This is a genomic window from Rhizobium sp. Leaf262, from assembly GCF_001422245.1.
Taxonomy (GTDB): domain Bacteria; phylum Pseudomonadota; class Alphaproteobacteria; order Rhizobiales; family Rhizobiaceae; genus Agrobacterium.
This window is the reverse complement of record NZ_LMMM01000018.1, coordinates 227,557-342,899: the sequence shown is the minus strand read 5'-3', so window position 1 is coordinate 342,899 and position 115,343 is coordinate 227,557. Positions and strand designations below refer to the sequence as shown.

The following is a 115,343-nucleotide window of genomic DNA, read 5'->3' as shown; positions in this document are numbered from 1 at the left end:
TGGCCCAAGGCGAATCCTTCGGCCTCGTTGGCGAATCCGGTTCGGGCAAATCCACGCTTTTGCGCGCCATTGCCGGGCTCAACCATTTCGATGAAGGCAGCCTCATGGTGGAGGGGCGGACCTATAAGAGCAAGTTCCGCGAAAAGAGCTTCTATCGCGATGTGCAGATGGTGTTTCAGGACCCCTATGGTTCGCTGCATCCGCGCCAGACGGTGGATGCGCTGCTACTGGAGCCGCTGACGATCCATGGGCTGGACGACAAGGAAGGCCGCATCACCCGCGCGCTGGATGAGGTTGGTCTTGGGACCGGCTTCCGCTTCCGCTATTCGCACCAGCTTTCCGGCGGCCAGCGCCAGCGCATCGCCATTGCGCGCGCGCTCATTCTGGAGCCGAAAATCCTGCTGCTGGACGAACCGACATCGGCGCTCGACGCCTCCATTCAGGCCGAAATCCTCAACCTGCTGGAACAGGCTCGGGATGACCGAAATCTCACCTTCCTCATGGTCAGCCACGACCTCGGCGTTATCAGCCACATGTGCGACCGTCTCGCCGTGATGAAAAGCGGCAAGGTTGTGGAAATGCTGGATGTGGAGGCGCTGGAAAGCCGCAAGTTCGAGGCGGATTATACGCGGCAATTGCTGGTGGCGAGTGAAGGTTTTGTCCGCGATTGAGGCGTGGGGAGCTACACCTCGCACTCCGTCACCCCGGACTTGATCCGGGGGCCAGCCGTCTTGCGTCTGCAAGACGAATAGAGTCTTCTGCGATCAAGGACTTGATCGCACTGGATACCGGGTCTAGCCCGGTATGACGGCTCACTAGAAAACGGATACTCACCATGAATCTACGCGCATTGATGTATTTCGATGAGCTTGTCCGCACCAGTTCCATGCGGGCGGCGGCGGAGAATCTCAATGTTGCACCCACCGCCGTCAGCCGCCAGATCGAGAATCTGGAAGAGTATTTCGGCACGCCGCTGGTGGAGCGGTCCAGCCGCGGTGTGACCTTGACCGCAGCGGGAGAGCTTCTGGCGGAACGTGCCGGAAAAACCCTGCGCGAGCTTGGGCATGTTCATCAGTTGATCGATGATCTCAAGGGGCTGGAGCGTGGGCGTGCCACGATCTATGCCAATGGCGCCACCGTCGCCAGCCTGCTGGCACCGGCGTTATCGCAATTCGCCCAAGCCTATCCAAAGCTGCGTTTCGAGGTGCATATCACCTCGGCACGACAGGCCATCGACGCTTTGGTTTCCGCACAGGCGGATATCGCCATCACCTTGTTTGCGCCCAAGACCTCCGAGGTCAAAATCCTTGCAAAACGGGAGATTGGCTATGATGTCATCCTTCCCGCAGATCATCCCTTGGCAGCCAAGTCTTCGATTTCACTGAAGGAACTTGCCAATATGCCGCTTGCCCTGCCGGAAAAAACCTTCGCGGCACGGCAGGCCTTCGATGCGCTGTTTGCAGATTCTGGCATCACGCTTGATCCGGTCTTCACCGCCAGTTCACTGGAACTCCTAAAAGAACTGGTGCTGGACCGCGCCGCCGCCACCGTCCTGCCAGCCCTTGCGGTTGCGCGCGAAATCAAGTCTGGCCAGATGGTCGCAATCCCGCTCAGCGGCGCAAAGGGCGTGCGTACAAACATGGAGCTTTGCGTTGCGCCAGACCGTGAACTGTCCTTTGCCGCCGCAACGCTTGCCAGTTTCATTGAGACCTTTCTTGGTAATCTGCCGAAATAGACGGTTGATTTTTACCCTTGATGTCGTGTAGCGATTTTCGCAACGCGCTGAACACAAAATGTTTGCGCCACTCGACCGGAGACGATGATGATGCGCAGCATGCTTTTGCAATCGGTAAATCTCACACGCCGCCTGGCCATGGGCCTTGCCATTGCTACCACGCTTTCAGCTATGTTGCCCGCCACGGTGGCTTTTGCAGGGGCAAAAAATTCCATCACCATCGGCATGGGCACAGAGCCTGCCGGGCTTGATCCGACAGCTGGCGCTAACGTCTTCATCGGTCAGGTCACCTGGCAGAATGTCTTCGAAGGCCTCGTCACCATCGACAGGGATGGCAAAATTCAGCCGCAACTGGCGGATAGCTGGGAGATTTCCGAAGACGGTAAGACCTATACGTTCAAGCTGCATCAGGGCGTGGAATTCCACGATGGCGAAGCCTTTGATGCCACCGTCGCCAAGGCATCGCTGGACCGCGCGCGTGGCGACGCATCCATCAATCCGCAGAAACGCTTCTTTGCGGCCATCGACAGCATCGAAACGCCAGATGCGACGACGCTTGTTCTGAAACTGAAGCAGCCCTCCGGCAGCCTGCTCTATTGGCTCGGCTGGCCCGCCTCGGTCATGGTCGGCACCAAATCTGCCGAAACCAACAAGACGATACCCATCGGCACCGGCCCGTTCAAATTCGTCAACTGGGCCAAGGGCGAAAAGGTCGAGCTGTCGCGCAACATGGACTACTGGAACAGGTCCGTGACCGCTGCTCTCGACAAGGCAACCTTCCGCTTCATTCCCGATCCGCAGGCGCAGGCCGCAGCGCTGAAATCCGGCGATGTCGATGCCTTCCCAGAATTCGGCGCGCCGGAACTGATGGGTTCCTTCGATGGCGATGCGCGGCTCGGCACCTTCATCGGCAACACGGAGTTGAAGGTGGTTGCGGGCATGAACAATGCCGTCAAACCTTTCAACGACAAGCGCGTGCGTCAGGCGCTGATGATGGCGGTCGACCGCGCAACCGTCATCGAAGGCGCATGGTCCGGCTTCGGCACGGCCATCGGCAGTCATTACACGCCGAATGACCGTGGCTACATCGATACGACCGGCGTCTTCCCGTATGATGCGGAAAAGGCCAAGTCGTTGCTGGCCGAGGCCGGTTATCCCAACGGCCTGACCTTCACCATCAAGGCCCCGCAAATGGCCTATGCCCAGCGCAGCGCACAGGTCCTGCAAGCCATGTTTGCCGAAATCGGCGTGACGATGAACATCGAAACCACGGAATTTCCCGGCAAATGGGTGTCGGATGTTCTGAAAGGCGCCAATTACGAAATGACCATCGTCGCCCATGCCGAGCCGATGGATATCGACATCTTTTCGCGCGATCCCTATTACTTCAACTACAAGAACCCGACCTTCAACGAGATCATCAAGAACGTCGAGCTGACGTCCGATCCTGCCCAGCAGGAGCAGCTTTATCGGGATGCGCAGAAGATTCTGGCGGAAGATGTGCCAGCACTGTTTCTCTTCGTGATGCCGAAGCTTGGGGTTTGGGACAGGAAGATTCAGGGGCTGTGGGAGAACGAGCCTATCCCGTCGAATGTGTTGACGGATGTGCATTGGGAAGAGTGATGGTGTGTTTGCAGTATAAAGGCGGTGGGTGGGGTTTGCCCCCCTCTGTCCTGCCGGACATCTCCCCCTCAAGGGGGGAGGTCGACTCGTGGTTCGCTCTCGCCCATCTTGAACGTTGCGGAGTGGGTGACGAAGGCGCGTCTTTCCGATCTCCCCACCTGAGGGGGAGATGTCCGGCAGGACAGAGGGGGGTAAACCACACCCACCGCCCTAGAGACCGGGCACCCACATGATAGCCCTCATCTCCAAACGCATCCTAACCCTCCTCATAACACTGCTCGCCGTCTCCTTCCTCATCTACTTCGTCATGGGCCTGCTACCCGGCGACCCTGCTGCCATCATGCTCGGCACCTCGGCCAGTGCCGACACACTCGCAGCGCTGCAAAAACAGATGGGTCTCGATCAGCCCCTCGTGCTGCGCTACCTGCAATGGCTCGCGGCCATCGCGCGGGGTGATCTGGGGCAATCCTACACCTACGGCGTCCCAGTGGCCGGGCTCATCCTCGACAGGCTCACCGTCACCCTCCCACTCGCTCTCATCGCCGTCGGTCTGTCCATCCTCATCGCCCTGCCGCTGGGCGTCCTCGCGGCGCGATACAGAGGTGGCGTCATCGATTTTCTCTGCGGATTGTTTGCCCATGCGGGCATTGCCGTACCGGGTTTTTGGGTCGGGCTGCTGCTGATCTTGCTGTTCTCCACCACGCTCGGCTGGATGCCAGCGGGCGGCTTTCCGGGTTGGCAGGCAGGTGTTGCCCCAGCACTGAAGGCGCTGGTGCTTCCGGCGGTGGCGCTGGCCTTCTCGCAGGCCAGCGTGCTGACGCGGGTTTGTCGCTCGGCCATGCTGGAGGTGATGGGTGAGGATTTCGTCCGCACAGTCCGCGCCAAGGGCATCGGTGAGGGGGCGACGCTGTGGAAACACGTTCTGCCCAATGCGCTGATCCCCGTTGTCACCATGATCGGCCTGCAATTCACCTTTCTGATCGCAGGCACGGTGCTGGTGGAAAACGTCTTCAACCTGCCCGGTCTCGGGCGTCTCGCCTATCAGGCGCTGACCCAGCGCGACATTGTCGTCATGCAATCGGTTGTGCTGTTCTTCTGCGCGCTTGTCATAACAATGAATTTCCTTGTCGATATGGCCTATCTGCTGATCGATCCACGATTGCGGGCGCGTGCCGCATGAGACGTTTCCATCGCCGTAATCTCACTCTGCTGTCGGGTGCCATCATCACCGGTGCTCTACTCGCCATCGCGCTGCTCTCCCTCGTCTGGACACCGCAGTCGCCAACGAAAATGAACATCGTCGCAAAGCTGAAACCGCCGCTGGCGCAAGGCCTGCTGGGCACCGATCATTTCGGCCGAGATATTCTCTCGATGCTGATGGTCGGGGCGTGGAATTCGCTCTCCACCGCCGTCATGGCGGTTGCCATCGGCGCGACCGTCGGCACGCTGGTCGGCATATTTGCCGCCGCGCAACGCGGTGTCGTCGAGGCGTTACTGATGCGCCTCTGCGATATCATTTTCGCGCTGCCGCCCATCCTTTCAGCTATGATGCTGGGGGCCTTCATCGGTTCCGGTCGCTTCACCGCCATCGTCGCCATCGCCACCTTCATGGTGCCGGTCTTTGCCCGGCTGACCTGCGCTGCGGCGCTGCAATTATGGGCGCGGGATTTCGTGCTGGCAGCGGAAAGTCTGGGGCGCAGCAGGGGCGGCATTACCTTTACGCATATCCTGCCCAACCTCACCAATCTCATCATCGTGCAGGTCAGCATCCAGCTGGGTCTTGCCATTTTGACCGAGGCGGGCCTCAGTTTCCTTGGCCTCGGCATGCCGCCGCCGGCACCCACATGGGGGCGGATGTTGTGGGAATCACAGACCTATCTCTCCGCCGCGCCCTGGCTTGCGATCTTGCCCGGCCTAGCCATCGCCCTAGCGGTTCTCGGCTTCAATCTTCTGGGCGATGGTCTCAGAGATATGCTTGATCCGAAAACCCGCCGATAGGGCTCTCCAACGACAATGTGAGGTGGATGTCGTATTGCTGCCGCCATTGATCTGCTACAGCGGGCCGTCATTTCGGAGTTGAGAACCCATGCTGCGCCTGTCGGACAATCCTGCTCTATCGGTCGATGATGCCGAGCCGACCCTGGCGGAACCTGCCGAGACCCCTGTCGGCCTCGTCGATATTCTGCAAGCGCTGGCGGGCGATGAAAGCCGTGCGCGCATCTCCGTCGGTGATCTTCTGTCTGCCATGGGTGATCGCGCCTTCGGGGCGTTGATGCTGGTTTTTGCGCTGCCCAATATCGTGCCCACACCGCCCGGCACGTCGGCCATAACGGGCACGCCTCTCGTCTTTCTCGCCGCCCAGCTTTTCGCGGGCAAAAGCCCGTGGCTGCCGCGCGTCATTGCGGATCGTTCGCTGGCACGGGAGGATTTTGCCCGTGTCGCGCAAAAGATCGTGCCTGTCTTGCTATGGGTGCAAAAGTTGCTGCGCCCACGCATGGAAGGCTTGCTGTCAACGGTTTTCGAGCGGGTGATCGGCCTCATCTGTCTGCTGCTCGCCGTCATTCTGGCTCTGCCCATTCCGCTCGGCAATATCCTGCCCGCCATCGCAATCTGTTGTTTTTCCTTTGCCCTTCTGGAACGCGATGGCCTGTTTGCGCTGTTGGGCGGCGTCCTCTCAGTCATCTCGGTGGCCATCGTCAGTGGCGTGATCTACGGCATCACAAAGGCTGCATTTTATTTCGTTATCGGACCATTGTTGGGTTGAGCTTGCCTTGCCGCGTTTGACATGGGCGTTGAAAAAATGTCAGCACAGTGGGGATGATGACGTAAGGGCAGGCATATGGCCAGACGATCCGAGACAGGTGGACGGCTAGACGACGCGGCGCGGGCCGGGTGGCTCTATTATGTTGCCGGTCGCACGCAGGATGAGATCGCCAGCGCCATGGGCATCTCCCGCCAGTCGGCGCAGCGCCTCGTGTCATTGGCCGTTGCCGAACGTCTGATCAAGGTCCGGCTCGATCACCCCATTGCCGCCTGCCTCGAAAAAAGCGAGGCACTGCGGGAGCGGTTTTCGCTGAAATACGTGGAAGTCGTGCCGAGCGATCCGGCGGGTGTGTCCTCCACCGTCGGCATTGCCGAGGCCGGGGCTGCGGAAATCGAACGCTGGCTGCGCAAGACCGACCCCATTGTGCTGGCCATCGGTACGGGCCGAACGCTAAAAGCGGCGGTCGATCAATTGCCGCCGATGGAATGCCCGCAACATCGCATCGTTTCGCTCACCGGCAATATCGGGCCGGATGGGTCTGCGGCCTATTACAACGTTATCTTCTCGATGGCCGATGCCATCAAGGCCCGGCATTTCCCCATGCCTTTGCCGGTTCTCTGTTCGTCCGCGGAAGAACGGGAATTGCTGCATGAGCAGTCCATGGTGCGCTCCACGCTGGCACTGGGTGCTGCTGCCAATGTCACCTTCGTCGGCGTGGGCCAATTGGCAGAGAACGCGCCGCTCTGCGTTGATGGTTTCCTTGAGGTTCAGGAGATGCGCGACCTCATTGCCAAGGGTGGTGCGGGTGAGATTTGTGGCTGGTCTTTTGATCGCGACGGCCAGTTTCTCGACACGCCGATCAATGATCGCGTCGCGTCCGTTCCCCTGCCGCCACGCGAGACAAGCACGGTCATCGGCATTGCCCAGGGCAAGCAAAAATCATCTGCCATTCTCGCTGCGTTGCGTGGCGGGCTGCTCAACGGTGTCATCACCGACGAGGCTTCGGCCGAATATTTGCTCAGAGATTGAGCAGAAATATCGCCTTTATTTCAGTATGTTAGCTATTCCTTGTGCATCGCAGCGCAGGTAGGTGCTTGACTTCTATCTCCCAAAAGTGAGTAATTGCCCTAGAGCAAAGCGAATGCTCACAAACTTCTTCTGGGAGGAAGATCATGACTTTGAAGACACTTCTGCTGGGCGCGTGCTCGGCTCTCGCCTTTTCGGGCCTCGCTTCCGCAGAAACGCTGACCATCGCCACCGTCAACAACGGCGATATGATCCGCATGCAGGGACTGACATCCGAATTCACCGCCAAAAACCCCGATATCAAGGTTGAATGGGTCACGCTGGAAGAAAACGTCCTGCGCGAACGCGTCACCACCGATATCGCCACCAATGGCGGCCAGTACGACATCATGACAATCGGCAACTATGAAGTTCCGATCTGGGCCAAGCAGGGCTGGCTTTTGCCGCTCGAAAAGCTCGGCGATAACTATGATGTCGCTGACATGCTGCCCTCGATCAAGGGTGGTTTGACGGTCGATGGCAAGCTTTATGCCGCACCGTTCTACGGCGAATCCGCCATGATCATGTATCGCAAGGACCTGTTTGAAAAAGCTGGTCTGAAGATGCCGGAAAACCCGACATGGGAATTCATTGGTGACGCTGCCCGCAAGATCACCGATCGCAAGGCCGACATCAACGGCATGTGCCTTCGTGGCAAGGCCGGCTGGGGCGAAAACATGGCCTTCATCACGGCCCTCACCAACTCCTTTGGTGGCCGCTGGTTCGATGAAAACTGGAAGCCCCAGTTCGATCAGCCGGAATGGAAAAACGCCCTTCAGTTCTACGTTGACCTCATGAAGGATGCCGGTCCGTCCGGTGCTTCCTCCAACGGCTTCAACGAAAACCTGACGCTGTTCCAGCAGGGCAAATGCGGCATGTGGATTGATGCCACGGTTGCTGCTTCCTTCGTGTCGAACCCGAAGGACAGCAAGGTTGCCGACAAGGTTGGATACGCGCTGTTCCCGACGCATGGTGAACTGAAGAACCATGGCAACTGGCTCTGGTCCTGGAACCTCGCCATTCCGAAGAGCTCGCAGAAGGCCGATGCCGCTGAAAAGTTCATCGCCTGGGCAACCAGCAAGGACTACACGCAGCTCGTCGCTTCCAAGGAAGGCTGGGCCAACGTTCCTCCGGGCACGCGTACTTCGCTCTACAAGAACGCGGACTACGAAAAGGCGGCGGGCTTTGCAGCACCGACGCTGGCTGCCATGAACGCGGCTGATATCACCAAGCCAACGGTGAAGCCGGTGCCTTACACAGGCGGTCAGTTCGTGGCCATTCCTGAGTTCCAGTCGCTCGGCACCACGGTCGGTCAGCTGTTCTCGGCGGTTGTTGCCGGTCAGTCCAGCGTCGATGACGCCTTGGCCAGCGCACAGTCCACAACCACGCGTGAAATGACGCGCTCGGGATACATCAAGTAATCCTCCCAAAGAACCGCCGTCCGGCCCCGATGGCCGGGCGGCTTCTTTGCCAGACAATTCGTTTCTTTAAGCGTCGTTACCCAATCAGAATAAGAAAATGCCAAGCGTTTCCGTGCCCTTGAGAGGCATGGTCCGGAATTGGGAGGGAGCCTCATGGCTACGCAAAACACCAAGAACCTGGCGCGGATCATGATGGCGCCTTCGGTCATCCTGCTTCTGGTCTGGATGATCGTGCCATTGTCGATGACGCTGTGGTATTCGTTTCAGAATTACAATCTGCTGAACCCGGCCAATGTCAGCTTTGCTGGCCTGTTCAATTATCAGTATTTCTACACCGACCCGGCCTTCTTCCAGTCCATCTGGAATACGCTCGTCATCGTCGGCGGCGTGCTGATGATCACCGTTATCGGCGGCATCGGCATTGCGCTGTTGCTGGACCAGCCCATTTTCGGGCAGGGCATCGTGCGCATTCTGGTCATCTCGCCCTTCTTCGTCATGCCGCCGGTTGCGGCTCTCGTCTGGAAGAACATGATCATGCATCCCGGCTACGGGGTGCTGGCGGACCTATCAAGGTTCTTCGGATTTCAGCCCATCGACTGGTTTTCACAGTTTCCGTTGCTATCCATCGTCATCATCGTGGCCTGGCAGTGGCTGCCTTTCGCGACACTCATCCTGCTGACGGCGCTTCAGTCGCTGGATGGCGAGCAGAAGGAAGCCGCCGAGATGGATGGCGCGAGCTTCTTCAGCCGCTTCATCTATCTGACGCTGCCGCATCTGGCGCGTGCCATCACTGTCGTCATTCTCATCCAGACGATCTTCCTGCTCGGCGTCTACGCGGAAATCCTCGTCACCACCAATGGTGGCCCGGGTTACGCCTCGACCAATCTCGCCTTCCTCATCTATCGCACGGCACTGCTGGGCTATGATGTGGGTGGAGCGTCCGCCGGTGGCATCATCGCCGTCATCCTTGCAAACGTCGTCGCCATCTTCCTGATGCGCGCCGTCGGCAAGAACCTTGATCGATAGGAGACAGGATCATGGCTCGTAAAGTCTCGACACGCTCCAAAATCGGCTTCACCATTGCCGCCTGGGTCATCGCCCTGCTGCTGTTCTTCCCGATCCTCTATGCCTTCGTCACATCGTTGAAGACGGAGCCGGAAGCGATTGCGGGCTTCAGCCTCTGGCCATCGGGCACGTTTGAAAACTACATCACGGTCAACACGCAGCGTGATTACTTCAAGCCGTTCATGAACTCGGTCATCCTCTCGGTCGGCTCCACCATCGTGGCACTTCTCATCGCGATACCTGCGGCCTGGGCCATGGCGTTTTCGCCCACCAAGCGCACCAAGGATATTCTGATGTGGATGCTCTCCACCAAGATGATGCCTGCGGTGGCGGTGCTGGTGCCGATTTACCTCATCTTCCGCAATGCCGGTCTGCTCGATACGCGCATCGGCCTCACCATCATGCTCACCTTCATCAATCTGCCGATCGTGGTGTGGATGCTCTACACATACTTCCGGGAAATTCCGGGTGAAATTCTTGAGGCGTCCCGCATGGATGGCGCGTCGCTGTGGAACGAGATCGTCTATGTGCTGACGCCGATGGCGATCCCCGGCATTGCCTCGACGCTTCTCCTCAACATCATTCTGGCGTGGAACGAATCCTTCTGGACCATTCGTCTCACCACCACCAATGCCGCGCCGCTGACGGCCTTCATCGCCTCCTTCTCCAGCCCGCAGGGTCTGTTCTGGGCGAAGCTATCTGCCGCTTCGATGATGGCGATTGCGCCGATCCTCGTGCTTGGCTGGTTCTCCCAGAAACAACTCGTTCGCGGCCTGACCTTCGGCGCGGTGAAATAAGGAATAAGAAAATGGGCAGCATTTCCCTTAGAAAAGTTTCCAAGGTCTTTGGTGAAGCCAAGGTCATTCCCTCCATCGATCTCGATATCGAAGATGGTGAGTTCGTGGTGTTCGTCGGCCCGTCCGGCTGCGGCAAGTCAACGCTCCTGCGCCTCATCGCAGGTCTCGAGGATGTCACCGGCGGTCAGATCATCATCGACGGCAAGGATGTGAGCGAAAAGGCACCGGCAGAACGCGGCCTTGCCATGGTGTTCCAGTCCTATGCGCTTTATCCGCATATGAGCGTGCGCAACAATATCGGCTTTCCCTTGAAAATGGCCAAGCTCGACAAGGCCGTCATCGACAAGAAGGTCAATGATGCCGCAAGCGTTCTGAACCTCACCGATTATCTTGACCGTCGCCCCTCGCAGCTTTCGGGCGGCCAGCGCCAGCGTGTTGCCATCGGCCGCGCCATCGTGCGCGAACCCTCGGCGTTTCTGTTCGATGAGCCGTTGTCGAACCTCGATGCTTCCTTGCGCGGCACCATGCGTCTCGAAATCTCCGAGCTGCACAATACGCTCAAGACCACGATGATCTACGTCACCCACGATCAGGTGGAAGCCATGACCATGGCCGACAAGATCGTCGTGCTCAATCGCGGCAATATCGAGCAGGTCGGCTCCCCGATGGAGCTTTACAAGACGCCACGCAATCTCTTCGTCGCAGGCTTCATCGGCTCGCCGCGCATGAACTTCGTCAAAGGTGCTTACGCTCAAGCCAAGGGTGCCGACACGGTCGGCGTTCGCCCGGAACATCTGCTGCTGTCCAAGGACAGCGGTGTTTGGAAGGGCACGGTCGCGGTTGCCGAACATCTCGGCTCCGACACCTTCATCCACATCAATGTCGATGAGATCGGGATGATTACTGCCCGTGCCGGTGGCGAGTTTGCGTGTCAGCATGGCGATACCGTCTTCATCACGCCGGATGACAGCAAAATCCACAAGTTCGATAGAAAGGGTCTCGCCATCTAAGCGCCAGACCGCATCGCCGCATGGCTGGCCGCATCAGCGACGAGCCATAGCGATGGCTCCATGACAGGAAATTCGAGGATCGTCTCATGACATCAAAACTCTCGCTCGCAACGCTCGATCAGGTCAAGGCAACGGCATCCGTTCCGTCCTATTCGCGTGCCGACCTTTCTGCCGGTATCGTGCATTTCGGCGTGGGCAATTTCCATCGCGCCCATCAGGCGATCTATCTGGACGACCTGTTCAACACCGGTGCCGATCATGATTGGGCGATCATCGGCGCAGGCGTTTTGCCATCTGACACCGTCATGCGCGAGAAGCTTGCGGCGCAGGATTTCCTGACGACAGTGGTGGAGCAGGACAACAACCGCACCGGCGCACGCGTTACCGCCCCGATGATCGACATTCTCAAGATAGGCGACACCGCAGCCACCATCGAAACACTGTCCGATCCGAAAATCCGCATCGTCTCGATGACGATCACCGAAGGCGGTTACTTCATCGATGCGTCAGGCAAATTCAATCCGCAGCACCCGGCCATTGCCGAAGACGGCAAGAACCCGGCAGCACCCAAGACGGTTTTTGGCTTCATCGTGGCTGGCCTGAAAGCCCGCAAAGACAAGGGCATCCAGCCCTTTACCGTCATGTCCTGCGATAATATTCCCCACAATGGCAAGGTCACAAAAAACGCCGTGGTTGGGCTCGCAGCACTCTCTGATCCGGCCTTTGCCAACTGGATCAGCGACAACGTTTCCTTCCCCAATTCCATGGTGGACCGCATTACGCCTGCGACCGGTGACCGCGAGCGCGATATTGCCCGCGACGATTTCGGCATTGACGACAATTGGCCGGTCTTTTGCGAAGAGTTCAAGCAGTGGGTGATGGAAGACAATTTCCCCGCTGGCCGTCCTGCGCTGGAAAAGGTCGGTGTGCAGTTCGTGCCGGAAGTTGCGCCTTACGAGCATATGAAAATCCGCATCCTCAATGGCGGCCATGCGGCGATTGCCTATCCGGCAGCGCTTCTCGACATCCACTTCGTGCATGAGGCGATGGAGCATCCGCTGATCCGTGCCTTTCTCGCCAAGCTGGAGAAGGAAGAGATCATCCCGATCATTCCGCCGGTGCCGAATACGGATCTCAACGAATATTTCGATCTCATCGAGCGGCGTTTCCTCAACCCCAAGATCGGCGACACCATTCCGCGTCTGGCGCAGGATGGCTCCAACCGCCAGCCGAAATTCATCCTGCCTTCGACGGCAGATCGTCTTGAAAAGGGCGACGACATCGTCGGTCTCTCGCTGGTCTCGGCGCTGTGGTGCCGTTACTTCCACGGCACCTCCGATAGCGGCGCGAAGATCGTTTTCAACGATGCCAGCGCCGAGCGCCTTCAGGCCGCCGCCATAAAGGCGAAGGAAGATCCGATGGCGTTTCTGGCGCTGGACGATATCTTTGGCGAGGTCGCCAAATCGGAACTCTTCCGCACACGCTTCGCCCATGCCTTGAAGACGTTGTGGGAGAAGGGTACAGCCGAGACACTCGAACTTTACCTGCAAAACAAACTCGTCAGCTGAAAAGAGATGTGTCATGCAAACCGGGAACGCGCCTTTGCTGATCTTTGATTGCGACGGCGTTCTCGTGGATAGCGAGCCGGTTTCCATTGCTGTGCTGATCGACATGGTCGCCCATCAGGGCGTCCAGATCACCGAAGAGGAAGCCTATCAGCGCTTCCTCGGTCGCAGCGTCGCCAGCATGACCGCGACGCTCTGGGACGAGTATGGTGTCGAGACCGATATCGATTTTCTTGAGCATATGCGCAGCGAACTCTTTCAGCGTTTTCGCGATGAGTTGAAAGCAATAGACGGCATGGCCGAGACGCTGGATCGCCTTTCGGTGCCGCGCTGCGTCGCATCCTCCAGTCAGCCGGAGCGCATCCGCTATTCTCTCGGCCTCACCGGCCTGCTGGAGAAATTCGAACCTCATATTTTCAGCGCGACGATGGTGAAAAACGGCAAGCCTGCGCCGGATCTTTTCCTGCATGCCGCAGGACAGATGCAGGTAGAGCCGAGGGATTGCATCGTCATCGAAGACAGCCCCGCCGGAATTGCCGCGGCCAAGGCGGCAGGAATGCGCGTCTTTGCTTTCACCGGCGGCTCGCACGCCCGTTTCCCTGCATTTCGTGACCATATTGCCAGCCTGAAACCCGATCTGGTGTTTGACGCCATGCCGGATTTGGTCCAACTTGTGGAGGACCACAAGATACGCGGCAGTTTTGGAACGAAGGCTGATTGACGTGCGCATCCACATCTACTCCCCCCTCATTCCTGTGCTTGTCACAGGAATCCAGCCAGCCCAAGTCTTTGGGCTGAAAGGACTCTTTCCGCCGCGCAGACGCGCGTCGACTGGATTCCTGTCACAAAGACAGGAATGAGGGGCATGCGTCAACATCTTGTTGCTGTCGATGTCGGCACGGGCAGCGCTCGCGCTGGCGTTTTCGATGCGGGCGGCAGGCTGATTGCGCGCGCAACCCACCCCATCATCATGCAAAGGCCGAGGGAAAACCACGCCGAGCATGATTCCGCCGATATCTGGAACGCCGTCTGCATCGCCGTGCGCAAGACCATGGCTGACGCCGGTATTGTGGCATCCTCCGTCGCCGCCATTGGTTTCGACGCCACCTGTTCGCTGGTCGTGCGTGGTCCGCAGGGCGAGCAGATCACCGTCTCCACCACGGGTGAAGGCCGCTTCGATACCATCGTCTGGCTCGACCACCGTGCCATCGCAGAAGCAGACTTTCTGAGCACCTCCGGCCATCCGGTGCTGGATTTTGCAGGTGGATCGATCTCGCCTGAAATGCAGATGCCCAAGCTGATGTGGTTGAAGAAACATCTGCCGGCAAGCTGGGCCAAGGCCGGATATTTCTTTGATCTCGCCGACTTCCTGACATGGAAGGCCAGCGGTAGCGCAAAGCGTTCCAACTGCACGCTCACGGCCAAATGGAATTTTCTGGCGCATGAAGGGCAGGGCTGGAGCCAGGATTATCTCGACATAGCCGGTGTCGGTGATCTCCTGGAGCGCGGCAACCTCCCCAAAGACACAGTCGAGCCCGGCCAGAGCGTCGGCAAGCTTTCGGCGCAGGCCGCCGAGGAATTGGGCTTAGACACCGGCTGCGAAGTCGCTGCAGGCATGATCGATGCCTATGCGGGTGCGTTGGGCGCCCTCGGTGGCAGTCTGCAATCGGATGTCGGCAGCAATGTCGCGCTCATCGCCGGAACCTCCAGCTGCCTCGTCACGCTGACGCCGAAGATGATGCCCGGCCACAGTCTCTGGGGTCCCTACTGGCAGGCCATCCTACCCGGCCACTGGCTGGTGGAAGGTGGACAATCGGCCACCGGCGCGCTTCTGGACCACGTTGTGCAGATGCATGCGGCGGGCGGTGAGCCGACATCGTCGCTCCATGCCCGTATTGTCGAGCGTGTGCTGGCATTGAGGGAGACCGAGGGCGAGGGCTTTGCCGATCATCTGCATGTTCTTCCCGACTTTCATGGAAACCGCTCGCCACTGGCCGATCCGCATGCGCGCGGCGTCATCAGCGGGCTGACGCTGGATACGTCCTTCGACAGCCTCTGCCGTCTCTACTGGCGCACTGCCGTCTCCATTGCGCTCGGCGCACGCCATGTGCTGGATGCGATGGAAGGTTTCGGCTACCGGGTGGATACGCTGCACGTGACCGGTGGCCATGTGCGCAATCCGCTTCTGATGGAGCTCTATGCAGATGTGACGGGAAAGCGCATCGTGGTGCCTGCCACGGCAGATGCCGTGCTTCTCGGCACGGCCATGAATGCGGCCTCTGCGGGCGGTGTTCATGCGGGATTGGCGGCTGCCGGTGCGGCGATGTATTCCGGCGGGCAAGAGAGGCGTTCCGACAATGCCAAGGGCCGCTATGACCGCGATTACCGGCGATTTCTGGCGATGTACCGGCACCGCGAGGAACTGGCTCAGCTTTGAACTTATGTCACGCAACTGTCATGTGACGGTGATAGAAAAATGGAGCGGCTGTTAACCGCTCCATCAAGCTCAGGCATTCAAAGCCCGCTGCATGTCACCAATGCGGCGGTACCGGTCTCTGCGTCCGGTTTCGCTTTTCTGAGAAAGAGAATGCAGCATGAACTCGGTGATAGCCACCAGTTGCAACATGCTGTGCCCACCGTTCTGGCCCAGTGGAATGGTGAGGCAGATGTCTGCACTGTCAGGACCCCACTCGTAGAAACGTGTGGTGATCAGAACCGTCTTGTAGCCAGCCTTCATGGCCATCTTGGCAAGACGCTGCAAGGCTGCAAGATTGCCGCCGCAGTCCATCAACACCAGTAGCGTGCCTTCCACCGGTTCATCCATGAGAGCGATGTAGGTCGCGCCATCGCGCTGCAGATAATGCACGCGCTCGCGCGATTCCAGCAGCTTGGTGTAGAAGTACCGACAGATGCCGAAGCTTTCCGCAGACGAAGCGACGAACACCTCGCGGCTTTCGGCAATGCTGTTGAGCGCAGCTTTCCATACGGACTGCCCCGCCAGATCATAGACCGCCTGTACGGCCTGAATTTGCTGCAACATCAGCGAAGACAGCGGTGTCTGCGGCGCTTCCTGCGCGGCAGCCGGAGCCGCTTCAGGTACATGTGCCTCTTCGCGAAGATGCTCGCGAATGTCACTCAGTTGCCGGTAACCCAGCGACCGCAGGAAACGACCCACCGTCATCGGGCTCAGGCTGAGCTTTTCGGCCAGTGTCGCAGCTGTCTCGAATGGAAGTTCGGCCAGATGCTCGATAAGGTACTTCGCAATACGCCGTTCCGACGGTGTGCCGGTTTTCAGCGAGCGGGTGAGATCAATCAGCAATTTTTCCAACGACGCCTCGTTCTTCTTTTCTTTAGCGGACGATGGTGTTCAGGCGGTGTTTCCGCTGCCAATCGTGACGGCTAGGTTAACAGGCGAAGCGTCATCCCGTCGATCCCCACTCTACGAGAATGTACAACTTTTTGCCTGTTTGTTTTTATAGTTTAGTGGTTGCTTTTCTTCAAGCGCAAAATACGGGGTTGAAGTTTTTCTTTGGGGGAGTTGCGAGATTTCTTGTTAAGAGGAGCGCAGACCCCTATTTGCCACTCACTCGGCAGCCCCTAAAATTGATGGTAAATCCGCCGAAATGGAGGCAGATCATGATTTTTCACGCCGCGCGGCATGCTTTTGGCAACCTTTTTGCGCCTGAAACACGATCGGCGTTCTGGAAAGTGCTCGGATTGACGATTCTGGTGCTGGTCGGCCTGTGGTTTGCCGTCCGGTCGGTGTTTCTCTGGCTTGCGCTGCCATGGATTGATTCGCTGTTTCCAGGCACTCCGGAATGGGCAGGCTGGATGGGCTTCATCTTTGCCATTCTTGCCGGTATCGGCCTTGCCCTTGCGCTTGCTTTGATGATTTCGCCCGTCACAGCCATCATTGCCGGTCTGTTTCTGGATGATGTCGCCGAAGTCATCGAGAAAAAGGACTACCCCGCCGACGGGCCGGGCACAGCCATGCCGCTCACCGAAGCCATCCCGTCTTCCATCAAGTTCTTCGGTATCGTCATTCTGGGCAACATCATCGCGCTGCTTCTTCTTCTGGTGCCGGGCGTCAATCTCATCGCGTTCTTTCTGGTCAACGGCTATCTGCTGGGACGGGAATTCTTCGAATTCGCAGCCATGCGGTTTCGCTCGCCTGCCGACGCGCGCGCCTTTCGCGCAAAACACGCCACGACGGTGTTCATGGCCGGTCTGGTGATTGCGGGCTTCCTCGCCATCCCCTTCCTCAACCTTCTGACACCGCTTTTTGCCGCGTCCTTCATGGTGCATCTGCACAAAGCGATCAGCCGTCGCGATCCGTCATTCACCCACCAGCTGAGCCGGTAGTTCCACCAGCGGGGCTGGAATATCCCAAGTCTTCTCCGGGGATTTGCAGATGTCGGCAATCACGCAGCGCTCGCATTCCGGCTTGCGCGCCTTGCAGCAATATCGTCCGTGGAGGATCAGCCAGTGATGTGCATGGAAAAGATATTCATCGGGAATGATCTTCACCAGCCGCTCTTCCACCTCGTCCGGGGTCTTCCCCGGTGCCAGACAGAGCCGGTTGGCGATGCGAAACACATGCGTATCGACCGCCAGCGTCGGAATGCCGAAAGCCATTGACATCACCACATTGGCGGTCTTGCGCCCCACGCCGGGCAGCTTGATCAGCTCTTCGCGCGTGCGCGGCACCTCGCCACCGAAATCATCGATCAGCATCTGTGAGAGCGCAATGACGTTCTTGGCCTTGTTGCGGTAAAGGCCGATGGTCTTGATATAGCCGATCAGCCGTTCCTCGCCCAAATCCAGCATCTTCTGCGGCGTATCGGCCACCGCAAACAGGCCGCGCGTTGCCCGGTTGACGCCGACATCGGTGGCCTGAGCGGATAGCGCCACGGCAACCACCAGCGTAAACGGGTTGGAATGTTCCAGCTCGCCCTTCGGCTCCGGTCGCTGGATGGAGAGGCGCCGGAAGATTTCTTTCAACTCGTCCTGTGAATAGAGCGTTTTGACGCGTACTGGCTTGCGACGCGCTGTCGCATTTGACTTTTTCAACGTTTGGGCGCTGGATCGTTTCTTGATGATTGTCATGGTCAAACTGTGTTTCGCGCTATTGAGGACAGCAAGGTGGACAGCGTTAACGAGCAGCCGGTTTTTGCAGCGGAACTTGTTCCCCATCGCTCCCTCGGACGCAAGGGGTTTTGCGTTCTTCTGGTGCTTACGGGTGCCGTCTGCCTTCTCTACGGCGTCTTTTTCATGGTCACCGGCGCATGGCCCATCGGCCTGTTTCTGGGGCTCGATTTCCTCCTGCTCTATATCGCCTTCCGCGTGAACTACCGGGCCGCAAAGGCACGGGAGGAAGTCACGGTGTCGCGCACCAATCTCTCCGTTCGCAAATTTTCTCCGGCGGGCCGCATGGTCGAGCATCGCTTCAACCCGTTCTGGGCACGCTTCCGCGTCAATCGGCACGAGGAAATCGGCATTCTCTCCATGTATGTCTCGGGCGAGGGGCGCATGACGGATATTGGCTCCTTCCTCAACCCGGATGATCGCGAAAGCTTCGCCAAGGCGTTTCGCGGGGCGCTGGCAACCGTGCGGCAAAGAATCTAGCTATAACAGGCAAGAAACGGGTGGAGATGGACGACGCGGCGTGGTTTCTTGCGTCTTCAAGGAGATACGCCATGAACGCCAATATCATGCTGAAGGAAGACATCACCCCCACAGGCTCGGACTATGAGACAGTGCGACGGGTCATCGAAATCCTGACGGTGGAGTACCGCGATCAGCCGTCGCTCGAAACCATCGCCGCCAAGCTCGACCAATCGCCGACGCAATTGCAGAAGACGTTTACCCGCTGGGCCGGTCTGTCTCCGAAAGCCTTCCTTCAGGCCGTGACGCTCGATCACGCCAAGCGCCTGCTGCGTGATGAAAGCCTGCCGCTTCTGGACGCTTCCATCGAGGTCGGCATGTCCGGGCCGGGCCGCCTTCACGATCTTTTCGTCACCCACGAAGCTATGTCACCGGGGGAATGGAAGGCCAAGGGCTCCGGCCTTTCCATCCGCTACGGCTTCCACCCGTCACCCTTCGGCCTGGCGCTGATCATGATCACGGAACGTGGTCTCGCCGGTTGTGCGTTTGCCGATCCCGGCGAGGAAAAAGCCTGTTTCGAAGATATGGCGCGGCGCTGGCCCAATGCCGATTACTCGGAAGACAGCGCCGCCACCGCGCCCTATGCGTCGCGCATTTTCGATGCGGACAAATGGAAAAGCGAACAGCCCCTGCGCGTCGTCCTGCTCGGCACGGATTTCCAGGTCCGAGTCTGGCAGAGCCTCTTGAAAATCCCGCTCGGCAAAGCCGTCACCTATTCGCATGTCGCCCACGACATCGGCCAACCCACCGCCTCGCGCGCCGTCGGCGCCGCCATCGGCGCCAACCCCATCTCCTTCGTCGTCCCCTGCCACCGCGCAGTGGGCAAAAGCGGCGCGCTGACCGGGTATCACTGGGGGCTGACGCGCAAGCGCGCGATGCTGGGGTGGGAGACGGGTAAGGTTTGATTAAACTGTGTGTTCCCTCATTCCTGTGCTTGTCACAGGAATCCAGCCCCCGCGCGTCTGCGCGGCGAAAGACTCTCCTCAGCCCAAAAACTTGGGCTGGCTAGATTCCTGTGACAAGCACAGGAATGAGGGAGGAGAGGCCGACTTTCTTTATGTCGCCACGCCTTCCCCCATCTCCAACAACGCCCGTGCCGCCGCCTCATCCGTAATCAGCGTATTGCACCCAATCCGCTTGATGGTAGCGCGGATGGCCGTGGCGCGGTGGGCGCCGCCGGAGGCCAGCACGATGTGTTTGGCTTTTTTCAGCGTGTCCAACCCAATCGCCATGGCGCGCTGGTTGATGGGGTGATCGACGGAGCGTCCCTCCGCATCGATGAAGTTGAACATGGTGTCACAGACGCAGCCTGCCGCTACCAATTCGTCATGGGTCTGTTTGGAAATGAAGCCTTCCGACAGCGATGTGGAGTGCGGCCCGATGTCGCCGCAGCTGACGATGGCGAGATCAAGACTTTCGGCCAGTTCGAACAGCGTGTTGAGCCCGCATTTTTCGATCAGGGCCTGGCGGGTTTCTTTTGAGTCCACCAAAAGCGGCGCGAGGAACATATAGCATTCCGCCCCCAGTGCGCTCGCCAGTCGCCATGTGTAATCCAGCGGGTTGGTCTGATGGACCGCCACAATGCCGCCCAGAAGCGAGACGACCTTGCAGTTTTCCCGGCGCGGCGGGCGGAAGCTGGAGAGAGATGCGGTCATGGTGCGGCCCCAGCCGACGCCGATGGTGGCATTGTCAGGCACGGCCTCCGAAAGAAACTGGCCGAGTGCCAGACCCACGGCCTTGGCGATGTCCTGCGCCTTCGATGATGCGGATGGAATGATGATCGCCTCATCCAGCCCGTAAGCGCCCTCAAGCTTGATTGCCAGTTCAACGAGGTCTTCGATGCCCTCATTGATCCAGATCTGCACTTCCGAGCGCTTCATCGCCTCATCCAGCAAGCGGATGACGGTGGAGCGGCTGATGCCGAGTTTCTCCGCCACATCCTTCTGCGTCATGCCCTGATTGTAATAGAGCCACGCGGCCCGCAGCCGCAGGGAGGCGGCTTCGGAATAGGCCGTGTGGGTGTCTCTTCGCAGTTTTGCCACTGTTTTCGCCATGCTTTCGTTGAGCGACGAGTATCGCTGTTGTGAAACTTATGTCAATTGCGTTGCGCAAATGTCTTGACTTTGCGTCTTGTGCGGCGCGATACTCGCAACACAGAAAACAACGGGTTCCAGCGTTGCGCATCCGCGCGGAACGGAACGCGGCTGAAGCAGTTTTCCAAAGATCAAGGATCAAATGGCATGACTTCCAAACTTGACCAACTTCGCAAGATCACTACGGTTGTTGCCGATACCGGCGATATCGAGGCGGTCGCACGCCTGAAGCCGGTGGATTGCACCACCAATCCGTCGATCATTTTGAAGGCGCTCGGCACGCCGATGTTTGCCGATACCGTAACGGAAGCCGTTTCCTGGGGTAAAAAGCAGGGCGGTGATTCCGATGCCGTGGTTGGCGCGATTGCCGACCGTCTGGCAATTTCCGTCGGTGCAAAGCTTGTCGAACTCGTTCCCGGCCGCGTCTCGACCGAAGTGGACGCCGACCTTTCGTTCGATACCAAGGCATCTGTTGCCAAGGCGCATCAGATCATCGCCGGTTACAAGGACCGTGGCATCGAGCGTGATCGTATTCTCATCAAGCTTGCCTCCACATGGGAAGGCATCAAAGCCGCCGAAGTGCTGCAGGCCGAAGGCATCGATTGCAATCTGACACTGCTCTTCTCGCAGGCGCAGGCCATCGCGTGTGCGGAAGCCAAAGCCTTCCTCATCTCGCCTTTCGTCGGTCGTATTCTCGATTGGTACAAGAAGTCCACGGGCGAAGACTACACGGCTGAAACCGATCCGGGCGTGGTTTCCGTTCGCAAGATTTACAATTATTACAAGGCCAACGGCATCTCCACCGTGGTGATGGGCGCGTCTTTCCGCAATGTCGGCGAGATCGAAGCGCTGGCCGGTTGCGACCGCCTGACCATCAGCCCGGCTCTGCTGGAAGAGCTGGACAAGGACACCGGTACGCTTGAGCGCAAGCTCTCTGCCGACGATGCCAAGGCCGAACCTTTGCAGTCTCTCGATGAGAAGACGTTCCGTTGGCACCTCAACGAAGATGCCATGGCAACGGAAAAGCTGTCGGAAGGTATTCGCCAGTTCGCCAAGGATCTGGAATCCCTGCGAGGCATCATTCGCAAGCAACTGGCCGCTTAAGATTTCTGGAACCTTAGCGATAGTAGGTCGTTATTAAAGTATAATACCTCCAGTCAAGAAAACGCGATCGGTCCCCTGCCGGTCGCGTTTTTTATTGTCCGGCTGCTACTTCAGAAATGTTGCGCGCTGCATCGCGAATGAGACCGACGCAATCTTCGGCGCTTGGTGCGTCGCTGTTGAGCGGCGTGATGTAGGGGCAGGTGATGGCAGCCAAGGCGGTGCCATCCAGTGTCAGAACCGGCGCGGAGATGTTTCGGATACCGGCAGTCTGCAGGCTGTTCATGCTTTCGAAGCCGTTCACTCTGAGCTGCTCCAGGCGCTCCAGCAATCCCGCAGGCAATGACGTCTCGCCGCCACCGCGCAACTGTTCGGCAATCATGATTTGGCGCTGCGCCTCCGTCTGGAAGGCCAGCAGAATGTGGCCCGAGCCGGTGTTGAACAGGCTCATCTGCGCTCCGACGCGGATCGACAGCGCCCAATAGGTGGACGAATCCTGCTGGGCGATCACCACGACGGCGCCGCGATCATACACCGCCAGATGGCAGGCCTGCCCGGCCTTGTTGGAAAACGCGCGCATGATGGGGGTGGCGAAGGACACCAGCCTGCGCAGCGGCGCGTGAAAATGCGCAAGTCCGAAGAGTTTCAGCGTCAGAAAAAACCGGTCGCCATCCTGTCTGTGCACATAGCCACGGCGGACCAGCCGGTCCAGCATCCGGTAGAATTCATTGGGGCTTTTGCCGATCGCCTTGGCGATTTCCACCTGCGTCAACCCGCCATCGGTGCTCGCCAGCAGCTCGATGATATCGAGCCCCTTGTCCAGCGCCGGTGCGCGATATCGTTCACTGTCATCTTCGGTCATCTGGCCTCTATAGCGATCCGCACGGCCGCGGGAAAGGGCGGTGATCCCGGTTCACTTGACGTTATATGAATAGACTGTTTACATATGAATTGTCGATCCATATTCGATTTTGACATGCGCCCTTCGGGCGGGGAGGAGCAGTACATGGCGCAGGATTTCACCGGCCGAACAGTGGTCATCACAGCAGCAGGGCAGGGCATCGGTCGGGCAACTGCCGAACGTTTCCTCGAACTCGGTGCACGTGTTATCGCCACCGATATCAACGAGGCGGCGCTCGCCACACTGACCAAGGCGGAAACGCGGGTTTTGAACGTGCTGGATGGAGACGCCGTCAAGGCTCTGGCGTCCGAAATCGGTCATGTCGACGTGCTGTTCAATTGCGCGGGCTTCGTTCATGCAGGCACGATTCTGGACTGTGAAGAGAAGGACTGGGACTTCTCCTTCGATCTCAACGCGAAGGCCATGTACCGTACATGCCGTGCCTTTCTTCCCGCCATGCTGGAAAAGGGCAGGGGCGTCATCGTCAATATGTCCTCTGTCGCTTCCAGCGTGAAAGGCGTGCCCAACCGCTTCGCCTACACCGCCTCGAAAGCCGCCGTCATCGGCCTCACGAAATCCATAGCGTCGGACTTCGTCACCAAGGGCATTCGCTGCAATGCCATCTGCCCCGGCACGGTCGACAGCCCTTCCCTGCATGACCGGTTGCGCGCCACCGGCAATTACGAGCAGGCGCTGGCCGATTTCATCGCCCGCCAACCCATGGGGCGCATCGCCAAGCCGGAGGAGGTCGCCGCATTGGTGACATATCTGGCATCTGACGAAGCGGGTTTCACGACCGGGCAGATCCATGTGATCGATGGCGGCTGGACGGCGTAAGCGCAGTTCTATTTCTCCGTCATTCCGGCCTTGAGCCGGAATCCAGTCAGCCCAAGTCCTTGGGCTGAAAAGACTCTTTTGACCGGACAGACGTCAGGTCGCTAGACCCCGTATCAAGTGCGGGGTGACGGAAGAGTAAAACACAAAAAAACGGCGGGCCATTGAGACCCGCCGCTTTCGTCAATCCATGTCGTTCTGTCAGAGGATAGCCTGGCCCGCCATCAGTGCAAGCACGACGAAGATCAGGAAGATGACCACGGCGATGAAGAACAGAATACGGGCGATGCCCGCTGTCGCCGCCGAAATTCCCGTAAAGCCGAAAACACCGGCGATCAGCGAGATAACGAAGAATATAAGAGCCCACTTCAACATGGCCGTACCTCTTTGCGTCAATTGATGCGATCGCGCGCCCACGCCAGCGACCTGCATCTATTGACGCGAAACAGGGCCGGGAAGTTCCGGGGTTTTTGAAATAATCTTTTCAATTGCGATCAATTGTCTTCAGGCAGATGCTTCCGCCCGGTTGTTTGCCCGTGCCTTGATGGTCGTGCGAATGAAAGCGACGATGAAGACCATGCTCATGATCAGCACGATGGTGGGTGCTGGCGCGCTGTCGATCAGGAAACTCACCCATATGCCCACTAGCGAGGCACCGACGGCAACGGCAGCGGCCACCATCATCATGCTGGAAAAGCGTCTCGTCAGCAGGAAGGCAATCGCGCCGGGTGCCACCAGCATGGCGACGGACAGAATGATGCCAATAGCCTGCAAGGCACCCACCACCGTCAGCGACAAGACCGCCAGCAGCCCGTAATGCAGCAACCGGACCGGCAGGCCGATGGCCTTGGCGTGCTGGGCATCGAAGGCGTGGACGAGCAGGTCTTTGCGCAGCAAAACTAAAAACAGCGTCGCGGCCAGCGCAATCAGACCGGTTTCGATGATGTCTCCCAGCGCAATGCCCAGCATGTCGCCGAAGAGAATATGGTCCAGATGCACGTCGCTTTGCACCTTCACATAGAGAACCAGACCCAGCCCGAACATGCCGGAAAAGACGATGCCCAGAACCGTATCTTCCTTGATGCGACTGTTTTCTTTCAGGAATCCGGTGCCGAGAGCGCAGATCATGCCCGCAACGAACGCCCCAATGGAGAAGGGAATGCCGACGATATAGGCGATGACGACGCCCGGCAGCACGGCGTGAGACACCGCATCGCCCATCAGCGACCACCCTTTCAGCACCAATATGCATGACAACATCGCCATCGGCACGGCAATCATCAGCGTGATGACGAAGGCATATTGCATGAAGGGCAGTTGGAACGGCAGGATGGCCAGTTGCAGGTTTTCGCTCATGGCGTGGTTTCCAATGCTGCCTTTGCCTTGGCGCGGGAGGCAAGATAGCCGTGCTTGGGCGCAAAAACGAAAGCGGTCAGAAAGATCAGCGTCTGCAACACCACGATAATGCCGCCGGTCGCGCCATCCAGGAAGTAGCTGAGATAAGCGCCGACGAAGCTGGTGCATGCGCCGATGCCGAAGCTCATGCCGATCAACCGTTCGAACCGGTCGGTCAGAAGATAGGCCGTCGCACCCGGTGTCACCACCATGGCAACCACCAGAAACGCGCCGACCGTCTGCAAGGCAGCAACGGTGGAGGCGGCCAGCAGGGTGAAGAAGATGATTTTCAGCAGATCGGGGTTGAGGCCAACGGTACGGGCGTGGTTCTCATCGAAAAACACCACCATGAAATCCCGCCACTTTACCGCCAGCACCAGCAGGCTGATGCCGCCGATCAGCGCCAGCTGGATCGTGTCTTCGGTGGTGATCGCCAGAATATTACCCAGTACGATGGTCTGGATGTTGATGGAGGTCGGCGACAGCGACACCATGAACAGGCCAAGGCCGAAAAACGATGTGAAGATCAGGCCGATAATGGCATCTTCCTTCAACCGGGTTTTCTGGTTCAGAAACAGCATCGAGCCCGCAGCCAGCCCGCCGGAAATGAAGGCACCCAGCGAAAAGGGCAGGCCCAGCATATAGGCACCCGCCACGCCGGGAACGATGGCGTGGGAGAGCGCATCGCCAATCAGCGACCAGCCCTTCAACATCAGATAGGACGACAGAAAACCGCAGACGCCACCCACCAGCGCACTGACCCAGATGGCGTTCAGCATGTAGGAATAGGTGAAAGGTTCGAGAAGAGTCTCAATCATGGCTCTTCGCTTTCGGGGTCGCGGTGGCCGTGCCATCCTTGCTATAGATCACGAAGGGACGCTCGTCGTCGGTAATGACTTTCAGGTGGCGCGGATCGGCATCGTCATGCAGGTCGGTTCCACCCAGAATGAAGTGGCGCAGACTGCCGCCAAAGGCTTTTTGCAGGTTCTCTTCGGTAAAGGTGTCTTCGGTCTTGCCTGACGCGATGACCGTTCCCTTCACGAAGACCGCGCGGTCGCAGAACTCCGGCACGCTGCCGAGATTGTGGGTGGAAACCAGCATGATGCGGCCTTCGTCACGTAGCGCCTTCAACAGCGCGACGATCTGCTCTTCGGTGTTCACATCGACGCCGGTGAACGGCTCGTCCAGCAGAATGACCTGACCTTCCTGCGCCAGCGCTCTCGCCAGAAACACCCGCTTTTTCTGCCCGCCGGAGAGTTCGCCGATCTGGCGCTTGCGGTAATCCACCATGTTGACGCGGGCCAGCGCCTCATCCACCATCTGGTGGTCGCGTTTGGTGGGAATGCGCAGGAAATTCATGTGGCCGTAGCGGCCCATCATCACCACGTCTTCCACCAGAACCGGAAAGCTCCAGTCCACCTCTTCGGCCTGCGGCACATAGGCGACAAGGTTTTTTTTCAGCGCATCGCGGGCGGGTTGGTCGAAGATGGAAACCGCACCCGCCGCCAGCGGCACGAAGCCCATGATGGCCTTGAAGATGGTGGATTTGCCCGCGCCGTTGACACCGACCAGGGCGGTAATCGTACCGCGTGGAATGGAAAAGCTGGCGCTGCGCAGGGCGGTATGGCCATTGCGATAGGTCACGGTCACATCATCGACCGTCAGCCCCGTTTCCGCGCCTTTTCGCTTTCCCATCATCATTTGGAGAGGCCTTTCACGATTGTTTCCGTTGTGACCCGCAGAAGGTCGAGATAGGTCGGTACTGGGCCGTCCGCTTCGCTCAGCGAATCCACATAGAGGACGCCGCCGTAAGCTGCTCCGGTTTCCTTCGCCACCTGCTTGGCCGGGTCGGCAGACACCGTGCTTTCGCTGAAGATGACCTTGATATTGTGCGCCCGCATGGCATCGATAACGCTGCGCACCTGCTGCGGCGTGCCCTGGCTATCGGCATTGACCGGCCACAGGAACAGCTCCTTCAAACCGAAATCGCGCGCCAGATAGGAGAAGGCGCCTTCGCTCGTCACCAGCCAGCGCTGGTCTTCCGGCAGGGCGGCGATGGCGTCGCGCATCGGCTGGATTTCCTGCCTGATCTTATCGGAATAGGCCTTGGCGTTGGCGGCATAAAGCGCGGCATGATCCGGGTCGATCTGCGTCAGGGCCTTGCGGATGTTTTCGACATAGATCAGCCCGTTATCCGGTGACATCCACGCATGCGGGTTGGGCTTGCCCTCATAGGCCCCGCCGCTGATCGACATCGGCACGACGCCCTCGCTCACGGTGATGTTCGGAACGCCGGACAGGTTAGCCAGAAACTTCTGGAACCACAACTCAAGATTGAGGCCATTTCCCAGGACGAGATCGGCATTGCGTGCTTTGAGAATGTCGCGCGGGGTAGGCTGGTAATTGTGAATCTCTGCGCCGGGCTTGGTGATGCTCTCCACCTCCGCCGCATCGCCTGCGACGTTGCGGGCCATATCAGCGATAATGGTGAAGGTCGTCACGACCTTCGGCTTTTCGGCAGCCGATGCGCCGAAAGGCAGAAAAAGTGCGGCAATACAAAGGATAAAGCGGTTTGCGGCTAATCTCATGATCGTATGAAACTCCTAATGCGATTAATTCGCAATATCAATCTGTCGTGCAAGATCACTTTTGTCAATGATATTGCAAATCATTCGCAAGAAACATCGCGCCTGCCTGTCCACTATTTTTTTGTGGAATCCAAAAATGGTTCAGTTCCCCATGTGGATTGTTTGTTCAGTTAAATCTTCTTCAACGAGAACACGTCAGAATTGACCGCTGTACGGGAGCAGTTTTTGCCGCCGCGCCGGAATCGTTTCGCAGTCCTGCTGCTATGGCGATTTGCGAATATCGGGTTTTACACGGGGTGGTGAATGTCGGGACTTTCGACGTGAAAGCAGTGTTCAAGAGAATACGGTTTTCTCGCAAGTTCGTATTGATCGGTAGTGGCGTCCTCCTTCTTGGGGGTGCGTCGGGCGTTGCCGCAATCATGGTCGGCAAGCAAAGCCTGTTCGGTGAAGCCCAGGCATCCGTCAACGGCCTCGAATGCAAGATGGTGCAAACCGTCAACGTCAAGAAAAACGGCGCCGTATGGATTCGCAAATTCATTCGCACGGAGGGCGGCGACGGTGCCGAGCGGATCAAGACCGCATTGCGCATCGCCAAAGCCGTCTACAACGAACAGAAGCCCGATCTGGTACAGATATCCATTCTCGACAAGAACGGCCCCACCATGCGTTCCGACATGCGGGGCAGGGCGGTTGCCGCTCAGGTCGTGTTCATTCCCGATGTCGCAAAACTACCTGCGGATGCGGATGCCAAGACCTATTCCGCATATTACTACGAAGGTGCACCGAGCGCCGAAGGCGTGTTCTACGGATTGCGGATCGACCTTCCTCTGGAGGATACGGAAAAGCTGGCGGCAAGCCTGACGGATTTCACGCCGTGCATCGACCCTGCTGCTGAGAGTGCACCGGCTGGCGGCCACGGTGCGGCCTCTTCGGGTCATGAAAAGACAGGCGGCGGTCATGGTGAAGCAGCGCCGAGTGAGGCGGGCCATGGCGGAGCCCCCGCAGCCGGTCACGATGGCGGCCACGGCGAACCTTCAGCGAAGGACGGTCATTCCGCACCCGACGATCCCCAACTTCTGACATCCGCCGCCGAGCATGACAGCGCAAGCATGTTCAGTTTTCCCTATCTGAAATCGCTGATCTTCGGCAAAGGTTCAACCACCGCCGTTGCAGCCGAGCCGGAGCACGGCTCTCCGGTCGCCGACGCAGGCCACGATGCGCCGCCCGCCGCCGAAGCGTCTCACTGAAGTATCGTAGAATTTCGAAGCGGGACTTCACGGGCCTCACGGGCTTCGTTCTGAACCCCTGCATCCAAGGGACGTGGGGTGAAGACCGTCGGCAAAGGTGTGAAGATCAAGATGCCTTCAACTGGCGGACAGGATGGTCCTGCTGGTCCAGCAATGTGAAAATCTGCTCTGGTTGAACTGGCTTTGAAAACAGATAACCCTGCAACTCGTCGCAGCCGCACAGCTGCAGGATGGCAGCCTGGTCTTCTGTTTCGATACCTTCTGCGGTCACGGGTATGCCGAGTGATTTGGCGAGCGCGATGGTCGCGGTCAGCATTTCAAGCGAGCGTCCGCCTTCGTCAAGCGCCACGACCAGCGACTTGTCGATCTTCATGCGATCGAAGCCGAACTGGCGCAGATAGCCGATGCTGGCAAATCCGGAGCCGAAGTCGTCGAGTGCGATGCTGACGCCGATCTGCTTGAGCTTGTCGATGGCGGTTGTCGCGCGCTCGGGATGGTGGATGAAATAACCTTCGGTCATTTCCAGCATGACGCGCTGTGGCGCAATATCATGATGTGTCAGGATCGACGCAACCTGACTGGCAAAAAGCGGGTTCCTGAACTGGACCGGCGAAATATTGACTGCAAGCTTGATCTGCGGCCAATCTTGGGCGGCCTTGCAGGCCTTGCGCAGAACAGACAGGCCCAGTTGGTCTATCAGACCGCTGCTTTCTGCCGCGGGAATGAAGACATCCGGAGAGACGGGCCCGTAGCCCGCGCGGTTCCAGCGGGCGAGCGCTTCCACCCCAGTGATACGACGTGTCAGCGTGTTGACAACCGGCTGGAACACGACCTTGATCTCGTCATGCTCGATGGCATATTTCAGATCTGCCTCAAGCTGGTTCTTCTCTTCGCGGCGGGTATCCATATAGGGCTCGTAGGACATGTAGCGCCCGCGCCCGTTTTCCTTGGCTTCGTACATGGCCATATCGGCGCGCCGCAAAAGCTCTTCGCCGTCGATGTCGCCTGCTTTTGCGACTGCGGTTCCGATGCTGCATCCGATAGAGGCGACGCGGTCGCCGATCATGAACGGCTCTGAAAACAGCGCCAGAAGATCGTCACAAAGCCGGCGTCCCTCCATACGTGCTTCGGGGCCTTCCAAAGCGATGGCGAATTCGTCACCGCCCAGACGGGCCAGCAGCCTGTCTGCCGCCAGAACCTGCAGGGCGGCGGCAACGCCCTTGATCAACAGGTCGCCCGCACCATGGCCGAAGGAATCGTTGACTTCCTTGAAGCCATCGAGATCGAGATAGATGAGCTTGACGTATGACCCCTCCTGCTGGGAGCGGCCGAGGAGCTGCTTCAAGCCGACAAAAAGGCCGGGCCGGTTTTTCAGTCCGCTCAGGCGATCGCGCAACAACTCGTGGCGGGCTGAGGCCTCGTCACTTTTCAGCTTTCTCAGTGCCGCGAAGCCGATGGCCAGCAGCGCCAGAAAGAACAGCAGGATGATGGCATTGGCAATCAACACGCGGGGGCGAACTTCCGCGAGGCTGATGTCGCCCGGCATCTGGGAGCGCCATGTCAGGTTGCCGAGCACCTCGCCAACGGGGTTTGTGATACTGACGAAATTGGTAGCACCGACATCGGCAGGCTGTAGGGCCAGTCCGTTGATCACATAGGTATGGGCAAGCTTGTCGACCTTTTCCGCAGTCAGATGGCGTGCGAAGATCAGATATCGTCTTTCGGTATCTGCCGCCTTCAGCTCACCTGACTTGTTGCGCACCAGTGCGACGCCGACTGCAGCGATGCCGTCCCGGGTCTTGATGAATCCGGAGGCTTCCGGCGCCAGTCCGGCAGGTGCGGACCGGGCTTTTTCAATGAGCCCTGAAAGTCCATCGCCGAAATATTCCGTGAGCGACCAGTCGACCGGCTTGCCGTCGCGATAGGCCATCAGCACGCGGTTTTCCATGTCGATGAGAACGGCAGTGTCGAAAAGCTCGCTATTGACGGTCATGTCGCCGTAATTGCTGGCAAGCCAGTCCATGCCATCGGGGGCATAGACATATTGGGCGGCATCATCCCAGGCGGCGTAATCGTTCAGCGTTGCATCGAGCTGTCGGATATAGGTGGTGATCGCGCCGGATGTCGTTTCCAGCGAGCGCTGTTCGTCCAGAGCATTGGTGTTTTCAGCGACATTGCGCAGCGCGGAAAGAATGAGGAGGGTCACGATGACGACGACGATCGCAACCGCAGACAAAACACCTGCCACCACGGTGCTTCGACCGATCGACAGTGTTCTGGCATTCCTAAGCGGCATGAGTCAGCATCTTTTTTTCCTCTAAGGGATGCATATTCCGCGTGAATTCTTCAAAAGCTGTTAAAAAAGCCCGTCGCCTTGTCCACCTTCGCAACGCAAGTGCAGCAAATGGTGAAACGTTTCAGTTTAGGGATAACCGAACGTAAAAAACCTCCCCCGCTTGCACGGGAGAGGTTTGCATGAAGCCGGATCGGCTCGATCCTTACCAGGACGGAATGACCGTGCCGTTGTACTTCTCAAGGATGAAGGTCTTGATTTCCGGGCTGTGGTAGGATTCGACAAGCGTCTTGACCCAAGGCTTGTCCTTGTCCTGTGCGCGCACGGCGATGACATTCGCATAAGGAGACTTTTCGCTTTCGATGGCGATGGCGTCCTTCTTCGGGTTCAGGCCCGCAGCCGTTGCGTAGTTGGTGTTGATGACCGAAGCGTCGGTGTCGTCAAGCGAACGCGGCAACTGGGCGGCGTCCAGTTCAACGATCTGGATGTTCTTCGGGTTTTCGGTGATGTCGGCAGGCGTGACCTTCAGACCGGCATCCGGGTTGACCTTGAGCACACCCTTGGAGGCCAGAACCAGCAGCGCACGGCCGCCATTGGTCGGGTCGTTCGGAATGCCGATGGTCGCGCCGTCCTTGAGCTCGTCGAGGCTCTTCACCTTCTTGGAATAAACGCCCATCGGGGTGGTGATGGTGGTGCCGACGCTGACGAGATCGAACTTGCGGTCTGAGACCTGATTGTCGAGGTAAGGCTGGTGCTGGAAGGAATTGGCTTGCAACTCGCCATCGGCCAGTGCCTGGTTCGGCACGACGTAATCGGAGAATTCGAGGATTTCGAGGTCGAGATCCTTGGTGGCCGCAACCTTCTTTACCTGCTCCATGATCTGCGCATGTTCTGCAGGGGTAACGCCGATCTTGATGGTTTCAGCCAGTGCGCTACCTGCAAAGAGGGCTGCGAGCGAAGCCGCGATGATGAGTTTTTTCATGAGATGTCTCCTTTACCTAGACGAGTTTTTAGTTTTTGCGATTGCGCTTGTCGAAGCTGCGGGCCAGCGCGTCACCGGCGCTTTGCACGATCTGGACAAGCACGATGAGAACAACGACGACGACCAGCATCACATCTGGCATGAAGCGCTGATAGCCGTAGCGAATGCCGAGATCCCCCAGACCACCGCCGCCGACAGCACCGACCATGGCCGAGTAGCCGATGAGGCTGACCAGCGTCAGTGTCAGTGCCAGCGTGATGCCGGGCTTGGCTTCCGCCAGAAGAACCTTGGTGACGATCTGGAGCGGGGTAGCACCCATGGCACGCGCCGCTTCGATCAGACCCTTGTCCACCTCACGAATGGCGGCTTCCACCAGACGCGCGACAAAGGGAACTGTCGCCACCGTCAGCGGTACGATGGCGGCAGATGTGCCGATTGAGGTGCCTGCGACAAGCCGTGTAAACGGAATGATGGCCACCACCAGAATGATGAAGGGCGTGGAGCGGGCGGCATTGACGATGAGGCCAATGACGCGGTTCGTCATCGGTGCTTCGAACAATTCGCCCTTGCCGCTGGTAGCCAGGAAGATGCCGATGGGCAGGCCGAGCAGGGAACCAACGAGACCGGAAACCGCGACCATATGGAGCGTCTGGATCAGACCCTTCCAGAGAACAGCAAAAAGCATATCAGGCGACATAACCGAGGACCTCCGTGGTCAGGCCGGTATCGGCATAGAAACGGTTGGCACGTGCCGTGACCTCTGGCGTTGCCGGATAGGACACCACCAGCGAGCCGAAAGGCTGGCCGGAGATTTCCTCAATGGTGCCGGCAAGGATGTTCACATCAGGACCGATTTCCGCGACCAGTCGTGCTGTCAGCGGCTGGAAGGCCGTATCGCCAAAGAACACCAGACGCACCAGCACGCGGTCGCCGGGTGCTGCATCCGGCTTCAGACCGGAGGTGACCCAATGCGGCAGCTTCACGCCGACGGCGGATGATAGCAGACTGCGCGTCGTCTCATGGCGTGGGTTGGTGAAAATATCGAAAGTGCTGCCCTGCTCGACAATCAGGCCCTTGTCGATGACGGCCACTTGGCTGGCGATGGTCTTCACCACCTCCATCTCATGGGTTATGAGAAGAACGGTGAGGTTCAATTCGGCATTGATCTTCTTCAGCAGTTCCAGAATGGACTGCGTGGTCTCCGGGTCGAGCGCAGACGTTGCCTCGTCTGATAGCAGCAATTTCGGCTCGGTCGCCAGAGCACGGGCAATGCCGACGCGCTGTTTCTGGCCGCCGGAGAGTTCGGCGGGGTAGCGGTTGGCCTTATCACCGAGACCGACCAGATCGAGCAGCGGCCCGACCTTGCGGCTGATCTCGGCGCGCGATACGCCTGCGATCTCCAGCGGGAGAGCGACGTTATCGTAAGCCGTGCGCGAGGACAGAAGGTTGAAGTGCTGGAAGATCATGCCGACGGAGCGGCGCAGCGTGCGAAGCCCGGCCTGATCCAGCGCGCCGACATCGACGCCATCCACGGCGACCTTACCGGTGCTAGGACGCTCCAGACCGTTGACGAGGCGAATGAGGGTGGACTTGCCTGCGCCGGAGCGACCGATGATGCCGGAGATCGAGCCTCGTGGCACGATGTAATCGACACCGGCAAGGGCGGTGAAGGATGTCTGGCTTTTGGGGTCGCCAAAAGTCTTGGTCACGGCTTCGAACACGACCATCGGGTCGCTGTTAGCCGGGCCTGATGGCACGGAAGGGGCCGCTGAATTTTGACGTGTCATACAATGCTCTTCGAATGGAATCTGTTAGGTCGAAACCCGGCGGCAGGAAAAGCCGCTCTTCATGCTGCCGTAAGGCACATTCGACAACGGAAAATGTTCCGGAGCATTTGTTTGAACTTTCCTTGAAAAAGCCGGGACTGGCCTTGTATGTATCGCAAACATGCCTGTCTGCGATACCATTTTATAGGTACGATTTTTCAATTATCAGCGAGCGCTGGAAAAATCGACCTCAATTCACCAGAATGTCATTCAACGGTGGTGACGAATTCGTTGAGCGGGCGGCGAACCTTCTTGAGGTCGACCAGCCAGTCGCCTTCCGGCTGGCGATAGCCCAGCGGCAGGATGACCGCCGAGCGTAGGCCCTTCTCGCGAAGGCCAAGAATTTCGTCCAGCTTGGCCGGGTCGAAACCTTCCATCGGTGTGGAGTCGACGCCCTCGAAAGCCGCCTGTGCAACAGCCAGGCCGAAAGCGATATAGGCCTGACGCGCCGCATGCTGGAAGTTCACTTCCGCATCGCGCTGTGGGTAGGACGACAGCAGGGACTGGCGGTACTTTTCCCAGCCTTCGTTCTTGAAACCGCGTTCGTCGTTTGTCAGATCGAACATGTGGTTGATGCGGTCTGCGGTGTAGTTGTCCCAGGCGGCGAAGACCAGGAGATGCGAGCCTTCCGTGACCTGTGCCTGGTTCCAGGATATCTCCTGAATCTTGGCGCGTGTTTCCGGGTTGGTGACGACGATGATTTCGAAAGGCTGCAAGCCGCTCGATGTCGGCGCCAGACGGGCAGCCTCGATGATGCGGTCTACCTTGTCCTGCGAAACGGACTTGGAAGGGTCCATTTTCTTGGTGGCATAACGCCAGTTCAATTTGTCGATCAGCATAAAAATCTCCTTGGGACGACCCTATGTCATGGCACGCATGCGCCGCGCCTGGCTCTCCATAAAACCCACCACACATAGGTCATGTTGCGCCGCACACAAGAAGGCACAGACAAGTAACCACGCAAAATCCACTCCGGCCCGCTTCATGAAAAAAGCGAACCGGAGGGATGATGCATGTCCGGCAAATGCCTGTGGCATTGGCAGGTATGGTCGTGGTCTTGGCATTTGCCGGACCACTGTCACGATATCTATCGGAACGCCCGGTCCCTTGCCTGGCCAGTGGCAAGAGGTGGGTTCGCGGAAACGGCCCTCTTTCGGAGCTGCCGCTTGTCGATACCGGCTTTCGAACCGCTGGGACGCCGCGCGTTGCACCCCTTTGCTTCGAAAGCACGGGGATTATGCGGGAGGGTAGGAGGGCATTGAGAAAAAAATGGAGTTTATTTTATTTTTTCGAGAATGCTTTTCGTTGAGTGCTGAGGGGGAGATAAACTCCCCCTCATTCCTGTGCTCGTCACAGGAATCTAGTCGTCGTGCGTCTGCGCGGCGAAAGGAGTCTTCTCAGCCCAAAGACTTGGGCTGACTGGATTCCTGTGACAAGCACAGGAATGAGGAAAGACCCTTACACGTAACGACCCTTAAACGTAGCGGTTGACCACGTTCTCAAGATATTCCTGACGACCGGACTTCGGCTCAGGATTGATGTTGTCGCGCTCGACCATGGCCGCGATCTCATCCAGCTTCAGCTCGCCGCGCAGCAGCTTCTGGGCCTCTGCCGAATCCCACTTGGCGTAACGGTCTGCCAGTGGCTGCGACAGAGCCTTGTCTTCCACCATCTTGGCCGCAGCCTTGAGGCCACGGGCGCAGCAATCCATGCCACCGATGTGACCGATCAGCAGGTCTGCTGGGTCGAGCGACTGACGGCGCAGCTTCGAATCGAAGTTGGTGCCGCCATTCTTGAAACCGCCGCCTGCCAGCACGTGGTAATAGGCCAGCGCCATTTCCGGCACGTTGTTGGGGAACTGGTCGGTATCCCAGCCGGACTGGTAGTCGTTGCGGTTCATGTCGATGGAGCCGAAAATGCCGAAGGCATTGGCCATGGCCAGTTCATGCTCGAAGGAGTGACCGGCAAGGATCGCGTGGCCCTGCTCGATATTGACCTTCACTTCCTTGTCCAGGCCGTGCTTTTGCAGGAAGGCGTAGACGGTGGCGACGTCGTAATCATACTGGTGCTTGGTCGGTTCCTGCGGCTTCGGCTCGATCAGGATCGTGCCTTCGAAACCGATCTTGTACTTGTATTCCACCACCAGATTAAGGAAGCGGCCAAGCTGATCAAGCTCACGCTTCACATCTGTGTTAAGCAGGGTTTCATAGCCTTCACGACCGCCCCACAGAACATAGTTGGCACCACCAAGTTTCTTGGTGGCATCCATGCAGGTTTTGACCGTCGCTGCCGAGTAAGCAAAGACATCAGGGTCCGGATTGGTGGCGGCACCGGACATGAAGCGGCGGTTGGAGAACAGATTGGCCGTGCCCCACAGAAGCTTGACGCCGGTATCGGCCTGCTTCTGGCCGAAGTAATCGACGATCTCGTTCAGGTTCTTCGTGTTTTCGGCAAAGGTCTTGCCTTCGGGGCGCACATCCGCATCGTGGAAGCAGTAGAAGGGCGAGCCGAGCAGCGAGAAAAATTCGAAGGCAACATCGGCCTTCAGCTTGGCCGCCTGCATCGTGTCTTCAAACCATGGACGCTCGAAAGTCTGGCCACCGAACGGGTCGCCGCCCGGCCATGTGAAGGTGTGCCAATAGGCCACGGCAAAACGCAGATGGTCTTCCATCCGCTTGCCGCCGACGATTTCGTCAGGGTTATAATGTCGGAAGGCCAGCGGGTTGGTGCTGTCTGGGCCTTCATATTTGATTTTTTGGATGTCGCCGAAAAAGCCTGTGGTCATGGTTCTCTCCCTAGTTTGCATAGTGGTAAATGGTGAAGTCGTTTCTGGGTATAGTCGCTTGTGTTGGCGGGTGGGGCTCACCCCCCTCTGCCCTGCCGGGCATCTCCCCCACAGGTGGGGAGATCGACTCGTGGAGACCTCCCGCCCATCTCAAAGGCTGCGGATAGAGTGGGGAGCAAGCGTCTAGCCGATCTCCCTCCTTGTGGGGGAGATGTCCGGCAGGACAGAGGGGGTAAGCCCCAGCCACCGGCCATCAATGCGACAACCCTCTGATCGCCGGATAAAGCGCCCGATAGCGCCCATAAGCCTCCTCATAGGCATCTCCCAGCGCTGCCACCGGTTCAATCGTCTCCTCCGTTTCCGGCTGAGAGCACACCGCAACCGGGTCTGCCCCCGTCGCTGCAATCAACCCAAGACGCGCCGCGCCGAATGCCGCACCGAAGTCACCCTCCGCCGGAATATCCACGGGCACGCCAAGCGAGGTGGCAATCGACGCCAGCCAGTAGCGCGAGCGCGAACCGCCGCCGATGGCGGTGACGCGGTCGATCGAGGTGCCTGCGGATTTGAGCGCTTCGAGATTGTCTCGGATGGCGAACGTCACACCTTCCATTACGGCCTGCGTCAACGCCTTGCGGTCGCTTTCGTGTGACAGGCCAATGAAAGAGCCGCGGATGGCCGCATCGTTGTGCGGGGTGCGTTCGCCGGAGAGGTAAGGCGCGAAGGTGACACCTGTCGGGGCCTTCAGTTCGTCGCCCAGTTCCGTCGAAAGGTCGGCTGCGGATTTGCCGGTAATGCCGGAATACCAGTTCAGCGCGTCGGTTGCCGAGAGAATGACACCCATCTGGTGCCATGTGTTGGGCAAAGCGTGGCAGAAAGCGTGGACGGCGCTTTCGGGCTTCGGCAGATAGGAGGCGTTGGCAGCAAACAGCACGCCTGATGTGCCCAACGAAACGAAGGCATGGCCTTCTGACACTGTGCCCATGCCGCAGGCGGACGCGGCGTTGTCACCCGCGCCACCGGCGACCACGACCTTGCCGGAAATGCCCCAGGCGGAGGCCAGTTCGGAGCGCAGCGTGCCCGCCTCATCCGTGCCTTCGACCAGCGACGGCATATGATCTTCCGTCAAGCCGGTGGCCTCCAGTAGTTCCGGCGACCATTTGCGCGCGCCGGTATCGAGCCATGACGTGCCCGCCGAATCCGACATCTCGGAGATGTACTCACCCGTCAGCCAAAGGCGCAGATAATCCTTCGGCAGCAGGACCTTTGCGACCTTGGCGAAAATCTCCGGCTCGTTGTTTGCGACCCAGACCAGTTTCGGCGCAGTGAAACCGGGGAAGACGATGTTGCCCGTGATCTGGCGGAAGCGGGGGTCGGCATCGAGCTTTGCCGCCTCTGCGTAAGAGCGGGTGTCGTTCCACAGAATGCAGGGGCGCAGCACATCGCCACTAGCATCCACCAGCGTTGCACCGTGCATGTGGCCGGAAAGGCCGATGCCCTTGACCGCCGAAAGCTCCTTCGAGAATTTGGCTTTCAGCCCGGAAATCGCCGTTTCCGTTGCCTTGATCCAATGTGCCGGGTCCTGTTCCGACCAGCCGTGATGCAGGCGCGAAACATCCAGTGCGCCATTGGCCGAACCGATGACGTTTTGATCACCATCGATCAGCAGCGCCTTGACGCCGGATGTTCCCAAATCGAGACCGAGATACATGTTTCCTCCAGTGCTATGTCAGTGTCAGGGGAGATTATCCCGCAAGAATATGTCGATACGGATGCGTTCCTGCGCCTCGATGACGGCAAGGCCATCTGCGCGGGCTTTCAGCACGCGGATGGCGCTGCGCACCTCATGGCCCGCATCCTGGTTCAGCACCGCATCCAGCACGCCCTCGGCCAATCCGTTGGCGGTGTTTTCGGTGAGTTCATGGGCGATGACACAAGGCGAGGACGGCTGGCGCGATGATTTCAGCGCCTTGATGAGACCGCGATTGCCGGCACCCAGACTGTAGAGACCCAGAAGCTGCGGATTGGCGTTGAGGCATTCCGAAACCAGCTGCTCCACAGTTTCAGGGTCATCGCGCCCTTCCAGAACCGGCAGAAGGCGAAGATCGGGGAATTCCTCGTCTATCACGGAGCGAAACCCGGCCAGCCGCTCGCGGTGGTCTTTGACCAGCATGGAGCCTGCCAGAACCGCGACATCACCGCCTTTTTCCGGCAGAAACCGGCCCATCAGGCTGGCAGCGGTGCGGCCTGCGGCGACGTTATCGACACCCGCAAAATGATCGCGCCGGGAGCCGGTGATATCAGAGACGAGGGTGACGGCGGCGATGCCGCTATCGGCCAGCCGATCCGCTGCTTCCACCACATCTTCGGCATCGATGGCGACGAAGGCGACGCCCGAGGGCTTTTCCTGTCGTGCCACATCCAGCGCCTGCGCAAGTGCCGCCGCATCGAAAGGCGGCACTTCGATGATGCGGATTGAGGTGCGCTCCAGATAGGATCGCGAGGCAGCGGCCCGCACCTCTGCCCGAAGACCGGCCATGAAGGAATTGTCGTTGTTAGGTAGAATGAAGACCAGCGCGTAAGAGCGCCCTTTGGCCAGATTGGCGGCGGCCATATCGCGCACATAACCCAGCTCCAAAATCGCCGCCTCGACCTTGGCGCGCGTAACCGCATGCACACCCGGACGCAGGTTGATCACCCGGTCAACGGTAGCCAAGCTAACGCCAGCTTTCGAGGCAATATCGTGAACTGTCGGCTTCATGCTTCCTCCTGGGAGGATTCCATAAAGAAGTTTTTGAGGTACGTAAATCAGAAAATGACGTACGTACCTCAGGAAGTGGGTTGGGGGATCGCTTTTAAGGCTTGTGCGTGTGGCTTACCCCCCTTGTAACTTCCCCTCACCGTCATTTGGCGTTTTAATGCCGGTTGCGGTGGCGGATGTGAGACCKAAGCCCCTTTGGGACACCAAGCCCGTGGCAGAGCCCGGTCGTACATCCGCCGTTCCATCGAACCCGAACAGTCGCCAGGGCCGCTTGCGCGAGCAAAGCCCGCTTGGGACACCAAGCCCGTGGCAGAGCCCGGTCGTACATCCGCCGTTCCATCGAACCCGAACAGTCGCCAGGGCCGCTTGCGCGAGCAAAGCCCGCTTAGGCAAGGATGGGATAAGATGGATATTATCGTTGGCATAGATGTCTCCAAAGACAGCCTCGACGTTGCGGTTTCACCGTCAGGCGCAAGCTTTTGCGTCCATAACGACCATGACGGCATCGAAGAGCTGGTGCGTCGTCTCAAGGCGGAAAAGACCGATCTCGTCGCATTGGAGGCGACGGGCGGTTTCGAAACGCTGGCGGTCGCAAAACTTGCGGCGTGCGACATCTGCGTGATCGTCGTCAACCCGGCGCAGGTGCGGGCCTATGCCAGTGCGATCGGCCGGCGTGCCAAGACCGATACGATCGATGCAGCCCTGATCGCCGCTTTCGTCGTGGCGACGAAACCGCAGATCCGCCCGCTGCGCGATGCGCAAACCCAGGCCTTGTCGACCCTTGTCGATCGCAGGCGACAGATCGTGCAGATGATCGTGGCGGAGGAAAACCGGCTACGGATGGCGTTGGACAAGACCACGCACAAGAGCATCAAACGGTTGTTGGCGGCACTGCGCCGCGAGATGGAGAGCATCGATGCCGACATGGATGACCATNCGGATGGCGTTGGACAAGASCACGCACAAGAGCATCAAACGGTTGTTGGCGGCACTGCGCCGCGAGATGGAGAGCATCGATGCCGACATGGATGACCATATCCGCAAGTCGCCCCTGTGGCGTGTGCGCGAGGCCTTGCTGACCTCGGTACCGGGTGTGGGACGGGCCACGGCACGCACGCTTCTGGCCGAAATGCCGGAACTGGGTAGTCTGGACCGACGTCAGATCGCATCGCTTGCGGGACTGGCGCCATGGACACGGCAATCGGGCAAGTGGAAAGGCAAGAGCTTCATCGGTGGCGGGCGCTCCAAGGTGCGGGCCGTGCTGTTCATGGCCGCACTGGTCGCATCTCGCCACAACCCGTACCTCAAGGAATTCCGCGATCGTCTYGTGGCGTCCGGCAAGCCCAAGATCGTCGCCATYGTGGCCACCATGCGCAARCTGCTCACCATCCTCAACGCCATCATCCGGGAGAATAAACCATGGCAAAGCGCTTGACTGCCAAGACAGTCGCTCTGCCCTGCCGGGCATCTCCCCCTCAGGTGGGGAGATCGACTCGTTGAGACCTCTCGCCCCATCTTTGACGTCGATGATGGAGTGACGAAAACGCGTCTAGCGATCTCCCCACCTGAGGGGGAGATGCCCGGCAGGGCAGAGGGGGGTGAGTCCCACCCGCGACCTCCAAGAATGCCGTGCACCCCAAAAAACAAAGGGCCGCCATTTCTGGCGACCCTCGGCGCTGCGGTGGATTGGAGGATTAGTGGCCGGCGTCCGGGGGTGGGGCGGCTTTGGGTTTGTTGATCAGCAGGGTCAGCAGGATCAGGCCGCTGAACAGGATGGTCAGCCCGAGAAACACATCGGCAAAGGCCTGTAGCCATGCCTGTTGCGATACCATGCCGACGAGCTTCTTGACGGCAACGGAGGAGCCGTCCATGCCGTAGGAATCATAGTTGGCGCCGACGCTGTTCAGCCATTCCAGTGCTGCCGGGTTGCTGTAGTTCACATGTTCGGCAATGCGGAAATAGTGGTCGTCCGTGCGCTGGCTGAGCATGGTGTTGATGACCGCGAGACCAACCGCGCCGCCGAGGTTACGGGTGAGGTTGAACAGGCCGGAGGCATTTTTCATGCGGGCTGGGGGCAGGGTGCCGAGTGCGATGTTGTTGATCGGCACCATGCACATCATCAACCCGAAGCCGCGCAGGATTTGCGGGATCAGCAGCTCATAGAAATCCCAGTCGGCAGTGACATGGGTCATGATCCATGTGCCGGAGGCAAAGCTGATGAAGCCGATGACCATCATGATGCGCAGGTCGAGCTTGGTGGAGAGCTTGCCCGCAATCGGCGCGGTGAAGAACATGGCGAGGCCGGAGACGAACATCGTCTCGCCGATCATCAACGCATCGTAGCCGCGTACGCGCCCCAGATAAAGCGGATACATATAGGTCAGGCCGTAAAGACCGATGCCCATGACAAAGGAAAACAGCGAGCCGATGGAAAAGTTTCGGTCCGCGAAGGCCTTGAGGTCCACGACCGGGAAATCCACCTTGAAGGCACGCCAGAAAAACACGACGCCTCCGATGGTCATGGCAAGCGCACCGATCACGATGTGGCTATCGTTGAACCAGTCGTTGTTGTTACCCTCTTCCAGCACATATTCCATGGAGCCCAGGAAGACGCCCATGGAGATCAGGCCCCACCAGTCGAACTTCTTCATCAAGGACCGTTCGGGCTTGTCGAAGTCGATGAAGTTCCATGTGACGATGGTGACGATGATGCCGGGGATGATGTTGACGAGGAACAGCCAGTGCCAGGAAAAGGCATTGGACAGATAACCGCCGACGGTCGGGCCGATGGTCGGGGCCAGCGTCGCAACAAGGCCGATGATGGGGGACACCACCGCCCGCTTGGAGGGCGGGAAGATGGTGAAGGCGGCGGCAAAGACGGATGGGATCATGCCGCCGCCTATGAAGCCCTGTATGGCGCGGTAAACGATCATCTGGTCGATGTTCGTCGCGGTCGCACACAGGGCGCTGGAAAGGGTGAAGCCAGCGGCGCAGGTGGCAAACAGCACCCGCGTCGAGAGGATACGCGCCAGCGTTCCCGACAGCGGAATCATGATGACTTCCGCAATCAGATAAGAGGTCTGTACCCAGGCGATTTCATCGGACCCGGCACCCAGACCGGCCTGAATTTCCGCAAGAGACGCCGACACGATCTGGATATCGAGGATCGACATGAACATGCCGAACACCATCGCGAAGAACGCGATGAGGCGTCTGCGATCCATCGGAGGATCGATCGCCGCGGCGTTGCCGCCCGCCATACTGGCTGTTGCCGCCATGATCTTGGTCCTTAGGGCAGTTCCGGCAAAAGCGGGATGCGGCTTTGGCTGCGGAACTGCGTGAAAACAACGTTACTTCGACTGGGCCTGCGCCGTTTGGCTATTGTCCGGTGATGTGCGGGTATCGACATCGACAACCACGCTCAAACCGGCACGAAGCTTGTGCTTGGCGAGATCTTCCTTGGAGAAGACGATGCGAACCGGCACGCGCTGAATGACCTTGGTGAAATTACCAGTGGCATTTTCCGGTGGCAGCAGCGAGAAGACAGAGCCGGAGGCTGGCGAAATCGACTGAACCGTGGCCTGAATGTCGTGGTCGCCGAAGGCGTCGACATGGACGCGTACCTTGGAGCCGGGCTCGATCTTGGCGAGCTGCGTTTCCTTGAAGTTGGCATCGATGTAGAGGTCGTCCATCGGAACCAGCGATGCGAGGCGCTTGCCAACGGAGACGAGATCACCCGTCTGGACGGCGAGATTGCCGATGACGCCATCATAAGGGGCGCGCAGAACGGTGAAGGACAGGTCGCGGGCAGCCTTGTCGCGAGAAATTTCAAGCGACTTGACCGAGCCTTCGGCTTCCTTGCGCTGGGCTCTTAGCAGGTCGATATTGGCCTGAGCGGATACGACGCTGGCTTCACCGGCAACCAGATTGGCCTTGGCCTGTTCCATGGCGATCTGGGCATTGTCCGTCGATGCGACGGTGCCGACAGCCTTGGACTGGAGTTCGCTGGCGCGCTTCAGATTGATGTCTGCACCGCGCAGGGCGGCATCCAGAGAACCCTTTTGGGCAACGGCTTGCGCAAGAGATGCTTCCGCACCGGCAATCTGCGCATCGATACGGTTGAGCGAAAGCTGTTGTGTCTGAAGCTGGGCTTCAGCCTGCTCCAGAGCGTTGCGATAATCGCCATCATCCAGCGTGACCAGCGTGTCGCCTGCCTTCACTTCCTGGTTGGCGACGACATCGACCTTGGCGACGTAGCCGGAAACCTTGGGCGCGATGACGGCGATGTCACCCTGCACATAGGCATCGTCAGTGGAAATGAGGAAACGACCGTCCGTCCAGTATTGATACCCATACCAGCCACCGGCGGCCAGAAGTGCAACGGCCACTACCGGCAAGACGAAGGATCTGCCCTTCTTCTTTTCGGGCGCGGCGGGCTGAGCGGGCGCAGCAGGCTGCTGGGCCTCTGCTGGCTTTGCCTCGTCAGCCCGGGCTTCGGTTTCATCTGGCGAATTCACTGCGCGGACTGCGCCGCTTTTCTGGGCCGACATGGTAACACCACTTACTGTGAAAAAAGAGATAACTTCGAACTGAACCGTTCGGTTCGATTGACTTAATCTTTTTTCTATCACATATCAAGTGACATCGAACCGTTTGGTTCGATATATTGAATCGAATCTAAAACCGATTGGCGGATCGACGCGTGACCGAAGACAAGACCATGGAGGATATCTATACCGCTTCTCCTGCGGGACGCTTTGCTGCGGGTGAAGACCCGGCCAAGCGCGAACAGATTCTGGACGGTGCATGGCGGGTGTTCAAGCAAAAGGGCTTCGATGCCGCCAGCATGAACGATATAACCCGCGAAGCCTCTGTTTCCAAAGGTACAATCTACGTCTACTTCCAGAACAAGGACGAACTTTTCGCAGCCTTGATCGACAGGCACCGGGCGGAATTTGCCCATTCCATGCGCGATATTCTGGCAGGCACGGAAGAGGTGCGCGACGGGCTGTGGCAGTTTGGCGACGCGTTTATTCACAAAGTGACATGCACTGACATGATACCTGCCATGCGCTCAGTGCTTGGCGTCATCGACCGTATGCCCAAGCTTTCGCAACGATTCTTCGTTGCGGCACCAAATAATGTGCGGGTCGTTCTGCGCGATTTTCTGCAGCATCATGTCGAGCAGGGTACGCTGGTTATCAGTGATGTGGACCTTGCCGCGCGCCAGTTCATCGAGCTTGCCACCGGCACGTTCTTCAAAATGCGGCTGTTTGGCGAACTCAACGGCGAAACGCCGCCGGAAGAAGCCAACCGTGTCCTTTCCAGCGCCATCGACGTTTTTATGGCGGCCTACGGAACCAAGGCCGCTTGAGGCCATTCAGCATCCGGGTTTCTCGCAATGCGCGAAATACCGAGTAAATATAGCGTCGCGGCACTGTCACACGCTTGTTTCTCGCGCATTCGAATATAAAACTGTGGCGTTTCGAATTGTCGAAGCAGGATAGCTGAAAAGGAAAACAGGCTCGTGGATTCTATAATCCCTCTTTTGTCCGACCCCGCTGCGTGGGTGGCGCTCGTCACCCTCATCGTCATGGAGGTCGTGCTTGGCATCGACAACCTGATTTTCATCTCCATTCTGACCAACAAGCTGCCCGAGCATCAGCGTGAGAAAGCAAGACGCATCGGTATCGGCTTAGCTCTCATCATGCGTCTGGGCCTGCTGGGCACCGTCGCCTGGATCGTCCAGCTGACCGAACCCGTCTTCGAACTCTTCGGCCACGGCTTCTCGTGGAAGGATATGATTCTGATCGGTGGTGGTCTCTTCCTCGTGTGGAAGGCGACCAAGGAAATCCACCACAATGTGGACCCCGAAGATCACAAGGAAGACATGGTCGGCACCGCCGTTGCCAGCTTCTCATCCGCCATCGCGCAGATTCTGCTGCTCGACCTCGTCTTTTCGCTCGACAGCATCATCACCGCCGTCGGTATGACCCCGCACGTCCCGATCATGGTCGTCGCCGTCGTCTTTGCCGTCACCGTCATGCTGCTGGCCGCCAACCCGCTGGCCAACTTCATCGAAAAGAACCCGACCGTCGTCATGCTGGCGCTGGCGTTCCTGCTGATGATCGGCACGACGCTGATCGCCGAAGGCATGGGCTTCCATGTTCCAAAGGGCTACGTCTATGCCGCCATGGCGTTTTCCGCCCTGGTGGAAGTGCTCAACATGGTGTCGCGCAATGCACGCCGGAAGAAGAAGGGCACTGTGCACTGAGCGCGGTAGCACCGTTTACGACTAGGCAAAGGCTCGCTTCACCGCGGGCCTTTTTTCCAGAACATGGCGGTAAACGATGAGATATTTGTCGCATGTGACCTTTTGCGCCCTGCTGGTCTTGTTTATCGGCGCCGCATTTTGGGGAAAGCTTCACGTGCCCCAGCCGGTTGCGGACACCCGCACCGAAGCGGCCGTTCCGGACACATGGACCTTCAGCGGTGAAAACGGCAGACATGCCGAAATTTCGATGCCCATTCTACAGCGGTTTCACTATCCCGGTGATGTGGCATTTTGCGCCAAGGCTGGCGAACTGCTGACGAACAGGGCGGAGGGGGCGGTTACAATCGGATTTTGTGAAAAGCACGAGACGCTTTCGCCTCTGGAAAGATCGGCGACGTTGGCAGAGACGGTTTCTCAACTGCCGCTTCTGGTGATGACGAATGATGACCCGGAAAACCAGTCCGTGCAGGAGGACGCCGTCGCGATGGGGCTTGCAGCCCTGCGCGAAGCACTCGAAGCCGCGCCACGCAATGCGCCGCAGGCGGCGCTTTCCGTTCTCGACCAGTACTGGGTTGCCAGCCTCGCCAAACACCCGGAGCGCTATTACAGTCCCGCTTTCCTGTTCAAGGATGCTTTCACAACCGAAGTCGTGCAGGCGCGGATGGCTTTGTGCCGATTGGTCGACGATCCCAACTGCATGATAAATGCGGCTCGCAATGCCAGTGGTGCGGTGGAAGCCGTTGGGCGCTGGTCATCGGATATCAGCAAGCTGATGTTGAGCATCGAACTGACACAGATAGCGCATGATCGGGATACGACCGGCGAGCCTTATTCTGAAATTTACTATGCGCAGGGTCTGGCCGGCAGTTACGGCTATGCGTCTGAAATTGTCGAGGGTGATGAAAAGCTGACCTATCTGCGTCGTGGTGTTGCTGCACTCGAAGAGGCCGAGAAACGCTACAAGGACAAGGTGGATGCAGACGCACAGCAATCCCTGACCGCAAGCCTCGGGTCGATCTATGGTCGTGTTGCCTTTATTTCCCGTGACAGGGCCGACGTGGAAAAGGCGCTTCGGTTCGACCAGATGGCGGCAGACAAACAGAAGGAACTCGACGGCGAGGTCAGCTGGGAAACGCTTTCCAATCTGGGCGATTCCCATATGTTGCGCGGTGAGGTGTTCGACACGGAAGACGATCTTCGCAAAGGCCTAGACATTCAGCAGCAGGCTCTGGCAAAAGCCACATCGGATGATTCCGAAGCTGGTAAGAACTACGTGAACATGAAACTTGCGGTGAGCTTCCTGCGCTATGGCGAGTTCGACGGCACGCAGCTGACTAAGGAACAGCGCATCGAGATGCTCAGAAAAGGTAAGGACCTGGCCGACAGGATGCTTTCCGTTTTTCTGGAGACGGGCACGACGACGTATCAGACCGTCGTCACCAACGCGGCGCGCCGGGCCGATGCCAAACTCGTATCGCTGGAATGGCAACCCGCGCCGCCGCCACAAAAACCCTAAAAACCTTGACGCTCACCTCAGAATATGTGCTAAGGCCAATTCATTCCGAGATTGAAGCAATCGCCCCTTTTGGCGCGTATTTTCATTGAGCAGGCCCTAATGACCACTTCCGGCGTCCGCGTCCGTATTGCACCTTCCCCCACTGGCGAGCCGCATGTCGGCACCGCCTATATCGCGCTTTTCAACTACCTGTTTGCGAAAAAACACGGTGGCGAGTTCATTTTGCGCATCGAAGATACCGATGCCAATCGCTCTACGCGCGAATATGAAGACAAGGTGCTGGAAGCGCTGAAATGGACCGGCCTTACATGGTCGGAAGGCCCTGACGTTGGCGGCCCCTACGGCCCCTACCGCCAGTCCGACCGCAAGGATATGTACCAGCCATTTGCCGACGAGCTGCTGGAAAAAGGCCACGCCTTCCGCTGTTTCTGCACGGCCGAGCGTCTGACGGAAATGCGCGAAGCGCAGCGCGCCGCTGGCAAGCCGCCGAAATATGATGGTCTTTGTCTGCATCTGAAGGCAGAGGAAGTCACCTCCCGTATGCAAGCCGGTGAAGCCACCGTCGTACGGATGAAAATCCCGACCGAAGGCTCCTGCGATTTCACCGATGGTGTTTACGGCGATGTTTCGATCCCTTGGGACAGCGTCGACATGCAGGTTCTGATGAAGGCCGATGGCATGCCGACCTATCACATGGCAAACGTCATCGACGACCATCTGATGAAGATCACCCATGTGGCGCGCGGCGAAGAATGGCTCGCATCCGTTCCGAAGCACATTCTGCTGTATCGCTATTTCGGTTGGGACCAGCCGACATTCATGCATCTCTCCTTGATGCGCAATGCCGACAAGTCCAAGCTGTCGAAACGCAAGAACCCGACATCGATCTCCTACTACTCCGTCCTCGGCTATCTGCCGGAAGCGCTGATGAACTTCCTCGGCCTGTTCTTCATCCAGATCGGCGAAGGCGAAGAGCTTTTGACCATGGATGAGCTGGCGGGCAAGTTCGACCCGGAAGCGCTGTCCAAGGCCGGTGCTATCTTCGACATTCAGAAGCTGGATTGGCTGAACGGTCGCTGGCTGCGTGAAAAGCTGACCCAGGACGAGTTCATTGCCCGCACGCTGGAATGGGCGATGGAAAATGCACGTCTGACGGAAGGTTTGAAGCTTTCGCAAAGCCGTATTTCCAAGCTGGGCGATCTGCCGAACCTCGCTGGCTTCCTGCTGTCGAGCGATGTAGGCCTGACGCCCGCATCCTTCGCCGGGCTGAAGAGCAAGCCGGAAGAAATCCACGAAATCCTGACCACGGTTGCCGCCGATCTGGAAAAAATGCCAGACTGGACGCTGGAATCCATCGAAGCGGAATTGCGCGATGTGGCAGAGCGTACCGGCAAGAAGCTGCGCGTGGTGACGCCGCCGCTGTTTGTTGCGATGTCCGGTTCTTCGCGGTCGCTGCCGTTGTTTGACTCGATGGCCGTGCTGGGCCGTTCCGTGGTGCGTCAGCGGTTGAAGGTGGCGATTGCGGTTGCGGCGACGATGGTTGGCGCTGGAAGTTGATGTTTGCCGGGGAGGGTCTCACACCCACCCCTCATTCCTGTGCTTGTCACAGGAATCCAGCCACGGCGCGTCTGCGCCGTGAAAGAACGAATGAGAGTCTCCCGCGCCCGAAGACTTGGGCGCACTGGATTCCTGTGACAAGCACAGGAATGAGGGAGATACGGATCCAATGGCCGCCGCGGCAATGCCGCAACAGGAATTGACACGATGACCGACAAGACACCCGAAACGACCGCTCTTTCCTCCGACGTAACCGAAGTGCGCCGCCAGAAACTGGCGATGCTGCGCGAGAAGGTTGGCGACGTCTATCCCGCCCATTTTCACCGCACGCTGACCAACGCCGAGCTGGCGGAAAAATATGCCGAGATCGAGTCTGATGTCGAAACCGGCGATACGGTGACGGTTGCGGGTCGTGTCTACTCCAACCGCAATTCCGGCATGTTCATGGATATCCATGACGCCTCCGGCAAGGTTCAGATTTTCAGCCACAAGGATACGACGCCGGAAGCGGCCCGCGAGATGCTGCCGATGATCGATATCGGCGACATCATCGGCGTGACAGGCAAGGTGCGTCGCACCAAGCGTGGCGAACTGACGATCAATGCCGAAGAAATCACCATGCTGACCAAGTCTCTGCTGCCGATGCCGGAGAAGTGGAGCGGGATTTCCGATATCGAAATCCGTTATCGCAAGCGCCATCTGGATATTCTCTCTAACGAGGAATCCAAGCTGCGCTTCCAGCAGCGCTCCAAGATCATCTCCGGCATTCGCCGTTTCATGGAAAACGAAGCCTTCCTCGAAGTCGAAACACCGATGTTGCAGACCGTCTATGGCGGTGCGACGGCTGATCCGTTCAAGACCTTCCACAACACGCTGAAGCAGGACATGTATCTGCGCATTGCGCCGGAACTGTTTTTGAAGCGCACGCTGGTGTCGGGCCTGTCGGACAAGGTGTTCGAAATCAACCGTAACTTCCGCAATGAAGGTGTTTCCACCCGGCACAATCCAGAATTCACCATGATGGAATGCTACTGGGCCTATGCCGACTATGAAGACATCATGGGTCTCGTGGAACGCCTATTTGAAACGCTGGCCATTGCCATCCATGGCACGACCGAGCTTGAGTTCCAGGGCAAGACGATTTCCTTCAAGGGTCCGTTCAAGCGCGTGCCGATGCCGGATGCGGTGAAGGAAGCGACAGGCATCGACTTCCTTGCCATCAAGACCGACGAGGAAGCTCGCGCTGCCGCCACGGCCGCCGGTTTCGAAGTCGAGAAGGACTGGACTTGGGGTGAATGCCTAGCCTTCATCTTTGAAGAAAAGGTCGAGGGCACACTGATCCAGCCAAGCCACGTCACGCATTTCCCGAAGGATATCTCGCCGTTTGCCAAGGAAGTGCCGGGCGAGCCGCGTCTGGTCGAACGTTTTGAAAGCTATTGCAACGCTTGGGAAGTGGGCAACGCGTTCTCCGAGCTGAACGACCCGGAAGAGCAGCGCAAGCGCATGGTCGAACAGCTGGAACAGGCCCATGCCCGCGGCGAAAAGGACAAGCAGCTGGACGACGAATTCCTCGACGCCATTGACCAGGGCATGCCGCCCGCCGGTGGCCTCGGCATCGGCGTCGACCGTTTGATCATGCTGTTGACCAACGCACCGTCGATCCGCGACGTCATTCTATTTCCGGCGCGTCGTCAGAAGGCGGATTGAGTTTTACGAATAGATACGAAAGCCGGGAGCAGAGATGCCCCGGCTTTTTTTGTTTGGGTGGGGTGGGCGCAACCAAATACCGTCACCCTCGGGCTTGTCCCGAGGGTCTAATCACGGTCCTGCGGAGGAGACGTGGCAGATCCTCGGGTCAAGCCCGAGGATGACGGAGGCGGGTGTGGCCCGGTCGCGAATTACCGCAGCGCTGCACAGCAACACCCGGAACCGTAAACTGCCCCGCTACCGCCCGATATGCTTCTCACCACGCTGCTTCGCTAGATCGATCTGCTTCTGGCGATTGCGGAAACGCTGGCGGTCTTCTTCGGTGCGGTCGTCGTAGCAGCTGGGGCAGGAAACGCCTTCCTCGAACTTCGGGGATAGACGAACTTCTGGCGTAATCGGGTTGCGGCAGGCGTGGCAGAGTTTGTGGTCGCCTTCGGCAAGGCCATGAACGACCGACACGCGCTCATCGAACACGAAGCAGGCGCCTTCCCACAGGCTTTCTTCCTCTGGAACTTCTTCCAGATATTTCAGAATGCCGCCCTTGAGGTGGTAGACCTCATCGAAGCCCTGTTCCTTCATGAAGGCGGTGGCCTTTTCGCAGCGGATGCCGCCGGTGCAATACATGGCGATCTTCGGCTTGTTGTGCAGGCCGGGATTGTTCTGCACCCAGCCCGGAAACTCGCGAAACGTCTTGGTCTGCGGATCGACCGCGCCCTTGAAGACGCCGATGGCGGTTTCGTAATCGTTGCGGGTGTCGATAAGAATGGTGTCGGGGTCGGAAATCAGCGCGTTCCAATCCTTCGGATCGACATAGGTGCCGACGATCTGGTTCGGATCGATGTCAGGCACGCCCATGGTGACGATTTCCTGCTTCAGCTTCACCTTCATACGCACGAAGGGCATCTTGGAAGCGCGGCTTTCCTTGTGCTCGATGCTAGCAAATTCCGGCTGGGCGCGCAGATAGGCAAGCACGTTGGCAATGCCCGCATCTGTTCCGGCAATGGTGCCGTTGATGCCTTCAGCCGCCAGAAGCAGCGTGCCCTTCACGCCATTTTGCTGGCAGAGCGTGAACAGCGGCTCGCGCACGCTTTCGAACCGCGGAAAGCGGGCGAAATGGTAAAGCGCTGCCACGAGGAACTCTCCGGTGGCTTCCGGACGGGGTAGGGTAGAGGTGTCGGTCATGGCGGCTGAAATACAGCCAGACGGGCGTTTAGGCAATCTTATTTCGCTTGAATGCGGGCCTTGCCGTGAAGTTTTGAATTTTGTCAAAACCGCCACAGGGCCTAGCTGGCAGCGTCTTTCCACAAAAGCCCGATGATTTTGCTTTCGCTTTTGGCGGATTCGGCAAACACATGGTCGGCCAGATCGAGACATTCCTGACGCAGTGCCTGCTGACGGTGGATAATCGCCTCCAGCACCAGGGCAAGCGTGTTGCCATCGGCGAAACGCTCCGCCTCGTGGTCGGCGGTGGCGGCAAGGACCGAGAGGTCATGTTCATGGCCCAGCAGATCGACCAGCCGTTTGGCATCGATCTTCTTGGCGCGTAGGGCCGATGGCCAGAGCCGCCGCATCAGCGCCAGATGGATCCAGTAAACCTGTCCGCTTTTGCGCAGATCATGGAAATCCTCATCATGAGCTTGCGCGTGACATTGACTGAGCGCCTCGAGTGCCTTCCTGCGCTGCTTGCGCCATGTCTGCTTCACCAGCTTTTCAGCGGTCTTTTGGGATGTCGGCAAGGACAGATGCGTCAGGGCGTGCTTGCCTTTTTCGCATTCCATCAAAGCGTCTCGGATACGGGCGGGCAGGTCGCCATCGTCACCGGTCATCGCGTCGCGGCGGTTTGCAAGAGCGTCATGGGCAGAGGCGAGCGCCTGGCTTTCGGCGTCCGAACGGCTGAATTGCTGGAGGTAATGGATGCTTTCCACCAGAGCGGCGGCCTCGCGGGCCTGCGACAGCGAGCGGGCAATATCGCGAAAGCGGTCATTTTCAGCCTTGCGAAACGCCGGTTCTTCGCTTTCCACGAAGCGGTAAAGGGCGCGCAGCCGCTTGAACTTCTTGCGCGCCTCATGCACCGCCTTGTGCGGACCATCTGGCTGCTGCGACAGGGCCGCCATGGCATCGTCGATCAGTTCATTGCCGATCCGCTGCAACTCGTCGCTAAAGGGCTTTTTCGGATCAATCCTGAATGACATGGCATAGCTCGGTGCTGAGATCGTCTGTCGCAAGATATTGGTTGGAATATCGACGGTCGCCGGTGACTTCAGGGCCCAGCCATTTCGGTAAGGCTGGCTGGTCGGTCTCGGCAGCCAATTCTACCTCGGCAACCGTCAGGCCGCGATAGATGCCGTCGAACACGTCGATTTCCCACACGAAGCCTTCATGCTCCACGGTGTAGCGGATTTTTTCGATGATGAAGCCGGGGGCTGTGGTCAAAAGCTCTTCGGCGTCGGAAACGGGAATGTCATATTCATATTCGTCGCGTACGAGGCTGCCGACGCCGATCTTGATGGTCAGGGTCGCGGCATCGTCGCCTTTGATGCGCACGCGCACGGAACGGTCTTCCAGTGAGACGATGTAGCCCTGGCGAAAGCGCGTACGCGTCGCGATTTCCTCGCGCCAGCTCTCATCTGCCACCAGAAACTTACGTTCGATTTCTTTTGCCATTCAACAACCTGCCCGATTTGCAGGCACCCTAGCGCAAGCCACTGTCATGAAAAAGCAATGAAACTGAAATATTTCGTTTTGCCTCGACAGGTCAGGCTTTGCGCGGTAATTGATGCGCCATTCAATCGATTCAAAAGAGGAGACACCGCCATGGCCCAGGATTCCGAAAAGCTGCTTTCCATCCTGAAACTTCAGCCGGTGGTGCCTGTCCTTATCGTGGAGGATGTTGCCTCTGCCGTGCCGCTGGCCCGCGCGCTGGTGGAAGGTGGTCTGAAGGCCATCGAAATCACCATGCGCACGCCTGTTGCGCTCGACGCCATCCGCGCTGTTGCTGACGAGGTCGAAGGCGCGCATGTGGGTGCGGGCACCATTCTCAACGCCAAGGATTTCGAAGCGGCTGCCAAGGCTGGCTCTACCTTCATCGTCAGCCCCGGTATCAACAAAAGCGTGCTGGAAGCGGCCAAGGGTTCGAAGGTTCCGCTTCTGCCGGGTGCGGCAACCGCCAGCGAAGTCATGCATCTGCGCGACAAGGGCTACAAGGTTCTGAAATTCTTCCCTGCCGAACAGGCCGGTGGTGCGCCCTACCTCAAGGCGCTGTCTTCGCCGATTGCCGATGTCGTGTTCTGCCCAACCGGTAGTGTTTCGCTGAAAAACGCCAGGGATTATCTGTCTCTGCCAAACGTCGTTTGCGTTGGCGGTTCCTGGGTTGCGCCGAAGGAATTGATCGCAGCGGGTGACTGGGCGGGCATTACCAAGCTTGCTGCCGAAGCGGCAGCGTTGCGCGGCTGAGTGCGAGCGTTCACGACGGCGTGAACGCTGCGGCCATTTGTATTCGCATCCGGACTTCCTATCTCCTGTTTCACGATTGATTGACACAGGAGATTTGAATGTTCGACGCGAAAAAGCTTCTAGACCAGTTTTTGGGTTCGCAGGTGCCGGGCCTGTCGGGAAGCGTGCGGGACCGAGCCGGACAGGCCACCGAAATCGCGAAGAACAATCCGATGAAGGCAGGCGCCATTGCCGCTGCCATTTTCGGCACGAAGACTGGCCGCAAGCTGGCGGGTAACGCCGCAGCGGTGGGTGGCATTGCCGCTATCGCCGGTCTCGGTTACCTCGCCTACAAGAACTATCAGTCCGGCAAGACGCCGCAAACGGCACCGCAGCCGCAGCCGACACAGGAATTGCTGCCGCCGCCAACAGACTCGCCGTTTCATCCTCAGTCGGAAACGCTTTCCAACAATTTTGCGCTGACACTGGTGCAGGCCATGATTGCCGCCGCCAAGGCAGACGGCCATATCGATGAGGCCGAGCGCGCCCGCATCATGGAAAAGGTGCAGGTGTCCGAGCTTGATAGCGAAGCGGGCGCCTTCATCGAGAAAGAGTTGGCCGACCCGCTGGATGTCGACGCGCTGGTGGCCGCTGCCAAGACGGAAGAGCAGAAGGTTGAGCTTTACACCGCCTCCCGCCTGACCATTGAGCCGGACAGCCGCGCCGAGCGTGGGTATCTGGATCTGCTGGCTGGTCGTCTCGGCCTGCCGGATGCGCTGGTGGAGCATATCGAGGCAACGGTTTCGGCTGCGAAGGTGTAACCGGGTTAGATCGTTGGCAGCGGTGGGTGTGGCTCACCCCCCTCTGTCCTGCCGGACATCTCCCCCTCAGGTGGGGAGATCGACTCGCGGAGAGATCTCGCCCATATTCAACGCTGCGGATAGAGCTGGGTTCTAGCGCCCTGCCGATCTCCCCCCTTGAGGGGGAGATGCCCGGCAGGGCAGAGGGGGTAAGCCACACCCACCGCCACCCAATCCTCTGTTGTCTTTCCCCACCGCCTACCGTAAGTCTTCCCGTCATTTTATGAGAAAAAGAATGCGCGATCTCAGTCAGTTCAAAGGATGTCCAGCCCCGCAGCCCGTGACCCTGGAGGGGCGGTTCGTGACGGCTGTGCCGTTTGATCGGGAGCAGCATCTGGAAAAGCTGTGGAACGCGCTGGGTGGTCTTGGTATCAATGATCTGCTCAAATATTTCCCGCAGGATGGCTTTCTCAACTCGCAGGCCTTTGGCGACTGGATCGAAGGGGCGCAGAGTGCTTTTGGCTGGGTGACCCTGGTTTTTATCGAAAACGCCACCGGTGACGTGGTCGGTATGGCGAGCTATATGCGGCCGGACCCGAAGAACGGTGTGGTCGAGGTCGGCTCGGTGGCGCATGGGGTAAAGATGAAGCGCTCGCCGCTGGCCACCGAAGCGCATTATCTTATGGCTCGACATGTGTTCGACAATCTGGGTTACCGCCGTTACGAGTGGAAATGCCACAATGAAAACGAGGACTCCAAGGCAACCGCCAAGCGCTATGGATTCGTGTTCGAAGGCGTGTTTCGTCAGCATATGATCTCGAAAGGTGCCAATCGTGATACGGCATGGTTTTCGATGATAGATGGCGAGTGGCCACTGATCCGTCAGGCATTCGAGACGTGGCTGTCGCCCGACAATTTCGATGCAGACGGCGTTCAGAAGCGGAAGCTCGAAGACATTCGCGCAGGAATAACGGCATGACCGGTAAAAGCTCATCCTCCGCCATTGCAGCCGCCGCCATCCTGATTGGCTTCGGCCTGTTGTTCTTCATCATGCCGAAGATCACTTTGTGGCTGGCAGAACACTATTCCGTCTGGGTTGCCGCCGTCTTCGACGTCGTCGCCGTTCTGGCGTTCTTCCTGATCTTCTGGCTGAGGGCGCGCTATCAAAGGCGTGGAAACTAGGAGCGCCCGCGTTTTAGAAAGGATATCCATGGCTTTTCTCAAGTTCCTGACCGGCCTGTTCGGTTCGAAACAAGACGATGGACGGCTCGAAACGGGCGCGCTTCCAGCCGAACCGACCGCGGAAGAAGAAGAGCAATGGGACGAACATTTCTTCGAGGAAACCTGCCGCAAGCGTGACCGGTTCTGGGCCGAGGTGGGCGAAGTCGAGACCGATGTACTGGCGCACTTGATCAGCCCGTCCTTCACAGGCGGCCCGGACTGGCCAACGACACGTCAGGCCTATCGCGTCGTGCGCCGCAAGGATACGACCATCATTGCCACGGACGGCTTGTCCGACCCGTTCCGGGGTGTGGCCGGCGGTGAGAACGGTTTCGAGCTGGAGCTTTTCATCGAGACGCCCGATATCGATCCCGCGCATGCCGGGCAGGCGGGTGACATCAGCAGCATCGGCAAAAGCTGGGCCTTCGAAGTTCTTCAGAATGTCGCAGGCACGGTGGCTGGTGCAGGCGGCATCAACGAGCAGCTGGACCGCTACACCGTTCTGTCGGTCGAAGTGCCGGGGGTCAGCCAGTCGCATGCGGTGCAGACGCAGGTGCCCAAGCGCTTCATTACCGACGATGATTGTATCGGGGTTCTGATCGGTGCCCCAAATCCGGATTTTCAGACCGAGATTGCCGATATGCCTCTGTCCCCTGTCAGGATCGTGCCGATTACGATCATCACCGCCGCCGAGCTCGACCATATTCGCGCCAATGGCGCGGCGGAGCGGATGGAGCTTGTCGAAAAGCTGACTGCTAGTGGTGTGGGCAATGTCAGCGCGTTTACGCGACCGAACGTGCTGTAATCACTTGCACGGCTTCGGGCGTTTTCTATACGACCTGTGGGGGCGGTCCGTCCCGATGGGGTTTCGGATGGCCGATCATGCCGTAAGCTTCAGGCCGATGATGATGGCCGCTGCAATGGCCAAACCTGAGCAGGTCCAACCAATCAGACCTTTCAAGCCGTATCTTTGACTGGCATGAAAAGAAATGAAAACGCTTCTGGCCAGCCAGAGACCTATGGCGATGGTAACAGCTACGAGGGTCCAGTAGCCGATCAGGAAGAGCGTTGCGATCAAAAGCAGGATGGCGGCGAGGATAAAGATTCCGGTCTCTGCCCGCTGATATTCTTCATCTGTCCGGTCACCCCGGAAGCGGCGCTCGATCACGGAAAGGCCGACTTCCAATGCTGCCGTGATTTTGGTCAGCCAAGGTCCAGCTTTGGCTGCGACCATCAGGCGATCAACGGCCATGCCGATAATGAAAGCCGCCGTCAGCGATGCAGCGATCATCAGCCAAACCTTTGCAAGCGCATGGACTGATGCGCCCATATCGAAAATAGCTGTGCCAAGGACAAAGCCCAGAGCAGCACAGGCTATTGCGCAGAGCGTGTAACCTGCTTTCTTCGCCGAAAATGTCTCATCCAACGACGACATCCTGCACTCCTGTTCGCGCCGGAGTGCAACCTAAAGCGTTGGATGTCGATATTGTAGTAAAAAACCGTCGCTCACGCCTGCAAAGAGGCGCCCAGCAAGCCGAGCCCCATCAGAAGTACGAAAAGCGCCCCGGCAATTTCGATGCCGTGGGTGACACGAGAGGCTTTGGTGCTGCCGGGCCCCGCAAGCCGGACGGCGACGTCTTTGGCCTTGACGGCGAGAACCGCCAGCAGCGAAACGGTGATGGCGGTGCCGAGCGACATGGCAACGACCGAGAAGACACCACCCATCAGCAGCCCGTTCAGCACAGAGAAACTCATGACGATGATGGCACCGGAGCAGGGGCGAAGGCCGACAGCGATAATGGCCGACCACGCTTCCGTGAGGTTGAAGTTTCGCGACTGGAAAAGCGAGGGGTCGGGGGTGTGGGCTTTGCCGCAGGCATCGCAAATATCGCCGTTGCCGCTTTGCGCGTGGTCTGCAAAGACCGGTTTTCCCTGAAAACGCAAACCTGTGCCCATGCCGGTGCGGGGGGCGGGCGTGTCGCTCATGCCGCGTTGCGAGGTGATGTCGTTGCCGCCAAAGACCATGGCTGTGGCGGGCGCGACAGCGCCGGTGACCAGCGGCGTACGTGCCGGGGTTTCGCGCAGGAGGCTCCATATCTTGCGAAACAGCAACCATGCGCCGAAGATCGCGACCATGGCAAAGCTTGCAATTTCCATTGCCTGGGTGGCCTTGGTCATGGTGATGGAGGTGCCGCGCAGCACCAGGTAGGCGGCACCCACGAGTGCGATCGCCACCGCGCCTTGCAGCAGAGCCGAAATGAAGGAGATAAGAATGCCGCGCTTCAACTGCGTTTCATTGGCGATCATGTAGGATGAAATCACCGCCTTGCCGTGACCGGGACCGGCAGCGTGGAAAACGCCATAGGCAAAGGAGAGGCCAATCAGCGAACTCAGTGCCCACGGGTCTTCACGCATCGCTCTCAGCGCACCGGTCAGCGACCTGTAGAAGCTTTGCTGGTGAACGTTGATCCATTGAAAAAGCGGTGCGAGCGGGCCGCCGATGGAAATGGACGGTTCCGCCGAGCCGATGCCGAGAGGAGACTGGGCATGGGCCAAAGTTGCGGCCGCAAGGACAATTCCAAGCGCCAGAAATGTGCGTCGCAACTTTTTCAACACGTCAGCTCCAGTCGTGTGGCGAACAGTTTGGTCATGTCGGTGCCGGTCGGATCGTTGAAGAAGGCGTCCGTCAGGCTGCTCTGGTTCTGGGCGATGATCTCGTCTGGGTTAGGGCGCACGACCTTGTGCTTGCAGGCGGCCAGATGCGGGCCTTTCACGACGATATCGCTATCCTTGGCGAAATCGATGGCGGTGTACATGGTCGGGTCCCAGGCGCCGAAGCTCAGCGTGCCCTTGATCGGCAGCGGCTTTTGCGGCTTTACCGAAAAGAACATCAGGATCTGATTGTCCTTGTAATCGACGTGGATTGCATCCGGCTTGCCGAAATCGACCGCTTTTCCATTGAGTGTGATGAAGGTGTAGTAGGAAAACTCAGCCAGTGATTCATGCACCGTGTTGCCGATATCGGCCAACTCTTCCTTGTCCAGCTTCGCGTCGCTGTTTTTGTCGTAGTCCAGCACGACGCTTGCCGAAAACATTTCGTCGAAGCGCCAGATGTTGCGGACTTCCTGGACATTGCCGTTCGGTCCCTCGATGATTTCCATCCGGGCCTCGGCAAAAATGTGTGGATGTGCCATGGCGCTCAACGGCACAAGACAGGTTGACAGGCATGCAGCCACGGCGAGATTGACGTTTTTCATGGATGCCTGTCTGTTTCGATGATCGAATCTGCTGTGTGGATTTTAGTGCGAATTGGGACCGAATTTCGACTTGCTCGGATTTGTCTTGCCAAGGTCAGGCGTTCTTCCTGAACCAGTTCGACAGATAGTCCACGAAACTGCGGACCTTTGCGGGCAGGTAGCGGCGATGCGGATATACGGCGTAGATACCGCGATCACGCGATATGTCGTTATCGAAGAGGGTAACGAGTTCGCCGGACAGAATATGTGGCTTCGCGATAAAATCCGGCACGATGGCGACACCCAGGCTGCTGCGGGCCGCGCGCAACGTGGCTTGCGGGCTGTTGACCTCGATGGGGCCCGTCACGGCTACCGAATTGGTGCCGCCACCCGGCTCGAAGTAGCGGATGTGGTTGTGGAACCGGGAATTGGTATCGACGATGCACGGGACACGGCCCAGATCCTGGGGCGTGTCGAGCGGGCCGTAGCGCGCCACGAATTCAGGCGTGGCCACTGCATAGACGCGGAAATCTGCCAGCTTTCTGGCGATCATGCCGGAATCTTCGAGCTTCGTGATGCGGATGGCCATATCGAAATTTTCCTCGATCAGATCGACGAATCGGTCCTCGGCCACGATCTCCAGCGAAACCTCCGGATTTTCCTTGGCGAAATCGATAAGGCTCTGGCCCACATCCGCATCGATAAAGCTGCGTGGCACGGAAAGGCGCAGCTTGCCCTTGAGGTCGGCATTGTTTTCGCGAACGAGGTCGGCGAGATTGTCGATCTCCTTGAGTATGTCTGAGGCGGTGCGGTAATAAATGTGGCCCGCTTCCGTCATGGAGAACTGGCGCGTGGTGCGATTGAGCAGCAATGCGCCCAGATCGTCTTCCAGCTCGCGCACATATTTGGACAACAGCGCTTTGGATCGCCCGGTCTTGCGGGCAGCCGCGGAAAATCCCTCCGCTTCGACCACGTCAATGAAGGCACGAATACGGGTGAGAGTGTCCATCGAAATCTCCTGTTCGTTCCACATAATTGAACGCTTGGACGCCATCGTTCAAGAATAAAAGTGGCTGCCGAAAAAAACCGCAACATGATGAAAAAATCCCTTGATTATGACCGCGAATATTCTTATCTCCCGGTTGCCCAAAGTCGCACGTGCCCGTGTGTGTCCGCCGACCCTCGATGTGGTGAGGAAATCGGTAAGGTACCTGGAACTAACCCCTCCAGTCGCTATTCCGGCCAACCGGAAAATGCGAGGACATACGAAGCAACGACGGTGCGGGCCTTTCTGGTTCTCTGCCGGCTTTCCATCAGCCGGGGTACTAAAGAGGCACACCATCATTGCCGTAAGTGCGGTTGGGGATGATTCCCGCCAATCCCATGGCAGACAAAGCCGAACGATGCTCTTGGCAGGGCGTTGTTCACAATTGCGCCTTGAGCGTATGCGACTGATTCAGCGTCTCCACCAGCTGGACCTTTGCGCATATCTTGAGCGCCCTTTGTCCTCTGGATTTTTTCCAGAGCCGGAACATTCGAGGGAATATAACAATGACGACTGCACGCATCCTCGACTTCATCAAGACGCGCCGCCCGGAAGGTCCCTGCCTTGTGGTTGACCTCGACGTCGTGCGCGACAATTTTCATGCGTTCCGGCACGCGCTGCCCAACAGCTCGATCTATTATGCCGTGAAGGCAAACCCGGCTCCGGAAATCCTGAAGCTGCTGGCCTCCATGGGCTCCAACTTCGATTGCGCCTCCGTGGCTGAAATCCAGATGGCGCTGGATGCCGGTGCAACGGCAGACCGTATTTCCTATGGCAACACGATCAAGAAGGAACGCGATGTCGCGCGCGCCCATGCGCTCGGTATCGACCTCTTTGCCGTCGATAGCCACGAGGAAGTCGAGAAGGTTTCCCGTGCAGCGCCTGGCGCACGCGTTTTCTGCCGCGTCCTGACGGATGGCGAAGGTGCCGAATGGCCGCTGTCACGCAAGTTCGGCTGCGTTCCGCAGATGGCCGTTGATGTGCTGGTCTATGCTCATCAGCTGGGTCTGGAATCCTACGGTGTGTCCTTCCATGTCGGTTCGCAGATGATGAATCTCGACGCATGGGATGCGGCCCTGGGCGATGCCAAGCGCGTTTTCGGCTCGCTGGCCAAGCAGGGCATCCACCTGCAGATGGTCAACATGGGCGGCGGCTTCCCGACGAAGTACCTGCGTGACGTGCCTGCTGCCGAAGAATATGGCCATGCCATCGACACGGCGCTGCGCAAGCACTTCGGCAATCAGATTCCGAAGACCATCATCGAGCCCGGTCGCGGCATGGTCGGCAACGCCGGTGTCATCAAGGCGGAAGTCGTGCTTGTTTCGCGCAAGTCCGACAACGACAATCACCGCTGGGTGTTCCTCGATATCGGTAAGTTCGGCGGTCTGGCCGAAACCATGGACGAAGCCATTCGCTACCCGATCCGTACCGAGCGGGACGAAGATGCGATGGAAGCCTGCGTTCTGGCCGGTCCGACCTGCGACAGCGCCGATGTGCTCTACGAGAAGAACATGTATCCACTGCCGGTTTCTCTGACAATCGGCGATGAAGTTCTGATTGAAGGCACGGGTGCCTACACGACCACCTACTCGGCGGTCGCCTTCAACGGTTTCGAGCCGCTGAAGTCCTATGTGATCTGAGCGAATGCTGCCTGTCTGGGGGCAGGCAGCATTCTCGAAGGTCCTCCCGTTCCGACTTTGCCATGCGCGATGGCGCAAACCCTGCTTGCCGCACCTCTGTCCAGCCGAGGAGAAGCGCGCCTGACGGGTCGGAACGGTTCCATTCGCAGTTTCAATGCAGCCTATCGTCTCTTTGGCAGCTCAGTCGTTGCGGGACGTTTTTTATTCGGGTGCCGCTAAGTGGGCGGCTTGGTGACGGGAGGCCGGGATGGCCGCTGTTCTCAACTCTGTACGTGCATTCTTTTCACCGCAGACATTTCATATCGATTCCGAAAATCCTGGCGACGTCGTTGCGCGTGAGAGCCTGCTTGACCGGGCGATGGGTCCCGGTCGCCGTCGCAAATCCTCAGAAAAGCTGCGTGCCGGTCGCGTGCCGGCTGACGGTCTGGCACTGGTTGCCCGCGATGAGGACGGCCACGTCATCGGCACGGTTCGGCTGTGGAATGTAGAAGCGGGTGTCAGCCTTCAGGGTCGCCCGGTGAACGCGCTGCTGCTGGGGCCGCTTGCGGTCGACAGTGGCCACGAGGGCAAGGGAATCGGTGCTGCGCTGATGCGCGCTGCCATTTCCGAGGCAGCCCGTCGTGATCACGGTGCCATCCTTCTGGTCGGCGATGCGCCTTACTACGAGCGCTTTGGTTTTTTCGCAGGCCCGGCTCAGCATCTGGTCATGCCCGGCCCATTCGAGCGCTCGCGTTTTCTGGCACTGGAGCTGAAAAGCGGCTGGCTCGACGGCGCCGCAGGCATGCTCGTTGCCAGCGGTCGCAAACTGTCCTGATAACGGATTGAGACGAGACGGCAAGGGGTGTGGCTAAGCCATCACCCCTTGATCGGCGTTTCCGGCACCGGCGTCACGACTTTTTTGTCGCCGAGCCATCCCAGCACATTGTCCGCCACCAGATCGGCCATGGCGTTGCGTGTCGGCACCGACGCAGACGCGACGTGGGGTAGCAGCGTTGCGTTGGGCAGGGACAGAAAACCTTCCGGGACCTTCGGCTCTTCATAGAAGACATCAAGGCCAGCCGCACCCAGCGTGCCATCCTGAAGCGCTTTCAACAGAGCATCCTCATCGACGCTCGAGCCGCGACCGACATTGATGAAGACACCGTTCGGACCCAGCGCCTGAAGAATTTCGGCGTCGATGGCCTTATGCGTCTGAGGTGTTCCCGGCACGATGCAGATCAGCACGTCGACGTCCTGTGCCATTTCCTTGAGCGAAGCGTAATAGGCATAGGGTAGTTCGGAACGCTGGCTGCGTGTGTGATAGCCGATTTCGACCTTGAAGGGCTCCAGCCGCTTGGCGATTTCCTGCCCGATACGACCCATGCCGAACAGGCCAACCTTGCGGTTGCGCAGCGAAAAAGGTGACAGAGCAAACGGTCCTTCGCTGACCCATTTCCCCTGGCGCAGATGAGTCTCGGCCTGATAGAGGCGGCGCACCGTGTTGATGAGCAGAGCAATCGTGGTATCTGCCACTTCATCGTTCAAGACATCGGGCGTGTTGGTGACGATGATGCCGCGCGAAGCCGCATGTTTTACGTCCACGCCATCATATCCAACACCGAAATTGGCAATGACCTCCAGCTTCGGCAGTGCGTCCATCCAGGCGGCGTTGAAGCTGCCGGAGACGGCGACCGCACGGATGCGCTCTGCCACATCGGCGGGGAGGGACGGTTGTGGCCCTGAAGGCGCGGTGACGATTTCCACCTGTCCTTCGAGGCGCTCCAGAACACGCGGATGAATCTTGCCGGGAACGAGTACGGTGGCTTTGATGTCTGACATGCGCGGCTATTCCTCCTATGAATTTGGACGCAAGCTAACCCATAGATTTACGAACCGAAACCCGTCTTGTGCAAAGATTGGTACGCTTTATCGAAAGGCCGCAAATAGGGTCGTTTCAGACTGGGGCGATATGACCGCAGTTGGCCCAAATCGATTATTTCAAGTTTATCCCATCTGCTTCGACTTTGGAAAAAAAGCGTTTGCCCCGGCAGTTCGAGGGTTACTCGGCGCTGAAAGCTCATCTGCCCAAACAAAAGAAGACCCACTTGACAGCCGATCCAACGAAGCGCATTGTACCAATCGGTAAAGTAATTACCAATTGGTACAAATCTTCAGAATGGAAGGAAATTGTCATGTCACGCCCGCCGCTTCCACCCTTCACCCATGACACTGCCGTCGAAAAGGTTCGTTTGGCCGAAGACGGCTGGAACAGCCGCGATGCCGCCAAAGTCGCTCTGGCCTATACGCTCGACACACGCTGGCGCAACCGTGTGGAGTTCTGCAGCACGCGTGATGAGGCGCAGTCCTTCCTGACGCGTAAGTGGAACAAGGAGCATGAATACCGCCTCATCAAGGAACTCTGGGCCTTCACGGGCAATCGCATTGCGGTGCGCTATGCTTATGAATATCGTGACGACAGCGGGCGCTGGTTCCGCGCTTATGGTAACGAGAACTGGGAATTTGCCGAGGACGGTCTGATGGCGCATAGACATGCAAGCATCAACGAAATGCCGATCGCTGAAAGCGAGCGCTTGTTTCACTGGCCGCTGGGTCGGCGGCCAGACGATCACCCAAGCCTTAGCGATCTTGGTCTTTAAGAATGGCACGTTTGGTCGCAGAACGATCTGACGCCATTGCCCCATTGGCCGAAGTGTTTCGAGAACATGGCTATGAGGGTGCAAGCCTTGCCCTGATCGGCAAGGCAACGGGCCTCGGCAAGGGTAGCCTCTACCACTTCTTTCCCAACGGAAAGGAAGAGATGGTACAGGCTGTGCTCGCAGAAATCGGGCAATGGTTCGAAGATGCCATATATGCCCCTCTCCAAGACGGTATAGATGCCGATGGCTCTATCGAAGCAATGCTGGATGCTGTCGTAGACTACTTCAGATCAGGCCGGCGCGTGTGTCTTGTCGGTGCTCTGGCTGTGAGCAACACGCGAGATCGCTTCGCCGATGCCATTCGAGGATATTTCGCAAGCTGGGTGGATGCCTTGCAATCAGCGCTTATTCGGCAGGGCCGGGACAGAGATCTGGCCCGTATTCTCTCTGAAGAAGCCGTACTTTCCATACAGGGAGCGATTGTTCTGTCGCGCGCTCTAGACGATCCAGCCGTATTCCAACGCGCCATCGACCAGCTTCGGGGCCGATTGGTAGCACAATGAAACGTTCGCTTAGGACAATCATCAAACGCCATCGGTAAAATCGCGTGCGTGGCACCAGTCAGTAGTTGCGCGATACCTACGTCCCGGAGATGACTCGTAGAAAGGACCGTAGCTGCGGCGAATGGCCTGCGCCTTGTCCTGTCATTTCGCCAGCTATCGGAACAGACGTCTAACTGCGTGGAACGCAGGGGCTGGTGGATTGGCGAATGCGCATTTCCGGCTTGATCAGGTGGATACCGTCGGGTTCGTGGCTGCCCGCCAGACGATCCAGCAGTGCGCGCGCAGCAAGCCGCCCGACTTCCGCCTGGCCGTTTGAAACGGTGGTGAGGGCAGGGGTGGCAATGGCTGCCTCTTCCAGATCGTCATAGCCCGTGACGGAGATGTCCTTGCCCGGCACGAATCCTGCGCGGGAAATGCCGTTCATCAGTCCGATGGCGACGAGGTCGTTCCAGCATACGGCAGCGGTCGGTTTTTGCGGAAGCGAGAGGAAGTTGACGGCAGCTTCGAAACCGCCCTGCTTGGAGCGGGCGCCGGGAATGCGCAGGTTGGGATCGACCTCTATACCCGCCTTTCGCAGCGCGTTGACATAGCCCTGATAACGGTCGCGGCCAGTCGAGGTCTGGTCCGTTCCGCCCACCATGGCGATGGTGCGGTGACCGAGGCTGATGAGGTGATTGGTCGCCAGCGAAATGCCGTAGCTGTCGTCGCCGCGGAAGGTCGGCATATCCACGCCGTCCATGGAGCGCGCCACCAGGATGGCGGGCATGCCGTTTTCTTCGGCCAGCGTCATGTCTTCCAGCGGCGTGCCGATTGCGGGTGACATGATGATGCCGTCGCTGCCCAGCTGTAGCAGCGTTTCAATGAAAGTGCGTTGTTTTTCGACGGAATCGTAGTGGTTGGACAGGATGAAGGTCTGGCGGCTGCGGTCCAGCTCGCTTTCGATCGCTTTCAGAATTTCGCCGTAGAACGGGTTCATCACGTCATGGAAGACGACACCGATAATGCCGGAACGGGATGTGCGCAGGCTGGCGGCACGGCGGTTATAGATATAACCCAGCGCGCGGGCCTGTTCCTTGATCTTTTCACGCGTGTCGGCGGCCACCAGCGGGCTGTCGCGCAGGGCAAGCGAAATCGTTGCGGTAGAAAGCCCAAGGCTTTCGGCAATGGTAGAAAGTTTGATTTTTTGCGCCACGGTCCCCTCCTACGGTCACGCAATCCGCCGAAACGGCATTTAAATTGTGACTAAACAATTTAAATAAAGCGCGCAACCGATTTAAGATTTAGGGAGAGTACTTCAACAGGATTTCAAAAATTTAATCGATTAATTCAGGCGACTGCAAATTCGTGTCGATGGCTCGCAGCAACTTGACCACCGTTTTCACTTCTTTTGCGGAGAGGCCTTCTATGGCGCGGGCATTGCAATCGGCAAGCGATGCATGGATGTGTTCGACGCTTTTCAGGCCTGCTTCTGTCAGCTTCACCATGGTCAGCCGCCCATCTCCATCGCCCGCGCTGCGCTCCACGAAGCCCTGGGCCTCCATGCGGCCGATGGTGCGGGTCATGGTAGGGGCCTTGACGCCCAGCTTGTGCGCAATCTGACCGGGCGACATGCTGCCCTCCTGCGCCAGCGCCAGAATGACGCCATCCTGTCCGGCGTAGAGGCCGCTTTCGGCAAGGTTGTGGCTGAGCGCAGTGCGCATCGAACGCGCCGCCTGTGTGATGGTCTGCGCCAGTTCGTCGGGGCCGAAGGGCAAATCCTTCTTCTTGCCCGCCTTGGCTTTCTTAGCCGACTTGCTCTTCTTCGCCAGCTTATCCTTGCTCATCAGCAAATGCCTTTTCTGAAATCGCGGACGACTATATGGTCTTGGCAACACTTAACGAATGCAGCCGCAGATCGCCAGATGCCACACACATATACGCATTATCACGACAACAATGTAACATCAGCGTTTTCGACGCAAAACGATGCTATAGCGGTGCTGCCCCTGGGTGCACACGAACAGCACGGACCGCATCTGCCATTCGAAACCGATACGCTCATCGTTGAGGGCATTGTCACGCGGTTGAAGCAGGCCTTGCCGAGCGATGCACCCATTCGTTTCCTGCCGGTCGAGCCTGTCGGCTACTCCATCGAGCATATGGATGTGCCGGGGACCAGGACGCTCAGCTTCGATGAGGCGGTTCATCGCTGGCTTGAAATCGCTAAAGCGCAGCATCGCGATGGCATCCGAAAATTCGTGATGCTGAATGCCCATGGCGGCAATTCGCCGTTGATGACAATCGTTGCGACGGAGGCGCGGGTTCGTTTCGACATGCTTGCGGTTGCCACCAGCTGGACCCGCTTCGGCATGCCGGAAGGCCTTATTTCACCGCAGGACAAGGCCATCGATATTCATGGCGGCGATATCGAGACTTCCGTAATGCTGGCGCTTCATCCAGAGGCGGTCGATATGGGCAGGGCCGCCGCTTTTTCCTCTCGCCAGAGCGATTTTATCGCCCGCTTCAAGCATTTACGTGCTTATGGTCCACATGCTTTCGGCTGGCGCATGTCGGATCTCAACGCACAGGGTGTGGCGGGCAATGCGGCGGCGGCAACCGCGCAGAAGGGCGAACGCATCATCGCCCACGCACTGGCCGGACTGCTTGAACTTCTGGAAGACGTGCGTGCCTTCGACATGAATTTGCTTGAAAGCAGCGTTCAAAAAACTTCGGCAGATTCTCTTTGAACTCGATCCGCCAGACGCCTATATGAACGGCAACGCTTTCAAAGGCCGCCCCGCGGCACATCTCATTCGAGGTTCCTCATGACCGAAGCAGCAACGACCATCAAGCCCATTCCCGTGACCGTCCTGACCGGCTATCTGGGGGCAGGAAAAACAACCCTGCTCAACCGCATCCTGTCGGAAAACCACGGCAAGAAGTATGCCGTCATCGTCAATGAATTCGGTGAAATCGGCATCGATAACGATCTCATCGTCGAATCGGACGAAGAAATCTACGAGATGAACAATGGTTGCGTCTGCTGCACCGTGCGCGGCGACCTGATCCGCGTGGTGGAAGGGCTGATGCGTCGCCCTGATCGTTTCGACGGCATCATCGTTGAGACGACCGGTCTTGCCGACCCCGTTCCTGTGGCCCAGACATTCTTCATGGATGACGACGTTCGCGCCAAGACAGAACTCGACGCCGTAGTGGCCCTTGTCGATGCCAAGCATTTGCCGCTGCGCCTGAAGGACAGTCGCGAAGCTGAGGACCAGATTGCCTTTGCCGATGTGGTCATCATCAACAAGACCGATCTCGTGACACCGGAAGAACTGGCCGTCATCGAAGACATCGTGCGTGCCATCAACCCATCCGCCCGTATCCACAAGGCGACACGCTCCGGTGTGGACCTTGCCCGCGTTCTGGATCAGGGTGCATTCAATCTGGAACGTGCGCTTGAAAACGACCCGCACTTCCTCGAGCACGATCATGACGACCATGTTTGCGGCCCCGATTGCGACCATGACCATGGGCACGATCATCACCACGACCACCACGGTCATGACCATGATCACCACCGCCATGACCACGATCATGGGCATCACCATCACGGCGAAGTCTCTGCCATCCACGACATCACGGTCCAGTCTGTTTCCCTGCGTGGCGGTGAGATGAATGCCGAGCGTTTCTTCCCGTGGATCCAGAAAGTGACGCAGACGGATGGCCCTAACATTCTGCGCCTCAAGGGCATCATTGCCTTCAAGGACGATGCGGAGCGCTACGTGGTGCAGGGCGTGCACATGATCATTGAGGGCGATCACCAGCGCGCCTGGAAAGATGGCGAAAAGCGCGAAAGCCGCCTCGTCTTCATTGGTCGCAACCTCGATCGCGAAAAGCTGGAAAACAGCTTCAACGCTTGCGTCGCTGCCTGATATAATGGTTTCGTCATCCTCGGGCTTGTCCCGAGGATCTGACCACCTCGCCACCGCCGGGAGGCTTGGATGCTCGAACAAGCCCGAGCATAAGGCATGACGACGGATAAGAGTGCATGGTCTGCTGAACCTTTGCTACCGAATAAAACAAACACGAAAGACCACTGACCCATGCCCACCGTTGCTCCTCTTGACCTCGAAGGCCACGTCGTTGCGACGCATTTTCTGGGCGATATTCCGCTGTTTGCCACGGCTTCCGGCAACATCCACCGGCTGGATGGCGGCGAAAAGGTCATGGAGGCGCATAAGGGTCTGCTGACATGTGTGCGTGATCCCTATAGCGCCACGCTTCTGACGGGGGGCGAAGATGGCAAGGTTCTGCGTATCGGTCACGATGGCTCAGCCACAGAACTCGCGCATGTCCCGCGCAAATGGATCAGCGTGGTGGCAGGCGGGCCGCAGAATGCGGTCGCTTACGGCGTCGGCAAGTCCAGCTTCGTGCGCCTGAATGACGGCACGACGAAGGAATTCAAGGAGGAGCGCACGGTCGAGGCGATTGCCTTTGCGCCCAAGGGTCTGCGTATTGCGGCTGCACGCTACAATGGTGTGACGCTGCATTGGGTGGCGAGTGCCGGTGACCCGATCGATCTGGAATGGAAGGGTGCCCATACGGGCGTGACCTTCTCCGCCGACGGGAAATTTCTCGTGACCACCATGCAGGAAAATGCCCTGCATGGCTGGAAGATGGAAAGTTCCAAGGCAGGCATGGATGCGCGCCATATGCGCATGACCGGATATCCTGCCAAGGTCAAATCCATCTCCTGGTCGCACAAGGGAAAATGGCTGGCCTCATCAGGTGCACCGGCAGCCATCGTCTGGCCGTTTGCAGGCAAGGACGGCCCGATGGGCAAGGCGCCGCTGGAACTTGGCACGCGTGCCAACATCATGGTCACTCATGTTGCGTTCCACCCGCTGGAAGAAGTTCTCGCAGTCGGTTTTGCCGATGGAATGATTCTGGGCGTGCGCGTGGCCGACCAGAAGGAAGCGCTGCTGCGCCGTTCTGGCAAGGGTGCGATTACCTCCATGGCCTGGAGTAACACCGGCAAACTGCTGGCCTTCGCCTCTGAAGCGGGCGACTGCGGCATCGTCGATATTTCCGCTTAACCACCAGACAATGGAAGGGCGGCGTCGAAACGCCGCCCTCTGTCTTTTACCATACCAGCTCCACTTGCGGGCGTCCGTTCGACGTCCTCTGCGCCGTGCGCCCGGTCGTGTCGACATTGCAGTGGACGCGCTGCCGGAACGCAGAAAAGCTGTCGAAGGTCACCACATCGACGGGATCGTCGAAATGCAGCGTCAATCGGTAGCGTTCCGGCTCGCCACCCAACGCTTGCACACCCAGAACTGAACCCGTGAAGGGCTGTCCGAGATAAAATCCGCTGACGCGTGAGCCCAGCATATAGGGGTTGAAGGGTGGTCGGTTGCCCACCGCAGCGTAGAGCGTGTTCCAGTCGCGGTAGCCGAATTGCACGGCTACCAGTTCCAGTGCACGTGAATGGCTGATCATCTGGCCTTCCTGCGCCAGACTTCTACGCAGGCGTTTGGCCTGATCTTTCAAACTGTCCAGACCCGGTAATTGTCCATGATTCCGCATGGCGGTTCTCCGTCACTGGCATGCGCATTTCAGGGGAGTCCGCGTTGCCGCCGTATCACATGCCCTTGAAGGGGATGACCGTATCGGATCGATTGCGAGAGTTTCACCAAAGCCCTGAGGGCTCGCGGACGGCCGGGACTCTCACCCGAGAACCATTCTCTAGCCGATCCATTCGTTTCCGTCAAACGACCCGCTTGCAGCGCCTGACATGAAAAAAGGAGAGCATGTCTGCTCTCCTTTCATCTGGCCTTGAAGGCGTCACGGCCGTCTTTCGTCACGTTCGACCTTGTCGGGGACCCAACCACATCAAACGGCGGGGACTGTCCGGTGGTCAGGACAAAACCGAGCGTGCCTGGGACATGTCATGGCGCGCCTCGCTGGCAGATGGAAGTGGCCTAGTGGCGGCGCTTCTTCTTGTTATATCCACGATCGTTGTCATTGCCGCTGCCGATGGCATCGACGGATGTTCTGTTGCCGTTGAGAATACCGCTCAGCAGGCCGGTTCTGTTCCCGTTCAGGACGTCATTGCCCGACAGGATGTTGCCGACACCCAGGTCGACATTGGGTGACACGTTGATCAGGCCGCTCCTGTTGCTCTTGCCTGAAAGAAGGCCGCCCAACAGTCCGCCCGCATGAGCAGGGGCCATGGAAGCAACGGTAAGAACGATGGTGGCACACGCGATTTTCTTCAGCATTTCTCTCTCCTTTGAACTGTTGAACAACGCCCTCCGGCGTGTCTGGACAGTACAATTAGGATGATCTAATGCAAGCATATGCTAATGTTATAATAAATCGTTAATATTAATAGATTCAAGTTTAATAATGGTAGAGGCATTACGTCCCGGCGATTTCCGATAACCAATGCGTAGCATCACAAGCCGCACAAGGCTTGACGATAAGGCATCTCGTTAACCATCTATCTATAAGATATCTCTCAATTAGATATTGGAGATACATATGGTCCTGCGCATAGCCGTTGCGTTGCTCATCTGCAGTGTCTGCGCGCGTGCGGCGGCTGCGGACCCCAGCATCAGCACCAATACGGAAGTGACCTATGACACGAACTATTTTGGTGACGCCAACAAAATAGCTGCTTTCAGCCTGCGGACCACACTGGGCTTTGATGGCGAAATCGAGCGGGAGGGGACGAAATTCGTCTATTCCTTCAATCACCAGGAGGTGCGCGTTCCGCACTTCAGCTTTGCCAACGAGCATAATAGCTGGGTGAATTTTACGTTGACGAAGAGACTTTCCGACCGGCTGGAATGGAGCGCGCAGATGCGCGGCACACGCAGTGATGCGGGTGATATCCTGGCCAAGGTGGACGATGACGTTTTCGGTTATCGCCGTCTCGATCACAAGCTCGACCTGTCCACAGCAGCAACGCTTGACGCTTTTGGTGGAAAAAATATCGTCACGGCCAGCTACACTGGTCTGATGAAGGGCAAAGCGCACATTCCCTCTTTGCCGCCTGTCAGGCTGGAAGCGAACGAAGCGCTGCTTGGACTTAAGGTAGAGCATGTGCGCGCCCTGGGCAGCCATGAGGTTGGCGCGACCCTTGCCTACAACGCCAGCCTTGTTCCTGATAGCCAGCAGATCTATGAGCGCTTTCCCGCTACCAATCTTCGCGGTTCGCTGGCCTATGGCCGCAAGTTCGGAAAGACACTCGCTGTTTTGATGGAGGCGGGGCTGACGACGATTGCAGGAGATGAGGTCAGCAATCAGGTCAAGCGGACCCGGCCTTATCTGCGCGCGGAAGCCGAGTGGGCATTGACCGATAGGCTGGCACTGGCAACCGGCTTTTCACAGGATTACGCGCTTTACGATCTCGACGATCCGCTGGGCGAATTCCAGCGCCGCTGGAAAGCGGTCATGAAAACAAAACTCACTCCAAAGCTGGGCTTCGATCTGTCTTTGGAGCGCACCCATAAAGACTGGATTTTCTACGACTATAACAGCAGCGAAAGACGCCTCGTTGCGACCCTGGCCTATGATGCGGGCCATGATCGCACGCTGGAAGTGGAGTTCTCTCGCCTCCTGCACGACGAACCCGATGAAACTGCCGCGTATCGCGGCAGCAGTGTTTCAACACGGTTCAGCGGCCATTTCTAGACGTCGCAACCATCAGAAGCGGTAGGTTACGCCTGCACCGATCAGCCACGGATCGATCTTTGCCGTGCCACTGATATCGCCCAGAGCCGTATGGGTTGCGCTCCACTTGGTTTCGAGGAAGATTTTCTTCACGTCGAAGTTTACACCCCAATTTTTGGTCAGCATGTAGTCGAAACCCACCTGGACGGCGGCTCCGAAGTCGTTCTTCACATCGAGGTTGGTGAATCCGGCTTTTTCGGACTGGTTGTAGAACAGTGAATAGTTCACGCCAGCGCCCACATAGGGTTTGAAGGCGCCGAAATTCGTGAAGTGGTACTGCAATGTCAGCGTTGGTGGCAAAAGCCATGTCTTGCCCACATCGATCTCACCCAGTGCGCCGGTGGTGTTGATCTTGGCAAAGGTCGTGCCGAGGATGAGTTCTGCGGCGATATTGTCGGTGAAGAAGTAGCTGATATCGAGCTCGGGGATAACAGTGTCCGAATATGCCAGGCCCGTGCCCGGTTGGCCGTTGATCGTGCCGCTGTCATGCGTGATGACGCCGAGGCCGCGCACGCGCAGCATCCAGGGGCTTGCCGCGGCAATCGCTTCTTCCGCCGTGGGCGCGGGCGAAAATGCAGTAAGATCGGCAGCCTGCATGGTCGCTGGCAGCGACAGGCAGAAAGTGGATGCCATCAGGGCGGCGGTGCTTAAACGGGCGAACATGTCTCTCTCCTTGATCAATCCGGAGAGGCGGGTCATTCGGCTCGCATCTCCTTGTCGCCAATAAGCACGTGCGCGCGTTGCAACTGTTGAGGCAGATCAAAGGAAACAGCAAAGGCGCATCCCAATGCGCCCGTTTATTTTAGAATATTAAGTTATATTAATAAATATTCTCGCCTTTTAATATTAATGGAAAATACAGATATTCAGTAAAGTATAAGTAAAAATAGACATCCGATGCCTGATTCTGAGAACTGCTCGAGATGAACTTGAGCCTGAGAGAAAAATGAGCATGCCGGCGGCCGCACTTTATAGCCGTCAGTGATTTCGTAATGCCAGGATGCCGTCGACCGGCAATGACCACTTTCCTCTCCATCCTCTGGGTTTTGGGCAATGAAACTATCGATTTCGGCTATCGTCACTGCAAGCGGAATGGCTCTAGCGACCGGCATCACGCTCACGCTTCTGATGGGCGCTTATGCGCTCGACACGCTGAAGGTCAATGGCCCGATCTATCAGGAAATCGTCGACAGCAAAGATTTGATCGCCGACATTCTGCCTCCGCCTTTGTACCTTATCGAAACCTACGCCTTGACCAATGAAGGCGCGCTGGATGCGAGCAGGCTGACCCGGAATATCGAGCGGATCAAGGTTCTCAAGGGGCAGTATCAGGAGCGCCGGGAGTATTGGAAGACAACCACGCTTCCCGATAGCCTTAAAGAGAAACTGCAAAACGATGTCCTCATCAAGGGTGATGCCTTCTGGAAGCTGTTGGAGACGGAAACGCTGCCGACGCTCATGACCGGCGATACGGCCAGGATCACGGCATCGCTTCCCGCGCTCAGCGCCAGGTTTCATGAGCATGAAGATGCGGTGAACCAGTTGGTTGATATGGGCACGGTTTACGGCAAGCAGAAAGAAATCGACGCTGCGGCGCAGACAGATTTTCTGAAAAACACCAATTACACGCTTGGCGGCCTGTTGATTGCGCTGAGCATTGCTTCCACGATCTTTCTGCGCCGCCGGGCCATTGCCCCTCTGAATGAGATCACCGGTGCCATGACCCGTATGGCAGACGGCGATCTGGATCATGCTCCGCCGCATCTGTCGCGTCGGGATGAGATAGGGGCAATGTCACGGGCGCTTGCCGTTTTCCGCGATGCGGGGTTGGCGAAGTGTCAACTCGAACACGATGCCGAGGAGGCGCAGCGGGTGAGTGCGCAGGAGCGCCAAGACCGTGAGAGAGAGCGGATGGCCGAAGCCGATGCATTGCGCTTTGCCATCGATGAGCTGGGCCGTGGACTGAACAACCTGTCCAACTGCGATCTGCGCTCGACGCTGGATCGCCGGTTCGATGCCAAGTTCGAAACGTTGCGCGCTGATTTCAACGCCACCGTCACAACGTTGCAGGTCACGCTTGGCAATATTCTGAATGAAACAGACAATCTGCGCCAGCAGGGCCAGGACATGCACGGAGCCGCCAACGATCTATCTCGCCGCACCGAACAGCAGGCGGCTGCGCTGGAGGAGACGGCAGCGGCACTGGAAGAAGTTGCGTCGACCGTAAAGACGGCGACTGCGCGGGTCGATGATACGCGCGATTTGGTCAAGGAGGCGCGCCTCTCCACTGCACAATCGTCCAGTGTTGTCGGCGAAGCAATTCTGGCCATGCAGCGCATCGAAACCGCCTCGGGCGAGATACGGTCGATCATCGGCACCATCGACGAGATCGCGTTTCAGACCAATCTGCTTGCTCTCAACGCAGGCGTCGAAGCCGCTCGCGCCGGAGAGGCTGGAAAGGGTTTTGCCGTCGTTGCACAGGAAGTTCGCGAGCTTGCGCAGCGATCTGCCGTGGCCGCACGCGAAATTCGTGGTCTGATCGGCAAATCAGGCGAGGAGGTGGAAAGCGGTGTCAGGCTCGTGCAATCCACCGGTAATGCACTCACCCGGATCGAGGATTTCGTTTCGCGTATCGATATGAATGTCGACAGCATCGCCACAGGCGCGCGTGAGCAATCCGTGGGCCTTCAGGAAATCAGCACCAGCGTCCACAGCCTGGACCAGATGACCCAACACAATGCCGCAATGGTGGAGGAAACCAACGCGGTCAGCCAGAGCATCGCCCAGGCAACCACGGCTCTGTCGGCCATGGTCGGTACCTTCAAGGTGATACGGGACAGCGGCACGCTGAGGGCTGCGTAAAGCTCCATCTCGACACCGGCAGTGGTGCCGGGCCGGGGCGGGCATCACGCGTTGCGCTTTTGGTAGGCTCTCACGGCATTGCCAAAGGCTTCGAACAGCGCGCGCGATGGCGCATCGCTTTCGGCCCAGTATTCCGGGTGCCATTGCACCCCAACGGCAAAACCCTTGGCATCGATAACGGAAACAGCCTCGATCGTGCCGTCCTGTGCCGTCGCCTCGACCTGCAACCTTGGTGCCGTTTGTGCGATAGCCTGGCGGTGCAGTGAATTGATCTGCACTTCGCCAGCCATGCCCAGATGCCGGGCGATGCAGGACCCTTCACGGATATGCACCGGCTGACGAATGGCGAAGGCCTCGTCACGGTCGACGTCAGCGGGTTTGCGGTGGTCCCAGATGCCGGGTTGTTCCTGAATTTCGCTGGCAAGCGTGCCGCCCAGCGCCACGTTCAGTTCCTGAATGCCGCGACAGATGGCCAGCATGGGCATGCCACGCTCGATGGCCCGGCGAATGAGTGCCAGGCTCGTCGCGTCGCGACCGGGATCGAACGGGCCGTCGGTCTCCCTGGCGTCCGCGCCGTAGAGCGACGGGTGGACGTTGGTGGCCGATCCAGACACCAGCAAACCATCGACGCGATCCAGAATGGCGTCGACATCGTTGCCCTCCTCGAAGGCGGGAACGATGAGCGACATGACATTGGCGACATTCAGCGCTGCTGCGAGATACTGAGTCTGGGCGGCATGCCACTCGGCCCCGTCGAGATGTCTGATATCGGCAGGGATGGCGATGATGGGTCTGGACATGGTGGCTCCGGCTTGATGTGCCCCTGTTTTGCGACTGCGAAGGGTTGTCGTCAAGCGCCGTTTTCGGTCTCGTCGCAAAGCATCTTCGTCTAAAGTATAGGAACGGCGTGATTTATTTCAGTTGATTATAATTTTTTATGTGCGCGCGCGAAGAACTGTGCCCCGGCAGCGGCTTATTCTTGGTGCGGACGCTTGTCAGTTGCCAAGGCCCGTGCTTTCTTCTTGCCAAGCCTGATAGCGGAGGGGAATTCGGTACTGGCTAGAGGTTCGTATCTGGGAGGATATTTATGGATCGTCGTTCATTCATCAAGAAAAGTGCAGTATCAGGCGCGGGTGTCGCCGCCGCCACCGTTCTCGCCGCGCCGGCAATCGCTCAGCAGAACACCAAGGTCACATGGCGTCTGACCTCCTCGTTTCCTAAGTCGCTCGACACGATTTTCGGGGGCGCGCAGGACATTGCCAATCATGTTTCAGCCGCAACGGACGGCAATTTCAACATCCAGATTTTTGCGGCTGGTGAAATCGTGCCGGGCCTTCAGGCGGCGGATGCGGTGTCGTCAGGCACTGTCGAAATGTGCCACACCTGCTCCTATTATTATGTCGGGAAGGACCCGACCTTTGCGATTGGCACGGCCATTCCGTTCGGCCTGAATGCGCGACTGACGAATTCGTGGTTCTACGAAGGTAACGGCAACAAGCTGCTCAACGAATTCTATGCCAAGCACAATCTCTACGGCATGATTTCAGGCAATACCGGCGTGCAGATGGGCGGCTGGTTCCGCAAGGAAATCAACACGGTCGATGACTTCAAAGGTGTAAAGATGCGCATTGCCGGTCTCGCCGGCAAGGTGGTGGAAAAACTCGGCGTCGTGCCGCAGCAGATCGCCGGTGGCGACATCTATCCGGCGCTGGAAAAGGGCACGATCGATGCGGCCGAGTGGGTCGGCCCTTATGATGACCATAAGCTGGGCTTCCAGAAAGTCGCGAAATATTACTATTATCCGGCCTTCTGGGAAGGTGGACCGGTTATCCACTCCTTCGTCAATCTGGACAAATGGAACAGCTTGCCGAAGAATTATCAGGCCGTGCTACAGGATGCCTGCGCTTTCGCCAACACCAATATGATGGCGAAATACGATGCCAAGAACCCGACCGCGATCAAGCAGATCGTCGCCGAAGGGGCGACGTTGCGGCCGTTCAGCCAGGATATTCTGGATGCCTGCTACAAGGCCGCACTGGAAGTCTACGCCGAAATTTCCGCCACCAATCCTGACTTCAAGAAGGTCTATGAGGATCAGGTTGCCTTCAAGCGCGAGGGCTATCTGTGGATGCAGTTGGCGGAATATACCTTCGATACGTTCATGATGATCCAGCAGCGCAACGGCAAGCTCTGAACGTCATCTGAGGTCAAGCAGTGATTGAGGAACCCGGATCGGAAGGTCCGGGTTTTTATTTTGCGCGATAAGGTTGTGCCCTCTCGACAAATTCTTTCGCAATCATATGATCGCTTTGGTTGAACGCAAAAGCAGTACACTCCGGGACCAGACGGAGTATCGGCGGAGACGGGCCCCACCGACCTTGGCAACGGCCTTGCTGTTCAACTGTGGAGGTGATGCGATGCGAAAGCCGCTTAGAATTACGCTATTGTTTAGAAAAAGCCGGACAGGCTGGTCAATAGCTGTCCGACTAACTTTCAAGCGATAGTAAAACGGAAGGTGGGGGTGCAACCCTGCCTTCCACTTCACCAATATAATCTGTTTTCACACACGTAACAAGTGTTCCGCCTCACTGTCCGATCTTCGGTGGCTCGTTGAGGTTTGGCATGCCCGGCAGTCCGTTTCCGCCCGGTTGTGCCGGTGCGCCGTCCATGGGTGGCAGGCCGAAGTTTGGCATGGTGTTGCCACCCCCGTTGCCGAAGGCAGGAACCTCGATTTTGATGGTGCTCAGATCGACCTCCGGTGTCTTGTCCAGCCAGTAGGTAACGGATTCGGGCCAGAAAATGACGATGGCGACCAAGATGAGCTGCATGCCCAGCCACGGGATCGCTCCCATGTAGATGTCCGAGGTCTTGACGGATCTCGGCGCGATGGAACGCAGGTAAAAGAGTGCAAAACCGAAGGGTGGGTGCATGAAGCTTGTCTGCATGTTGATGCAGATCAGCACACCGAACCAGATGAGGTCGATGCCGAGGGAGTGGGCAATCGGTGCCAGCATTGGCACCACGATGAAGGCGATTTCGAAGAAATCAAGGAAGAAGGCCAGAAAGAATATGAAGATGTTGACGAAGATCAGGAAGCCGATAGGCCCGCCTGGAATGCCCGAGAGCATGTGTTCGATCCACAGCGAACCATCCATGCCCTGAAAGACGAGGCTGAAGCAAGTGGCACCCACGAGGATGAAGACCACCATGGATGTGATATGCATCGTCGAATGCATGCCCTGCTTGACGAGGTCCCATGTCAGGCGGCGGTGGGCGGCGGCCAGGGCCATGGCACCGACCACGCCGAGTGCGCCGGCTTCCGTAGGTGTGGCAAGTCCCATGAAGATGGTGCCGAGCACGAGGAAGATCAGCACGATCGATGGGATCATACCTGCGAGAACCTTGAACACCAGCGCGCGGTTGAGCTCGCCACGCGCTTCAGGCGGCAGCGCCGGTAAATCCCTGGGGCGAAGCTTCGACATGATGAAGATGAACAGGATGAAGATCGTGACCTGCAGGATCGACGGACCGATGGCGCCCAGATACATGTCGCCGACCGAACGGCCTAGCTGGTCGGCCAGAACGATGAGCACCAGCGATGGTGGAATGACCTGCGTAATGGTGCCGGATGCGGCGATGACGCCGGTGGCCAGCCGTGGATTATAGCCATATTTCAACATGATGGGCAGCGAGATGACGCCCATGGTGATGACCGAAGCGGCCACCGTGCCGGTGATGGCACCAAGGATCGCGCCGACAAGGATGACGGCGTAGGCAAGACCGCCGGGGATCGCGCCAAAGAGCTTTCCGGTTCCTTCCAGCAGGTCTTCGGCAAGACCGCATCGCTCCAGAATGGCACCCATGAAGGTGAAGAAAGGAATAGCCAGCAGCAGATCGTTGGAAATGATGCCGAAGATGCGCAGCGGCAGGGCCTGCATGAAGGCGGGAGAAAAATGCTCCGTAAAGATGCCGATGACGCCGAAAAGAAGGCCGACGGAGGCCAGAGAGAAAGCCACAGGAAAACCGTAGAGCATGAAGATGATCATGCCCAGGAACATCAGCGGCGGCAGAATACCGTATTCGAACATGGAAATATCCTTAGCGATCAGCGCCTGATTTACTGGAGCGGTTTTTCGTATTTGGTGTCGAGCTCATAGAGCCCGTTCAGCGCACCAATGCGCTTCACCAGTTCGGATATTCCCTGAAGGACGAGAAGCGCGAAGCCCGCGAAGATGATGAATTTCACCGGCCAGCGAATGAGCCCGCCGGCATTGGACGACGTTTCGTTCTGCGCCAGCGAGAGGGTGAACATCGGCCAGCTCAGCCAAGCCAGAAAAAAGCAGGCGGGCAGCAGGAAGAAGATGATGCCAATGATGTCGACCCACAGCCGTGTCCGGGCCGAAATTGCGCCGTAGATGATGTCTACCCGCACGTGTTCGTTCATGCGCAAAGTATAGGACGCGCCGACGAGGACGATGAAAGCGAACATGTACCACTGGATTTCAAGCCAGCCATTGGAACTGTAATTGAAGACGTAGCGGACGATCGCGTTACCAGCGCTGACAAGGCAGCAGATCAGCACGAGATAGCCTGCGAAACGGCCCATCGCCTCACTGAACCAGTCAATAAGGGCGCTTACCTTTAGAAGAGCCTGCATTCTTTTCCCCTCCTCGATCCCTTTACGGGTTTTAGGCACGAAGTCGTCCTGATCGTTTCCCAGTTACGATGCTGCCGCTTTGCTTGACGAAAGCTTCGGACGTCCTCCACACTATTTCGTGTAGGAGTTGGTTTTGTGAAATGCAACTGTGATAGCGCGCCAGGCGGTGTAAACCGGCAGTTTGGGGAGAATTGCGTCCGTCAATGTTGCTTGGCTGCACGGTTTTCCACATGCCAGGGCAAGACGAAGGCTGAAATTGAGCAGATCAACCGAGCTCAACGGATGGGCTCGGCTCCATTGCGTTTTCGAATGATTCCATGTTAGGTCTTGGCCCGGAGCGTGTCGCGATGGTCTGCCGAACGAGGAAAGACGCCACTGGGCGTCTGGAGGAATGGCCGGTCATCGTGGGTAATCAAGGGGAATGGCATGAGCGAACATCATACGGGTCCAGTAGAAGTCGGTGCGCCGATGAACTACCCCGAACACGAAAAGACCTATGAAGGCTTTCTGGCCGCCGCCAAATACGGCACCATGGTCATCACCGTATTGATGATTGCCATGGCTGTTGGATTTTTCACGACCGGCGGTTTTTTCGGCGGACTTCTGGTGTTCCTGATTCTGACCGTCGCAGGCTTCGTGCTGCTTCGTTGATATCGTGAAATTGAGCTGAATTTACCGGTGGGGGAAGTCCTCCCTCGCCGCGTTTTGGCGTGACCACCTGGCTCAAACAGCGGTGTGCGTTCGCCACTTGCAGGGCCCTGATTCAGGAGGGCCTCTGTTTTTCACCAGCATTTTGGCTGCTGCCCGAAGATTTCTGCAATCTGGGAGATAGAGTTTTGCTGTGCGAGCAATCCATGGTTAACTCCACGGGATTCTCGATGCCACCGCTATTGTTCCAATTGTACTGCAGAGCGCCATGGCCTTTTCAGACTTCGTTTACCGCCCATTCGAGCGGCTGATTCGACCGCTCGATATTCCTTTCGAGCCACTACCCTCACAGGGACCGTTTCATCTGCTGATGCATTTTGTGCGGATGTTTCGATGGGTGCTGATTGCGATTTCCGTCTCTGCCATGGTCATGGAGGCCATCAACCTTTTCCTGATCTGGAGTTTTTCCACGATTGTGGATGGTGTCACGGCAAAGGGTGCGTCGGGGTTTCTTCAGGAAGACTGGCAGCTTTTGGTGGTCATGGTCGTCTTGCTGTTCCCCGTCCAACCAATTGTTGCCTTCGTGGCCAATACGCTCTCATCCCAGACCGTCGGGGTTGGTTTACCCACGGCTATTCAGTGGCAGGGGCACAAGGCCGTCGAGCGCCAGGACCTGCGCTTTTTTCACGATCTCTTTGCGGGGCAGGTCGCCTCGCGTCTGTCTCAGGTTGCTTCGGCGGTTCAGCAGCAGGTCATCGTTGCCTTCTATTCAATTCCATATTTTCTGGTGCAATTCGTCGGCTCACTCATCCTGCTGAGTACAGTGGCGTGGCCACTGGCTTTGCCGGTCCTGATCTGGATCATCATCAGTATATTGATTGCAGTTCGGGCCGTGCCGCAATTTGCCGAACTGTCTCGTCGGTCGGCCAAAAAACGTAGCCTGCTGGTGGGCTCGATGACCGATCTTTACAGTAACATTCAGATGGTCAAGCAATTTGCCGCCGAAGACAGCGAGGCAGGAGCGCTGCGCACGGTTTTTACCGATGTCATCGGAACGCAGCACAGTGAGCGGCGTGTCTTTTTGACGACGAGAAGCTACATTCTTCTTCTTAGCGTCGTACTCTGGATTGCGATGCTGGGCATCGGCTTCTGGGGCATGGTGTATGGGTTCGTGACCACCGGGCAGTTTGCGGGTGCGATCTATCTGACCCAGCGGCTCTCAGCCAATGCACGCAGTTTTCTGGAGATGGGTCAACAAATCTTTCAGGCCATCGGGACCATTCGCGACGCGATGCCCGTCATGACGACACCGCCCACCATCGTCGATGCGCAAGGAGCCAGTCCACTGTCTATCAAGCGCGGTGAGATCGATTTCGAAAAGGTTTATTTCGCGTATCGTGCCGAAAAGACCGTCATTGATCACTTGACGCTGAGGGTTGCGGCCGGCGAGAAAGTGGGACTTGTCGGTGTTTCCGGTGCGGGAAAGACCACGTTGGTCAATCTGCTGTTGCGGTTTTACGAGGTCGGCGGCGGCGATGTTCGCATCGACGGGCAGAGCATTCGGGATGTGACGCAGGCGAGCCTTCGCGAAAATATCGGTTTTATCTCGCAGGAGGTTTCCCTGCTACACCGATCCGTCGGCGATAATATCCGCTATGGCAAGCCGGATGCTTCGCAGGAGGCAATTGCGGCTGCAGCCCGGTCCGCCCAGGCGGATCGCTTCATTGACGATCTCGTCGATAGCGAGGGGCGGCGCGGATATCACGCCTTTGTCGGCGACCGTGGCGTCAAGCTTTCAGGCGGCCAGCGCCAGCGCGTTGCCATTGCGCGGGTATTGTTGAAAGATGCGCCGATCCTCATTCTCGACGAGGCGACCTCGGCACTCGACAGCGAGTCCGAGGCAGCTATTCAGGACGAGCTCGACATGCTGATGGCGGGCAAGACGGTCATCGCCATCGCGCACCGGCTGTCCACCATCGCCCGAATGGACCGGATCGTCGTGCTGGAAAAGGGTCGCATCATTGAAGAGGGGCCGCCAGCGGCGCTGTTGGAGCAAGGCGGTCTTTATGCCCGCCTGTGGCAGCGGCAGACGGGCGGCTATATTGGCGAGGGATAGCGCAGTGGAAATAATTCTTAAGCCTGACAGCTCGTTGCGCTTGGACGATCTTCCTGATCCCGCGGACCGTAACGCAGTGGCAGCGTTCGCGCTGACATTCAACGGGTATCAACATTTCGGATCTTTCAATGCGGCATGCGATGCTGCGCAGGCAAGCAAACGCCAGACGCTGGTCGATCTGCGCAACGAATTGTTCATTTCCTTCCGAGGCTCAAATCACCGCATGGACGATGAATTTCTGGAGACCTACAAAGAACTGCTGCCTTTGTTCAAGGAAGCAATAGCCCGAGACTATGGCGTGTAGGTGGACGGAGGCTCGTCTGGGGCGTTCGACGGTGGCTTCGGGGGCTACGGCCCGAAGCCACCGTCCACTCGGGCGACGTTAGCTGGTCACCGTCAATCCGGCATGCATTCCGGCTTGGTAATGGCCCTTGATGTTGCAAAGAAGGACGTAAAAGCCGGGTGTGAGTTTGGCTTTGAGCTGGCCGTCAGCGCCGGGTTTCAGATCGGAGACTTCGCCCATGCTCTTCAGCTTCTTCTCGTCGATGCGGTTTTTTCCGGCGACGACGTCGATCTTCTGGTCGGGCGACTTCAGTTTGACCAAGACCATTTCATGCTCTTCAGCGACAGCATCGTTGTGGACACGGAAAATCGTCTCGCCTGCTTTGATGGTGGATCGGTCGAGAGTGAGCGTCATCGGACCACCGGCCTCGCCACCTTCAACGACTTTGACGACGGTGGCGGCGAAACTTTGCGATGCCATCGTGAAGAGAATGGCTGCTGCGATTGCGGTGCTTTTGTATTTCATCAGATGACCTTTCCATGGTTAGACCAGGAAAGGTAAAGCGCCATTCTGACATGAGCCTGAATGGCGCTTTTCGATCTTACGACGCGCTTGCGCCGCGTGTACGGGCCAGACCATCGACGGCTGGCTTGTATTTCGGATCGAGGCGGGCGGCGTGGCCGTAGGATTTGGCGGCCTTGTCGCGTTCGCCACGGCGCTCGTAAACGAGTGCCTGGTTGGCCCAGGATTCAGCCAGATCGCCGTTGAGGGCAATCGCGTGGTTGAAGTCGGCAAAGGCGTTTTCGTCGTCATTGAGGGCGACGTAGGAAATGCCGCGTCCGTTGTAGGGCTCAGGCGAATTCGGTGACAGCGAAATGGCTTTCGAGAAGTCTTCGATGGCCTGGGTGTACTGGTTGCGCAGCTGATAGATCAGGCCGCGATTGTGCCATGCGCGGCCATCGGTCGTATCGAGATTGATGGCGGCGGAGAAGTCGTTGAAGGCTTCGTTGACGCGGCCCGTCTGGCGGTAAAGATTACCGCGACCGATCAGCGCCACATCATAGCTCGGGTTGATCTGCAGCGCGCTGTTGTAATCCTGCAAGGCCAGCTGCTGCTGACCGCTGTTGCGGTAAACGAGGGCGCGGTTGGCATATGCCTGATAGAAACGCGGATTGAGCTGAAGTGCACGCTCGAAGTCTGCGATGGCGCGTTTGGAATCGCCAGCGCGACCGTAGGCGGAGCCGCGAACGTTGTAGCCTTCGGGATCCTGCGGATTGGCGTTGATGACCGATGTCAGCGATGTGATGTTTTCCGTCGAGCCTTGCGCGCGGTCGAGCTGGAAGACATCATTCGTCTGTGTGGTGGTGGCGCAGCCCGAAAGAGCCGCCAGCACGCCACAAACGATCAGGGAGGAACGAAACCGCATCTTGTCTCTCTGGGATACACCGCTTGAAAACGGATTTCTGGAATCACGGGTATCAACAGCGTTCATGCGATTTGGGTTCCCTCTACCAAGCCCGTTCAACGGCCATAAACTCAAAGAGCGGCGGCGAAAAATTCGCCCCCGCCCCAAAAGCATTCAAAAACGTCGAAAAGACGACCTATCAGCGTGCCGGAGCGCGCGGGCCAGCAATCAGACCTTCGCGCTGCATGCGCTTGCGTGCCAGCTTGCGAACGCGGCGAACGGCTTCAGCCTTTTCGCGAGCGCGCTTCTGGGAAGGCTTCTCGTAATAATCGCGCATCTTCATTTCGCGGAAAATGCCTTCGCGCTGCATCTTCTTCTTGAGAGCGCGAAGCGCCTGATCAACGTTGTTGTCGCGGACTAGTACCTGCACGTGAATCCCGTTCCTTTGGTTGGTTATTTTGCCGTGTGAATAATGGCATTCGCAAGCAAACAAAAAATCGTTCGGTTGGCCGTATGGCCGCGCGATTGGTGACGTGCAATAGCAGATCATTTTCAGGAAGTCCAGCCGTTAACTGTCCATGGCCCCTAAAAAGCAGCGTAGAAACCATTCTTCTTGCATATGTCAAAACAATCATGTCGCTACGTCGCAAAAGAGACATTGCCGTCGTTATTGATTTGCGATGTGTATGGTTCTGCCGGAAGAGTACGAGCCGGGGGTTTCCAGCCGGCTTTCAAGGAGTGGTTCGCGAATGCGCAAATTTTCGGTTTTTGCCGTGGCTCGCGAGGCCTTGCGGGCGCATAAGGGATGGGAGGCGCAGTGGGCCTCTCCCGAACCGCGCAAAGAATATGACGTCATCATCATTGGTGGTGGCGGGCATGGGCTGGGCGCGGCTTATTATCTGGCCAAGGAACACGGCATTACCAATGTGGCGGTGCTGGAAAAGGGCTGGATCGGCGGCGGCAATACCGGCCGCAACACCACGATCATCCGCTCCAACTATCTCTATGAAGAGAGCATGGATATTTACGAGCATTCCCTGAAACTGTGGGAAGGCTTGAGCCAGGATCTCAATTACAACACCATGTATTCGGCGCGCGGCGTGATGATGCTGTCGCACAATGTGCATGACCAGCAGAGCTTTAAACGCCATATCAATGCCAACCGCCTCTATGGCATCGACAATGAATGGCTGACGCCGGAACAGGCCAAGGCCTACTGTCCGCCGCTCGATATTTCCGCCAATGCCCGCTACGCCATCAATGGTGCAGCGCTTCAGCGTCGTGGCGGCACGGCCCGGCATGACGCGGTGGCCTGGGGCTATGCCCGTGGCGCGTCGGATCGCGGTGTTCACATCATCCAGAACTGCGAGGTGACGGCCATCCGTCGCGGGCCGGATGGTGCGGTGACCGGTGTCGAGACGAACAGGGGCTTCATTGGCGCCAAGAAGATCGGCGTTTCGGCGGCGGGGCATTCCTCCGTCATTATGAACATGGCCGATGTGCGCGTGCCGCTGGCGTCCAACCCGTTGCAGGCGTTGGTGTCCGAGCCGCTGAAGCCGATTTTCCCCTGTGTTGTCATGTCCAACACGGTGCATGCCTATATCTCGCAATCCGACAAGGGCGAGCTGGTGATTGGCGCGGGGACGGACCAGTATAATTCCTATTCCCAGACCGGCGGTTTGCAGATCATTACACACACGCTGGATGCCATCTGCGAGTTGTTTCCGATTTTCCGACGCGTGAAGATGATGCGCCAATGGGGCGGCATTACCGACAACACGCCGGATCGTTCCGCCATTCAAAGCGTGACGCCGGTGCCGAACCTCTTCGTCAATTGCGGCTGGGGCACGGGTGGCTTCAAGGCGACGCCGGGGTCTGCACATCTGTTTGCGCATCTGATCGCTCGCGGTGAGCCGCATAAGCTGGCCGAAGGGCTGACGCTGGAGCGGTTCCGTTCCGGACGGCTGATCGATGAGGCGGCGGCTGCGGCGGTGGCGCATTGATGATCTCTCAAGCGCTTCTCGCTGCGATGTTTGCTACAGCCCCTGCCGCGTCCGAAAAGTTGGTACCCGAGGTGGGTGATTTTCGCATCCAGACGATTCGAAAGGCGCATGGCGAGGAAAGCTGGCCGTTTGTTGAGCGGGAAGGAATGCTTCTCTGCGCACCGGTGACGGGTGATAAGCTCGTTTACTTCGTTGCAGAAAACGAAGACGGCGAGCAGGAGCCGCCGGTTCTTCTTGACGTAAACCCGATGATGATGGCCGTCATCAACCTCGGCAGGACCAAGGTTTTCCGCGCCTTTACCAGTATCGATGAACTGATGAACAGGCTTTACCCCTATATCACCATGGGGAAACGCCTGTGTGACCAACCCGCCGGAACCATCGTTCCGGAAAGCTCTCTTTGAGGCAAGACCATGCTGCTGATCCGTTGTCCCTATTGTGAAGAAGAGCGTTCCGAGCTGGAGTTCCGCTGGGCGGGGGAGGCGCATATTGCGCGGCCCGAGAACATCTCTGCCATTTCCGATGAGGAATTTGCCGAATATTTCTTCATGCGCGACAATGACAAGGGCATGGTGTTCGAGCGCTGGCGGCATATTCATGGCTGCGGACGCTTCTTCAACGCCGCGCGCCATTCCGTGACCGACAAGATACACCTGACCTACAAGGCGGGCGAACCGAAGCCGGACGAGGCGACGGTGCTGGCCGGACATGAAGGAGCAGCCCGATGAGCGGCGCGTATCGCATCAAGGGCGCTGGCCGCCTGACGCCCGCGCGCACGGCGCGCTTTACCTTCGATGGCAAGATCCACACGGCGCTTCAGGGCGACACCGTTGCCTCTGCACTGCTGGCCGATGGCGTGCATCTGATTGGCCGTTCGTTCAAATATCACCGCCCACGCGGGTTTCTTTCCGCCGGGCCGGAAGAGCCGAACGCGCTGATCGATGTTTCCAGAGATAGCAGCCGCAAGCAGCCGAATGTGCGCGCCACGGTGCAGGAAGTGTTCGATGGCGCGATTGTCTCTTCGCAGAACCGCTTTCCGTCGCTGTCCTTCGATGTTGGCGCGGTGAATGATTTCCTCTCGCCCATGTTCGTGGCGGGCTTCTACTACAAGACCTTCATGTGGCCGAAGGCTGCGTGGGACAAGCTGTACGAGCCAATCATCCGCCGTGCGGCGGGCCTCGGCAATGCGCCGAAAGAAGGCGACAGCGACCATTATGCCAGCCGCTATGCCCATTGCGACGTGCTGGTGGCCGGTGGTGGCGTGGCCGGACTGACGGCAGCGCTGGCGGCGGCAAAGACGGGTGCGAAGGTTATTCTGGCGGATGAGAGCCCAGAGGTTGGCGGCGCTCTTCGCTTCGATACCGGCGCTACCATCGATGGTATCAACGGCTATGACTGGGCGAAGAAGACCTTTGCCGAGCTGAAGGCCATGCCGAATGTCGAGGTGCTGACCCGCACCACCGTGTTCGGCTATTACAATCACAATTTCATCGGCCTTGCAGAGCGCGTGACGGACCATCTGGCGACACCGGGGCATGCGCCACGCGAGCGGCTGTGGCAGGTGCGGGCGAAGAAGGTGGTGCTGGCGACCGGCGCCATCGAACGGCACATGGTGTTTGCCAATAATGACCGGCCCGGCATCATGCTGGCGTCGGCGGCGCGCACTTATCTCAACCAGTATGGTGTGACCGTTGGTCACAACGTGGCTGTCTATACTGCCCATGACTCTGCCTATGAGACAGCATTCGACCTGAAGCGGGCAGGGGTGACGATTGCGGCTATCGTGGATTGCCGTGCCAACCCGGATGCAAAGCTGGTGGACGAGGCGCGGGCGATGGGCATCGAGGTGCTGGCAGGCCATAGCGTTTATAATACGGCGGGGCGTCTGCGGGTGTCCTCCATCACGGTAGGCCGCAATGGCGGGTCTTCCAAGCGCAAGATCAAGGTGGATGCGCTGGTGGTTTCCGCAGGCTGGACGCCATCCGTACATCTGTTCTCGCAGTCTCGCGGCAAGTTGACATACGACACGGAAAACCAGCGTTTTCTGCCCGATGTGCATGTGCAGGATTGCGTCTCCATCGGTGCCTGCAACGGCACGGATGATCTTGGAGAACTGATTGCCGAGGCGGCTGCCGCTGGCGGTGGTGCGGTGGCATTCTCCGGCCAGAATGTGCGGGCATGGACCGGCGGCATGATCGGTGCGGCGGAAGGGGCTGGCGACGAGCATAGCGTCAAGGCCTTCATCGATTTCCAGCATGATGTCTGCGCCAAGGATATTCGCCTTGCGGTGCGTGAAGGCATGCATTCCATCGAGCATATCAAGCGCTTCACCACCAACGGCATGGCGTCGGATCAGGGCAAGATGTCCAACATGCATGGCCTGGCCATCGCCTCCGAAGCGCTGGGGCGTGACCTGCCCAAGGTGGGGCTGACGACGTTCCGAGCGCCCTATACGCCTGTTACCTTCGGCACGCTCGTGGGCCATTCGCGTGGCAAGCTGTTCGACCCCGCCCGCAAGACGCCGATGCATGCACTGGAAGAGGCCGCCGGTGCAGCCTTCGAAGATGTGGGCAACTGGAAGCGCGCATGGTTCTATCCGCGCGCCGGTGAAGACATGCACCAAGCGGTGAACCGCGAGTGCAAGACGGTGCGTGAGACGGTGGGCGTGTTCGATGCCTCGACACTCGGCAAGATCGAGGTTGTCGGGCCGGATGCGGCCAAATTCCTCAACCTGCTCTACACCAATGCCTGGGATACGCTGAAACCCGGCCGCTGCCGCTATGGCATCATGACCCGTGAAGACGGTTTTGTTTATGATGACGGCGTGGTGGGGCGCTTGGCCGAAGACCGTTTCCATGTGACGACGACGACCGGCGGTGCGCCGCGTGTGCTGCACCATATGGAAGACTATCTCCAGACCGAATTCCCGCATCTGAACGTGTGGCTGACATCTGCCACCGAACAATGGGCTGTCATTGCCGTGCAGGGACCGAAGGCGTGTGAGGTGATTGCGCCGCTGGTGGAGGGCATCGACCTTTCGCCCGAAGCTTTCCCGCATATGGCCATTGCCGAAGGCAAGATTTGCGGCGTGCCGACGCGGCTGTTCCGCGTGTCCTTTACCGGCGAACTCGGTTTCGAAATCAACGTTCCTGCCGATTTCGGCCCTGCCGTCTGGAAGGAAATTGCGCAGCGCGCTGAGGCCGTGGGCGGCTGCCTTTATGGAACCGAAACCATGCATATTCTGCGCGCCGAAAAGGGCTATATCATCGTCGGGCAGGATACCGATGGCACGGTGACGCCTGATGATGCTGGGCTTGGCTGGGCAGTTTCCAAAAAGAAGACGGATTTCGTCGGCATTCGCGGTTTGCAGCGCCAGGACCTCAAGCGCGAGGGCCGCAAGCAACTGGTGGGCCTGCTGCCGAAAAATCCGCAGGATGTGCCGGAAGAGGGCGGGCAGATCGTGGCCGATCCGAACCAGCCCAAGCCGATGACCATGCTGGGGCATGTGACCTCGGCCTACTGGTCGGAAAATCTCGGCCGCTCCATTGCCTTCGGTTTGGTGGCCGGTGGCCGGGCGCGCATGGGCGAAACGCTCTACATTCCGCTCGCCGACAAGACGATTGCTGTAGAGGTGACGGACATGGTGTTCTTCGACAAGGAAGGAGGCCGCATCAATGGCTGATATCGCAATGGCAAACCGCACCTTGGTTCTGGAAGGCGCTCGTGCCGGTTCCGCCAATGTCTCGATCAAGATGGCAGCACCCGCTTACCGGCTGTCCCTGCGCGCCAAGGCGGATGCTGTCAACGAGCTTTCGCAGGCGCTCGACATCAGCCTGCCGCAGGCCCCGAAAACCTCCACCACGTCAGGCCTTCGCGCCGCACTGTGGCTGGGGCCGGATGAATGGCTGGTGATCGATCAGGGCGAAAGCAACCTCATGGACGCCTGCGCCACCGTCTCCACCCCCCACTCCGCCACCGACGTCTCCCACCGCAACACGGCCATCACCGTTTCCGGCACCGGCGCGGAAGCGACGCTGAACGCAGGCTGCCCGCAGGATTTGTCGCTGGCCGTGTTTCCTGTCGGGGCGTGTTCGCGCACGATTTTCGGCAAGGCGGAGGTGGTGATCCTGCGCGTGGCGGAAGATACGTTCCGGGTGGAATGCTGGCGCTCGTTCGCGGATTATGTGTTTGGATTGCTGGAAGAGGGTTCGCGGGACGCTGGCTAGGACATGCCAGCATTTATTGCGCTAAGTCTTCGACCTCAAATAACGACGCATAACCCATTATCTCATGGAATAGATTTGTCGTTTCGTAGTTTGTCCAGCTTTCGCTTTCAACAGATGCTTCGTAGTCTCCATAGTCGTTATTGCCAGCGGGTGTATACTTAGATTCAACGCCAGTATGAAATGCTATGAGTCCCAATCGCATCAAGCTCTGGAAAACTGGATACAGGTCCGTCTTAGGAAAATATTGGTCAAATTTTTTCTGGTGGCTTAGATAGTCAAACGCTTCTTCTCTCGCCATGAAGCCTAAAAGTTCGATTTCAGTTTGCGTCAGCGCTGAAACAACGGAAGCGTAGCGATTGAACGTTATTGCGACGAGCTTTTCCTCATCGGCCATTCCTCTGATTGTTTTGGCTAAGATTTTCAGATTGTTCTTTGCAGTGCCTTCTTGCGCGTCTCTAAGGTATCTAGCGATTACCGATACCGTTTCATCGCTGTCTAGGTTTGCAAAGTCACCCTGACGAATTTCCATTAGCAAAATGTTCAGCGCCTCGGTTCTGCGTTTCTCTAAAACCTTTTCATACACCCCCATAGCTGTGCTTGCTCCAGGAATTTGAAAATAATTCAAGACATCTGAGATCAGCGCTGTCGAAATACTACTGCTCATCGCAAGAATTCTTTTCCCAGATTGGTAGCCATCGACAGCAAATTAATCGATTCTCTGCGATGCCACTAGGTGATGTATTCACCGGCAGCCAACTAAGCGATGGTTGTCGTGAAATCGGTCTGGACTCAGTTTTAAGCCGCCTTCTCTTGCATCCGCATGAATCCAACCGTCGCCAGCCACAACAGCACGCCGATAAATAGCAGCACACCGGCAATCGAATATTGCACCGGATCGCGCCCTGTCCAAGGGCCGACGAGGAAGAAGCAGCTGACGGCGCCGATGATCGGCAGGATGGTGGGGGTGCGGAAGTGTTTGTGGGCGACCTTGTCCTTGCGCAGCACCAGCACTGCGACATTGACGATGGTGAAGACACCGAGCAGCAGCAGTGCCGTGGTGCCGCCCAACGCCGGGACGCCGCCTGCGAAGGCGATGAGGCCGATGGCGATAAGTGAGGTGAAGATGATGGCGATGTAGGGCGTCTGGCGGCCTTTGTGGACTTTGCCGAGCGCTGGGGGCAGCACGCCTTCGCGGCTCATGCCGTAGATCAGGCGGCTTGCCATCATCATGTTGATGAGCGCGGAATTGGCGACCGCAAACATGGTGATGATGCCGAAAATGCCGATAGGGAAGTTGGGTGCGCCTGCGGCGACTACTTTGAGCAGTGGTGTTTCGCCTTCACCGAGGTCGGATGCCGAGACGAGCGTGATGGCGGAAATAGCGACGAGAACGTAGATGACGCCGGTAATGGCGAGGCCGCCGAGCAGCACCTTCGGGAAGATGCGGGCGGGCTGTTTGCACTCCTCGGCCATGTTGACCGAATCCTCGAAGCCGACCATGGCGAAGAAGGCGAGTGTGGTGGCGGCGACCACGGACCAGATGACGCCGTGTTCGCCCGCAGGCTCGAAGGTCCAGACGCGGGAAACATCGCCCTGACCATTACCGATGGCCCAGAAGCCGATGCCGATGATGATGAGCAGACCGGTGAGTTCTACGACGGTCAGCACCACATTCATCTTCACGCTTTCGCCGACGCCCCGGAAATTGATAAGCGCGATGGCGACGATGAAAGCGATGGCGACGCCGGTGACGCCGAAGGCACCGAAATCAAACCCGGTTACCGTGGTGAAGTTGGCGGCAAAGGCGCGGGAGGCTGTCGAGGCGGAGGTGACGCCAGACGACATAACGGTGAAGGCGACGAGGAAGGTGATGAAGTGCACGCCGAAGGCTTTGTGCGTATAGAGCGCGGCACCGGCGGCTTTGGGGTATTTCGTGACGAGTTCTAGATAGGAGCAGGCGGTGAGGAGGGCGACGCCAAAGGCGATCATGAAGGGCAGCCACACCACTCCGCCGACTTCCGCCGCAACCTGCCCGGTCAGCGCATAGATGCCGGTTCCGAGAATATCGCCGACGATGAACAGAAGCAGCAGCCCCGGCCCGATCACGCGTTTGAGTTCGGTTGTCGGCTCAGCCGAGTTGTCGGGTTGTGTTACATTTGGTGCCATTGAATTGTCCCCCCTCAAGGCGTGTAGCCTTCAACGCGTTATCAGGCGCACGGGTTCCGGTGTTGGGAGAGAAAACGTTGCGCGCAATGCATAGGGCCAGAAGCATGGAATGGTTTGGCCTAATCCCGTACATATCCTCTGAACTAGACGGCACGAGATGCAGATTGATGTCGATAAATATCTGCAGTTAAGAGCGATTTTTTGACTTGGTTTTGCAGATCGACGAGGCATTCGTGCTTCTGCACGGGGCGTTTCGTCGATAGCGTAGCGTTGACGGATGAGGAGAAAGCTCGTCTGGCTCAATTCATCGATGAACACGGGCCGCGCTTGTCGCGGGCTAAAGCTCAGGTCTGCAATGCTCGCTAAGTCGCGATCATGTTGATATCCGCATCAGTGAAGCCGAAGGGTTGCATCATGGCCCGATGCTCGTTGGAACCAAGATATTGGGTCAATGCGGAATCGATTGCATTCTTCAATTCGTGGTCTGATTGACGAAAACCGAATGCACCGAAAGCCGCATCTCGTTCCGTGGTTGGCACAGAGACAACTTCCAGATCGATCTGGTGATGTTGCGCAAGATATCCTCGATGCGCCATAGCCACGCTCGCATAAGCATGGGCCTGTCCGTTTATAACAGCGTTCGCGGCCTCACCATATGTTGGGTATAAAATGATCTGGTTTTCCGAGATGCCAGCAGCAAGAGCGGCTTGGTGTTGGACCTGATCGTGTATTGCAGCCAGTTCGCATTCGGAGTTTGCGGCAATAGAGGCGTATCCGTTTAGCTTTTTAGGATTGCCCTTTCGGATGAGGAGCCCGTCCGACAATGCCCATATGGGACGGCTGAAAGCGACTATTTTTCTACGCTCGTCGGTATCGAAAAGGCCTGTTGTAATATCCCACCGGCGCGGCTCCAAGCCGGGAAGCAGGTTTGCAAACTCGGTTTCGATGAACTCTACCCTTTCGATACCAATCATCGACAGGACGGTTCGTGCTAGTTCAACATCGCAGCCAGTCACAACGCCTTGGTCATTGCGGTAGTTAAATGGTGGCTCGATCAAATAAGCGAATTTCATGACGCCTCTGTTTGTCTGTCACCCTTCCTCAATCGTCCTCGGGTCGATCCTCGGGGTTGAACTGGCTGATTGTCGTCCATCGTGTGGTGAGGGCCGGTTTCTTTTCACCTTCGATTTCCACCGTCACGTCATAGGTGTTCATGAGCATGGCGGCACCACGGAAGCGGGCTTCGGCCAGGGTGAAGTGGCCGCGGATGCGGGCGCCGCTTTTGACGGGGGTGACGAAGTGGAGTTTGTCGAAGCCGTAATTGATGCCCATAGTCTGTTCGCGGATTTTGGGCAGTGCGCTGTAGTTCATGGCAGACAGCAGCGAGACCGTGAGGAAACCGTGAGCGATGGTGCCGCCGAAGGGGCTTTCTGCTTTGGCGCGTTCCGGGTCCGTGTGGATGAACTGGTCGTCCAGCGTGGCCTTGGCGAAGGCGTCGATCATCGCCTGATCGACGGTGATCCAGTCGGATGTTCCGACTTCTGAACCGACAAGGCCTTTGACCTCAGCCAGAGAGATTTCCTTGGGCATGGTTCCTCGCGATGGGACGGTGATGGGGCGCATCAGAGATGTGGAGCTTACAGGCGTCTGCTTAAAGAACAATCACCTTTTTGCACTGCAATATTTAGGCCTGTTGGTAAAACACCACCGAGCGCGCCGGAAGATAGGCGGGATTGCCGAAATCCATGCCCAGCGGTTGCCATGTGCCCGGCAGGGTGAAGGGCACAACGTCGTGGGTACGGTTGAAAAGGATGGCGAGGCGCACGATGTCGTCCGTTTCCAGATCACGGGTTTTCAACAGCATGGCGAGCGGCATTCCCTCGGGCTGCTCCCAATCGGCCACGGTCATGGGCTCGCCTGTCGGTGAGAGCCATTGCACATCATCTGTGCTGGTCGAGAAGAAAGCTGCCTCGCTGAAAACCTCGAAGCGTTTGCGCAGGGCGGCGAGGTAGGCCGTGTGTTCGATCAGCTCTGGCGAAAGCTTGGCCCAATCGACCCAGGTGATGTCGTTGTCCTGGCAGTAGGCATTGTTGTTGCCGCGCTGGCTGCGGCCCGCCTCATCGCCTGCGGTCAGCATGATGGTGCCGCGCGTGACGAAGAGGGTGGAAAGCAGCGATTTTACATCGGCGATGCGGGCCGCATTGACCGCGTGGTCGTCCGTCAGGCCCTCGACGCCGTTGTTCCAGGAATGGTTTTCATTGTGGCCATCGCGGTTGTCTTCGCCATTGGCTTCATTGTGCTTGTGCTCATGGGCCACGAGATCGAAAAGCGTGAAACCATCATGGGCGGCGAGGAAGTTGACGCTGCGGGTGGCGGTTCGGTTGTGGCGGGAGAAGATGGCGGATGAGCCGGCCAGTGCATCGGCCAGTGCGCCTGTGGTGCCGGCATCGCCGCGCCAGTAGCGGCGCAGGTCATCGCGGGCGCGGTCGTTCCATTCGAGGAAGTTTTCGGGGAAATTGCCGAGCTGGTAACCGCCGGGGCCGATGTCCCAGGGTTCGGCAATCATCACGCGGTCATGCAGCAAAGGGTCCGCAGACATGGCCGCGAGGGTTTTGCTGGTGGTGTCGAAACCGCTGACAGTTCGACCGAGGATGGGGGCAAGATCGAAGCGGAAGCCGTCTATGCCCGCATGCGCCACGAAGTGCCGCAGCGTATCGAGAATCAGTTGCCGAACCTGCGGGTGGTCGCAGGCGACGGTGTTGCCGGTGCCCGTATCGTTGACCAGCGTGCCGGGATCATCGGGCAGATGGCGATAATAGCTGAGATTATCCAGCCCGCGCAACGATAGCGTCGAGCCGAAGCGGTCGCTTTCGCCGGTGTGGTTGAAGACGAGATCGAGAATGACGCCGATGCCATTATCGTGGAGGGCGGCGACCGTCTCGCGCAGTTCCTCCACGCCACCGGGGCAGAGGCGCGGGTCGAGCGCCATGAAGCCGACAGGGTTGTAGCCCCAGCCATTGGTGAGGCCGAGTGGCGGCAGATGGCGCTCATCGATCCATGCGGTGATGGGCATCAACTCGATGGCATCGACGCCGATGGTTTTGAGGTGGGTGATGATGGCGGGGTGGGCGAGGGCCGCGATTGTACCCTTGATGGCATCTGGCACATCCGGGTGTAGCATGGTGAAGGGCTTGACGGCGACTTCATAGATCAGGCCGCCGGGTGCGAAGCGGGGCGGCTGCCGTTTTACCTGATGGTGCTGCGAGACGATGGACTTCGGCATGATGTGTGCCGTGTCGGTGCCAAAGGTGAACAGCGCCGGGTCGTGGGCGAAAGGCCGGTCGATCTGCGTGGCATAGGGGTCGAGCAGGAGCTTGGATGGGTCGAACCAGAGGCCGTGATCGGGTGCGTAGACGCCATCGGCGCGGAAGCCGTAGCGGTTGCCGATGGGGGCGTGGGTGATGAGGCGGTATATGTCGTTTTCATCGCGCTGCATGGGCAGGCGGGCGGTCTGGGTGGTGCCGGTTTCGTTGAAGAGGCAGAGGTCGATGTGTGAGGCGTGGCGGGAGTAGACGGAGAATGCCGTTCCGTTTTCCGTGGGGATGGCGCCAAGGGGGGAAACGGTGGAGTTTGGCATCGGGGTTTCCATTTGTTGGCTTTGTGGGTGGGGCTTACCCCCCTCTGCCCTGCCGGACATCTCCCCCTCAAGGGGGGAGATCGACTCGCGGCATCCTTTCGGCCACCTTTAACTGAAGAGATTGAAGTGATGTCAGTGCGCCCAGCCGATCTCCCTTCTTGTGGGGGAGATGTCCGGCAGGACAGAGGGGGGTAAGCCCCACCCACTGCCCTCGCGAACTGTCAGGTAATCACCGTCGGCGCATCACGCCCCGTATGCTTCTTGATCCCCGCAATCGCATCCGCTGCCGAAATCAAATCCGCCAACGCCTCCTGGGTTTCGATATTATGCCGAGACGCATCTGGCTCGTAACGCTCGACGTAGAGGCGCAGAGTTGCGCCCGCCGTGCCGGTGCCGGAGAGGCGGATGACGACGCGGGAGCCGCCTTCGAAGAGGATGCGGATGCCCTGGTTCTTGCTGACGGACTGGTCGACCGGGTCGTTGTAGGCGAAATCGTCGGCGGCCTTCACCTTCAACGCACCGTAGGTGGTGCCGGGCAGGGTGGCGAGCTTTTCGCGCAGGATGGAGACCAGCGTGTTGGCGGCGTCGCTATCGACTTCTTCATAGTCGTGGCGCGAGTAGTAGTTGCGGCCATATTCGGCCCAGTGCTTGGTGACGATGTCCTTGACGCTTTCCTTGCGGCTGGCAACGATATTCAGCCAGAACAGCACGGCCCAGAGGCCGTCCTTTTCACGCACATGGTTGGAGCCGGTGCCGAAGCTTTCTTCGCCGCAGATGGTGACCTTGCCGGCGTCCAGCAGGTTGCCGAAGAATTTCCAGCCGGTCGGCGTTTCATACATGCCGATGCCGAGCTTTTCGGCCACGCGGTCAGCGGCGGCACTTGTTGGCATGGAGCGGGCGATGCCTGATATGCCGGAGGCATAGCCGGGAGCGAGCGTCGCATTGGCGGCGATGATGGCGAGGCTGTCGGATGGCGTGACGAACATGCCCTTGCCGACCACCATGTTGCGGTCGCCGTCGCCGTCGGAGGCGGCGCCGAAATCGGGGCCCGCCGCGCTCATCACGTCGTCATACATGTCCTTGGCATGAACGAGGTTCGGGTCCGGGTGGTGGCCACCGAAATCGGGAAGCGGAATGGAGTTGCGCACGGAGCCGGCGGGCGCGCCGAGGCGCTTTTCGATGATCTCGACTGCGTAGGGGCCGGTGACGGCGCTCATCGAGTCAACCACGACCTTGAAGCCGCCTGCAATCAGGTTGCGGATGGCACCGAAATCGAACAGCTCTTCCATCAGTGTGGCGTAGTCGGCCACGGGATCGATGACCTCTACCGTCATGCCTGCCACATCGGCACTGCCGATGGTGTCGAGGTCGATATCGGCGGCCTCGGCGATCTTGTACGTCTGGATGTTCTTCGTGCGGTCGAAAATGGCGTCAGTGATTTTTTCCGGTGCCGGGCCGCCATTGCCGATATTGTACTTGATGCCGAAATCTTCGTTGGGGCCGCCGGGATTATGGCTGGCTGACAGAACGATGCCGCCGAAGGCCTTGTATTTGCGGATGATGTTGGAGGCCGCAGGCGTGGACAGAATGCCGCCCTGACCGACCAGAACCTTACCGAAACCGGCAGCGGCGGCCATCTTGATGGCCTTCTGGATGACGTCGCGGTTGTAGTAGCGACCGTCGCCGCCGATCACCAGAGCCTGTCCGGCAAAACCTTCGAGGCTGTCGAAAATCGACTGGATGAAGTTTTCGGCGTAATGTTCCTGGGCGAAAACCGGGACCTTCTTGCGCAGGCCTGATGTGCCGGGCTTCTGGTCCTGAAATGGTTTGGTCTGAACGGTGGTAATCGTCATTTATTGGCCTTTCGAAATAAGTCGGGCGTAAAGGGCGGCATAAAGGCCTGCACTTTTTTCCCAGGAAACATCCGATTTCATGCCCTGCTTCTGCATCTGCGTCCACAGTTTGGGATCGTGATAGTGGCGAACGGTGCGGCGAATGGCCTGGCGTAATCCATCGGCAGTGATGGCGGAAAACTGCACGCCCGTCGCCACCTTGGCGGCGATGGCCGCGTGGTTGGCATCGATGACGGTATCGTTCAGCCCGCCATTGCGCGCTACGACGGGAATGCAGCCATAGCGCAGGGCGTAAAGCTGGGTCAGCCCGCAGGGCTCGAAACGCGAGGGAATGATGATGGCGTCACAGCCCGCCTGCATGAGATGCGACAGCGGCTCGTTATAGCCGATGGCGACGCCGACACGGCCAGGATGACGCGAGGCTGCGGCCAGAAGGGCACCTTCCAATGCAATCTCGCCAGCACCCAGCACGACGAGGCGGCCACCCATGGCAACGATATCGTCCACCACTTCGGTCACGAGGTCTATGCCCTTTTGCCACGTCAGGCGTGAGATGACGCAAAAAAGCGGTCCGTTATCCTGATCGATGCGGAAATGACTGGCGACAGAGGCCTTGTTCAAGGTGCGCAGTTTCAGATTGGCGGCGGAGTAATTGTGATTGACGAGGTGGTCGGTGGCCGGATTCCAGACATCGGCATCGATGCCGTTGACGATGCCGTGCATGACATGGGCGCGACTGCGGATGACGCCATCCAACCCCATGCCGAATTCCGGCGTCAGGATTTCCTCGGCGTAGGATGGGCTGACGGTGCTGATGGCCGTCGAGGTCTGTACGCCACCCTTGAGGAAGCTGATATCGTTGTAATATTCGATGCTTTCGGTGCTGAAGGCATGGGCGGGCAGGCCCAGCTGGCTGAAGATATTGGCACCGAACTGGCCTTGAAAGGCGATGTTGTGGATGGTCAGGACGCTTGGAATTTCCGGCGTTTCCGCGTAGCGCATATAGACCGGGGCCATGGCCGCCTGCCAGTCGTGGGCGTGCATCAGGTCCGGCTGCCAGCCCGGCAGCTTTCCGGCTGCGATTTCTGCTGCCGCCAGCGAAAGTGCTGCGAAGCGCCGCCAGTTGTCCTCGAAATCCTTGCCGGTGGAATCCAGATAGGGGCCTGCGGGGCGTTCGTAATAGGCAGGCGCATCGAGGATCAGAAGGTCGAGGCCCTCGTGATGGGCTTCGAGAAGATCTGCCGGTGCGCCCAAGAGATCGGGGAACTCGGCAATCTTGACGGCGTCCGTCACCACGGCTTTGACGGCGGGGTAGCCGGGAATGAGCGTGCGCGTGGTGACGCCGTATGCCTTGAGCGCGATGGGAAGCGCGCCAGCGACATCGGCGAGCCCCCCGGTCTTGATGAGTGGATAGACTTCGGACGCAACCGAAAGAACATTCATGAGGTCTACAAATCCAGCTTGTCGATCATCGATTGGGTTATCAGGCAAATGCCGCTGTCTGTGCGGCGGAAGCGCTTTCCATCGAGTTCCGGGTCTTCGCCAACGATCAGTCCTTCTGGAATGACAACACCATGGTCGATCACCACGTTGCTGAGCTGCGCGTGGCGACCGATCTTTACACTCGGGAGCACTACGGCATTCTCAAGGCGCGAATATGAATTTGCGCGCACGCCTGTGAACAACAGGCTGCGGTTGAGCGAGGAACCGGAGATGATGCAGTCACCGGCCACCACAGAGGATGTTGCCGAACCACGACGCTTTTCATCGTCATGCACGAATTTGGCAGGCGGCAGAATTTCCGCATAGGTCCAGATCGGCCAGGATTTATCGTAGATGTCGAGATCGGGAACGATATCGGTCAGGTCGATATTGGCCTGCCAGTACGCGTCGATCGTGCCGACATCGCGCCAGTAGGGCTCGTGTTCGAAATCGGACCTCACGCAGGAGGCAGCGAAACGGTGAGCGACGGCTTTGCCATGCTCGACGATGTGGGGAATGATGTCCTTGCCGAAGTCACGGCTGGAATTGGGGTCTGCTGCGTCACGGCGCAGGCAATCCATCAGGAATTTCGTGTGGAACACGTAGATGCCCATGGAGGCGAGCGCGAAGTCCTCATTGCCGGGAATGCCCGGCGGATCGGCAGGCTTTTCGATGAAGGCGATGATCTCGTCCTTCTCATTCACATGCATCACGCCGAAGCCGGTGGCTTCCATGCGCGGCACTTCAAGGCAGCCGATGGTCACGTCGGCGCCTGAGTCCACATGCTGTTGCAGCATGTATTCATAGTCCATCTTGTAGATGTGGTCGCCCGCCAGAATGACCATATATTCGGGTCCGTGGGACTCGATGATGTCGATGTTCTGGTAAACCGCGTCCGCGGTGCCTTCGTACCATTGCGTTTCGGACACGCGCTGGGAGGCGGGCAGAATATCGAAGCTTTCGTTTCTTTCCGGGCGGAAGAAGTCCCAGCCGCGCTGCAGGTGGCGGATGAGCGAGTGAGCCTTGTACTGCGTGGCGACACCGATGCGGCGAATGCCGGAATTGAGGGCATTCGACAATGCGAAATCGATGATGCGGGCCTTGCCGCCGAAATAGACGGCGGGCTTGGCACGTCGGTCCGTCAGCTCCTTCAGGCGGCTGCCACGGCCACCGGCAAGCACATAGGCCATCGCATCACGCGCCAGCGGCTGAACTCTTTTTTCACTCATAGCAATCCTCCCGTAAAATTCCGTATGTTCCCGTAATATCAAGGCACCGAATGTGTGTTCGAGGCCCTTTTAGCTTTCCAGCTCCAGCATGATGACGGCAAGCGGTGGCAAGGTCAGTGTCGCGCCGATCTTGCCGCCGGCATCCACCGCCTGCACACGTCCGCCATTGCCCTTGCCGGTGCCGCCGTAAATCTCGGCATCGGTGTTGAGCACTTCGCGCCAGCGACCGGCTGTCGGCAGCGGCACGTAGAAATTTTCCCTGTAGACAGGCGTGAGGTTGGAAATGACGGCCACCGGCTTTTCCCCCGGTGCCAGACGCAGCCACGCAAAAACCGAGTTCTCGTGGTCGTCCGCCGACAGCCACTGAAACCCTTCCGGTTCGCAATCGCGTGCATGCAACGCTGCCTTGGAGCGGTACATGAAATTGAGGTCGCGCACGAGGCGGCGCATGCCCTCATGCATATGATATTGCAGCAGGTTCCAGTCGAGCGAGCTCTTTTCGCTCCATTCGCTCCACTGGGCAAATTCCTGGCCCATGAACAGCAGCTTCTTGCCGGGATACCCCCACATGAAGGCGTAGTAGGCGCGAAGATTTGCAAATTTCTGCCAGTCGTCGCCCGGCATCTTGGCAATCATCGAGCCCTTGCCGTGCACCACTTCGTCATGGGAAATCGGCAGCACGAAGTTTTCGCTGAAGGCGTAGAGCAGGCCGAAGCTGAGTTCCTGATGGTGGAACTTGCGATGTACCGGCTCGCGCTGGAAATAGCTCAGCGTGTCATGCATGAAGCCCATGTTCCATTTGAAGCCGAAGCCGAGGCCGCCTTCATGCACCGGCTGCGAAACTTTCGGCCACGATGTGGATTCCTCGGCGATCGTCATGACGCCGGGGTGGTTGCCATAAACCAGCGTGTTCATCTGCTGCAGGAAACGCACCGATTCCAGATTTTCGCGCCCGCCATATTCGTTGGGCACCCACTCGCCCTCCTTGCGGGAGTAATCCAGGTAGAGCATGGACGCCACGGCATCGACGCGCAGGCCATCGAGATGGAATTTCTCGGCCCAATAGAGCGCGTTGTTGATGAGATACGACATGACCTCGACGCGACCAAAATTATAGATCGCGGTGTTCCAGTCCGGGTGGAAGCCCTGACGCGGATCGGCATGCTCATAAAGCGCTGTGCCATCGAACCATTTCAGACCATGCTCATCGACAGGGAAATGCGCGGGTACCCAATCCAGCAAAACGCCGATGCCGACCTTATGCGCGCCGTTGACGAAGCGGGCAAAGCCTTCCGGCTCGCCGAAACGGGCAGTCGGGGCATAGAGGCCGGTGGTCTGATAGCCCCAGGACGGATCATAGGGATGCTCGGAGATCGGCATGAACTCGATGTGGGTGAAGCCCATATCGGCGCAGTAGGGAATGAGCCGTGCGGCCAGCTCGTCCCATGTCAGAAACTCGCCATTGTCGCCATATTGCCAGGACGAGGCGTGGACCTCGTAGATACTGATCGGCTGACGGCGCTGGTCGATGCTGGCCCAATACTTTCGGTGTGCCTCGTCGTCCCAGTTCTGAACCAGTTCCGGCGTGGTGACGGACGCGTTTTTAGGGCGCAGTTCGGCGCGCCGGGCATAGGGGTCGGCCTTGAGCGGCAGCAGCTCGCCGTGTGGACCGACGATTTCGAATTTGTAGCTGCAACCGGCATAAACGTCTGGCGCGAAGATTTCCCAGATGCCGGTATCCTTGCGGAAACGCATGACGTGGCGGCGGCCATCCCAATTGTTGAAATCGCCCACCACAGATACACGTCTGGCGTTGGGCGCCCAGACGGCGAAATGAAAACCTTCGGCCCCTTCGTGCTTCAGCGGATGCGCGCCCATCTTGTCGAAGAGGCGTAGATGCGAGCCTTCGCGAACATAATAGTCGTCCATCGGGCCCAGCACGGGGCCAAAGCTGTAGGGATCGGTCACGGCCCATTCCGCATCGTCGCGCAGGGCGCGGTAGCGGATGGGCTGACGTTTGGAGAGCGTCACGGGTCCTTCGAAGAAACCGTCATCATCGGTGCGGACCAGTTCGCCTGCAACGTTGCCGTCCAGCGTCATGACCGTTACCTCTTCCGCGCCGGGAATGAAGCAGCGGGCCACGAAGCCGTCCGGGGTCTGGTGAACACCCAGGACGGCAAAGGGGTTGGAATGCAAACCGCTCTTGATTGCCTCGATTTCCGCCTTGTTGATGGCGCCAGTCTTTTTCTCTTCGGCAGTATTGAGCGGTTTTTTCATCAGGCTCTCCAGATTTCGGATGCATATTGCCGGATCGTCCTGTCGGACGAGAACCAGCCCATGCGTGCCGTATTGCGGACTGTTTTTTCGTACCAGCTGTTCGTGTCGCTCCAGATGGCGTCGACATCGCGCTGTGCCTGCGCATAGGCATCGAAGTCAGCCGCGACCATGAACCAGTCATTGTTGTAAATGCCGTCCATGAGCTGCGAGAAGCGCGATCTGTCGTCGGGCGAAAACACGCCGGAAGCGATGGAAGACACTGCCTGAGACAGCTCGGCGGAGTTTTCGATGAGGGAACGCGGGTTATGCCCTTCCGAACGGGCCTGCGAGACTTCCTCGGCGGTCTTGCCGAAGATCACGATATTGTCCTTGCCGACATGCTCGAGCATTTCGACATTGGCCCCATCGAGTGTGCCGATGGTGAGCGCGCCGTTCAGACCGAATTTCATGTTGCCCGTACCGGATGCTTCCATGCCGGCTGTGGAAATCTGTTCGGACAGATCAGCCGCAGGAACGATGATTTCCGCGAGGGACACGTTGTAATTGGGAATGAAAACCACTTTCAGAAGCCCGCGCACTGCCGGATCGTTATTGATGACGCGAGCGATATCATTGGCGAGCTTTATGATGAGCTTGGCGTTGTGATAACTCGGCGCTGCTTTGCCAGCAAAGAACTTAACGCGCGGAACCCAATCCAGTTCCGGTCTCGAGCGAATTTGGTCATAAAGAGCAACCGCCTCGATCAGGTTCAGAAGCTGGCGCTTGTATTCGTGGATGCGCTTGATCTGAATGTCGAACATCGCCGATGGATCAATCCGGATTCCCATGCGCTGGGCGACCGTATTGGCAAGGCGTACCTTGTTCTGCCGCTTGATTTCGGCAAATTTTTCGCGAAAGCCCTTGTCCTCGGCGAACGTGTCGAGTGCGATCAACTTTTCGGCGTCGTCGAGGAACTCATCGCCGATGGACTGGCGGATGAGGTCGGTCAGGCCGGGATTGCACTGCATCAGCCAACGGCGTGGTGTGATGCCGTTGGTTTTGTTGTTGATGCGATCCGGGTAGAGCGTGTGAAGGTCGGAAAACACCGTTTCCTTCATCAGTTCGGTATGAAGCGCCGACACGCCGTTGATGGAATGGGAGCCGATGAAGGCAAGGTTGCCCATGCGCACGCGGCGCTCGCCAGCTTCTTCGATCAGCGAAATGGAGCGGACCTGCTGGTCGCTCATCGTCTGCTGCTTGCGGGCCACCAGAAGCGTGTTGGCGTTGATCGCGTAGATGATCTGCATGTGGCGGGGCAGCAGACGCTCCAACAGCGGAACAGGCCAGCTTTCCAGCGCCTCGGGCAGAAGCGTGTGGTTGGTGTAGGAGAAGGTGCCGCGTGTCAGCGTCCAGGCCTCGTCGAATTCCAGACCATGCACGTCGCACAGCAGGCGCATCATTTCGGCGATGGAAATGGCCGGATGCGTGTCGTTGAGCTGGATGGAAACCTTGTCCGGCAGGTTGGTGAAGTCAGGATATTGCTGCAAATGGCGGCGCAGAATGTCCTGAAGCGAGGCGGACGAGAAGAAATATTCCTGCCGCAGGCGCAGTTCCTGGCCAGCCGGATTGGCATCGGCGGGGTAAAGCACGCGGGTCAGGGCTTCGGCCTTGTTGCTTTCCCGCAGCGCGCCGATGTGATCGCCCGCATTGAAGGCATCGAGCAGGATGGGGTCGATGGGCTGCGCCGACCACAGCCGAAGCGTGTTGACGCGGGTGCCGCGCCAGCCGACGACCGGCGTATCATAGGCCGTGGCGATCATGCGCTCAGCCGGTTTCCAGACGAAACGCTGGGGCTCTTCATAGCCGCCAACGGTATCCACTGCGCCGCCGAAGCCGATTTCGTAAGAGCTTTCGCGGCGCTCGAACTCCCAGGGGTTGCCGTGGGCAAGCCATGTTTCGGGCAGTTCCACCTGCCAGCCATCGGCCATCTGCTGACGGAAAAGACCGTGGACGTAACGAATGCCATAGCCGTAGGCCGGAATATCGACGGTAGCCATGGATTCCATGAAGCAGGCGGCGAGGCGGCCAAGACCGCCATTGCCCAGCGCCGCATCGGGCTCCAGGCCGGCAATGACATCGAACTCGACGCCGAGCGACGTCAGCGCGTTCTTGATCTCACCCATCAGCCCAAGGTTGGAGATGGCGTCGCGCATCAGGCGGCCGATCAGAAATTCCAGCGACAGATAATAGACGCGCTTGGAATCGTGCTGATACGCCTTACGGGTGGATTCCATCCACTTGTCGATGACGCGGTCGCGGATGACCAGAATGGTGGCGGTCAGCCAGTCATGCGGTTTTGCAACCTTGACGTCCTTGCCGATGCGATAGGTCAGCCGTTCGATGATTTCCGAGGCGAGAACGTCTGGTTCCGAACTGCGCGGGGCGGGGCGAGGAAGATCGTTGGTTTCAAGTTTATTGATCATTGGTCGGTCAGCACCTTGTTGGGAGGAGAGTGTCTGATTCTGTCGATCCGGCATGCCAGCTATGTTCGCAATTTATGCACCGATATCGTGCCGTGGCAACAGCCGTTTTGCCGGAAACGTGAATGACTTAGAGAGTTATGACAGGGTTATGGACATGATGTGAAAATAACAAAAAACCACGAAAACCGATGTGGTTTCCGTGGTCTATCAAATCGGAGTTAAGGATTTCAGTTGGTCAGGCGGCTCACATCGCCGGATGCTTTTCGAGCGATATCGCCAAAGGCCTCCACGATTTCGTCCATGTTCTCCGGCGCGTAATAGTTGTCTGCGCTGGTGGCGCAGGCCTGAAGAAGCGATTTCCCCTTGGCGGGTGCCATGAAGGCGACAGTGAAGATGTTGATATCGTCGGCTTTCGCCTTGGCGCAGGTGGCGCGAACCGAAGCATCGGTAGGAGCATCCCAGCTTGAGCCTTTGCCCGTCATTTCCCCGTCTGTCATCAAGACGATATAACGCTTGAACGACAGATTGCCTTTCCTCTTGTGTTCGTCGCTTTCCTTGGTGTTGGAGCTTTTCAGTGCGTCGAAGGCGGTCATGAGCGCCGCATCGGCGTTGGTTCCGCCCTCTGGGACAAGCGGGATGGCCTGCACATAGGCATTGGCTTTTTTCGTGCCCCAGTCGATATCCTGCCCGGGAAAGGTCGTGTCGTTATAGGCGATCGCGCCCGTGCGAACCAGGGTCGATTCCGGCGCTCCGGCGGCCTTGTAGGTCTTGTCAGACGTGTTGAGGGTCTTCACCAAAAAACTGACAGCGGTTTTCAACGAGGTGCTTTTTGCCACGTAACATGGGCTTGAAGCCTGCACCGTCGCGGGCTTCGTGGTCCAGTTGGCGAGCGTGAAATTCTGACACGAACTTTTGCTCTTATCCACCGTATCGGTCTTGAACGACATCGAGCCGGAGCGATCGAGCACGAGATACATCGATAATGGCGAGCCGTTGTTGAAGCTGCTCTCCGCCGTGCTGGTGGCGCTGACCGGGACAGACTTTTCCCAGATGAGGCCGAGCAACGGGTTGAGCGGCATCTGGTAACTGACGGTCATCGATATCTTGAAGGTGATGCCCTTGGCGGTTTCGTTTCTAACCGTAACGGTGGCCACCTTTTCATCGAAGCTTTTCTTCTCTGCTTCAGGCAAGTCCTTGGTAAAGTCCTGAGCGTCTATATGTTGTTTAGCCGCGGCCTTCAGTTCTCCGTCGCTTTTCTCGCCTTGCGATTCACGGAATTTGGTAGCGGCGGCAAGGGTTGCAGAATCGACGGCGTTCTGCAGGTCGGACTTGACCTGGAGTGCCCTGTTGAACTCTATCCCGGCCCCGGCAACGCCCATCAGAAGCGGCAGGGCCGCCGCCGTCATCATGGCAAAATTTCCCTGCCTGTCGCTCAGCAGCGCGCGCATCCGTTTCTTCATTCCGGCCCCATTGAACATCATGTCCACCCGTTGGATTGTCGTATGGAATCACCACTACCTACAGGCGATGTAGATTTTCCTAACGCAACGTGAGCAAATTTATCGAGTGCTCGAAACGGGACAGGTTTCTGTCGTGAAACGACGCTTTGTGCCGGCACGACACGCGTTTCGTTCCGTTTTGATACGGCTTCAATGCTTGACGGGAATGACGTCCACGGCCTGTGTGGTCTGCTGGTTGCCGTAGCTTTTCAAGACGCCGATGACGGGGGCGATGTCGGAATAATCGCGCCCATAACCGACGACGATGTGGTCGCTGCCAGCGACGATATCGTTGGTGGGGTCTAGCTCTATGTAACCGGTCGCTTCACCGCACCAGACCCGCACCCAGGCGTGCATCGCGTCCGCGCCTTCCAGTCGTTCCTTGCCGGCGGGTGGAATGGTGCGCAGGAAGCCTGAAACATAGCCTGCGGGAATGCCGAGGCTGCGCAGCGCCGAAATCATGATATGCGAGAAATCCTGGCAGACGCCGCGTTTCAGCTTGAAGGCTTCGGCTGGTGTCGTATCGACGGTGGTCGCCTCGCCATCATATTTGAAGTCCTTGTAGATGCGCTTGCACAGCGCCATCGCGATTTCGCGGATGGTCATGCCGGGCTTGATCGTCTCGCGGGCATAAGCGGCAATGGCTGCGTTCTCACCGATGCGTGGGCTGATGCCAGCCAGATGATGCGGTGACTGCGGATCGAGCGACCAGACACTGGCCAGCTCTGCGGGAAGTCTCGACAGTTGCGGCGAGAAATCCGCCGTCAGCGAGGGGCTTTCCACGGAAACGCGGGCCTGCATGCGGATATCGAGCTTATCGTGCGGGGCGCGCAGAAACACCGAGGTCGCGCTCTGCTGGAAGAAATCATCGAAGACGGTGCGCTCTTCCGGGGATGGCGTCACGCTCAGTGTTCCGGCGATCAATCTCTGCCTGCCGGGGATGGACAGCGGCATGATGCGGATGATGTGGCGCGCGCCGGATGCCAGCGTATCGTAGATATAGCCCATGTGCAGCGTCAGATCGTAGAGCATGGCCTATCCGAGATATGTCTGGGCGAGAAGGTCCGACAGATGTTCCAGATCCTGCTCCAGCTGACGGAAAACGGCGGGCGACAGGTTTTCCGGCGTCATGACGGCGAGACCCGAGTGGACGCGCATGACCTCGCGATAAAAGCCCGACATCTGGCCGTTGACGAAGGCATTGGGCAGTTGCTCCACCTCGGTGCGGATTTCGTTGAGCTGGAACAGGATGGAGCGCGGATTGAGTGGATCGAGGCCCAGCAAATCCATCACCGTCAGCGCTGCCGTGTTGACGTTGTAGCGGCGGCGATGGGTCATGACGCTGTCGCCGATTTCGAGCAGCATGTCGTAGGCGCCGTCAGGTGCATCCGGGCCGCTCATATGGCCGAGAAGCCGGGTCAGATGCAGGCCGCGTTCCAGATAACGACCGATGGACAGGAACCGCCAGCCGGTGAAACGATACATGTTTTCATGCACCAGACCGGCAAAGCCTGCGAGCTTGCGCAAGAGTACCGTCATGGCGTGGGTGGCGTCATCACCGGCGGCGACCTTGCTCTGGAATCGGCGCGCGGTTTTGGCGAGATCATTCAAGGCCAGCCAGCCATCCGGCGAGAAACGGTCGCGGATATTGCTGGCGGAGTAGATCGCGCTGTTGAGATTGGCGATCAGGCTTGCGGGAACGGCTTCCTCGACATCGATATCGATGGTTTCGAGATAGGCGGTGACGTGGGCCAGAAGCGGCTGCTTCGGATCGGCGGATTCGGCAAAGCGGGCGTGCCATGCGCGCAGGATGCGCAGCGCACCTTCCGCCCGCTCGATGTAGCGGCCCAGCCAGAACAGATTGTCGGCAGCGCGGCTCGGCAGGCTGCCGGGCATATTGCGAATGAAGTTTTCTTCCGCTGGCAGAAGCGTGGTGCGCTCCACCGGCTTGTCGGAGACGATCCAGACATCGGCAGCGCTGCCGCCTGCCTGCATGGCAATGGCCGCCGTATCATTGCTGCGGCCAATGCGGGCAAAGCCACCGGGCATGACCTGCCAACCATCTTGCGTGCGGGCCGCGAAGACGCGCAAGCTCATGGGGCGCGGCACCAGCTTTCCATCGACATAGGCCGGTGTCGTGGAAAGCGTGACGACTTCCTGACCGACGAGCTTGTGGCCATCGCTTGCCAGCCAGTCACCGATGGAATCCTTGGCCGTTTCACGCAGCGAGGAGCCCAGAACCGACTGGTCGTTATCATCGAAGAAGGGCAGGCGGGAATAAGCGGGGCCGATGACCATGCGCTCGATATTATGCGCCACATGCTCCCGCTCGGACGGCTGGCCGCACCACCATGTGGCGATGGAAGGCATGGCGAGGTCTTCACCCAGAAGATGGCGGCAAATGGCGGGCATGAAGGCTAGCAGCGCGCGGGTTTCGAGAATGCCTGACCCCAGCGCATTGACCATGCTGAGCGAGCCGGACCGCAGCGCCTGCACCATGCCGGGCGTGCCGATATGGGAGTTCTGATCCAGTTCCAGGGGGTCGGTATAGGACGCATCCAGCCGTCGCCACAAGACGCCGACAGGCTTGAGGCCAGCGACCGTGCGGACCATGACGCGGTTGTTGACGACGGTGAGGTCCTCGCCTTCCAGCAGCATGAAGCCGAGATAGCGGGCGATATAGGCGTGTTCGAAATAGGTCTCGCTGGCGGGGCCGGGCGTCAGAACCGCGATGCGGTCATCCGGGTGCTGGCGGTGAGCCTGCAACGTATCGCGAAACGCGCCGAAGAAGGAGGCGAGGCGGTGGACATGGGCCTCGGCATAGATGTCGGAAAAGGCGCGGGTGGTGGCCACGCGGTTTTCCAGCGCAAAGCCTGCGCCGGATGGGGCCTGCGTGCGGTCTGCCAGTACCCACCAGTTGCCGTCAGGGCCGCGCCCGATTTCGAAGGAACAGAAGTGCAGATAATGCCCATCTGCCGGTTTGACGCCTGCCAGCGGGCGCAGATATTCCGGGTTGGAGGCGAGCAGCGAGGGCGGCACGTAGCCTTGCTGGACCAGCCGGTTTTCACCGTAGAAATCGGCAACGATGCGTTCCAGCAGATTGGCACGCTGAATGAGCCCGTGGGAAACCGCTTCCCATTCCTTCTCATCGATCAGAACCGGGATATGGGAAATCGGCCAGTTGCGCTCGGTGTTTCCCTGCGCGCTGTAATCACGGTAAAACACGCCAGCGTCGCGCAGGTAACGGTCGGTGCGGGAAAAGCGCTCGTGTAATTCGCGCTCTTCCATACGCCCGAGAGCATTCACAAAAGGCTGCCAGACGGGGCGAATGTTCCCGTGGATATCCAGCATCTCATCGGCAATTCCGGGCATGGGGCGATAATCCAGCATGGAGGCCATGCCGGGTTTATCGTTTGTCCGTTCCATTGCCGGTGCCTTTGCCAAGTCACACTCCCTGCGGGCGTCTCAAATCAAGCGTCAGCGGAAATTCCGGCGACGCAGCTTCCGGCCAAAGCGTATACTGACCGGCGGTATGTCCCCAGGGTTCGAAACGGGCAAGTCGTCTTGCTTCCGCTTCGTTTCCATTGACGGGGAAAGTCTCATAGGTGCGACCGCCCGGATGGGCAACATGATAGATGCAGCCGCCGATCGATCGGTTCGACCATGTATCATAAATGTCGAAGGTCAAGGGAGTGTTGACCGGCAAAGCCGGATGCAGGCCCTGCGATGGCTGCCATGCCTTGAGGCGCACACCGGCAACCGAGACACCCGAATCATCGGTCTGCTTCATCGGCACGGCGCGACCGTTGCAGGCCACGGTGTAACGAGACGGGTTGGAGGTTTCCAGCCGCACCTGCAAACGCTCGACCGAGCTATCCACATAGCGCACGGTGCCGCCGATGGCACCCTGTTCGCCCATGACATGCCATGGCTCCAGCGCCTGACGAAGCTCCAGCTTGGAGCCTTCATATTCGACCTCTCCGAAGAAGGGGAAGCGGAACTCTAGCTGCGCCGCAAACCATTCCGGTTTCACATCGAAGCCGTTGTCTTTCAGGTCGGCCAGCACATCGAGAAAATCGGCCCAGATGTAATGCGGTAGCATGAAGCGGTCTGCTAGCGCCGTTCCCCAGCGCACGAATTTACCACCCACAGGGTTCTTCCAGAAGCGGGCGATGATGGCGCGCACCAGCAATTGCTGGGCGAGCGACATGCGCGCATTTGGCGGCATTTCGAAACCACGGAATTCCACGAGGCCGAGGCGGCCCGTTGGGCCGTCCGGCGAGAAGAGCTTGTCGATGCAAATCTCGGAGCGGTGTGTGTTGCCCGTGACATCCGTCAGCAGATTGCGGAACAGGCGGTCGACCAGCCATGGCAGCGGCGGTGCGCCTTCACCCGGCATCGGCACCTGCGCCATGGCGATTTCCAGCTCGTACATGCTGTCATGACGGGCTTCATCGATGCGCGGTGCCTGGCTTGTCGGGCCGATGAAAAGGCCGGAGAAGAGATAGGACAGCGACGGGTGGCGCTGCCAGTGCAGCACGAGGCTTTTCAACAGGTCGGGACGGCGCAGGAACGGGCTGTCATTGGGGTTGGCACCGCCCACCACCACGTGGTTGCCGCCGCCGGTGCCGGTGTGGCGACCGTCGATCATGAATTTATCCGCACCCAGCCGTGTCTGGCGGGCATCTTCATAAACGGCGGTGGTGATATCGACGCAATCCTTCCAGCTCGCCGCCGGGTGAATGTTGACTTCGATGACGCCGGGATCGGGCGCGACGCGGATGACGTTCATGCGCTCGTCATGCGGCGGGGTATAGCCTTCGATATGCACGGGCAGGCCAAGATCGGTCGCAGCAGCTTCTGCGGCGGCGACGAGATCGAGATAGTCCTCTACACGCTCCACCGGCGGCATGAAGACGCAGAGACGTCCATCGCGTGCTTCCACCGACATGGCGGTGCGGACTTCGCCATTGATGTCGCTGATCGATTGTTCGATGCGCTCCTGCGTGGCGCCATCGGAGGCCTGAAACGAGGCTTCTGGCAACACGCGTGCGGATGGCGCCATGGCGTCTGGCAGCGGTCCACGCGGAACGGACGGGTCCGCCGGGTGGATATAAGGAAATTTCGATTCCGGAACGTGGGGCAGGGTGCCGAGCGGAATGCGGTAGCCAACCGGGCTATCGCCGGGAACGAGGAAGATGCGGCCACGGCGGGTCTTCCACTTCTCGCTCATCCAGCGTTTCTCAGACGTGGCCTTGGCATTCCACGCCTGTACCGGCAGGACGTAACCGGTGGGTGTCGTCAGGCCGCGCTCGAACACGCGGGCGATACGGTTGCGCTCTTCCGGGTCTTTCAGCTTGGAATTGGACGGATCGACATTGTCTGGCAGATTGCCTTCCTTGATCAGCCATTCCGCCGGGTCTTCATAAGCGGGCAGCACCAGTTCCGGCGCGATGCCGATATTGGTGGCGATGTTGGTGAGCAGCTTTTCGGCGTCTTCCGATGTCACGCCTGTATCAACACCCTCGCGGGCCACCAGATCTGGGTTGTGCCAGACCGACTGGCCGTCCTTGCGCCAATAGAGCGAGAAGGTCCAGCGCGGCAGGCTTTCACCGGGGTACCACTTGCCCTGGCCGTAATGCAGGAAGCCGTTGGGGGCGAAGCGCTCGCGCAATTTGCGGATCAGCACATCGGCCTTTTCGCGCTTGGTCGGACCAACGGCATCGGTGTTCCATTCGCCTGATTCGAAATCATCGATAGACACGAAAGTCGGCTCGCCACCCATGGTGAGGCGCACGTCCTGTTGCGCCAGAACCTTATCCACCTCATCGCCCAAGGCGTTCAGGCGGTCCCAGCTTTCGTCGGAAAAGGGCTTGGTGATGCGCGGATGTTCGGCCACGCGACTGACCTTCATGTCGAAGGCGAATTCGGTGTTGGCCTCGCCGTAATAGCCGCCGGAAATCGGGGCAGCATTGCTGTAATGCGGCGTTGCAGCCAGCGGCACGTGGCTTTCGCCAGTCAGGAGCCCGGAGGTCGGATCGAGACCCACCCAGCCAGCACCCGGCAGATAGACTTCCGTCCACGCATGCAGATCGGTAAAATCGACCTCGGTTCCCGAGGGGCCATCGAGCGCCTTGAGGTCCGGCGTCAGCTGAATGAGATAGCCCGACACGAAGCGGGCGGCGAAACCGAGATGGCGCAGGATCTGCACCAGCAGCCAGCTGGTGTCGCGGCAGGAGCCCTTGGCCGTCCCTAGCGTCTCTTCCGGCGTCTGCACGCCGGTTTCCATGCGGATGACATAGCCGATTTCGCTTTGCAGGCGGGCATTGAGGCCGACGACCATATCGACAGTCGGCTGTCCTGCCGTCCAGTCGAGCGTTTTCAGGTAGTTTTCCAGAAGTGGGCCCGATGGATCAGGTGTCTGGTAGATCGAAAGGTCGGCCTTCAGCGTTTCTGGATATTCGAAAGGCCAGTAGGTGGCGCTTTCTTCCACGAAAAAGTCGAAGGGATTGTAGACGGTCATATCCGCGACGAGATCGACCTCGATGCGGAATTCGGTCACCGGGTCTGGAAAGACGTAGCGTGCCAGAAAATTGCCGTAAGGGTCCTGTTGTAAATTGACGAAGTGGTTGGCGGGGGAAACCTTGAGCGAATGGCTGATGACGTGGGTGCGGGAGTGCGGTGCGGGCTTCAGCCGTATGATCTGCGGACCGAGGCGGATCGGTTTGTCGTATTTGTAGTGCGTCAGATGGTAGATGCTGGCTTTGATCGACATACTGGTCCTTGCCCGGTTTTTCCGGTTTGCGCGGATTGTTCCGCCCCTCTTGATTGCTTGGACTTTGTGCAATGCACGCAAATAAAGCAAGGAACATTTCAACGCCGCCGGGCATTGCTGGACGTTGTCCGATTCCGGACCTGTTATGGAAAGTGGACAAGCCCTCACGTCATGCTATTGCTGTCATGACATACGTGTAACGTGGCACCTGCAAACCCTTCTGGAATTCATACGCACGATGGAAATGGCAAGGTACTGATGGCGCAAGGTAATCTGTCCACGGAGACGATCGGCCACCCGTCATTCGATTTGGATTTCAAGTCGCAGCTGAAAATGATGGGAAATGCTTTCTGGACGTCTCGCGTCCGGGGCAGGCTGATTGCGCTGATGGCAGCACTCTTGACCATCATTCTCGTCACCGCCTATGGGCAGGTGAAGCTGAACGAGTGGAATGCCCCGTTCTACAACGCGCTGGAACGGCGCGACCTCAACGCCTTTCTTCACCAACTGGAAGTTTTCGCCGTCATCGCCGGCTCCCTGCTTCTGCTCAACGTCTTCCAGACATGGCTGAACCAGATGACAGCGCTGAACATGCGCGAGGGTCTGGCAAAAGACATGGTCGACCAGTGGTTCAAGCCCGGTCGCGCCGCAAGGCTCTCCGGTTTCGGTGCCATCGCCATCAACCCGGACCAGCGCCTGCATGACGATGTGCGCAATCTGGCCGAAAGCAGCACTGCGCTGGCGATAGGTCTCGTCAATGCCACTATCCTTCTCGTCAGCTTCATCGGTGTGCTGTGGAGCCTGTCGGCCGGTTTTGCCGTTCAGATCAGTGGTAAAATGGTCGAGATACCCGGCTATATGGTCTGGGCCGCCCTGATTTACGCAGGCTCCGCTTCCCTACTCAG

Annotated in this window: 102 protein-coding genes and 1 pseudogene (2 of these 103 only partly in view); 51 read left to right on the top strand and 52 right to left on the bottom strand. The window is 58.4% G+C overall.

Annotated elements, in window-relative coordinates; all coding sequences use genetic code 11:
* From ASF29_RS19080 to ASF29_RS19015, 14 genes are all read left to right on the top strand, one after another.
* Positions 1–671, top strand: the 3' portion of a protein-coding gene (locus ASF29_RS19080; protein WP_062452219.1) for an ABC transporter ATP-binding protein. 79 nt of this gene lie to the left of the window's left edge; only the last 671 of its 750 coding nucleotides appear in the window; its start codon lies beyond the left edge, outside the window; the stop codon is at positions 669–671.
* 164 nt (positions 672–835) lie between these two features.
* Positions 836–1,735: a LysR family transcriptional regulator gene (locus ASF29_RS19075; protein WP_062452218.1), complete on the top strand. Its 900-nt coding sequence runs from the start codon at positions 836–838 to the stop codon at positions 1,733–1,735.
* Between the two features lie 84 nt (positions 1,736–1,819).
* Positions 1,820–3,358 (top strand): ABC transporter substrate-binding protein, encoded by a 1,539-nt coding sequence (locus ASF29_RS19070; protein WP_062452217.1) that lies wholly within the window; start codon positions 1,820–1,822, stop codon positions 3,356–3,358.
* 229 nt (positions 3,359–3,587) lie between these two features.
* Complete coding sequence (locus tag ASF29_RS19065; RefSeq protein WP_062452216.1) at positions 3,588–4,538, top strand: ABC transporter permease; 951 nt, start codon at positions 3,588–3,590, stop codon at positions 4,536–4,538.
* Positions 4,535–5,356 carry an ABC transporter permease gene (locus tag ASF29_RS19060; protein WP_062452215.1) on the top strand — a complete coding sequence of 274 codons (822 nt, stop codon included), beginning with the start codon at positions 4,535–4,537 and terminating at the stop codon, positions 5,354–5,356. Before ASF29_RS19065 ends, ASF29_RS19060 begins: the two co-directional genes overlap by 4 nt.
* 88 nt (positions 5,357–5,444) lie before the next feature.
* Positions 5,445–6,122 carry an exopolysaccharide biosynthesis protein gene (locus tag ASF29_RS19055; protein WP_082453583.1) on the top strand — a complete coding sequence of 226 codons (678 nt, stop codon included), beginning with the start codon at positions 5,445–5,447 and terminating at the stop codon, positions 6,120–6,122.
* A gap of 75 nt (positions 6,123–6,197) precedes the next feature.
* Complete coding sequence (locus tag ASF29_RS19050) at positions 6,198–7,151, top strand: sugar-binding transcriptional regulator (RefSeq protein ID WP_062452214.1); 954 nt, start codon at positions 6,198–6,200, stop codon at positions 7,149–7,151.
* A gap of 143 nt (positions 7,152–7,294) precedes the next feature.
* Positions 7,295–8,608 (top strand): sugar ABC transporter substrate-binding protein, encoded by a 1,314-nt coding sequence (locus ASF29_RS19045; protein ID WP_062452213.1) that lies wholly within the window; start codon positions 7,295–7,297, stop codon positions 8,606–8,608.
* A 153-nt stretch (positions 8,609–8,761) separates the two neighbouring features.
* Complete coding sequence (locus tag ASF29_RS19040; protein WP_045228296.1) at positions 8,762–9,634, top strand: sugar ABC transporter permease; 873 nt, start codon at positions 8,762–8,764, stop codon at positions 9,632–9,634.
* 11 nt (positions 9,635–9,645) lie between these two features.
* On the top strand, positions 9,646–10,470 hold the full coding sequence (locus ASF29_RS19035) for a carbohydrate ABC transporter permease (protein ID WP_062452212.1): 825 nt from the start codon (positions 9,646–9,648) through the stop codon (positions 10,468–10,470).
* Positions 10,471–10,481: 11 nt separating this feature from the next.
* Positions 10,482–11,480 (top strand): ABC transporter ATP-binding protein, encoded by a 999-nt coding sequence (locus tag ASF29_RS19030; protein WP_062452211.1) that lies wholly within the window; start codon positions 10,482–10,484, stop codon positions 11,478–11,480.
* Positions 11,481–11,566: 86 nt separating this feature from the next.
* Positions 11,567–13,048, top strand: coding sequence for a mannitol dehydrogenase family protein (locus ASF29_RS19025; RefSeq protein ID WP_062452210.1), 1,482 nt, complete (start codon positions 11,567–11,569; stop codon positions 13,046–13,048).
* A 13-nt stretch (positions 13,049–13,061) separates the two neighbouring features.
* Positions 13,062–13,766 (top strand): HAD family hydrolase, encoded by a 705-nt coding sequence (locus ASF29_RS19020; RefSeq protein ID WP_062452209.1) that lies wholly within the window; start codon positions 13,062–13,064, stop codon positions 13,764–13,766.
* Positions 13,767–13,910: 144 nt separating this feature from the next.
* Positions 13,911–15,482, top strand: a complete 1,572-nt coding sequence (locus ASF29_RS19015) for an FGGY-family carbohydrate kinase (protein ID WP_062452208.1) — start codon at positions 13,911–13,913, stop codon at positions 15,480–15,482.
* Positions 15,483–15,551: 69 nt separating this feature from the next.
* Here ASF29_RS19015 and ASF29_RS19010 read toward each other — a convergent pair whose 3' ends face one another.
* Complete coding sequence (locus tag ASF29_RS19010) at positions 15,552–16,373, bottom strand: MurR/RpiR family transcriptional regulator (RefSeq protein WP_200925553.1); 822 nt, start codon at positions 16,371–16,373, stop codon at positions 15,552–15,554.
* A gap of 308 nt (positions 16,374–16,681) precedes the next feature.
* Here ASF29_RS19010 and ASF29_RS19005 point away from each other — a divergent pair, with 308 nt between their 5' ends.
* Positions 16,682–17,407: a sulfate transporter family protein gene (locus tag ASF29_RS19005; RefSeq protein ID WP_062452207.1), complete on the top strand. Its 726-nt coding sequence runs from the start codon at positions 16,682–16,684 to the stop codon at positions 17,405–17,407.
* Here ASF29_RS19005 and nth read toward each other — a convergent pair.
* Complete coding sequence (gene nth / locus ASF29_RS19000) at positions 17,381–18,151, bottom strand: endonuclease III (protein ID WP_062452206.1); 771 nt, start codon at positions 18,149–18,151, stop codon at positions 17,381–17,383. The genes ASF29_RS19005 and nth overlap by 27 nt on opposite strands.
* Positions 18,152–18,172: 21 nt before the next feature.
* On the opposite strand from nth, the gene ASF29_RS18995 reads away from it, so the two are divergent.
* Both ASF29_RS18995 and ASF29_RS18990 read left to right on the top strand, forming a co-directional pair.
* Positions 18,173–18,670, top strand: coding sequence for a DUF2244 domain-containing protein (locus tag ASF29_RS18995; RefSeq protein ID WP_062452413.1), 498 nt, complete (start codon positions 18,173–18,175; stop codon positions 18,668–18,670).
* A gap of 71 nt (positions 18,671–18,741) precedes the next feature.
* On the top strand, positions 18,742–19,614 hold the full coding sequence (locus tag ASF29_RS18990) for a bifunctional helix-turn-helix domain-containing protein/methylated-DNA--[protein]-cysteine S-methyltransferase (RefSeq protein ID WP_062452205.1): 873 nt from the start codon (positions 18,742–18,744) through the stop codon (positions 19,612–19,614).
* Positions 19,615–19,764: 150 nt separating this feature from the next.
* Here the strand turns inward: ASF29_RS18990 and ASF29_RS18985 are convergent, their stop codons facing one another.
* The gene (locus tag ASF29_RS18985; RefSeq protein ID WP_062452412.1) at positions 19,765–20,751 is read right to left on the bottom strand and encodes a sugar-binding transcriptional regulator; all 987 of its coding nucleotides are present in this window, start codon (positions 20,749–20,751) and stop codon (positions 19,765–19,767) included.
* 198 nt (positions 20,752–20,949) lie between these two features.
* Between ASF29_RS18985 and tal the strand changes: the two genes are divergently transcribed.
* Positions 20,950–21,906 carry a transaldolase gene (gene tal / locus ASF29_RS18980; protein WP_062452411.1) on the top strand — a complete coding sequence of 319 codons (957 nt, stop codon included), beginning with the start codon at positions 20,950–20,952 and terminating at the stop codon, positions 21,904–21,906.
* 91 nt (positions 21,907–21,997) lie between these two features.
* Here the strand turns inward: tal and ASF29_RS18975 are convergent, their stop codons facing one another.
* Positions 21,998–22,765, bottom strand: coding sequence for an IclR family transcriptional regulator (locus ASF29_RS18975; RefSeq protein WP_062452204.1), 768 nt, complete (start codon positions 22,763–22,765; stop codon positions 21,998–22,000).
* A gap of 144 nt (positions 22,766–22,909) precedes the next feature.
* Here ASF29_RS18975 and ASF29_RS18970 point away from each other — a divergent pair, with 144 nt between their 5' ends.
* Positions 22,910–23,641, top strand: a complete 732-nt coding sequence (locus ASF29_RS18970; RefSeq protein WP_062452203.1) for an SDR family oxidoreductase — start codon at positions 22,910–22,912, stop codon at positions 23,639–23,641.
* 198 nt (positions 23,642–23,839) lie between these two features.
* On the opposite strand, the gene ASF29_RS18965 is transcribed toward ASF29_RS18970, so the two are convergent.
* The 5 genes from ASF29_RS18965 to ASF29_RS18945 all read right to left on the bottom strand — a co-directional run bounded on the left by ASF29_RS18965 (position 23,840) and on the right by ASF29_RS18945 (position 27,621).
* The gene (locus ASF29_RS18965; RefSeq protein WP_082453627.1) at positions 23,840–24,013 is read right to left on the bottom strand and encodes a DUF1328 domain-containing protein; all 174 of its coding nucleotides are present in this window, start codon (positions 24,011–24,013) and stop codon (positions 23,840–23,842) included.
* 129 nt (positions 24,014–24,142) lie between these two features.
* A complete protein-coding gene (locus ASF29_RS18960; protein ID WP_062452201.1) occupies positions 24,143–24,994 on the bottom strand; it encodes a metal ABC transporter permease in 852 nt (283 codons plus the stop codon).
* Positions 24,991–25,851 carry a metal ABC transporter permease gene (locus ASF29_RS18955; protein WP_062452200.1) on the bottom strand — a complete coding sequence of 287 codons (861 nt, stop codon included), beginning with the start codon at positions 25,849–25,851 and terminating at the stop codon, positions 24,991–24,993. Before ASF29_RS18955 ends, ASF29_RS18960 begins: the two co-directional genes overlap by 4 nt.
* On the bottom strand, positions 25,844–26,728 hold the full coding sequence (locus ASF29_RS18950; protein WP_156462756.1) for a manganese/iron ABC transporter ATP-binding protein: 885 nt from the start codon (positions 26,726–26,728) through the stop codon (positions 25,844–25,846). The genes ASF29_RS18955 and ASF29_RS18950 overlap by 8 nt, the downstream gene beginning before the upstream one ends.
* Before the next feature lie 2 nt (positions 26,729–26,730).
* Positions 26,731–27,621: a metal ABC transporter substrate-binding protein gene (locus ASF29_RS18945; RefSeq protein WP_062452198.1), complete on the bottom strand. Its 891-nt coding sequence runs from the start codon at positions 27,619–27,621 to the stop codon at positions 26,731–26,733.
* Between the two features lie 320 nt (positions 27,622–27,941).
* On the opposite strand from ASF29_RS18945, the gene ASF29_RS18940 reads away from it, so the two are divergent.
* Positions 27,942–28,868, top strand: a complete 927-nt coding sequence (locus ASF29_RS18940) for a hypothetical protein (protein WP_244473595.1) — start codon at positions 27,942–27,944, stop codon at positions 28,866–28,868.
* Positions 28,869–28,974: 106 nt separating this feature from the next.
* Here the strand turns inward: ASF29_RS18940 and ASF29_RS18935 are convergent, their stop codons facing one another.
* From ASF29_RS18935 to ASF29_RS18900, 8 genes are all read right to left on the bottom strand, one after another.
* Positions 28,975–31,164: a bifunctional diguanylate cyclase/phosphodiesterase gene (locus ASF29_RS18935; RefSeq protein WP_062452196.1), complete on the bottom strand. Its 2,190-nt coding sequence runs from the start codon at positions 31,162–31,164 to the stop codon at positions 28,975–28,977.
* A gap of 202 nt (positions 31,165–31,366) precedes the next feature.
* Positions 31,367–32,143: a MetQ/NlpA family ABC transporter substrate-binding protein gene (locus ASF29_RS18930; protein ID WP_062452195.1), complete on the bottom strand. Its 777-nt coding sequence runs from the start codon at positions 32,141–32,143 to the stop codon at positions 31,367–31,369.
* A 28-nt stretch (positions 32,144–32,171) separates the two neighbouring features.
* Positions 32,172–32,840: a methionine ABC transporter permease gene (locus ASF29_RS18925; RefSeq protein WP_062452194.1), complete on the bottom strand. Its 669-nt coding sequence runs from the start codon at positions 32,838–32,840 to the stop codon at positions 32,172–32,174.
* Positions 32,830–33,870: a methionine ABC transporter ATP-binding protein gene (locus ASF29_RS18920; RefSeq protein WP_082453581.1), complete on the bottom strand. Its 1,041-nt coding sequence runs from the start codon at positions 33,868–33,870 to the stop codon at positions 32,830–32,832. Before ASF29_RS18920 ends, ASF29_RS18925 begins: the two co-directional genes overlap by 11 nt.
* Before the next feature lie 305 nt (positions 33,871–34,175).
* Entirely contained in the window at positions 34,176–34,808 is a 633-nt protein-coding gene (locus ASF29_RS18915) for an NAD(P)H-dependent oxidoreductase (protein ID WP_062452192.1), read from the bottom strand.
* Positions 34,809–35,443: 635 nt separating this feature from the next.
* Positions 35,444–36,754, bottom strand: a complete 1,311-nt coding sequence (xylA, locus tag ASF29_RS18910) for a xylose isomerase (RefSeq protein ID WP_062452191.1) — start codon at positions 36,752–36,754, stop codon at positions 35,444–35,446.
* Positions 36,755–37,007: 253 nt separating this feature from the next.
* Complete coding sequence (gene xylB / locus ASF29_RS18905; RefSeq protein WP_062452190.1) at positions 37,008–38,462, bottom strand: xylulokinase; 1,455 nt, start codon at positions 38,460–38,462, stop codon at positions 37,008–37,010.
* A 24-nt stretch (positions 38,463–38,486) separates the two neighbouring features.
* Entirely contained in the window at positions 38,487–39,512 is a 1,026-nt protein-coding gene (locus ASF29_RS18900) for a LacI family DNA-binding transcriptional regulator (protein ID WP_062452189.1), read from the bottom strand.
* A 405-nt stretch (positions 39,513–39,917) separates the two neighbouring features.
* Between ASF29_RS18900 and ASF29_RS24970 the strand changes: the two are divergent.
* Positions 39,918–40,448 (top strand): annotated as a pseudogene (locus tag ASF29_RS24970) (transposase); the annotation flags it as partial.
* Position 40,449: 1 nt separating this feature from the next.
* Positions 40,450–40,947, top strand: a 498-nt coding sequence (locus ASF29_RS24965) for a transposase (RefSeq protein WP_156462754.1), incomplete at its 5' end; no start/stop codon positions are given.
* Positions 40,948–41,206: 259 nt separating this feature from the next.
* Here the strand turns inward: ASF29_RS24965 and ASF29_RS18890 are convergent.
* Positions 41,207–42,790, bottom strand: a complete 1,584-nt coding sequence (locus ASF29_RS18890; protein ID WP_062452188.1) for a DHA2 family efflux MFS transporter permease subunit — start codon at positions 42,788–42,790, stop codon at positions 41,207–41,209.
* Between the two features lie 72 nt (positions 42,791–42,862).
* Positions 42,863–44,062 carry an HlyD family secretion protein gene (locus ASF29_RS18885; RefSeq protein WP_062452187.1) on the bottom strand — a complete coding sequence of 400 codons (1,200 nt, stop codon included), beginning with the start codon at positions 44,060–44,062 and terminating at the stop codon, positions 42,863–42,865.
* A 170-nt stretch (positions 44,063–44,232) separates the two neighbouring features.
* Between ASF29_RS18885 and ASF29_RS18880 the strand changes: the two genes are divergently transcribed.
* From ASF29_RS18880 to lysS, 5 genes are all read left to right on the top strand, one after another.
* Entirely contained in the window at positions 44,233–44,886 is a 654-nt protein-coding gene (locus ASF29_RS18880; RefSeq protein WP_062452410.1) for a TetR/AcrR family transcriptional regulator, read from the top strand.
* 153 nt (positions 44,887–45,039) lie between these two features.
* Positions 45,040–45,786 (top strand): TerC family protein, encoded by a 747-nt coding sequence (locus ASF29_RS18875; protein WP_062452186.1) that lies wholly within the window; start codon positions 45,040–45,042, stop codon positions 45,784–45,786.
* A gap of 154 nt (positions 45,787–45,940) precedes the next feature.
* Positions 45,941–47,302, top strand: a complete 1,362-nt coding sequence (locus ASF29_RS18870; RefSeq protein WP_156462733.1) for a hypothetical protein — start codon at positions 45,941–45,943, stop codon at positions 47,300–47,302.
* A 99-nt stretch (positions 47,303–47,401) separates the two neighbouring features.
* Positions 47,402–48,859 carry a glutamate--tRNA ligase gene (gltX, locus tag ASF29_RS18865; RefSeq protein ID WP_062452184.1) on the top strand — a complete coding sequence of 486 codons (1,458 nt, stop codon included), beginning with the start codon at positions 47,402–47,404 and terminating at the stop codon, positions 48,857–48,859.
* 207 nt (positions 48,860–49,066) lie between these two features.
* Positions 49,067–50,566 carry a lysine--tRNA ligase gene (lysS, locus tag ASF29_RS18860; RefSeq protein WP_062452183.1) on the top strand — a complete coding sequence of 500 codons (1,500 nt, stop codon included), beginning with the start codon at positions 49,067–49,069 and terminating at the stop codon, positions 50,564–50,566.
* 237 nt (positions 50,567–50,803) lie between these two features.
* Here the strand turns inward: lysS and ASF29_RS18855 are convergent, their stop codons facing one another.
* From ASF29_RS18855 to ASF29_RS18845, 3 genes are all read right to left on the bottom strand, one after another.
* Positions 50,804–51,748, bottom strand: coding sequence for a rhodanese-related sulfurtransferase (locus tag ASF29_RS18855; protein ID WP_062452182.1), 945 nt, complete (start codon positions 51,746–51,748; stop codon positions 50,804–50,806).
* 101 nt (positions 51,749–51,849) lie between these two features.
* Positions 51,850–52,758, bottom strand: coding sequence for a CHAD domain-containing protein (locus ASF29_RS18850; RefSeq protein WP_062452181.1), 909 nt, complete (start codon positions 52,756–52,758; stop codon positions 51,850–51,852).
* Positions 52,742–53,230: a CYTH domain-containing protein gene (locus ASF29_RS18845; protein ID WP_062452180.1), complete on the bottom strand. Its 489-nt coding sequence runs from the start codon at positions 53,228–53,230 to the stop codon at positions 52,742–52,744. The genes ASF29_RS18850 and ASF29_RS18845 overlap by 17 nt, the downstream gene beginning before the upstream one ends.
* 150 nt (positions 53,231–53,380) lie before the next feature.
* On the opposite strand from ASF29_RS18845, the gene ASF29_RS18840 reads away from it, so the two are divergent.
* The 5 genes from ASF29_RS18840 to ASF29_RS18820 all read left to right on the top strand — a co-directional run bounded on the left by ASF29_RS18840 (position 53,381) and on the right by ASF29_RS18820 (position 56,824).
* Positions 53,381–54,019, top strand: a complete 639-nt coding sequence (locus tag ASF29_RS18840) for a 2-dehydro-3-deoxy-phosphogluconate aldolase (RefSeq protein ID WP_062452409.1) — start codon at positions 53,381–53,383, stop codon at positions 54,017–54,019.
* 98 nt (positions 54,020–54,117) lie between these two features.
* Positions 54,118–54,819, top strand: a complete 702-nt coding sequence (locus ASF29_RS18835) for a tellurite resistance TerB family protein (protein ID WP_062452179.1) — start codon at positions 54,118–54,120, stop codon at positions 54,817–54,819.
* 274 nt (positions 54,820–55,093) lie between these two features.
* The gene (locus ASF29_RS18830; protein ID WP_062452178.1) at positions 55,094–55,777 is read left to right on the top strand and encodes a GNAT family protein; all 684 of its coding nucleotides are present in this window, start codon (positions 55,094–55,096) and stop codon (positions 55,775–55,777) included.
* Positions 55,774–55,980: a hypothetical protein gene (locus ASF29_RS18825; RefSeq protein ID WP_062452177.1), complete on the top strand. Its 207-nt coding sequence runs from the start codon at positions 55,774–55,776 to the stop codon at positions 55,978–55,980. Before ASF29_RS18830 ends, ASF29_RS18825 begins: the two co-directional genes overlap by 4 nt.
* Positions 55,981–56,008: 28 nt before the next feature.
* Positions 56,009–56,824 carry a suppressor of fused domain protein gene (locus ASF29_RS18820; RefSeq protein WP_062452176.1) on the top strand — a complete coding sequence of 272 codons (816 nt, stop codon included), beginning with the start codon at positions 56,009–56,011 and terminating at the stop codon, positions 56,822–56,824.
* A gap of 75 nt (positions 56,825–56,899) precedes the next feature.
* On the opposite strand, the gene ASF29_RS18815 is transcribed toward ASF29_RS18820, so the two are convergent.
* From ASF29_RS18815 to ASF29_RS18800, 4 genes are all read right to left on the bottom strand, one after another.
* Positions 56,900–57,454, bottom strand: coding sequence for a hypothetical protein (locus tag ASF29_RS18815; protein ID WP_062452175.1), 555 nt, complete (start codon positions 57,452–57,454; stop codon positions 56,900–56,902).
* 71 nt (positions 57,455–57,525) lie between these two features.
* On the bottom strand, positions 57,526–58,632 hold the full coding sequence (locus tag ASF29_RS18810) for a nickel/cobalt transporter (protein ID WP_062452174.1): 1,107 nt from the start codon (positions 58,630–58,632) through the stop codon (positions 57,526–57,528).
* Complete coding sequence (locus ASF29_RS18805; RefSeq protein WP_062452173.1) at positions 58,629–59,276, bottom strand: DUF1007 family protein; 648 nt, start codon at positions 59,274–59,276, stop codon at positions 58,629–58,631. The genes ASF29_RS18810 and ASF29_RS18805 overlap by 4 nt, the downstream gene beginning before the upstream one ends.
* A gap of 94 nt (positions 59,277–59,370) precedes the next feature.
* The gene (locus ASF29_RS18800) at positions 59,371–60,264 is read right to left on the bottom strand and encodes a LysR family transcriptional regulator (RefSeq protein WP_062452172.1); all 894 of its coding nucleotides are present in this window, start codon (positions 60,262–60,264) and stop codon (positions 59,371–59,373) included.
* 542 nt (positions 60,265–60,806) lie between these two features.
* Between ASF29_RS18800 and odc2 the strand changes: the two genes are divergently transcribed.
* Positions 60,807–61,940 carry an ornithine/lysine decarboxylase gene (gene odc2 / locus ASF29_RS18795; RefSeq protein WP_062452171.1) on the top strand — a complete coding sequence of 378 codons (1,134 nt, stop codon included), beginning with the start codon at positions 60,807–60,809 and terminating at the stop codon, positions 61,938–61,940.
* A 247-nt stretch (positions 61,941–62,187) separates the two neighbouring features.
* Positions 62,188–62,754: an N-acetyltransferase gene (locus ASF29_RS18790; protein ID WP_062452170.1), complete on the top strand. Its 567-nt coding sequence runs from the start codon at positions 62,188–62,190 to the stop codon at positions 62,752–62,754.
* Positions 62,755–62,795: 41 nt separating this feature from the next.
* Here the strand turns inward: ASF29_RS18790 and ASF29_RS18785 are convergent, their stop codons facing one another.
* Positions 62,796–63,758, bottom strand: coding sequence for a 2-hydroxyacid dehydrogenase (locus ASF29_RS18785; RefSeq protein ID WP_062452169.1), 963 nt, complete (start codon positions 63,756–63,758; stop codon positions 62,796–62,798).
* A gap of 353 nt (positions 63,759–64,111) precedes the next feature.
* Between ASF29_RS18785 and ASF29_RS18780 the strand changes: the two genes are divergently transcribed.
* Positions 64,112–64,576, top strand: a complete 465-nt coding sequence (locus ASF29_RS18780) for a DUF1348 family protein (RefSeq protein WP_062452408.1) — start codon at positions 64,112–64,114, stop codon at positions 64,574–64,576.
* A 2-nt stretch (positions 64,577–64,578) separates the two neighbouring features.
* Positions 64,579–65,139 (top strand): TetR/AcrR family transcriptional regulator, encoded by a 561-nt coding sequence (locus ASF29_RS18775; RefSeq protein ID WP_062452168.1) that lies wholly within the window; start codon positions 64,579–64,581, stop codon positions 65,137–65,139.
* Between the two features lie 169 nt (positions 65,140–65,308).
* Here the strand turns inward: ASF29_RS18775 and ASF29_RS18770 are convergent, their stop codons facing one another.
* Together ASF29_RS18770 and ASF29_RS18765 are read right to left on the bottom strand one after the other, a co-directional pair.
* A complete protein-coding gene (locus ASF29_RS18770) occupies positions 65,309–66,331 on the bottom strand; it encodes a LacI family DNA-binding transcriptional regulator (protein ID WP_062452167.1) in 1,023 nt (340 codons plus the stop codon).
* Between the two features lie 121 nt (positions 66,332–66,452).
* Positions 66,453–66,962: a MarR family transcriptional regulator gene (locus ASF29_RS18765; RefSeq protein WP_062452166.1), complete on the bottom strand. Its 510-nt coding sequence runs from the start codon at positions 66,960–66,962 to the stop codon at positions 66,453–66,455.
* Positions 66,963–67,040: 78 nt separating this feature from the next.
* Here ASF29_RS18765 and ASF29_RS18760 point away from each other — a divergent pair, with 78 nt between their 5' ends.
* The 3 genes from ASF29_RS18760 to ASF29_RS18750 all read left to right on the top strand — a co-directional run bounded on the left by ASF29_RS18760 (position 67,041) and on the right by ASF29_RS18750 (position 70,217).
* Complete coding sequence (locus ASF29_RS18760) at positions 67,041–67,865, top strand: creatininase family protein (RefSeq protein ID WP_062452165.1); 825 nt, start codon at positions 67,041–67,043, stop codon at positions 67,863–67,865.
* Between the two features lie 78 nt (positions 67,866–67,943).
* Positions 67,944–69,053, top strand: coding sequence for a GTP-binding protein (locus tag ASF29_RS18755; RefSeq protein WP_062452164.1), 1,110 nt, complete (start codon positions 67,944–67,946; stop codon positions 69,051–69,053).
* Between the two features lie 171 nt (positions 69,054–69,224).
* A complete protein-coding gene (locus ASF29_RS18750) occupies positions 69,225–70,217 on the top strand; it encodes a WD40 repeat domain-containing protein (RefSeq protein WP_062452163.1) in 993 nt (330 codons plus the stop codon).
* A gap of 46 nt (positions 70,218–70,263) precedes the next feature.
* Here ASF29_RS18750 and ASF29_RS18745 read toward each other — a convergent pair whose 3' ends face one another.
* Both ASF29_RS18745 and ASF29_RS18740 read right to left on the bottom strand, forming a co-directional pair.
* Positions 70,264–70,707 carry a glyoxalase superfamily protein gene (locus tag ASF29_RS18745; protein ID WP_062452162.1) on the bottom strand — a complete coding sequence of 148 codons (444 nt, stop codon included), beginning with the start codon at positions 70,705–70,707 and terminating at the stop codon, positions 70,264–70,266.
* Positions 70,708–71,102: 395 nt separating this feature from the next.
* On the bottom strand, positions 71,103–71,402 hold the full coding sequence (locus ASF29_RS18740; protein WP_062452161.1) for a hypothetical protein: 300 nt from the start codon (positions 71,400–71,402) through the stop codon (positions 71,103–71,105).
* A 262-nt stretch (positions 71,403–71,664) separates the two neighbouring features.
* On the opposite strand from ASF29_RS18740, the gene ASF29_RS18735 reads away from it, so the two are divergent.
* Complete coding sequence (locus ASF29_RS18735; protein ID WP_062452160.1) at positions 71,665–72,819, top strand: hypothetical protein; 1,155 nt, start codon at positions 71,665–71,667, stop codon at positions 72,817–72,819.
* 12 nt (positions 72,820–72,831) lie between these two features.
* Here ASF29_RS18735 and ASF29_RS18730 read toward each other — a convergent pair whose 3' ends face one another.
* Entirely contained in the window at positions 72,832–73,491 is a 660-nt protein-coding gene (locus ASF29_RS18730; RefSeq protein WP_244473609.1) for an OmpW family protein, read from the bottom strand.
* A gap of 420 nt (positions 73,492–73,911) precedes the next feature.
* On the opposite strand from ASF29_RS18730, the gene ASF29_RS18725 reads away from it, so the two are divergent.
* The gene (locus ASF29_RS18725; RefSeq protein WP_062452158.1) at positions 73,912–75,720 is read left to right on the top strand and encodes a HAMP domain-containing methyl-accepting chemotaxis protein; all 1,809 of its coding nucleotides are present in this window, start codon (positions 73,912–73,914) and stop codon (positions 75,718–75,720) included.
* 44 nt (positions 75,721–75,764) lie between these two features.
* On the opposite strand, the gene ASF29_RS18720 is transcribed toward ASF29_RS18725, so the two are convergent.
* Positions 75,765–76,520, bottom strand: a complete 756-nt coding sequence (locus tag ASF29_RS18720; RefSeq protein ID WP_062452157.1) for a gamma-glutamyl-gamma-aminobutyrate hydrolase family protein — start codon at positions 76,518–76,520, stop codon at positions 75,765–75,767.
* A gap of 287 nt (positions 76,521–76,807) precedes the next feature.
* Between ASF29_RS18720 and ASF29_RS18715 the strand changes: the two genes are divergently transcribed.
* Positions 76,808–77,914, top strand: a complete 1,107-nt coding sequence (locus tag ASF29_RS18715) for a TRAP transporter substrate-binding protein (protein ID WP_062452156.1) — start codon at positions 76,808–76,810, stop codon at positions 77,912–77,914.
* 391 nt (positions 77,915–78,305) lie between these two features.
* On the opposite strand, the gene ASF29_RS18710 is transcribed toward ASF29_RS18715, so the two are convergent.
* Together ASF29_RS18710 and ASF29_RS18705 are read right to left on the bottom strand one after the other, a co-directional pair.
* The gene (locus tag ASF29_RS18710; RefSeq protein ID WP_062452155.1) at positions 78,306–79,808 is read right to left on the bottom strand and encodes a TRAP transporter large permease subunit; all 1,503 of its coding nucleotides are present in this window, start codon (positions 79,806–79,808) and stop codon (positions 78,306–78,308) included.
* A gap of 29 nt (positions 79,809–79,837) precedes the next feature.
* A complete protein-coding gene (locus ASF29_RS18705; RefSeq protein ID WP_062452154.1) occupies positions 79,838–80,377 on the bottom strand; it encodes a TRAP transporter small permease subunit in 540 nt (179 codons plus the stop codon).
* A 426-nt stretch (positions 80,378–80,803) separates the two neighbouring features.
* On the opposite strand from ASF29_RS18705, the gene ASF29_RS18700 reads away from it, so the two are divergent.
* The 3 genes from ASF29_RS18700 (at position 80,804) to ASF29_RS18690 (ending at position 83,445) form a co-directional block, all read left to right on the top strand.
* Entirely contained in the window at positions 80,804–81,028 is a 225-nt protein-coding gene (locus tag ASF29_RS18700) for an aa3-type cytochrome c oxidase subunit IV (protein WP_062452153.1), read from the top strand.
* 265 nt (positions 81,029–81,293) lie between these two features.
* Positions 81,294–83,141: an ABC transporter ATP-binding protein gene (locus ASF29_RS18695; protein WP_062452152.1), complete on the top strand. Its 1,848-nt coding sequence runs from the start codon at positions 81,294–81,296 to the stop codon at positions 83,139–83,141.
* 4 nt (positions 83,142–83,145) lie between these two features.
* Positions 83,146–83,445, top strand: a complete 300-nt coding sequence (locus tag ASF29_RS18690) for a hypothetical protein (protein WP_200925552.1) — start codon at positions 83,146–83,148, stop codon at positions 83,443–83,445.
* Between the two features lie 78 nt (positions 83,446–83,523).
* Here ASF29_RS18690 and ASF29_RS18685 read toward each other — a convergent pair whose 3' ends face one another.
* From ASF29_RS18685 to rpsU, 3 genes are all read right to left on the bottom strand, one after another.
* Positions 83,524–83,949, bottom strand: coding sequence for a hypothetical protein (locus ASF29_RS18685; protein ID WP_062452150.1), 426 nt, complete (start codon positions 83,947–83,949; stop codon positions 83,524–83,526).
* 76 nt (positions 83,950–84,025) lie between these two features.
* Positions 84,026–84,850: a tetratricopeptide repeat protein gene (locus tag ASF29_RS18680; RefSeq protein WP_244473594.1), complete on the bottom strand. Its 825-nt coding sequence runs from the start codon at positions 84,848–84,850 to the stop codon at positions 84,026–84,028.
* Positions 84,851–85,028: 178 nt separating this feature from the next.
* A complete protein-coding gene (gene rpsU / locus ASF29_RS18675) occupies positions 85,029–85,259 on the bottom strand; it encodes a 30S ribosomal protein S21 (RefSeq protein ID WP_045228355.1) in 231 nt (76 codons plus the stop codon).
* Positions 85,260–85,578: 319 nt separating this feature from the next.
* Between rpsU and ASF29_RS18670 the strand changes: the two genes are divergently transcribed.
* From ASF29_RS18670 to ASF29_RS18650, 5 genes are read left to right on the top strand one after another with little or no spacing between them, the layout of a single operon-like run.
* Positions 85,579–86,832: a sarcosine oxidase subunit beta family protein gene (locus tag ASF29_RS18670; protein WP_062452148.1), complete on the top strand. Its 1,254-nt coding sequence runs from the start codon at positions 85,579–85,581 to the stop codon at positions 86,830–86,832.
* Positions 86,832–87,236, top strand: a complete 405-nt coding sequence (locus tag ASF29_RS18665; RefSeq protein WP_062452147.1) for a hypothetical protein — start codon at positions 86,832–86,834, stop codon at positions 87,234–87,236. Before ASF29_RS18670 ends, ASF29_RS18665 begins: the two co-directional genes overlap by 1 nt.
* Before the next feature lie 9 nt (positions 87,237–87,245).
* Entirely contained in the window at positions 87,246–87,560 is a 315-nt protein-coding gene (locus ASF29_RS18660; RefSeq protein WP_062452146.1) for a sarcosine oxidase subunit delta, read from the top strand.
* On the top strand, positions 87,557–90,514 hold the full coding sequence (locus tag ASF29_RS18655) for a sarcosine oxidase subunit alpha (protein ID WP_062452145.1): 2,958 nt from the start codon (positions 87,557–87,559) through the stop codon (positions 90,512–90,514). The genes ASF29_RS18660 and ASF29_RS18655 overlap by 4 nt, the downstream gene beginning before the upstream one ends.
* Positions 90,507–91,058 carry a sarcosine oxidase subunit gamma gene (locus ASF29_RS18650; protein WP_062452144.1) on the top strand — a complete coding sequence of 184 codons (552 nt, stop codon included), beginning with the start codon at positions 90,507–90,509 and terminating at the stop codon, positions 91,056–91,058. The genes ASF29_RS18655 and ASF29_RS18650 overlap by 8 nt, the downstream gene beginning before the upstream one ends.
* 13 nt (positions 91,059–91,071) lie before the next feature.
* Here ASF29_RS18650 and ASF29_RS18645 read toward each other — a convergent pair whose 3' ends face one another.
* The 14 genes from ASF29_RS18645 to ASF29_RS18580 form a co-directional block, all read right to left on the bottom strand.
* Positions 91,072–91,722: a hypothetical protein gene (locus tag ASF29_RS18645; protein ID WP_062452143.1), complete on the bottom strand. Its 651-nt coding sequence runs from the start codon at positions 91,720–91,722 to the stop codon at positions 91,072–91,074.
* A 131-nt stretch (positions 91,723–91,853) separates the two neighbouring features.
* Complete coding sequence (locus tag ASF29_RS18640) at positions 91,854–93,224, bottom strand: APC family permease (protein ID WP_062452142.1); 1,371 nt, start codon at positions 93,222–93,224, stop codon at positions 91,854–91,856.
* Positions 93,225–93,586: 362 nt separating this feature from the next.
* The gene (locus ASF29_RS18635) at positions 93,587–94,297 is read right to left on the bottom strand and encodes a transporter substrate-binding domain-containing protein (RefSeq protein ID WP_082453563.1); all 711 of its coding nucleotides are present in this window, start codon (positions 94,295–94,297) and stop codon (positions 93,587–93,589) included.
* 28 nt (positions 94,298–94,325) lie between these two features.
* Positions 94,326–94,814, bottom strand: a complete 489-nt coding sequence (locus ASF29_RS18630; RefSeq protein WP_062452141.1) for a MaoC family dehydratase — start codon at positions 94,812–94,814, stop codon at positions 94,326–94,328.
* 94 nt (positions 94,815–94,908) lie between these two features.
* On the bottom strand, positions 94,909–96,861 hold the full coding sequence (glgX, locus tag ASF29_RS18625; protein ID WP_062452140.1) for a glycogen debranching protein GlgX: 1,953 nt from the start codon (positions 96,859–96,861) through the stop codon (positions 94,909–94,911).
* A 221-nt stretch (positions 96,862–97,082) separates the two neighbouring features.
* A complete protein-coding gene (locus tag ASF29_RS18620; protein WP_062452139.1) occupies positions 97,083–98,714 on the bottom strand; it encodes an alpha-D-glucose phosphate-specific phosphoglucomutase in 1,632 nt (543 codons plus the stop codon).
* The gene (gene glgA / locus ASF29_RS18615; RefSeq protein ID WP_062452138.1) at positions 98,715–100,157 is read right to left on the bottom strand and encodes a glycogen synthase GlgA; all 1,443 of its coding nucleotides are present in this window, start codon (positions 100,155–100,157) and stop codon (positions 98,715–98,717) included.
* A gap of 5 nt (positions 100,158–100,162) precedes the next feature.
* Positions 100,163–101,425, bottom strand: a complete 1,263-nt coding sequence (gene glgC, locus ASF29_RS18610) for a glucose-1-phosphate adenylyltransferase (RefSeq protein ID WP_062452137.1) — start codon at positions 101,423–101,425, stop codon at positions 100,163–100,165.
* 69 nt (positions 101,426–101,494) lie between these two features.
* Positions 101,495–103,702 (bottom strand): 1,4-alpha-glucan branching protein GlgB, encoded by a 2,208-nt coding sequence (gene glgB, locus ASF29_RS18605; RefSeq protein WP_062452136.1) that lies wholly within the window; start codon positions 103,700–103,702, stop codon positions 101,495–101,497.
* Entirely contained in the window at positions 103,702–106,164 is a 2,463-nt protein-coding gene (locus tag ASF29_RS18600) for a glycogen/starch/alpha-glucan phosphorylase (protein WP_062452135.1), read from the bottom strand. Before ASF29_RS18600 ends, glgB begins: the two co-directional genes overlap by 1 nt.
* A gap of 227 nt (positions 106,165–106,391) precedes the next feature.
* Positions 106,392–107,624, bottom strand: a complete 1,233-nt coding sequence (locus tag ASF29_RS18595) for a TadE/TadG family type IV pilus assembly protein (protein ID WP_244473593.1) — start codon at positions 107,622–107,624, stop codon at positions 106,392–106,394.
* Between the two features lie 189 nt (positions 107,625–107,813).
* The gene (locus ASF29_RS18590; protein ID WP_062452134.1) at positions 107,814–108,695 is read right to left on the bottom strand and encodes a transglutaminase family protein; all 882 of its coding nucleotides are present in this window, start codon (positions 108,693–108,695) and stop codon (positions 107,814–107,816) included.
* Between the two features lie 3 nt (positions 108,696–108,698).
* The gene (locus ASF29_RS18585) at positions 108,699–111,089 is read right to left on the bottom strand and encodes a circularly permuted type 2 ATP-grasp protein (protein WP_062452405.1); all 2,391 of its coding nucleotides are present in this window, start codon (positions 111,087–111,089) and stop codon (positions 108,699–108,701) included.
* Between the two features lie 19 nt (positions 111,090–111,108).
* The gene (locus ASF29_RS18580) at positions 111,109–114,438 is read right to left on the bottom strand and encodes a transglutaminase family protein (RefSeq protein ID WP_062452133.1); all 3,330 of its coding nucleotides are present in this window, start codon (positions 114,436–114,438) and stop codon (positions 111,109–111,111) included.
* Positions 114,439–114,696: 258 nt separating this feature from the next.
* Between ASF29_RS18580 and ASF29_RS18575 the strand changes: the two genes are divergently transcribed.
* Positions 114,697–115,343, top strand: the start of a protein-coding gene (locus ASF29_RS18575; protein ID WP_062452132.1) for an ABC transporter ATP-binding protein/permease. It continues 1,114 nt past the right edge of the window; the window shows 647 of its 1,761 coding nt (coding positions 1–647); it begins with the start codon at positions 114,697–114,699; the stop codon falls past the right edge of the window.

Coding starts and splice junctions, on each gene's coding strand:
- ASF29_RS19075 (WP_062452218.1), top strand. CDS start 836: ATGAATCTACGCGCATTGATGTATTTCGATGAGCTTGTCCGCACCAGT.
- ASF29_RS19070 (WP_062452217.1), top strand. CDS start 1,820: ATGATGATGCGCAGCATGCTTTTGCAATCGGTAAATCTCACACGCCGC.
- ASF29_RS19065 (WP_062452216.1), top strand. CDS start 3,588: ATGATAGCCCTCATCTCCAAACGCATCCTAACCCTCCTCATAACACTG.
- ASF29_RS19060 (WP_062452215.1), top strand. CDS start 4,535: ATGAGACGTTTCCATCGCCGTAATCTCACTCTGCTGTCGGGTGCCATC.
- ASF29_RS19055 (WP_082453583.1), top strand. CDS start 5,445: ATGCTGCGCCTGTCGGACAATCCTGCTCTATCGGTCGATGATGCCGAG.
- ASF29_RS19050 (WP_062452214.1), top strand. CDS start 6,198: ATGGCCAGACGATCCGAGACAGGTGGACGGCTAGACGACGCGGCGCGG.
- ASF29_RS19045 (WP_062452213.1), top strand. CDS start 7,295: ATGACTTTGAAGACACTTCTGCTGGGCGCGTGCTCGGCTCTCGCCTTT.
- ASF29_RS19040 (WP_045228296.1), top strand. CDS start 8,762: ATGGCTACGCAAAACACCAAGAACCTGGCGCGGATCATGATGGCGCCT.
- ASF29_RS19035 (WP_062452212.1), top strand. CDS start 9,646: ATGGCTCGTAAAGTCTCGACACGCTCCAAAATCGGCTTCACCATTGCC.
- ASF29_RS19030 (WP_062452211.1), top strand. CDS start 10,482: ATGGGCAGCATTTCCCTTAGAAAAGTTTCCAAGGTCTTTGGTGAAGCC.
- ASF29_RS19025 (WP_062452210.1), top strand. CDS start 11,567: ATGACATCAAAACTCTCGCTCGCAACGCTCGATCAGGTCAAGGCAACG.
- ASF29_RS19020 (WP_062452209.1), top strand. CDS start 13,062: ATGCAAACCGGGAACGCGCCTTTGCTGATCTTTGATTGCGACGGCGTT.
- ASF29_RS19015 (WP_062452208.1), top strand. CDS start 13,911: ATGCGTCAACATCTTGTTGCTGTCGATGTCGGCACGGGCAGCGCTCGC.
- ASF29_RS19005 (WP_062452207.1), top strand. CDS start 16,682: ATGATTTTTCACGCCGCGCGGCATGCTTTTGGCAACCTTTTTGCGCCT.
- nth (WP_062452206.1), bottom strand. CDS start 18,151: ATGACAATCATCAAGAAACGATCCAGCGCCCAAACGTTGAAAAAGTCA.
- ASF29_RS18990 (WP_062452205.1), top strand. CDS start 18,742: ATGAACGCCAATATCATGCTGAAGGAAGACATCACCCCCACAGGCTCG.
- tal (WP_062452411.1), top strand. CDS start 20,950: ATGACTTCCAAACTTGACCAACTTCGCAAGATCACTACGGTTGTTGCC.
- ASF29_RS18975 (WP_062452204.1), bottom strand. CDS start 22,765: ATGACCGAAGATGACAGTGAACGATATCGCGCACCGGCGCTGGACAAG.
- ASF29_RS18970 (WP_062452203.1), top strand. CDS start 22,910: ATGGCGCAGGATTTCACCGGCCGAACAGTGGTCATCACAGCAGCAGGG.
- ASF29_RS18965 (WP_082453627.1), bottom strand. CDS start 24,013: ATGTTGAAGTGGGCTCTTATATTCTTCGTTATCTCGCTGATCGCCGGT.
- ASF29_RS18960 (WP_062452201.1), bottom strand. CDS start 24,994: ATGAGCGAAAACCTGCAACTGGCCATCCTGCCGTTCCAACTGCCCTTC.
- ASF29_RS18955 (WP_062452200.1), bottom strand. CDS start 25,851: ATGATTGAGACTCTTCTCGAACCTTTCACCTATTCCTACATGCTGAAC.
- ASF29_RS18950 (WP_156462756.1), bottom strand. CDS start 26,728: ATGGGAAAGCGAAAAGGCGCGGAAACGGGGCTGACGGTCGATGATGTG.
- ASF29_RS18945 (WP_062452198.1), bottom strand. CDS start 27,621: ATGAGATTAGCCGCAAACCGCTTTATCCTTTGTATTGCCGCACTTTTT.
- ASF29_RS18935 (WP_062452196.1), bottom strand. CDS start 31,164: ATGCCGCTTAGGAATGCCAGAACACTGTCGATCGGTCGAAGCACCGTG.
- ASF29_RS18930 (WP_062452195.1), bottom strand. CDS start 32,143: ATGAAAAAACTCATCATCGCGGCTTCGCTCGCAGCCCTCTTTGCAGGT.
- ASF29_RS18925 (WP_062452194.1), bottom strand. CDS start 32,840: ATGTCGCCTGATATGCTTTTTGCTGTTCTCTGGAAGGGTCTGATCCAG.
- ASF29_RS18920 (WP_082453581.1), bottom strand. CDS start 33,870: ATGGTCGTGTTCGAAGCCGTGACCAAGACTTTTGGCGACCCCAAAAGC.
- ASF29_RS18915 (WP_062452192.1), bottom strand. CDS start 34,808: ATGCTGATCGACAAATTGAACTGGCGTTATGCCACCAAGAAAATGGAC.
- xylA (WP_062452191.1), bottom strand. CDS start 36,754: ATGACCACAGGCTTTTTCGGCGACATCCAAAAAATCAAATATGAAGGC.
- xylB (WP_062452190.1), bottom strand. CDS start 38,462: ATGTATCTCGGTCTCGATTTGGGAACATCCGGCGTCAAGGCGCTGCTG.
- ASF29_RS18900 (WP_062452189.1), bottom strand. CDS start 39,512: ATGAAGCCGACAGTTCACGATATTGCCTCGAAAGCTGGCGTTAGCTTG.
- ASF29_RS18890 (WP_062452188.1), bottom strand. CDS start 42,790: ATGGCGGCAACAGCCAGTATGGCGGGCGGCAACGCCGCGGCGATCGAT.
- ASF29_RS18885 (WP_062452187.1), bottom strand. CDS start 44,062: ATGTCGGCCCAGAAAAGCGGCGCAGTCCGCGCAGTGAATTCGCCAGAT.
- ASF29_RS18880 (WP_062452410.1), top strand. CDS start 44,233: ATGGAGGATATCTATACCGCTTCTCCTGCGGGACGCTTTGCTGCGGGT.
- gltX (WP_062452184.1), top strand. CDS start 47,402: ATGACCACTTCCGGCGTCCGCGTCCGTATTGCACCTTCCCCCACTGGC.
- lysS (WP_062452183.1), top strand. CDS start 49,067: ATGACCGACAAGACACCCGAAACGACCGCTCTTTCCTCCGACGTAACC.
- ASF29_RS18855 (WP_062452182.1), bottom strand. CDS start 51,748: ATGACCGACACCTCTACCCTACCCCGTCCGGAAGCCACCGGAGAGTTC.
- ASF29_RS18850 (WP_062452181.1), bottom strand. CDS start 52,758: ATGTCATTCAGGATTGATCCGAAAAAGCCCTTTAGCGACGAGTTGCAG.
- ASF29_RS18845 (WP_062452180.1), bottom strand. CDS start 53,230: ATGGCAAAAGAAATCGAACGTAAGTTTCTGGTGGCAGATGAGAGCTGG.
- ASF29_RS18840 (WP_062452409.1), top strand. CDS start 53,381: ATGGCCCAGGATTCCGAAAAGCTGCTTTCCATCCTGAAACTTCAGCCG.
- ASF29_RS18835 (WP_062452179.1), top strand. CDS start 54,118: ATGTTCGACGCGAAAAAGCTTCTAGACCAGTTTTTGGGTTCGCAGGTG.
- ASF29_RS18830 (WP_062452178.1), top strand. CDS start 55,094: ATGCGCGATCTCAGTCAGTTCAAAGGATGTCCAGCCCCGCAGCCCGTG.
- ASF29_RS18825 (WP_062452177.1), top strand. CDS start 55,774: ATGACCGGTAAAAGCTCATCCTCCGCCATTGCAGCCGCCGCCATCCTG.
- ASF29_RS18820 (WP_062452176.1), top strand. CDS start 56,009: ATGGCTTTTCTCAAGTTCCTGACCGGCCTGTTCGGTTCGAAACAAGAC.
- ASF29_RS18815 (WP_062452175.1), bottom strand. CDS start 57,454: ATGTCGTCGTTGGATGAGACATTTTCGGCGAAGAAAGCAGGTTACACG.
- ASF29_RS18805 (WP_062452173.1), bottom strand. CDS start 59,276: ATGAAAAACGTCAATCTCGCCGTGGCTGCATGCCTGTCAACCTGTCTT.
- ASF29_RS18800 (WP_062452172.1), bottom strand. CDS start 60,264: ATGGACACTCTCACCCGTATTCGTGCCTTCATTGACGTGGTCGAAGCG.
- odc2 (WP_062452171.1), top strand. CDS start 60,807: ATGACGACTGCACGCATCCTCGACTTCATCAAGACGCGCCGCCCGGAA.
- ASF29_RS18790 (WP_062452170.1), top strand. CDS start 62,188: ATGGCCGCTGTTCTCAACTCTGTACGTGCATTCTTTTCACCGCAGACA.
- ASF29_RS18785 (WP_062452169.1), bottom strand. CDS start 63,758: ATGTCAGACATCAAAGCCACCGTACTCGTTCCCGGCAAGATTCATCCG.
- ASF29_RS18780 (WP_062452408.1), top strand. CDS start 64,112: ATGTCACGCCCGCCGCTTCCACCCTTCACCCATGACACTGCCGTCGAA.
- ASF29_RS18775 (WP_062452168.1), top strand. CDS start 64,579: ATGGCACGTTTGGTCGCAGAACGATCTGACGCCATTGCCCCATTGGCC.
- ASF29_RS18765 (WP_062452166.1), bottom strand. CDS start 66,962: ATGAGCAAGGATAAGCTGGCGAAGAAGAGCAAGTCGGCTAAGAAAGCC.
- ASF29_RS18760 (WP_062452165.1), top strand. CDS start 67,041: ATGCCACACACATATACGCATTATCACGACAACAATGTAACATCAGCG.
- ASF29_RS18755 (WP_062452164.1), top strand. CDS start 67,944: ATGACCGAAGCAGCAACGACCATCAAGCCCATTCCCGTGACCGTCCTG.
- ASF29_RS18750 (WP_062452163.1), top strand. CDS start 69,225: ATGCCCACCGTTGCTCCTCTTGACCTCGAAGGCCACGTCGTTGCGACG.
- ASF29_RS18745 (WP_062452162.1), bottom strand. CDS start 70,707: ATGCGGAATCATGGACAATTACCGGGTCTGGACAGTTTGAAAGATCAG.
- ASF29_RS18740 (WP_062452161.1), bottom strand. CDS start 71,402: ATGCTGAAGAAAATCGCGTGTGCCACCATCGTTCTTACCGTTGCTTCC.
- ASF29_RS18735 (WP_062452160.1), top strand. CDS start 71,665: ATGGTCCTGCGCATAGCCGTTGCGTTGCTCATCTGCAGTGTCTGCGCG.
- ASF29_RS18730 (WP_244473609.1), bottom strand. CDS start 73,491: ATGGCATCCACTTTCTGCCTGTCGCTGCCAGCGACCATGCAGGCTGCC.
- ASF29_RS18725 (WP_062452158.1), top strand. CDS start 73,912: ATGAAACTATCGATTTCGGCTATCGTCACTGCAAGCGGAATGGCTCTA.
- ASF29_RS18720 (WP_062452157.1), bottom strand. CDS start 76,520: ATGTCCAGACCCATCATCGCCATCCCTGCCGATATCAGACATCTCGAC.
- ASF29_RS18715 (WP_062452156.1), top strand. CDS start 76,808: ATGGATCGTCGTTCATTCATCAAGAAAAGTGCAGTATCAGGCGCGGGT.
- ASF29_RS18710 (WP_062452155.1), bottom strand. CDS start 79,808: ATGTTCGAATACGGTATTCTGCCGCCGCTGATGTTCCTGGGCATGATC.
- ASF29_RS18705 (WP_062452154.1), bottom strand. CDS start 80,377: ATGCAGGCTCTTCTAAAGGTAAGCGCCCTTATTGACTGGTTCAGTGAG.
- ASF29_RS18700 (WP_062452153.1), top strand. CDS start 80,804: ATGAGCGAACATCATACGGGTCCAGTAGAAGTCGGTGCGCCGATGAAC.
- ASF29_RS18695 (WP_062452152.1), top strand. CDS start 81,294: ATGGCCTTTTCAGACTTCGTTTACCGCCCATTCGAGCGGCTGATTCGA.
- ASF29_RS18685 (WP_062452150.1), bottom strand. CDS start 83,949: ATGAAATACAAAAGCACCGCAATCGCAGCAGCCATTCTCTTCACGATG.
- ASF29_RS18680 (WP_244473594.1), bottom strand. CDS start 84,850: ATGCGGTTTCGTTCCTCCCTGATCGTTTGTGGCGTGCTGGCGGCTCTT.
- ASF29_RS18670 (WP_062452148.1), top strand. CDS start 85,579: ATGCGCAAATTTTCGGTTTTTGCCGTGGCTCGCGAGGCCTTGCGGGCG.
- ASF29_RS18665 (WP_062452147.1), top strand. CDS start 86,832: ATGATCTCTCAAGCGCTTCTCGCTGCGATGTTTGCTACAGCCCCTGCC.
- ASF29_RS18660 (WP_062452146.1), top strand. CDS start 87,246: ATGCTGCTGATCCGTTGTCCCTATTGTGAAGAAGAGCGTTCCGAGCTG.
- ASF29_RS18655 (WP_062452145.1), top strand. CDS start 87,557: ATGAGCGGCGCGTATCGCATCAAGGGCGCTGGCCGCCTGACGCCCGCG.
- ASF29_RS18650 (WP_062452144.1), top strand. CDS start 90,507: ATGGCTGATATCGCAATGGCAAACCGCACCTTGGTTCTGGAAGGCGCT.
- ASF29_RS18645 (WP_062452143.1), bottom strand. CDS start 91,722: ATGAGCAGTAGTATTTCGACAGCGCTGATCTCAGATGTCTTGAATTAT.
- ASF29_RS18640 (WP_062452142.1), bottom strand. CDS start 93,224: ATGGCACCAAATGTAACACAACCCGACAACTCGGCTGAGCCGACAACC.
- ASF29_RS18635 (WP_082453563.1), bottom strand. CDS start 94,297: ATGAAATTCGCTTATTTGATCGAGCCACCATTTAACTACCGCAATGAC.
- ASF29_RS18630 (WP_062452141.1), bottom strand. CDS start 94,814: ATGCCCAAGGAAATCTCTCTGGCTGAGGTCAAAGGCCTTGTCGGTTCA.
- glgX (WP_062452140.1), bottom strand. CDS start 96,861: ATGCCAAACTCCACCGTTTCCCCCCTTGGCGCCATCCCCACGGAAAAC.
- ASF29_RS18620 (WP_062452139.1), bottom strand. CDS start 98,714: ATGACGATTACCACCGTTCAGACCAAACCATTTCAGGACCAGAAGCCC.
- glgA (WP_062452138.1), bottom strand. CDS start 100,157: ATGAATGTTCTTTCGGTTGCGTCCGAAGTCTATCCACTCATCAAGACC.
- glgC (WP_062452137.1), bottom strand. CDS start 101,425: ATGAGTGAAAAAAGAGTTCAGCCGCTGGCGCGTGATGCGATGGCCTAT.
- glgB (WP_062452136.1), bottom strand. CDS start 103,702: ATGAAAAAACCGCTCAATACTGCCGAAGAGAAAAAGACTGGCGCCATC.
- ASF29_RS18600 (WP_062452135.1), bottom strand. CDS start 106,164: ATGATCAATAAACTTGAAACCAACGATCTTCCTCGCCCCGCCCCGCGC.
- ASF29_RS18595 (WP_244473593.1), bottom strand. CDS start 107,624: ATGAAGAAACGGATGCGCGCGCTGCTGAGCGACAGGCAGGGAAATTTT.
- ASF29_RS18590 (WP_062452134.1), bottom strand. CDS start 108,695: ATGCTCTACGATCTGACGCTGCACATGGGCTATATCTACGATACGCTG.
- ASF29_RS18585 (WP_062452405.1), bottom strand. CDS start 111,089: ATGGAACGGACAAACGATAAACCCGGCATGGCCTCCATGCTGGATTAT.
- ASF29_RS18580 (WP_062452133.1), bottom strand. CDS start 114,438: ATGTCGATCAAAGCCAGCATCTACCATCTGACGCACTACAAATACGAC.